The organism is Actinoplanes sp. CA-015351 (genome assembly GCF_050955685.1).
Lineage (GTDB): Bacteria > Actinomycetota > Actinomycetes > Mycobacteriales > Micromonosporaceae > Actinoplanes.
In genome coordinates, this window is record NZ_CP192102.1 from 7346878 (window position 1) to 7462220 (window position 115343).

General features: G+C 69.5%; 104 protein-coding genes and 3 tRNA genes (1 of these 107 running past the window's edge). 37 read left to right on the top strand and 70 right to left on the bottom strand.

Translation table 11 applies throughout. The features are described from left to right. The 5 genes from ACQP2E_RS33295 to ftsY form a co-directional block, all read right to left on the bottom strand. Positions 1–478: the 5' portion of a [protein-PII] uridylyltransferase gene (locus ACQP2E_RS33295; protein ID WP_433826952.1), read on the bottom strand. It extends 1793 nt beyond the left edge of the window; the window shows 478 of its 2271 coding nt (coding positions 1–478); its start codon is at positions 476–478; its stop codon lies beyond the left edge, outside the window. Positions 479–482: 4 nt separating this feature from the next. Further along, positions 483–821 carry a P-II family nitrogen regulator gene (locus ACQP2E_RS33300; protein ID WP_433826953.1) on the bottom strand — a complete coding sequence of 113 codons (339 nt, stop codon included), beginning with the start codon at positions 819–821 and terminating at the stop codon, positions 483–485. A gap of 35 nt (positions 822–856) precedes the next feature. Further along, on the bottom strand, positions 857–2182 hold the full coding sequence (locus ACQP2E_RS33305) for an ammonium transporter (RefSeq protein ID WP_433826954.1): 1326 nt from the start codon (positions 2180–2182) through the stop codon (positions 857–859). Between the two features lie 304 nt (positions 2183–2486). After that, a complete protein-coding gene (locus ACQP2E_RS33310; protein ID WP_111654236.1) occupies positions 2487–3284 on the bottom strand; it encodes an aminoglycoside phosphotransferase family protein in 798 nt (265 codons plus the stop codon). 39 nt (positions 3285–3323) lie between these two features. Continuing rightward, on the bottom strand, positions 3324–4538 hold the full coding sequence (ftsY, locus tag ACQP2E_RS33315; protein ID WP_433826955.1) for a signal recognition particle-docking protein FtsY: 1215 nt from the start codon (positions 4536–4538) through the stop codon (positions 3324–3326). A gap of 141 nt (positions 4539–4679) precedes the next feature. Between ftsY and ACQP2E_RS33320 the strand changes: the two genes are divergently transcribed. Further along, the gene (locus tag ACQP2E_RS33320) at positions 4680–6353 is read left to right on the top strand and encodes an alkaline phosphatase D family protein (protein ID WP_433826956.1); all 1674 of its coding nucleotides are present in this window, start codon (positions 4680–4682) and stop codon (positions 6351–6353) included. 4 nt (positions 6354–6357) lie between these two features. Here ACQP2E_RS33320 and ACQP2E_RS33325 read toward each other — a convergent pair whose 3' ends face one another. The 4 genes from ACQP2E_RS33325 to ACQP2E_RS33340 form a co-directional block, all read right to left on the bottom strand. Beyond that, a complete protein-coding gene (locus tag ACQP2E_RS33325) occupies positions 6358–7032 on the bottom strand; it encodes a hypothetical protein (RefSeq protein ID WP_433826957.1) in 675 nt (224 codons plus the stop codon). 53 nt (positions 7033–7085) lie between these two features. Then, on the bottom strand, positions 7086–7700 hold the full coding sequence (locus ACQP2E_RS33330) for an HAD family hydrolase (RefSeq protein ID WP_433826958.1): 615 nt from the start codon (positions 7698–7700) through the stop codon (positions 7086–7088). A gap of 6 nt (positions 7701–7706) precedes the next feature. Further along, entirely contained in the window at positions 7707–11288 is a 3582-nt protein-coding gene (gene smc / locus ACQP2E_RS33335) for a chromosome segregation protein SMC (protein ID WP_433826959.1), read from the bottom strand. 271 nt (positions 11289–11559) lie between these two features. After that, the gene (locus tag ACQP2E_RS33340; RefSeq protein WP_014447165.1) at positions 11560–11754 is read right to left on the bottom strand and encodes a hypothetical protein; all 195 of its coding nucleotides are present in this window, start codon (positions 11752–11754) and stop codon (positions 11560–11562) included. Positions 11755–12321: 567 nt separating this feature from the next. Between ACQP2E_RS33340 and ACQP2E_RS33345 the strand changes: the two genes are divergently transcribed. The 3 genes from ACQP2E_RS33345 (at position 12322) to ACQP2E_RS33355 (ending at position 15979) form a co-directional block, all read left to right on the top strand. Further along, positions 12322–13869: a glycosyltransferase gene (locus ACQP2E_RS33345; RefSeq protein WP_433826960.1), complete on the top strand. Its 1548-nt coding sequence runs from the start codon at positions 12322–12324 to the stop codon at positions 13867–13869. Next, positions 13869–15416, top strand: coding sequence for a hypothetical protein (locus ACQP2E_RS33350; RefSeq protein ID WP_433826961.1), 1548 nt, complete (start codon positions 13869–13871; stop codon positions 15414–15416). Before ACQP2E_RS33345 ends, ACQP2E_RS33350 begins: the two co-directional genes overlap by 1 nt. A gap of 152 nt (positions 15417–15568) precedes the next feature. Continuing rightward, positions 15569–15979, top strand: a complete 411-nt coding sequence (locus ACQP2E_RS33355) for a spherulation-specific family 4 protein (protein WP_433834151.1) — start codon at positions 15569–15571, stop codon at positions 15977–15979. Positions 15980–17121: 1142 nt separating this feature from the next. Here ACQP2E_RS33355 and mutM read toward each other — a convergent pair. From mutM to rsmD, 9 genes are all read right to left on the bottom strand, one after another. Then, positions 17122–17973 carry a bifunctional DNA-formamidopyrimidine glycosylase/DNA-(apurinic or apyrimidinic site) lyase gene (gene mutM / locus ACQP2E_RS33360; protein WP_433834153.1) on the bottom strand — a complete coding sequence of 284 codons (852 nt, stop codon included), beginning with the start codon at positions 17971–17973 and terminating at the stop codon, positions 17122–17124. A 119-nt stretch (positions 17974–18092) separates the two neighbouring features. Next, on the bottom strand, positions 18093–19265 hold the full coding sequence (locus ACQP2E_RS33365) for a mannosyltransferase family protein (protein WP_433826962.1): 1173 nt from the start codon (positions 19263–19265) through the stop codon (positions 18093–18095). A gap of 8 nt (positions 19266–19273) precedes the next feature. Continuing rightward, positions 19274–20014 (bottom strand): ribonuclease III, encoded by a 741-nt coding sequence (rnc, locus tag ACQP2E_RS33370; RefSeq protein WP_433826963.1) that lies wholly within the window; start codon positions 20012–20014, stop codon positions 19274–19276. Next, positions 20007–20897, bottom strand: a complete 891-nt coding sequence (locus ACQP2E_RS33375) for a phosphate acyltransferase PlsX (RefSeq protein ID WP_433834155.1) — start codon at positions 20895–20897, stop codon at positions 20007–20009. The genes rnc and ACQP2E_RS33375 overlap by 8 nt, the downstream gene beginning before the upstream one ends. 111 nt (positions 20898–21008) lie before the next feature. Further along, entirely contained in the window at positions 21009–21182 is a 174-nt protein-coding gene (gene rpmF / locus ACQP2E_RS33380) for a 50S ribosomal protein L32 (RefSeq protein WP_433826964.1), read from the bottom strand. Between the two features lie 4 nt (positions 21183–21186). Then, positions 21187–21750: a YceD family protein gene (locus ACQP2E_RS33385; RefSeq protein ID WP_433826965.1), complete on the bottom strand. Its 564-nt coding sequence runs from the start codon at positions 21748–21750 to the stop codon at positions 21187–21189. A 76-nt stretch (positions 21751–21826) separates the two neighbouring features. Further along, the gene (locus ACQP2E_RS33390) at positions 21827–22324 is read right to left on the bottom strand and encodes a hypothetical protein (RefSeq protein WP_433826966.1); all 498 of its coding nucleotides are present in this window, start codon (positions 22322–22324) and stop codon (positions 21827–21829) included. A gap of 81 nt (positions 22325–22405) precedes the next feature. Further along, positions 22406–22885 carry a pantetheine-phosphate adenylyltransferase gene (gene coaD, locus ACQP2E_RS33395; protein WP_433826967.1) on the bottom strand — a complete coding sequence of 160 codons (480 nt, stop codon included), beginning with the start codon at positions 22883–22885 and terminating at the stop codon, positions 22406–22408. Beyond that, the gene (rsmD, locus tag ACQP2E_RS33400; RefSeq protein WP_433826968.1) at positions 22882–23442 is read right to left on the bottom strand and encodes a 16S rRNA (guanine(966)-N(2))-methyltransferase RsmD; all 561 of its coding nucleotides are present in this window, start codon (positions 23440–23442) and stop codon (positions 22882–22884) included. Before rsmD ends, coaD begins: the two co-directional genes overlap by 4 nt. A gap of 313 nt (positions 23443–23755) precedes the next feature. On the opposite strand from rsmD, the gene ACQP2E_RS33405 reads away from it, so the two are divergent. Beyond that, positions 23756–24835, top strand: coding sequence for a hypothetical protein (locus tag ACQP2E_RS33405; RefSeq protein WP_433826969.1), 1080 nt, complete (start codon positions 23756–23758; stop codon positions 24833–24835). A gap of 108 nt (positions 24836–24943) precedes the next feature. Next, the gene (locus ACQP2E_RS33410; RefSeq protein WP_433826970.1) at positions 24944–26275 is read left to right on the top strand and encodes a hypothetical protein; all 1332 of its coding nucleotides are present in this window, start codon (positions 24944–24946) and stop codon (positions 26273–26275) included. Between the two features lie 46 nt (positions 26276–26321). On the opposite strand, the gene ACQP2E_RS33415 is transcribed toward ACQP2E_RS33410, so the two are convergent. The 3 genes from ACQP2E_RS33415 to ACQP2E_RS33425 are packed head-to-tail and all read right to left on the bottom strand — an operon-like array spanning position 26322 to position 30654. Further along, a complete protein-coding gene (locus ACQP2E_RS33415) occupies positions 26322–26654 on the bottom strand; it encodes a DUF952 domain-containing protein (RefSeq protein ID WP_433826971.1) in 333 nt (110 codons plus the stop codon). Beyond that, positions 26651–28834: an ATP-dependent DNA helicase RecG gene (gene recG / locus ACQP2E_RS33420; RefSeq protein ID WP_433826972.1), complete on the bottom strand. Its 2184-nt coding sequence runs from the start codon at positions 28832–28834 to the stop codon at positions 26651–26653. The genes ACQP2E_RS33415 and recG overlap by 4 nt, the downstream gene beginning before the upstream one ends. After that, positions 28831–30654, bottom strand: a complete 1824-nt coding sequence (locus ACQP2E_RS33425; RefSeq protein WP_433826973.1) for a DAK2 domain-containing protein — start codon at positions 30652–30654, stop codon at positions 28831–28833. Before ACQP2E_RS33425 ends, recG begins: the two co-directional genes overlap by 4 nt. Positions 30655–30812: 158 nt before the next feature. Here ACQP2E_RS33425 and rpmB point away from each other — a divergent pair, with 158 nt between their 5' ends. Beyond that, entirely contained in the window at positions 30813–31004 is a 192-nt protein-coding gene (gene rpmB, locus ACQP2E_RS33430) for a 50S ribosomal protein L28 (RefSeq protein ID WP_111654257.1), read from the top strand. A 182-nt stretch (positions 31005–31186) separates the two neighbouring features. Beyond that, positions 31187–32092, top strand: coding sequence for a DUF559 domain-containing protein (locus ACQP2E_RS33435; protein WP_433826974.1), 906 nt, complete (start codon positions 31187–31189; stop codon positions 32090–32092). Between the two features lie 1027 nt (positions 32093–33119). Here the strand turns inward: ACQP2E_RS33435 and ACQP2E_RS33440 are convergent. Further along, positions 33120–33581, bottom strand: coding sequence for a GNAT family N-acetyltransferase (locus ACQP2E_RS33440; RefSeq protein WP_433826975.1), 462 nt, complete (start codon positions 33579–33581; stop codon positions 33120–33122). Between the two features lie 62 nt (positions 33582–33643). Beyond that, positions 33644–34582: a thiamine-phosphate kinase gene (locus tag ACQP2E_RS33445; protein ID WP_433826976.1), complete on the bottom strand. Its 939-nt coding sequence runs from the start codon at positions 34580–34582 to the stop codon at positions 33644–33646. 97 nt (positions 34583–34679) lie between these two features. On the opposite strand from ACQP2E_RS33445, the gene ACQP2E_RS33450 reads away from it, so the two are divergent. Both ACQP2E_RS33450 and ACQP2E_RS33455 read left to right on the top strand, forming a co-directional pair. Next, positions 34680–34913, top strand: coding sequence for an Lrp/AsnC ligand binding domain-containing protein (locus ACQP2E_RS33450; RefSeq protein ID WP_014447186.1), 234 nt, complete (start codon positions 34680–34682; stop codon positions 34911–34913). Between the two features lie 2 nt (positions 34914–34915). Continuing rightward, entirely contained in the window at positions 34916–35554 is a 639-nt protein-coding gene (locus tag ACQP2E_RS33455; RefSeq protein ID WP_433826977.1) for a DUF3515 domain-containing protein, read from the top strand. 2 nt (positions 35555–35556) lie between these two features. Here the strand turns inward: ACQP2E_RS33455 and ACQP2E_RS33460 are convergent, their stop codons facing one another. Further along, on the bottom strand, positions 35557–36651 hold the full coding sequence (locus tag ACQP2E_RS33460) for a D-alanine--D-alanine ligase family protein (RefSeq protein WP_433826978.1): 1095 nt from the start codon (positions 36649–36651) through the stop codon (positions 35557–35559). Positions 36652–36747: 96 nt separating this feature from the next. Here ACQP2E_RS33460 and ACQP2E_RS33465 point away from each other — a divergent pair, with 96 nt between their 5' ends. Continuing rightward, the gene (locus ACQP2E_RS33465; RefSeq protein WP_433826979.1) at positions 36748–37194 is read left to right on the top strand and encodes a hypothetical protein; all 447 of its coding nucleotides are present in this window, start codon (positions 36748–36750) and stop codon (positions 37192–37194) included. A gap of 651 nt (positions 37195–37845) precedes the next feature. On the opposite strand, the gene ACQP2E_RS33470 is transcribed toward ACQP2E_RS33465, so the two are convergent. The 4 genes from ACQP2E_RS33470 to ACQP2E_RS33485 are packed head-to-tail and all read right to left on the bottom strand — an operon-like array spanning position 37846 to position 41013. Beyond that, on the bottom strand, positions 37846–38199 hold the full coding sequence (locus tag ACQP2E_RS33470) for a hypothetical protein (protein ID WP_433826980.1): 354 nt from the start codon (positions 38197–38199) through the stop codon (positions 37846–37848). Further along, positions 38196–39302 (bottom strand): cystathionine gamma-lyase, encoded by a 1107-nt coding sequence (locus tag ACQP2E_RS33475; protein WP_433826981.1) that lies wholly within the window; start codon positions 39300–39302, stop codon positions 38196–38198. The genes ACQP2E_RS33470 and ACQP2E_RS33475 overlap by 4 nt, the downstream gene beginning before the upstream one ends. Further along, a complete protein-coding gene (locus ACQP2E_RS33480; RefSeq protein WP_433826982.1) occupies positions 39299–40291 on the bottom strand; it encodes an NAD(P)H-dependent glycerol-3-phosphate dehydrogenase in 993 nt (330 codons plus the stop codon). The genes ACQP2E_RS33475 and ACQP2E_RS33480 overlap by 4 nt, the downstream gene beginning before the upstream one ends. After that, a complete protein-coding gene (locus tag ACQP2E_RS33485) occupies positions 40288–41013 on the bottom strand; it encodes a lysophospholipid acyltransferase family protein (protein WP_433826983.1) in 726 nt (241 codons plus the stop codon). The genes ACQP2E_RS33480 and ACQP2E_RS33485 overlap by 4 nt, the downstream gene beginning before the upstream one ends. A gap of 153 nt (positions 41014–41166) precedes the next feature. On the opposite strand from ACQP2E_RS33485, the gene cofC reads away from it, so the two are divergent. From cofC to ACQP2E_RS33505, 4 genes are read left to right on the top strand one after another with little or no spacing between them, the layout of a single operon-like run. Then, complete coding sequence (gene cofC / locus ACQP2E_RS33490) at positions 41167–41808, top strand: 2-phospho-L-lactate guanylyltransferase (protein WP_433834157.1); 642 nt, start codon at positions 41167–41169, stop codon at positions 41806–41808. A 31-nt stretch (positions 41809–41839) separates the two neighbouring features. Then, complete coding sequence (locus ACQP2E_RS33495) at positions 41840–42037, top strand: cold-shock protein (protein ID WP_433826984.1); 198 nt, start codon at positions 41840–41842, stop codon at positions 42035–42037. Between the two features lie 55 nt (positions 42038–42092). Beyond that, entirely contained in the window at positions 42093–44384 is a 2292-nt protein-coding gene (locus ACQP2E_RS33500; protein WP_433826985.1) for an RNA degradosome polyphosphate kinase, read from the top strand. Next, positions 44384–45268, top strand: a complete 885-nt coding sequence (locus ACQP2E_RS33505) for an NUDIX hydrolase (protein WP_433826986.1) — start codon at positions 44384–44386, stop codon at positions 45266–45268. The genes ACQP2E_RS33500 and ACQP2E_RS33505 overlap by 1 nt, the downstream gene beginning before the upstream one ends. Here the strand turns inward: ACQP2E_RS33505 and ACQP2E_RS33510 are convergent. The 4 genes from ACQP2E_RS33510 to leuC all read right to left on the bottom strand — a co-directional run bounded on the left by ACQP2E_RS33510 (position 45225) and on the right by leuC (position 48800). Beyond that, positions 45225–45665 carry a hypothetical protein gene (locus ACQP2E_RS33510; RefSeq protein ID WP_433826987.1) on the bottom strand — a complete coding sequence of 147 codons (441 nt, stop codon included), beginning with the start codon at positions 45663–45665 and terminating at the stop codon, positions 45225–45227. The genes ACQP2E_RS33505 and ACQP2E_RS33510 overlap by 44 nt on opposite strands. Before the next feature lie 89 nt (positions 45666–45754). Then, a complete protein-coding gene (locus ACQP2E_RS33515; RefSeq protein WP_433826988.1) occupies positions 45755–46564 on the bottom strand; it encodes an HU family DNA-binding protein in 810 nt (269 codons plus the stop codon). A gap of 173 nt (positions 46565–46737) precedes the next feature. Continuing rightward, the gene (gene leuD / locus ACQP2E_RS33520; protein ID WP_433826989.1) at positions 46738–47328 is read right to left on the bottom strand and encodes a 3-isopropylmalate dehydratase small subunit; all 591 of its coding nucleotides are present in this window, start codon (positions 47326–47328) and stop codon (positions 46738–46740) included. Positions 47329–47345: 17 nt separating this feature from the next. Further along, positions 47346–48800 carry a 3-isopropylmalate dehydratase large subunit gene (gene leuC, locus ACQP2E_RS33525; RefSeq protein WP_433826990.1) on the bottom strand — a complete coding sequence of 485 codons (1455 nt, stop codon included), beginning with the start codon at positions 48798–48800 and terminating at the stop codon, positions 47346–47348. A 49-nt stretch (positions 48801–48849) separates the two neighbouring features. Between leuC and ACQP2E_RS33530 the strand changes: the two genes are divergently transcribed. The 5 genes from ACQP2E_RS33530 (at position 48850) to ACQP2E_RS33550 (ending at position 54795) form a co-directional block, all read left to right on the top strand. Then, positions 48850–49536: an IclR family transcriptional regulator gene (locus ACQP2E_RS33530; protein ID WP_014447202.1), complete on the top strand. Its 687-nt coding sequence runs from the start codon at positions 48850–48852 to the stop codon at positions 49534–49536. Positions 49537–49634: 98 nt separating this feature from the next. After that, a complete protein-coding gene (locus ACQP2E_RS33535; RefSeq protein WP_433826991.1) occupies positions 49635–52394 on the top strand; it encodes an AAA family ATPase in 2760 nt (919 codons plus the stop codon). Positions 52395–52490: 96 nt separating this feature from the next. Continuing rightward, on the top strand, positions 52491–53246 hold the full coding sequence (locus tag ACQP2E_RS33540; protein WP_433826992.1) for an alpha/beta fold hydrolase: 756 nt from the start codon (positions 52491–52493) through the stop codon (positions 53244–53246). A gap of 17 nt (positions 53247–53263) precedes the next feature. Beyond that, positions 53264–54052: an alpha/beta hydrolase gene (locus ACQP2E_RS33545; protein WP_433826993.1), complete on the top strand. Its 789-nt coding sequence runs from the start codon at positions 53264–53266 to the stop codon at positions 54050–54052. Beyond that, positions 54049–54795, top strand: coding sequence for an MBL fold metallo-hydrolase (locus ACQP2E_RS33550; protein WP_433826994.1), 747 nt, complete (start codon positions 54049–54051; stop codon positions 54793–54795). Before ACQP2E_RS33545 ends, ACQP2E_RS33550 begins: the two co-directional genes overlap by 4 nt. 40 nt (positions 54796–54835) lie before the next feature. Here the strand turns inward: ACQP2E_RS33550 and ACQP2E_RS33555 are convergent. The 6 genes from ACQP2E_RS33555 to ACQP2E_RS33580 all read right to left on the bottom strand — a co-directional run bounded on the left by ACQP2E_RS33555 (position 54836) and on the right by ACQP2E_RS33580 (position 58319). Beyond that, positions 54836–54911: transfer RNA gene (locus ACQP2E_RS33555), tRNA-Glu, on the bottom strand. A gap of 1166 nt (positions 54912–56077) precedes the next feature. Then, positions 56078–56150, bottom strand: a tRNA-Glu gene (locus tag ACQP2E_RS33560). Between the two features lie 68 nt (positions 56151–56218). Continuing rightward, positions 56219–56290 (bottom strand) — tRNA-Gln (locus tag ACQP2E_RS33565). A gap of 63 nt (positions 56291–56353) precedes the next feature. Continuing rightward, positions 56354–57157, bottom strand: coding sequence for an NAD(P)H-binding protein (locus ACQP2E_RS33570; RefSeq protein ID WP_433826995.1), 804 nt, complete (start codon positions 57155–57157; stop codon positions 56354–56356). 49 nt (positions 57158–57206) lie between these two features. Beyond that, positions 57207–58001, bottom strand: coding sequence for a fumarylacetoacetate hydrolase family protein (locus tag ACQP2E_RS33575; protein ID WP_433826996.1), 795 nt, complete (start codon positions 57999–58001; stop codon positions 57207–57209). Positions 58002–58040: 39 nt separating this feature from the next. Then, positions 58041–58319: a helix-turn-helix transcriptional regulator gene (locus tag ACQP2E_RS33580; protein ID WP_433826997.1), complete on the bottom strand. Its 279-nt coding sequence runs from the start codon at positions 58317–58319 to the stop codon at positions 58041–58043. A 194-nt stretch (positions 58320–58513) separates the two neighbouring features. Here ACQP2E_RS33580 and ACQP2E_RS33585 point away from each other — a divergent pair, with 194 nt between their 5' ends. Further along, positions 58514–59455 carry a 3-methyladenine DNA glycosylase gene (locus ACQP2E_RS33585; protein ID WP_111654279.1) on the top strand — a complete coding sequence of 314 codons (942 nt, stop codon included), beginning with the start codon at positions 58514–58516 and terminating at the stop codon, positions 59453–59455. 17 nt (positions 59456–59472) lie between these two features. Here the strand turns inward: ACQP2E_RS33585 and arfB are convergent, their stop codons facing one another. After that, the gene (gene arfB / locus ACQP2E_RS33590) at positions 59473–59898 is read right to left on the bottom strand and encodes an alternative ribosome rescue aminoacyl-tRNA hydrolase ArfB (protein WP_433826998.1); all 426 of its coding nucleotides are present in this window, start codon (positions 59896–59898) and stop codon (positions 59473–59475) included. An 83-nt stretch (positions 59899–59981) separates the two neighbouring features. On the opposite strand from arfB, the gene ACQP2E_RS33595 reads away from it, so the two are divergent. Genes ACQP2E_RS33595 through ACQP2E_RS33610 form a run of 4 tightly spaced genes read left to right on the top strand, consistent with a single transcriptional unit; the run spans position 59982 to position 64216 of the window. Next, positions 59982–61307 (top strand): M16 family metallopeptidase, encoded by a 1326-nt coding sequence (locus ACQP2E_RS33595; protein ID WP_433826999.1) that lies wholly within the window; start codon positions 59982–59984, stop codon positions 61305–61307. Beyond that, positions 61304–62644, top strand: a complete 1341-nt coding sequence (locus tag ACQP2E_RS33600; RefSeq protein ID WP_433827000.1) for a M16 family metallopeptidase — start codon at positions 61304–61306, stop codon at positions 62642–62644. The genes ACQP2E_RS33595 and ACQP2E_RS33600 overlap by 4 nt, the downstream gene beginning before the upstream one ends. Before the next feature lie 58 nt (positions 62645–62702). Beyond that, a complete protein-coding gene (locus ACQP2E_RS33605; protein WP_433827001.1) occupies positions 62703–63710 on the top strand; it encodes an endonuclease/exonuclease/phosphatase family protein in 1008 nt (335 codons plus the stop codon). Continuing rightward, positions 63707–64216, top strand: coding sequence for a GNAT family N-acetyltransferase (locus ACQP2E_RS33610; RefSeq protein ID WP_433827002.1), 510 nt, complete (start codon positions 63707–63709; stop codon positions 64214–64216). The genes ACQP2E_RS33605 and ACQP2E_RS33610 overlap by 4 nt, the downstream gene beginning before the upstream one ends. Here the strand turns inward: ACQP2E_RS33610 and cimA are convergent. Further along, the gene (cimA, locus tag ACQP2E_RS33615; protein ID WP_433827003.1) at positions 64194–65765 is read right to left on the bottom strand and encodes a citramalate synthase; all 1572 of its coding nucleotides are present in this window, start codon (positions 65763–65765) and stop codon (positions 64194–64196) included. The genes ACQP2E_RS33610 and cimA overlap by 23 nt on opposite strands. Before the next feature lie 206 nt (positions 65766–65971). On the opposite strand from cimA, the gene ACQP2E_RS33620 reads away from it, so the two are divergent. Next, complete coding sequence (locus tag ACQP2E_RS33620; RefSeq protein WP_433827004.1) at positions 65972–66715, top strand: tyrosine-protein phosphatase; 744 nt, start codon at positions 65972–65974, stop codon at positions 66713–66715. Positions 66716–66765: 50 nt separating this feature from the next. Here the strand turns inward: ACQP2E_RS33620 and ACQP2E_RS33625 are convergent, their stop codons facing one another. Beyond that, positions 66766–67863: a branched-chain amino acid aminotransferase gene (locus ACQP2E_RS33625; RefSeq protein WP_433827005.1), complete on the bottom strand. Its 1098-nt coding sequence runs from the start codon at positions 67861–67863 to the stop codon at positions 66766–66768. Positions 67864–68013: 150 nt separating this feature from the next. After that, on the bottom strand, positions 68014–69039 hold the full coding sequence (locus tag ACQP2E_RS33630; protein ID WP_433834159.1) for a 3-isopropylmalate dehydrogenase: 1026 nt from the start codon (positions 69037–69039) through the stop codon (positions 68014–68016). Between the two features lie 368 nt (positions 69040–69407). Here ACQP2E_RS33630 and ACQP2E_RS33635 point away from each other — a divergent pair, with 368 nt between their 5' ends. Beyond that, complete coding sequence (locus ACQP2E_RS33635) at positions 69408–69746, top strand: hypothetical protein (protein WP_433834161.1); 339 nt, start codon at positions 69408–69410, stop codon at positions 69744–69746. Here ACQP2E_RS33635 and serA read toward each other — a convergent pair. From serA to ACQP2E_RS33660, 5 genes are all read right to left on the bottom strand, one after another. Further along, complete coding sequence (gene serA / locus ACQP2E_RS33640; RefSeq protein ID WP_433827006.1) at positions 69743–71317, bottom strand: phosphoglycerate dehydrogenase; 1575 nt, start codon at positions 71315–71317, stop codon at positions 69743–69745. The genes ACQP2E_RS33635 and serA overlap by 4 nt on opposite strands. Positions 71318–71451: 134 nt before the next feature. Beyond that, entirely contained in the window at positions 71452–72465 is a 1014-nt protein-coding gene (gene ilvC, locus ACQP2E_RS33645) for a ketol-acid reductoisomerase (protein WP_433827007.1), read from the bottom strand. Between the two features lie 19 nt (positions 72466–72484). Next, a complete protein-coding gene (ilvN, locus tag ACQP2E_RS33650) occupies positions 72485–73003 on the bottom strand; it encodes an acetolactate synthase small subunit (protein WP_014447226.1) in 519 nt (172 codons plus the stop codon). After that, positions 73003–74832 (bottom strand): acetolactate synthase large subunit, encoded by a 1830-nt coding sequence (locus ACQP2E_RS33655; RefSeq protein WP_433827008.1) that lies wholly within the window; start codon positions 74830–74832, stop codon positions 73003–73005. Before ACQP2E_RS33655 ends, ilvN begins: the two co-directional genes overlap by 1 nt. Before the next feature lie 140 nt (positions 74833–74972). Continuing rightward, positions 74973–77321 carry a putative bifunctional diguanylate cyclase/phosphodiesterase gene (locus tag ACQP2E_RS33660; protein WP_433827009.1) on the bottom strand — a complete coding sequence of 783 codons (2349 nt, stop codon included), beginning with the start codon at positions 77319–77321 and terminating at the stop codon, positions 74973–74975. Positions 77322–77422: 101 nt separating this feature from the next. On the opposite strand from ACQP2E_RS33660, the gene ilvD reads away from it, so the two are divergent. Continuing rightward, entirely contained in the window at positions 77423–79270 is a 1848-nt protein-coding gene (gene ilvD, locus ACQP2E_RS33665; RefSeq protein WP_433827010.1) for a dihydroxy-acid dehydratase, read from the top strand. 141 nt (positions 79271–79411) lie between these two features. Here ilvD and ACQP2E_RS33670 read toward each other — a convergent pair whose 3' ends face one another. The 4 genes from ACQP2E_RS33670 to ACQP2E_RS33685 form a co-directional block, all read right to left on the bottom strand. Next, a complete protein-coding gene (locus tag ACQP2E_RS33670) occupies positions 79412–79882 on the bottom strand; it encodes an NUDIX hydrolase (protein WP_433827011.1) in 471 nt (156 codons plus the stop codon). 528 nt (positions 79883–80410) lie between these two features. Further along, the gene (locus tag ACQP2E_RS33675; protein WP_433827012.1) at positions 80411–81262 is read right to left on the bottom strand and encodes a carbohydrate ABC transporter permease; all 852 of its coding nucleotides are present in this window, start codon (positions 81260–81262) and stop codon (positions 80411–80413) included. Continuing rightward, complete coding sequence (locus tag ACQP2E_RS33680; protein ID WP_433827013.1) at positions 81259–82239, bottom strand: carbohydrate ABC transporter permease; 981 nt, start codon at positions 82237–82239, stop codon at positions 81259–81261. The genes ACQP2E_RS33675 and ACQP2E_RS33680 overlap by 4 nt, the downstream gene beginning before the upstream one ends. A 59-nt stretch (positions 82240–82298) precedes the next feature. Continuing rightward, entirely contained in the window at positions 82299–83573 is a 1275-nt protein-coding gene (locus ACQP2E_RS33685; protein WP_433827014.1) for an ABC transporter substrate-binding protein, read from the bottom strand. A 261-nt stretch (positions 83574–83834) separates the two neighbouring features. Here ACQP2E_RS33685 and ACQP2E_RS33690 point away from each other — a divergent pair, with 261 nt between their 5' ends. Next, positions 83835–84848: a LacI family DNA-binding transcriptional regulator gene (locus ACQP2E_RS33690; protein ID WP_433827015.1), complete on the top strand. Its 1014-nt coding sequence runs from the start codon at positions 83835–83837 to the stop codon at positions 84846–84848. A 67-nt stretch (positions 84849–84915) separates the two neighbouring features. On the opposite strand, the gene ACQP2E_RS33695 is transcribed toward ACQP2E_RS33690, so the two are convergent. After that, positions 84916–87522 (bottom strand): putative bifunctional diguanylate cyclase/phosphodiesterase, encoded by a 2607-nt coding sequence (locus tag ACQP2E_RS33695; RefSeq protein WP_433827016.1) that lies wholly within the window; start codon positions 87520–87522, stop codon positions 84916–84918. Positions 87523–87734: 212 nt separating this feature from the next. Here ACQP2E_RS33695 and ACQP2E_RS33700 point away from each other — a divergent pair, with 212 nt between their 5' ends. From ACQP2E_RS33700 to ACQP2E_RS33710, 3 genes are all read left to right on the top strand, one after another. After that, positions 87735–88133 carry a PH domain-containing protein gene (locus ACQP2E_RS33700; RefSeq protein WP_433827017.1) on the top strand — a complete coding sequence of 133 codons (399 nt, stop codon included), beginning with the start codon at positions 87735–87737 and terminating at the stop codon, positions 88131–88133. 65 nt (positions 88134–88198) lie between these two features. Continuing rightward, positions 88199–89356: a PQQ-dependent sugar dehydrogenase gene (locus ACQP2E_RS33705; protein WP_433827018.1), complete on the top strand. Its 1158-nt coding sequence runs from the start codon at positions 88199–88201 to the stop codon at positions 89354–89356. Between the two features lie 48 nt (positions 89357–89404). Beyond that, positions 89405–91018 carry a metallophosphoesterase family protein gene (locus ACQP2E_RS33710; RefSeq protein ID WP_433827019.1) on the top strand — a complete coding sequence of 538 codons (1614 nt, stop codon included), beginning with the start codon at positions 89405–89407 and terminating at the stop codon, positions 91016–91018. On the opposite strand, the gene ACQP2E_RS33715 is transcribed toward ACQP2E_RS33710, so the two are convergent. The 13 genes from ACQP2E_RS33715 to ACQP2E_RS33775 all read right to left on the bottom strand — a co-directional run bounded on the left by ACQP2E_RS33715 (position 91005) and on the right by ACQP2E_RS33775 (position 106829). Further along, positions 91005–92231: a pectate lyase gene (locus tag ACQP2E_RS33715; RefSeq protein WP_433827020.1), complete on the bottom strand. Its 1227-nt coding sequence runs from the start codon at positions 92229–92231 to the stop codon at positions 91005–91007. The two genes, ACQP2E_RS33710 and ACQP2E_RS33715, sit on opposite strands and share 14 nt — an antisense overlap. Positions 92232–92451: 220 nt before the next feature. After that, positions 92452–92580: a hypothetical protein gene (locus tag ACQP2E_RS33720; protein WP_433827021.1), complete on the bottom strand. Its 129-nt coding sequence runs from the start codon at positions 92578–92580 to the stop codon at positions 92452–92454. A gap of 40 nt (positions 92581–92620) precedes the next feature. Beyond that, entirely contained in the window at positions 92621–93649 is a 1029-nt protein-coding gene (locus tag ACQP2E_RS33725) for a hypothetical protein (RefSeq protein WP_433827022.1), read from the bottom strand. 87 nt (positions 93650–93736) lie between these two features. Beyond that, a complete protein-coding gene (gatB, locus tag ACQP2E_RS33730) occupies positions 93737–95218 on the bottom strand; it encodes an Asp-tRNA(Asn)/Glu-tRNA(Gln) amidotransferase subunit GatB (protein ID WP_433827023.1) in 1482 nt (493 codons plus the stop codon). Between the two features lies 1 nt (position 95219). After that, complete coding sequence (gene gatA, locus ACQP2E_RS33735) at positions 95220–96683, bottom strand: Asp-tRNA(Asn)/Glu-tRNA(Gln) amidotransferase subunit GatA (RefSeq protein ID WP_433827024.1); 1464 nt, start codon at positions 96681–96683, stop codon at positions 95220–95222. A gap of 2 nt (positions 96684–96685) precedes the next feature. Beyond that, on the bottom strand, positions 96686–96985 hold the full coding sequence (gatC, locus tag ACQP2E_RS33740) for an Asp-tRNA(Asn)/Glu-tRNA(Gln) amidotransferase subunit GatC (RefSeq protein ID WP_433827025.1): 300 nt from the start codon (positions 96983–96985) through the stop codon (positions 96686–96688). Positions 96986–96994: 9 nt separating this feature from the next. Next, positions 96995–99211 carry a putative bifunctional diguanylate cyclase/phosphodiesterase gene (locus tag ACQP2E_RS33745; protein WP_433827026.1) on the bottom strand — a complete coding sequence of 739 codons (2217 nt, stop codon included), beginning with the start codon at positions 99209–99211 and terminating at the stop codon, positions 96995–96997. Between the two features lie 148 nt (positions 99212–99359). Next, positions 99360–101645, bottom strand: coding sequence for an NAD-dependent DNA ligase LigA (ligA, locus tag ACQP2E_RS33750; RefSeq protein WP_433827027.1), 2286 nt, complete (start codon positions 101643–101645; stop codon positions 99360–99362). 63 nt (positions 101646–101708) lie between these two features. Further along, on the bottom strand, positions 101709–102698 hold the full coding sequence (locus ACQP2E_RS33755; protein ID WP_433827028.1) for a methionine synthase: 990 nt from the start codon (positions 102696–102698) through the stop codon (positions 101709–101711). Next, positions 102691–103779 carry a tRNA 2-thiouridine(34) synthase MnmA gene (mnmA, locus tag ACQP2E_RS33760; RefSeq protein ID WP_433827029.1) on the bottom strand — a complete coding sequence of 363 codons (1089 nt, stop codon included), beginning with the start codon at positions 103777–103779 and terminating at the stop codon, positions 102691–102693. The genes ACQP2E_RS33755 and mnmA overlap by 8 nt, the downstream gene beginning before the upstream one ends. 9 nt (positions 103780–103788) lie before the next feature. Then, positions 103789–104964: a cysteine desulfurase family protein gene (locus tag ACQP2E_RS33765; protein WP_433827030.1), complete on the bottom strand. Its 1176-nt coding sequence runs from the start codon at positions 104962–104964 to the stop codon at positions 103789–103791. Positions 104965–105100: 136 nt separating this feature from the next. Then, entirely contained in the window at positions 105101–106033 is a 933-nt protein-coding gene (locus ACQP2E_RS33770; RefSeq protein WP_433827031.1) for an electron transfer flavoprotein subunit alpha/FixB family protein, read from the bottom strand. Positions 106034–106052: 19 nt separating this feature from the next. Continuing rightward, entirely contained in the window at positions 106053–106829 is a 777-nt protein-coding gene (locus tag ACQP2E_RS33775; protein ID WP_433827032.1) for an electron transfer flavoprotein subunit beta/FixA family protein, read from the bottom strand. A 405-nt stretch (positions 106830–107234) separates the two neighbouring features. Between ACQP2E_RS33775 and ACQP2E_RS33780 the strand changes: the two genes are divergently transcribed. Genes ACQP2E_RS33780 through ACQP2E_RS33790 form a run of 3 tightly spaced genes read left to right on the top strand, consistent with a single transcriptional unit; the run spans position 107235 to position 108345 of the window. Continuing rightward, a complete protein-coding gene (locus ACQP2E_RS33780) occupies positions 107235–107618 on the top strand; it encodes a YidH family protein (protein WP_433827033.1) in 384 nt (127 codons plus the stop codon). Beyond that, complete coding sequence (locus ACQP2E_RS33785; protein ID WP_433827034.1) at positions 107618–107926, top strand: DUF202 domain-containing protein; 309 nt, start codon at positions 107618–107620, stop codon at positions 107924–107926. Before ACQP2E_RS33780 ends, ACQP2E_RS33785 begins: the two co-directional genes overlap by 1 nt. Positions 107927–107964: 38 nt before the next feature. Further along, positions 107965–108345: a PLD nuclease N-terminal domain-containing protein gene (locus ACQP2E_RS33790; protein ID WP_433827035.1), complete on the top strand. Its 381-nt coding sequence runs from the start codon at positions 107965–107967 to the stop codon at positions 108343–108345. Positions 108346–108348: 3 nt separating this feature from the next. Here the strand turns inward: ACQP2E_RS33790 and ACQP2E_RS33795 are convergent, their stop codons facing one another. Then, on the bottom strand, positions 108349–110502 hold the full coding sequence (locus ACQP2E_RS33795) for an Hsp70 family protein (RefSeq protein WP_433827036.1): 2154 nt from the start codon (positions 110500–110502) through the stop codon (positions 108349–108351). A gap of 42 nt (positions 110503–110544) precedes the next feature. Next, on the bottom strand, positions 110545–111318 hold the full coding sequence (locus ACQP2E_RS33800; RefSeq protein ID WP_433827037.1) for an enoyl-CoA hydratase/isomerase family protein: 774 nt from the start codon (positions 111316–111318) through the stop codon (positions 110545–110547). Positions 111319–111397: 79 nt separating this feature from the next. Between ACQP2E_RS33800 and ACQP2E_RS33805 the strand changes: the two genes are divergently transcribed. After that, a complete protein-coding gene (locus ACQP2E_RS33805; protein WP_433827038.1) occupies positions 111398–111859 on the top strand; it encodes a DUF6232 family protein in 462 nt (153 codons plus the stop codon). Then, a complete protein-coding gene (locus tag ACQP2E_RS33810) occupies positions 111856–112209 on the top strand; it encodes a DoxX family protein (RefSeq protein ID WP_433827039.1) in 354 nt (117 codons plus the stop codon). The genes ACQP2E_RS33805 and ACQP2E_RS33810 overlap by 4 nt, the downstream gene beginning before the upstream one ends. A 72-nt stretch (positions 112210–112281) precedes the next feature. On the opposite strand, the gene ACQP2E_RS33815 is transcribed toward ACQP2E_RS33810, so the two are convergent. From ACQP2E_RS33815 to ACQP2E_RS33825, 3 genes are read right to left on the bottom strand one after another with little or no spacing between them, the layout of a single operon-like run. Then, the gene (locus tag ACQP2E_RS33815) at positions 112282–113172 is read right to left on the bottom strand and encodes a ribokinase (RefSeq protein WP_433827040.1); all 891 of its coding nucleotides are present in this window, start codon (positions 113170–113172) and stop codon (positions 112282–112284) included. A gap of 1 nt (position 113173) precedes the next feature. After that, on the bottom strand, positions 113174–113989 hold the full coding sequence (locus ACQP2E_RS33820; RefSeq protein WP_433827041.1) for an ABC transporter ATP-binding protein: 816 nt from the start codon (positions 113987–113989) through the stop codon (positions 113174–113176). A 46-nt stretch (positions 113990–114035) separates the two neighbouring features. Beyond that, positions 114036–115214 carry an ROK family transcriptional regulator gene (locus tag ACQP2E_RS33825; RefSeq protein ID WP_433827042.1) on the bottom strand — a complete coding sequence of 393 codons (1179 nt, stop codon included), beginning with the start codon at positions 115212–115214 and terminating at the stop codon, positions 114036–114038. Positions 115215–115343 lie beyond the last annotated feature (129 nt).

Here is a 115343-nt window from a genome sequence, read left to right on the forward strand (position 1 = left end):
GGAGCCGCACGGCGGTACGCCGCCACTGGTCACCGGTGGCGGCGATCAGCTCGGCGGAGAGTGCGGCATCCCCGGCCACGTGCCGGGCGTCCAGCAGGCCGAGCGACACCTTCACGTCGTCATGCGCCACGGAAAGGGCTTCAGGCAGGGTACGCACCGAGTGGTCCAGCCCGAGGCGGGCGTCCCAGATCGGGTACCAGAGCGAGGAGGCGATCCGGTCGATCCCGGCGGTGCCGTTGTGCACCAGCACGAGATCGAGGTCGCTGTAGGGCGCGCAGTCGCGGCGTCCCAGGCCGCCCACCGCGACCAGGCTGACACCGGGCAGGTGGGACGGGAAGAGTTCGGTCAGCCACACGTCGAGCGCCGCCGCCCGCTCATCGCGGGCGGCGGCGCCGATGTGGTCACGCAATTTGTCGAGTGAGCCGCCCGCAGCCGGACGTGCGGGGGGTGCCGGCGGCTCACTCAACGGGTTCGTCATGTAATTACAGGGCGTCGAGGCCGCGCTCGCCGGTGCGAACCCGGACCACGTCGTCGACCGACGTGACCCAGACCTTGCCGTCACCGATCTTGCCGGTCCGCGAAGCGCTGATCACGGCGTCGACGATCTTCTCGACGTCGATCTCGTCGGTCAGCACCTCGACCTTGATCTTGGGCAGGAACTCGACGGTGTACTCGGCACCCCGGTACACCTCGGTGTGGCCCTTCTGCCGGCCGTAACCCTGTACCTCGCTCACGGTGAGCCCGGCGACGCCCAGGGCGTGCAGAGCCTCCTTCACCGCGTCGAGCTGGTACGGCTTGATGACCGCGGTCACCAGCTTCATGCTCAGTCCTTCCATTGGAGCAGCCATCGGGGAGGTTAGCCGGAGACCTTCTGGCTGGCGGAGGCTTTCCCGTCAGCGTCCGTGGAGGCAGCGTTGCTACCCAGCCCGGCGAGGGCGAAGGCGCCACCGTTCGAGCCGGCGGCCGGGGTGAAGTCGTAGCCCGACTCACCGTGCGAGGTGACGTCGATGCCACCGACCTCGGTGTCCTCGCTGACCCGCGCGGCCTTGATGGCCTTGAGGATGAGCGCGAGCACCGCGGCGATCACGAACGAGTACACCGTGACCGAGAGGCTACCCAGGAACTGACGGCCCAGCTGGCTGAAACCGCCACCGTAGAAGAGGCCGTTGCTGGCGTTGAGGATCTTCTCGTCGGTGATGCCGGAGTTGACGGCGTCGGTGGCGAAGAAGCCGATCGCCAGCGAGCCGATCCAGCCACCGACGAAGTGCACGCCGACCACGTCGAGCGAGTCGTCGTAGCCCAGCTTGTACTTCAGGCCGACGGCCAGGGCGCAGACCACACCGGCGACGAGGCCGAGGATCGTGGCCGGGATCGGGGCGATGAAGCCACAGGCCGGAGTGATGGCGACCAGACCGGCAACCGCACCGGAGGAGGCACCGACCAGGGTCGGCTTCTTGTCCCGGATCCACTCCACCGCGACCCAGCCGACGAGCGCGGCGGCCGTGGCGACCTGGGTGTTGATGAAGGCGATGACGGTGGTGCCGTCGACGGTCAGCTCGGAGCCGGCGTTGAAGCCGAACCAGCCGAACCAGAGCAGACCGGCGCCCAGGGCGACGAACGGCACGTTGTGCGGCCGCATGTTCTCCCGCGGCCAGCCGATCCGCTTACCGAGGATCAGAGCCAGCGCGAGCGCGGCGGCACCCGCGTTGATGTGGACCGCGGTACCACCCGCGAAGTCCAGAGCGCGAATCTTCGAGCCGATGAAGCCGCCGCCCCAGACCCAGTGCGCGACCGGGACGTAGACGAGAGTGAACCAGCCGAGCGCGAAGAGCACCCAGCCGCCGAACTTCATCCGGTCCGAGACAGCGCCGCTGATCAGGGCGACCGTGATGACAGCGAACATCATCTGGAAGACCAGGAAGGCGTACGTCGGGATGCCGGTGTTGGCCCCGAAGAACAGCCACTCCTCGGAGATCGTCCCCACCGGGGTACCGAGGTAGCTGAAGTTGCCGATGAAGTTGTTGAGACCGGCGTTCTCGTTGACGCCGAATGCCAGGGTGAAGCCGTAGATGATCCACAGGACGCTGATGAGCCCGATTGAGGCGAAGCTCATCATCATCATGTTCAGAACGCCCTTGGACCGGTTGAGGCCACCGTAGAACAGCGCCAGACCGGGTGTCATGAGCAAAACGAGCGCAGACGACAGGAGCAACCAAGCGGTATTGCCGGTGTTGATCTCCACGCTGCCTCCTCTCGGAATAAGGTGTCCTCACACACGACCCACTCGGCTCCGTCGCCTGTCGGCCGGTTCGGCGGAAGCCTTCCGGTCCGCTGTTTCGAGCACGGTCCATGCGCGATTTCCGGCGCGTGACGGGTTGTTTCCGACGTGTGAAGAAACTCTCACAGTCCGCAGGGCAGTACTCCGCGAAGTGCCAAGATATCGGGATCAAAACCCCCATCGCAGCGCTTCGGGTAGAAGATCACCGTCAGCGGAGTGCGTACTCCAGCGTGTGGCGCTCGTAATCGAGCAGCCGGAGGTCACGCATCGGACGGCGAAGGTGACCTTTGTGAACGATCCGGACGAACGCCGGGTCGCCGGCGGCCGCCATCCGCCGAATCCCCTCGACGTGGTCGACGATCCGTTTCCTTATGGTCCGGACCAGCCGATGCCGGTCGCGGGGAATCAGTCCGTACGCGTCCGCGAACAGCCGCAGCCGGCGCGGACGGTTGGGCCGCTTCCAGCCGAGCGTGTACGAATCCCGGTCGCTGAAGAGCGGCACCCAGGTCCAGGCCGCGTACGCCACGTCGTACAGACGTGAGCCCGGCGAAGCGAGGTCGAAATCGATCAGGGCAAGGGTGCCGTCCGGACGCCAGACCACGTTGTGCGGGGCGGCGTCGTGGTGACAGATCACCTCGGTGTCCGGCGGGGGCGGCCCGAACGAGCGCCAGACCGACCCCGGCGGGGGCACAAAACCGTACTGGGCGTCGTGGAACATCCGCAGCATCGTGCCGACGGTGACCAGGGCTTCCTCGGTGACCCAGTGCGGGGCCAGTGGATATTCTCCGCACTCGCCGTCCAGGTAGGAGAGGACCTCGCGGCCTTTCTCGTCCATGCCGAGGGCGGACGGCGAGCCGGTGAAACCGACCCGCTCCAGATGGTTCAGCAGGGCGTGCACGGCCGGGGTCCAGGGACCCGCGTTACGCCGGACCGTGTCACCGATCCGGGACACCGTGCTGACGTTGCCACCGTGCAGCGGAATCTCGCGCACCGGCTCCTGCGTCACCAACGTCCTCCCCGGATCTCCTTCGTACACTTTGTGAGCCTACGCGTCCCCGCCAAGCAAGGCCTCCACGAAAGCCGCGGGCTCGAACGGCGCGAGGTCGTCCGGACCCTCGCCGAGTCCCACGAGCTTCACCGGGATGCCCAGCTTGCGCTGCACCGCGATGACGATGCCGCCCTTGGCGGTGCCGTCCAGCTTGGTCAGAACGACACCCGTGACATCCACCACCTCAGTGAACACGCGGGCCTGCTCCAGACCGTTCTGGCCGGTCGTGGCGTCGAGAACCAGCAGCGTCTCGTCGACCGGGCCGTGCTTCTCCACGACCCGCTTGACCTTGCCGAGCTCGTCCATCAGGCCGACCTTGTTCTGCAGGCGGCCCGCGGTGTCGATCAGCACGGTGTCCACGCCGACCTCGATACCCCGTTTCACCGCGTCGAACGCCACACTCGCCGGATCGCCGCCCTCCGGGCCACGCACGGTCTCGGCGCCGACCCGCTCGCCCCAGGTCGCCAGTTGCTCGGCGGCGGCCGCCCGGAAGGTGTCGGCCGCGCCGAAGAGCACGGTGCGGCCGTCCGCGATCAGCACCCGGCCGATTTTGCCGCAGGTGGTGGTCTTCCCGGCGCCGTTCACGCCGACGACCATCACGACGGCCGGGCGGCCATCGTGCGGAGCGGTCTTCAGGCTGCGGTCGAGGTCGGGCTCCAGCGCGCCGACGAGCTCCTCGGCGAGCTGCTCACGGACCTCGGAGACGGAACGCGTACCGAGGATCCGGACCCGCTCCCGGAGCCGCTCGACGAGCACCTGTGTGGCCTCCACGCCGACGTCGGCGCTGATCAGGCTCTCCTCGATCTCCTCCCAGTCCTCCTCTTCCAGGTGATCCCGGGAGAGAACGGTGAGCAGGCCCCGGCCGAGGGCGTTCTGCGAGCGGGCCAGCCGGGCACGCAGCCGGACCAGCCGGCCGGCGGTCGGCGCCGGCTTCTCGATCTCGGGAGTCTCGTCCTCGACGACCGGAGGAGCCACGACGGCCGGAGGGGCCTCGTCGACGGCCGGAGCAGGCGAGACGGGCCGCTCGATGAGCGGCGGCAACTCGTCCTCGGCCGGCACCGTCGGCGCCGTCGGCGGGCGCTCCAGGGTGGTCGTCGAGCCCGGGGCGGGCGGCGGCGGGAGCTCCTTGCGGCGCATCTTCGGCACCACCAGCCCGATCGCGCCCGCGACCAGGACGACGAGCAGGATCACTGCGGCGACCACGTATTCCATGCCCGAATCCTTACAGATGAGCCGTACCCACGTGGCTCGGGTCGTGCACTGGCGATTCCGGGCCTCCCGGCGGAGGATGGGGAACCCCCTTGGTACCAGCACGGAAGGCATTCGCATGCGGCAATTCCCCGGCGTCATCCGGTGACCGCTCAGTTACTCATCGGCCCGATGCTGCGGCGAGTCACCGGCGACCGCGCCACCATCTGGCTGGAGACCAGCGAGCCCGCCGAGGTGTTCATCGAGACCGAGAGCGGCGCCACCGGCTCCGCGCCGACCTTCTCGGCGTACGGGCACCACTACGCCGTGATCGTCGTGACCGGCCTGGTTCCGGACTCGGCACAGGCCTACACGGTCACGCTCGACGGGCGTTCGGTGTGGCCGGCGGCCGGTTCCGCGTACCCTCCCTCGGTGATCCGGACCCGGGCCACCGACGACCGTGACCAACCGGTGAGCCTGACCTTCGGGTCCTGCCGTGAGGGGACGCCGCAGTCGAGTGGGCGGCGGCTGCCGCCGGACGCACTCGACGCGCTCGCGCGGCGGCTGATGGCTGGCACCCAGGACCGGCCCGACCTGCTGGTGCTGCTCGGCGACCAGGTGTACGCGGACGAGACCTCGGCGAAGGTCAAGCGGTACCTGAGAAAGCGCCGCCGCAACGGCCACGACGGTCCGGACGACCAGGTCGTCGCCTTCGAGGAGTACACGAAGCTCTACCTGGAGTCATGGCGCGACCCGGAGGTGCGGTGGCTGTTCTCCACCGTGCCCAGCGTGATGATCTTCGACGACCACGAGCTGATCGACGACTGGAACACCTCGGCCTCCTGGCGTGCCGACATCGCGCAGAACTCCTGGTGGCGCAAGCGGATCGCGGACGGCCTCGCGTCGTACTGGATCTACCAGCACGTGGGCAACCTGAGCCCGGACGAGCTCGCCGCCGACCCGCTGTTCCAGAAGGTGTCCTCGGCCGGCGACGCCACCGAGCTCCTGCACGAGTTCGGGCTGCGGGTCGACGAGCCGGGTTCGGCGGAGAACACCGACCAGCCGTACCAGTGGAGCTTCGCGCTCGACGTCGGCCGGACCCGCCTGGTCGTGCTGGACAACCGCTGCAACCGGGTGCTCACCCCGGGTGCGCGGGCCATGCTCCCGGCGAGCGAGTGGGACTGGTTCCTGGACCGTGCGCACGGCGATTACGACCACCTGGTGGTCGGCTCGTCGCTGCCGTGGCTGATGCCGCCCGCCATCCACCACCTCGAGGCGTGGAACGAGCGGATCTCCGAGTCGCGGCACGCCCGCACGGCCGCGTTCGGCGAGCAGATCCGGCGCGCGTTCGACCTGGAGCACTGGGCGGCGTTCGGCAAGTCGTTCGCGGCGCTCGGCGAGCTGTTCCGGCGGCTCGGCGAGGGCAATCCGGACGCGCCGGGCCGCCGCGTCGGGGCGGGCGGGGCGTACGCCGCACCCGCCTCGATCAGCGTGCTCTCCGGTGACGTGCATCACTCGTACGTGGCGAAGGCCGACTTCGGGCAGGCCCTCGCCACCCCGGTGATGCAGCTGACCTGCTCGCCCATCCACAACCAGGTTCCGGCGCCGATGCGGCCGCTGATGCGTTTCAGCTGGTCGCGGGCGGTGGCCAGGGTGGCCCGGGGCCTGTCCAAGTCGGCCGGGGTGGCGAAACCGGCGCTGCGCTGGAAACGGGTGGCCGGGCCGTACTTCGGCAACGCGGTCGGCACCCTCCGGCTGGAGGGCCGGTCCGCCACCGCCCGGATCGAGGGCACCTCCAAGGACGGCGACCTCTTCGACGTGGCCGAGGTCAAGTACTGATCGCTCAGTCGAGGGCCGGGATGTTCGCCTTGCCCCGGTCCTCGACGGCGTAATTCGTGAGGAACCCGTTGTCGCCGCTCTCCTCGGCGATCACTTCCCCTTCCTTGGTGGTCTGCACGAAGAGACCGGCCACCTCGATCAGGCGGCCCGGGCTGTCGGCGGCCGCCTCGGGGAACGTGAATATCTGATCCTTCTCGGACGCGTCGCACGCCTCGATCTTGATCTGCAGCGACCGGGAGCCGCCCGGCGAGTGGACCTGTAGGCAGTACGCCTCACCGCCGGCCCTCAACTTGCCGGTCTTGAGCAGGAACTTCTCGGCGCCGGAGCTGACCGGGACGGCCACGAACAGTGAACGGTCGCCGGGCTTCGCCAGTTCGAGGATGCCGTCCGAGCCGACGGTGAGAGCGTCCCCGCCAGCGGACGCGACAGTCGTGAAGACGACCTGCCGGTTGAGACCGGGAAGGCTGCCCGGCCCGGCCGGAGCCTCGGTCGCCGGAGCCTCGGTCACCGGGGCGCTTTCTTCAGCCGGCGTCGACTCCACCGGCGGTGCCGCGGAGGACGCGGCCGGGGCAGGCGACGTGGGAGAAGCTGACGGGGTGGAGGCGGAGGAACAGGCCTGGACGGCCAGAACCAGGGCACACCCACCGACTGACGCGACGATCCTGCCGAGACGAGACATGCCCTCATCCTTCCGGGAGCCGGGCCGGAGCCGACATCCCGGAAAGATGCCGATCACTCCGGAAGATCAAGAACCTTGCGAAGGTACGGAAGATGCTCCGGTCCGGCCCAGCGGTAACCGGTGAGTCCCGCAGTCCGGGCGCCCTGCACCGCGCGGTCGTCGTCGTCCACCATGAGCACGTGTTTCGGCAGCTTGCCGACCTTGAGGCAGGCCTGCGTGAAGAACTCCTTCGCCGGCTTGTGCACCTTCAGCTCCCAGGAGCTGATCACCTCGTCCACCTCGTCGGTGAGACCGAGCGCGTCCAGGTCGCCGCGGAGCCGGTCGGTCGCGTTCGTGGCGATCGCGACCGGACGGCCGGCGGCGCGCACCTCACGGACGAACGCCAGCACCTCCGGGTCGACCTCACCCCGGTACGCCTGCCAGGCCGCGACCGCGGCGGCCGACTCCGCCTCGTCGAGCGGGAGCCGGCTCGCGACCAGGCTCATCCACTCCTCGTCGGTGATCTCGCCGGCCATCGCGGGCCGGTAGATGTCCCAGGACATCGACGTCTCGAGCAACGAGGCCGGCTTCAGCCCGTACTGCACCTCGACGGCGATCATCGGAGCCGGGTCCCAGCGGCGCAGCACGCCGTCCAGGTCGATGAGCATGGCCCTGGCGCGATCGCGCATGTCTGTCTAGTCCTCTTCCTCGCGAACCAGCCGCTGGCTGATCACCTGGGTGACACCCGCGCGCATCGTGACGCCGTAGAGGGCGTCCGCGACCTCCATCGTGCGCTTCTGGTGCGTGATGATGAGCAGCTGGCTCTTCTCCCGGAGCTGCCGGAAGAGCGTAATCAACCGGCCCAGGTTGACGTCGTCCAGGGCCGCCTCGACCTCGTCCATGATGTAGAAGGGCGAGGGGCGGGCGCGGAAGATCGCGCAGAGCATCGCGACCGCGGTCAGCGAGCGCTCGCCACCGGAGAGCAGCGACAGCCGCTTGATCTTTTTGCCCGGCGGGCGGGCCTCGACCTCGACGCCGGTGGTGAGCATGTCCTCCGGGTCGGTCAGCACGAGCCGGCCCTCACCGCCGGGGAACAGCACCTGGAAGACGGCCTGGAACTCCCGGGCGGTGTCCTCGAACGCCGAGGCGAAGACCTCGAGGATCCGGTCGTCGACGTCCTTCACGACGGTGAGCAGGTCCCTGCGGGTGGCCTTGAGGTCCTCCAGCTGGTCGGAGAGGAACTTGTACCGCTCCTCCAGGGCGGCGAACTCCTCCAGGGCCAGCGGGTTCACCTTGCCGAGCAGGGTGAGGTCGCGCTCCGCCTTGTTCGCCCGTTTCTCCTGGGTCGGCCGGTGGAACGGGACCGGCTCGGGCGCCGGCTTGCCGTCCTTCTCGGCCAGTGCCACGTCGGCCTGGGTCGGCGGCACCAGCTGCTCCGGGCCGTACTCCAGGATCAGCGTCTCGACATCGAGCGAGAAGTCCTCGGCGGCTTTCGCCTCCAGCTGGTCGATCCGCATCCGCTGCTCGGCGCGGGCCATCTCGTCGCGGTGCACCTCGCCGGTGAGCCGCTCCAGCTCGGTGACGAGGCGTTTCGCGGTGGCGCGTACCTCCTGCAGCTCCGCTTCCCGGCTGGTGCGCGCCTGGGCCAGTTCGTCGCGGTGATCGGCCGCGCCGGCCAGCGAGACGGCGACGTGCTCCAGCGCCCCGGCCGCGCCGAGCGCGACCGACTGAGCGATCTTCGCGCCTCGGGCGCGTGCCTCCCGGCGGGCCGCGGCCCTCTCCCGGGCCTGCCGTTCCGCGTTGGCCTGACGCATCAGCGAGTCGGCGCGGCCGGCGATCGAGGAGACCCGCTCCTCCGCGGTACGCACCGCGAGCCGGACCTCCATCTCGTTCTGCCGGGCCTGCGGCACCATCGCGGCGAGCTGGTCACGCTCCTCGGTGGAGGGTTCCTCGTCGATCGGGGTGTCCTCGGCCAGCCGGAGACGCTCCTCCAGCTCGGCCAGGCGCATCACGTCGGTCTCCCGGGCCGCCTCGGCTTTCTGCCGGGACGCGCCGAGGCGCTCGCTCTCCGCCTTGGCCGACCGGGCCGCCGCGCCCAGCTCGGCGAGCCGGCGGGCGGACGCGTTGCGCTCACCCTCGGCGGCGCGCTTCGCCTGCGCTGCCACGTTCACCGCTTGCTTGAGCTCGGCCACCTCGGCCCGGGCCGCGCCGAGCTGGTCCTTGAGCTCGGCGATTGCCTCCTCCGCGGTGGCGCGCTTGGCCTTGGCCTCGTCGACCGCGGCCTGCACCTCGATGTAACTCGTCGCTTTCGCCGAACCGCCGGCCGACGCGTAGGCGCCGACCACGTCACCGTCCGGCGTCACCGCGCGCAGCTCGGCGTTGTCCGCCACGAGCGCGGCCGCGGCGGCCAGGTCGGGAACGAGCACCATGTCGCGCAGCACCCGGTTGAGCGCCGGGCGGATCTGCTCCGGGCAGTCGACGATCTCGGGCGCCCAGACGGCGCCTTCCGGCAACTGCGGGCGCAAGCTCTCCAGAGAGCCACGCATTCCGGGTCCTGCGGACCCGGCGACCACGAGATCCGCGCGGCCCGCGTCAGCGATCTTGAGGGTACGCATGGCTTCGATCGCCTCGTCGACACCGGACAGGGCGACGGAGTCGGCGAGCCCGCCCAGTGCCGCGGCGAGCGCGACCTCGTGTCCCGGGCGGACGGTCAGCAGCGAGGCGAGGCTGCCCAGCAGGCCCGGCACCTGACCGGCCCGGGCGAGCAGAGCGCCGGCGCCGTCCTTGCGCTTGAGGCCGAGGGCGAGCGCCTCCTCGCGGGCCTTCCAGCTGGCGGCGTCCTTCTCCGCGGCGCGTTCGGCGTCGGAGAGCTCGCGAACCACGGCGGCGGCCCGGTCGTGGGCGGCGACCGCCTCGTCGTGCTGCGCGTCGAGGTCGGCGTTGTCCCGGTCGGCCTCCGAGGTCTCGTCGGCGACCAGGTCGACCTCGGCCTGTGCGGCTTCGGCACGCATCAGCGCGTCGCTGTGCGCCGTCGCGAGACGCTCGATCTCCTCGGCGACGCCTTCGGTACGCGCGCGGGCGGCGTTCACGTTGCCGGTCAGCTTCGCCAGGCCCTCACGCCGGTCGGCGATCGCCTTGGCTGCCGCACGCAGCGCGCCCTCGGCCGCGGCCAGCTGCCGTTCCAGGTCCTGCCGCTGCTCGACCGCCTCGGCCAGGCGCATCTGGTCCTCGGTCAGCGCCTCGCGCAGCTCCTCTTCCTGCTCGCGAACACTCTCCGCCTCGGCTTCGAGCATCTCCGGGTCGCGGCCCGGGCGTTCCTCGTCCGGAGTCGCGGCGAGGTGACGCAGCCGTTCGGTGGCCAGCTGCTCGGTGGAACGGAAGCGTTCCTGCAGGGTGGACAGTTTGTACCAGGCGTCCTGTGCGGCCGCCAGCAGCGGCGCGTCCTCGGCGTGCTGTGTCTCCAGGTCGGCGAGCCAGCGCTGGATCTCGCGGTTCTCCGCCTCCACCTGTCCACGGCGGTCACGCATCGCCGACTCGTCGGCGATCTCCTTGTCCAGAGTGGTACGCAGGGTGTGCAGGTCGTCGGCGAGCAACCGGAGCCGGGCGTCGCGCAGGTCGGCCTGGATGCCGGCCGCCCGCCGGGCCACCTCGGCCTGCTTGCCGAGCGGCTTGAGCTGGCGGCGCAGCTCGGTGGTCAGGTCGCCGAGCCGGTTGAGGTTCACCTGCATCGCGTCGAGCTTGCGGATCGCCTTCTCTTTGCGCTTGCGGTGCTTGAGGACGCCGGCCGCCTCCTCGATGAAGGAGCGGCGGTCCTCGGGCTTGGCGTGCAGCATCGCGTCGAGCCGGCCCTGGCCGACGATGATGTGCATCTCCCGGCCGATGCCGGAGTCGCTGAGCAGCTCCTGGATGTCGAGCAGCCGGCAGGCGTTGCCGTTGATCTCGTACTCGCTGGCGCCGTCCCGGAACATCCGGCGGGTGATCGAGACCTCGGTGTACTCGATCGGCAGGGCACCGTCGTTGTTGTCGATCGTGAGCGTCACCTCGGCGCGGCCCAGCGGCGCCCGGCCGGAGGTGCCGGCGAAGATGACGTCCTCCATCTTGCCGCCGCGCAGCGCTTTCGCGCCCTGCTCGCCCAGCACCCAGGCGATGGCGTCGACGACGTTGGACTTGCCGGATCCGTTCGGGCCCACGACACAGGTGATGCCCGGCTCCAGCCGCAACGTGGTGGCGGAGGCGAAGGACTTGAAGCCCTTGACCGTCAGGCTCTTGAGGTGCACGGATCTCCGAGGGTCGGCGGATGGACGCTGCTGGTGGCAGGCTACCCGCAGGGGGTCGGATGAGCAGTGACACGCCGCGCCAGAGGCGAGCACCGGGAGCGAAAAAACGGACAAAAAACTGCGCGCCGCCACAGATGTGGAGGCGCGCTTTTTCTTTCCTGCTCTTCTTCGGTGCCTTCTTCAGTGCCCTGCTGTTCGCTTGGGTGCGAATGGTGCGAGGGGATGAACGCCGGGTGTCACCCCGCGGACTTCACCGGCGCTCGGGTGGGGCTCAGGTCAGGGCGGGCTCGGTCAGCCGCGCGAAATCGTCTGCCTCCGCGGCAGCGGCCGCGAGACGATCGTTTTCCGCCCGGAGGCGGGTGACCTCGAACTCCAGGGACTGCACCCGGGAACGCAGTCGGGTGACCTCGTCGAGGAGGCGCCGGTCGGGCGCCGCACCTACGTGGCCGTAGAGGGCCTTAGCCATCGTGACTCCTTGTGACGCGCTGCGTCTCGTTGTGTTCTTTGCCGGATAGGCCGGCCAACGTCCGCCCAGGAATTTGCACAGCCCCAGGACTCACGGGCACGCGTGAGCGCAGAACCCTGCTAAGCGATCAACAAGATTCTCTGGTGCGAAAGCTCAAGCCACGAACGGACCGGGGCATGAGTGGGCGCGACTGGCGACACCTCCATAGTCCGCCGATACCCACCCTCCGTCAAGCCGAGGCATTCGTGGTTCGGCGCTTCTTCTCAGTGAATCACGCCACCAACACGGTTTAGCTGCTGTTATGCGCCTTCTGCCAGTTTGCGAGAGAGCGTGCGGGCCGGTGCGGCGTCACACACTGCCCATTCTGGCGGTCAGCGTCGATCCACCTCATCGGCGAGCGCACCGGCCTCCTGAGGGGCCCGCGCACCGAAATTCGCCGTCGCATCAATGCCCCTTCCGGGCAAAAACGGGCAAAGGCGACGGACATAGCGGTTCAAAAGGGGCGTAATTGTGTCGCCTAGCTGACAGGATCCGGCAACTTCGGCCGGTTGTGTCGTTGCCCCCACCGTGAATCCGACCCCGTCGCGCGAGCGCATCTGTCTGCTGACCGGCGGCGGGTACCCGTACCGGCGGGACGCCCTCGGGGGTTGGTGCCGGACCCTCGTCGAGGGTCTGCACCGATTCCGCTTCGAGTTGCTGACCGTCACGGACCGTGAATTGCCGTCCGCGCCGGCGTACCCGCTCCCGTTCAATGTCGGCTCGGCGCGCACTGTCGCGCTGGGCAGCGACGTCGTCCGTCCTGGGCGTCGCCGTACCAGCCCTCCGGGCCGCGCCAGCACCCCGGACGAGGACGAGGCCGCCGCCCTGCTCTGCCGTGGTCTGCTCGACGATGACGGGCTGCTCGACTCCGAGGGGCCGGCTGGTTCGCAATTCGCTGACGGGCTGCGGAGTCTTGTCGAGTTCGCCGGAGGACCTGATCCGTTCGGCGGCGTGCCGCTCACCGAGGCGCTGATCGAGGCCTGGCGGCTGCGACAGGCCTCGCGTGGCCCGGACACCCCGCCGCTGCCCCGGCTCAGCGTGCGCGATGCGCGTACCGCGGCGATGCTGCTGCGGCACGCCATGCGCGCGCTCGCCGTCGAACTGCCCGAAGTGGAGCTGGTGCACTGCGTCGGCGGGACCACGCCGTTACTTGCCGCTCTCGCCGGGCGGTGGCGCAGCGGGGTGCCGCTGCTGCTGACCGAGGCGCGTACGCCGGTGCCGCGGCAACGGCCCGCCGAGGACCGGCTCTCCGCCGCGGTCCGAACCGTGCTGCGGCGTTTCCGCAGTTCGGTCGCGCGGGCCGGGTACGCCGAGGCCGAGCTGATCGCGCCCCTGAGCACGTACCACCACGGGTGGGCGCTGGAGCACGGCGCACGGCCGGCCCGGCTGGTGCAGGTGCCCGCCGGGGTGGACCCGCGCGACTACCCCGGAGCGGTCGAACTCAGCGCGGCGCCCACCGTGGTCTGGGCCGGCAGCGGCGGGCCGGACAGCGGGCTCGCCGTTGTGCTGGAGGCGTTCTCGGACGTCGCCGGCGCCATCCCGGGGACCGTGCTGCACCTGGTCGGCGTCACCGCGGCGCACGAGGAACACTGCGCCGAGCAGATCGAGCGCACCGGGCTGGGCCGGGCCGTACGCCTGCACCCGCTGCCCGCCGACCCCCGCGATCGATACGCCGCCGGGCAGGTCGTCGCGCACGTTCCAGGGCCGGCCGACCCGCCGTATCGCCTGGTCGAGGCCATGATGTCGGGCCGGGCCGTGGTCGGCGTGGACATCGGGCCGGCCGCCGAGACCCTCGGTGACACCGGGATCCTGGTACCGCCGAACGACCCGGCCGAACTCGCCATCGCCATCGTCGACCTGCTCCGCGACCCGGCCCGGCGCCGCCTGCTCGGCGACGCGGCACGGCAGCGGGCGCTCAGCCACTTCACCGTCGACCGGGTGGTTCGCGTCTACGGCGCTCTCTACACCGACCTCGCCGCGCCGCCGCCCGCGCCCGCTTTCGAGCTGGCGCTCGCCGTCGCGGCTCCACGGACCACGACGCCGGCCACCGTGCGCTGGCTGACCCGGGAGGACTGATGACGATCACTGGAGAACGTGGCGCGAGCGGCACCGGCAGGCCCGGGGCTGCGCAGGCGCCGGTTCAACAGACGCTGTCGGCGCGGAACCGTGCCCGGCGGCGGGCGAACGCCGGGGAGCCACGGCACGACTTCGAAGAACTTTCGCCTCCTCGCCGGCGTAGTGCGGGGCCGGGACGGCATGCGGTCGAGCCGCGGATTCTCTTCGGTGGCTCGGCGGTGGCCGACGACTCCGATGTTGAGGGGTTCTGGGACCAGCCGATCACCGGGGAGGTCGCCGAGGAGGTGGCCGGGCCGGTGGTGGCCGACGAGGCAGCCGGTGCAATGCCTTTGCATGCGGGGGGCGAGTCGGCGTTCTTCGATGATGTGAGCGCCGATTACGCGTACCGGATCAAGAGAAAGAGACGCGCAAAGCGCGGGTTTCTCGCCGGGGCGGTGGTGCGGTGTTGTCTTTATGTGGGGCCGCTGAGCGTGGCGGTGGCCGCGGCGCCGTCGCTGAGGCTGGTCGCGTGGCCGGTCACCGCCGTGATGCTGCTGCTCGGATGGGGTGCGGCGCAGGGGCTGGCCAGCGTGGGAGTGGTTGCCTTCCAGCGGGCCGGAGAGGCGGCCGCGGCACGTCTCGTGGTGACCGGGTTCGCCGCGGCGAGCGGGATCTGGTGCGCGTTCGTGTGGGTCGCGCCGGCCTCGCTGCTCGGACCGGATCGGGCGCTCGCCGCCACCGTCGGCGTCTGCGGGCTGCTCGCCATGGGCAGCGTGACCGCCGCGCTCGTCACCCGGGCTGAAGGGGCGATCGCTGCGTGGTACCTGCCCTGCTGGCTTCTCGCCGCACTCGCCTGCGCGGGCAGTCTGGGCGTGACCTGGGCAGCGGCCGTTCCGGTGGAGACCATGGTGCCCGGCGCGATCGTCGCGGTGACGGTGCGGGCATTCCGTCCGGCGGTGCTGCCGGGACGCATCGGCCGGAGCCGGCTGACCGTTGCTGATCGTCGCCGGGGCTTGTCCTACATGGTCATCGGCGCGGCGCAGGCCGCCTGTGTGACCCTGCTCTGGCACGGCGGACCGGCGAACACGCCACTGCCCGTGGTGCTGCCGGTGCTGCTCGCCGTTCCGATGCTGGAAGCGCTGATCGGCTGGCACATCGAACGTCTCGACGCCGGCCTGGACTCCGCCGAGGACGCCGTCGAACTCGGCCGGCACGTCCGCAACGTCACCGCGATCACGCTCGCCGGGTTCCTGCCGCCGCTCGCCGCCGGCATCGGGCTCGCGGTCGCCGCCTTCGGGCTGCCCGGCATGCGCGACGGGGTGCTCGCCCTCGCCGCCGGAACCCTGCTCGGCGGAGTGTTCGCCGTGACGTCGCTGCTCGCGGCCCGGTTCCGGCACGGCATCGCCGCGTCGCTCGCCGTCGCTCCGCCGCTCGCCGCTGTTGTCATCGCCCTTTTTCCCTCATCCAACGGACCGCTGCCGGCCGCTGTCGTCGTGCTCGCCACGGCACACCTGGCCGGACTGCTCATCGTCGCCCTGACCGCTGCCGATTTACGGAGGACGCCGTGAAGACACTGTTCCCGTCGTACGCCCACCCGTCTCCTGCTCTTGAGCTGGACGCTGAAACGTGGATTGTTCGTGAAGAGCCTGGTGACCGGCGGACGCTGCATCAGTCGCTGGGCCGGATCGACCTGGACTGGGGTAGCCGGTCGCTTGCTGATGTGCTGACTGATGTCGATGCTTGGCGGGCTGACGGGGTGGAGGGGTTGTTCCTGGATCGGGCTCCTGCCGGGTCGGGTGGGGTGGGGCCGGTGGCGCTGACGATTCGGCTGGCTGCTCGGCGGGGGTTGCATCGGGTGGTGCTCAATCCTGGGGTGCCTACGCATCCGCTCTATCGGGATTTAGGGGTGCGGATTTGTTCGTTCGAGGGGCCTTGGGAGGCCTATCAGAACTGGGATGGGGACGGGGTCCGGGCTGGTGACGGGCACATCGTGCACGGGGTGCCGCCGGAGATGCTGACTGCTGCCCGGAGGTTGATGGGGCGGCGGGGTGCTGGGTTCGGGTTGGCTACGGATCTGGGGCCGAGGGTTAGCGTGACGGCGTCCGGGCGAGGGGCGCACGCGGCCGATTGACGGCGGTTCCGGGGCGGGCCGGGGCGGGGGCCGGGGCCGGGGCCGGGGCGGGCCGGGGCGGGCCGGGGCCGGGGCCGGGGCGGGCCGGGGCGGGCCGGGGCGGGCCGGGGTGGCTTGGCCCGGCCCGGCCCGGCTGGCCCAACTTGGGTCGGCCCGGCTTGGCCTGCCTGATTCAACCGGGTTCGGACTGTTTCGGCTTGGTGCGGCTTGCTTGGTGCGGCTTGCTTGGTGCGGCTTGCTTGGTGCGGCTTGCTTGGTGCGGCTTGGCCAGCGCTGAGAGCCAGCCGGGCCAGCGTGGGACCGGCCGGCCCCTGTCGCAGGGTTGCAGGGTGGGTCAGGTCGCACACAACGCCACCGTGTGCCCTGGTCCACGCCCTGGTCGTGTTGAAGTCACACAGACCGCTACTGTGCGACCCCGCCTACGCCACACCGAGCATCTGTGGGACCCCGTCCACGCCACACCGAGCGTCCGTGGGACCCCGTCCACGCCACACCGAGCGTCCGTGCGACCCGTCCACGAGCCACGTAGTTCCGAGCACACGGTGGGCTCTCGTCCCGCTTCGCTGGAGCCCACGTCGATCAGCCGGCACCCCACGCCGCATCGGCATGCTGAAGGAAAGCTCGGATGGTCTGCATTCGGGCACTGCTCGCCAAGATCCGCAGAGGCGGGGGCGGGGGCGGCAGGGGCTGCGCCGCCATTCTGTGGGCCCGTGGTGGGCCGGTAGCGGCTCAGGCCGCGCAGTAATTCTCGCTGCGACGCGCTGGCGCAGATCTTGTGCGGTTCGGCCGTCCGAGTGACCGCAAACTCACGAGTTCGGGAGGCCGCCGCCGCCCTGGCGTGTCGACTTCGGTTAGCCCCCGGGACTGGCACTCGCCGACGCCACAAACGACTCGGTGCTGCCACAAATGTGGAGAGTGCCGGCTTTGTGAAGTCCTGTGGTGGTCAGAGCAACCACAGCGTTCCACGAATGAGCCGCAGAACCCCCCGCCGGGCGCTCACCCTTCGTGACATCGGGAGTACCCCGCCGGGCGCTCACCCTTCGTGACATCGGGAGTGCCCCGACCGGCGCCCGCGAGATGCGCCGGGCCAGACTCGCCGAGACCGGCCTGCGGGCGCGCCGAGTCGAGCTTGCTGGGTCGGTTCAGAGGGCTGCGCGCGGCCGTGGCTGGCAACGCGGACAGCTGAACGACGACCGGTTCATGAACTGCTCGCGCCGGATCAACGTCCCGCATCGCGAGCAGGGCTCCCCCTCCCGCCCATAAGCATTCAGCGCCCGATCGAAATAACCGCTCTCCCCGTTCACATTCACATAGAGCTCGTCAAAACTCGTCCCCCCGGCCACGATCGCCTCGGACAGCACCTCGCGCACATGCCCGAGCAGCCGCTTCACCCCGGGCCGGCTCAGCTGATCAGTAGCGCGAGCCCCATGCAGTTTCGCCCGCCACAAAGCCTCGTCGGCGTAGATGTTCCCCACCCCGGAGATCAAACTCTGGTCGAGCAGAGCCCGCTTGATCTCGGTGTGCCGCCCACGCAGGCGAGCCGAAAACGCCTCGTCGTCAAACAGTGGATCCATCGGATCACGGGCGATGTGCGAGATCTCGCCAGGCAGCTCCGCGCCACCTTCGGAAACGGACAACCCGCCGAAGGTCCGCTGATCGACGAACCGCAGCTGCGGACCGCCATCAGTGAACGTGAACCGAACCCGCAGATGCTTCTCGTCCGGCACCGCCGCGGGCTGCATCAGCAGCTGCCCGCTCATACCCAGATGCGCGATGATCGCGTCGCCGGAGTCGAGCGGCAGCCACAGATATTTGCCACGCCGAGAGATGTCCAGGACGGTCCGGCCGGCCAAAAGAGCTGCAAAATGGACGTCGCCCGGCAAATGCCTGCGGATCGCACGGGGGTGGTGCACCTCGACGGTCGCGATCGTGCGGCCGGCCACCCATTTGGCCAGCCCCTGGCGAACGGTCTCGACCTCGGGAAGCTCGGGCACGGCAACGATCCTTCCGAAACGAACGAAACCAAACGAAACGAAACGGGAAACCCCAACTGCAACAAAACGAAACAAACAAAACAAAACGAAACAAACGAAACGAAACGAAACGGACCAAACTAGAGCGTGTAAGGCCAGACGGTAACCAGGTACGCCCCGTACCAAAGACCGAACGCGGCCCACGCCGTGATCGCCAGGATCGCGACCCGGGGGCGGGCACGGGAAGCTGCCACGACGGCCGGCAGCAGCGTCAAGAGCACGGGCAGCAGCAGACGTGGCTTGGAGTGGTAGAAACCGGCCTGCCCATAGACCAGGATCATCGCCACCACCCCGTAGACGGCGAGCGGCAGCCAGGGTTTCCCGGCCAGCGCGACCCCGGCCGCGGCGAGCGCCACGAGCAGGATCAGGGCCACGCTCATCGCGATCCAGCCGTCACCCGTACGCAAGGTGGTCTTCAAGAATTCGAATGTGCTCTTGCCGTAGTCGAACGAGGTGCCCCAGCCGGCCGTCTGGATCTTGAACCAGGCGTCGGGCTCGCCGACCCGCCAGGCCACCCATCCGAGGAACAGCGGCACTCCGGAGAGGGCCGCACCCGCCGCGATCAGCGGTTCCCAGGCGATCCGGCCCTCCGCGGCACGGATCTCGCGCACCGCGAGGACCGCCGCCACCGCGAGCGCCAGTGCGGCCGCCGCTCCGGTCGGCCGGCTCAGCGCGGTGAGCAGGCCGAGCAGGCCGGCTGCCCACCAGACGCTGCGGTGCGCGGCCACGAACATCCCCGCCACCAGGGCGAGGAAGATGCTTTCCGAGTACGCCATCGAGAGCACCACGGAAGCCGGAGCAGAGCAGCAGATCGCCACCAGCGCCCAGCCGGCCCGCTTCGAATAAAGGCTGGTGCCGAGCAGGTGGAGCGCGATCGCCGCGCCGATCGAGGCGATCCAGGCGATCAGGACCGCCGCGGTCGACGCGGGCAGCCCGATCGCCGCACCGAACCGGATCAGGATCGGGTAGACCGGGAAGAACGCCAGCTCGTTGCCCTGAAGCACGCCGTTCGCGTCGTACGTGTACCCGTGCGGGTAACCGTCCATCGCGACCCGGAGGAACCAGCCGGCGTCCCAGACGAGCAGCCGGTCCCAGACGCTGCGGGGCTCAGCGGTCGCGCCGCCGAGCCACCAGATCATCAGCAGCTGGCCTGCTCGGGTGAGCGCCAGGATGCCGACCGCGGTGCCGACGCCCCTGGCGGCGCCCGCTTTGTCCCACAGCCGCTCTTTCTGCTCCACGAGAGTCACCGTCACGCCCGGGATCATGGCATGTCCGGGACGGATTCCTCAGCCTCGGCACGGTCGGTCAGCGTGCGCCACGCCGCCGCGGCGGCCCGCTGCTCGGCCTGCTTCTTGCTGCGGCCCTCGGAACCGCCGTACCGCTCGCCGGCGACGACCACCCAGGCGGTGAACGTCTTGGCGTGGTCCGGGCCGGAGTCCTCGATCTCGTAATCCGGCACGCCCAGGCCGAGCGCCGCGGTCAGCTCCTGGAGGCTGGTTTTCCAGTCCAGGGCCGCGCCACGGCTCGCCGACTCGAGCATCAGCGGGTCGAAGAGCCGGTGGATCACCTCGCCGGCCACTTCCAGCCCGTGCTCCAGGTAGATCGCACCGAGCAGGGCCTCCAGGGTGTCGGCGAGGATGCTCGCCTTGTCCCGGCCGCCGGTGGTCTCCTCGCCCTTGCCGAGCAGCAGGTGCGGGCCGAGACCCAGCGGGCCCAGGCCGCGCGCCACTTCGGCGAGTGCGTGCATGTTGACCACGCTGGCTCGCAGCTTGGCGAGCTGACCCTCGGGAAGGTCCGGGTGGTTGTGGAAGAGGGCCGACGTGATCACGACGCCCAGCACCGAGTCGCCGAGGAACTCCAGCCGCTCGTTGGTGGGCAGGCCGCCGTTCTCGTAGGCGTACGAACGGTGGGTCAGCGCACGCTCCAGGAGCTCTGGCTTGAAGGGGATGCCGAAGGCCTCCTCCAGCGGCTCGGTGGACGGGCGTCGACGCTTGTCAATCATGCGATACCTCGCTGTATCTGAGCAGATCGGCGATGGCCGCGACCGAGGCGCGGCGATGCAGGTCCGCCGCGTAGGCGATGCCCGCGGCGAGATCGGAACCGGTGGCCGCGCCGTGGCAGACCACGACGGTGCCGCCCACGCCGAGCAGGACGGCGGCACGTGGGGGAAGGGCGGTGCCGGGCTTCGGAGGGCCGGTGAGTGCGTACCCGGTCTCCAAGCCCTTGAGAAGGACATTTCCGGTGAAACCATCGGTCACCACCACATCAGCAGCGGAACCGAGGACAACGTCGCCGCCTTCGACCAGGCCGACGTAGCGCGCACCCGCGGGCAGCGGCCGCGACGCGAACAGCGACGGCGCCGAGCGGCGCAGACGATCACCCTTGCCGGTCTCACTGCCGATGGTCAGCAGACCGACGCGGGGACTTTTAAGATCAAAGACAATTGATGCGTACGCGGAACCGAGCCGAGCGTGCGCCAACAGGGCTGCCTCGTCCGGATCCACGCTCGAACCGACGTCGAGCAGGACAAGCCGGCCGGCGGCGGTGGGCAGCACCGCGGCGAGGGCCGGGCGGCGTACGCCGGGCCAGCGGCCCAGTTCCCGGGCCGCGGAAAGGACCGTGGCGCCGGTGTCCCCGGCCGAGACGAGCGCGTCAGCACGCCCCTCGGCGACGGCGTTGGCCGCGCCACGGACTGTTTCGGCGGTGGTGACCACCGTCGTGATGCGCTGCCGGTCCGGCGGATCGAGGGCAGCGAGAACCGCGTCGGCGGCTTCGGCCGGGCCGACGAGAGTCAGGTGCAGGGACGGATCGGCCTGAGCGGCACGCAGAGCGCCGTCAACCACGACGGCGGGAGCCTGGTCCCCGCCGAGGAGGTCGACGGCGATCCGCGCGGTGCCCGGCTCCCCGACAGTCCTCTGTCCGGGAGCCGTTGCACCGTTCGTTCGCCACCGCTCTGGTGCGACCCGCCCGATGATCGGGCGTGTCACGCGGCGACGTCAGACCTCGAGGACCTGACGACCGTTGTAGGTACCGCAGACCGAGCAGGCGGTGTGCGGCAGCTTCGGCGACTTGCACTGGGGGCACGCCGTGGTAACCACGGCGGTCGCCTTCCAGTTCGCCCGACGCGAGCGGGTGTTGCTGCGCGACATCTTGCGCTTGGGGACGGCCACGGTACTACTCCTCAGAATTCGTCAGGTTGCGCAATGCAGCCCAGCGGGGATCGACGTCTTCGTGGTTGTGATCCACCGGAAGGTCGTCGAGATGTACCCCACACTCGGGGCACAGCCCTGGGCAATCCGGCCGGCACAGCGGGGTGACCGGCAGGGTCAGCACGATTGCGTCCCGAACCGCCGGTTCCAGGTCGAGCAGGTCGCCCGACATCCGCCCCACCTCGTCATCATCCGTGGTCTCCTCGGTGGTGCTGTCCGCGTACGCGAACATCGCCGCCAGGGGAACCTCGAACGACTCGCCGATCTCGTTGAGGCATCGGCCGCACTCACCCGAGAGTGAGCCACGAACGGTGCCGCTGATGTAGACCCCTTCGGAGACCGACGTCATGCTCAGATCGAGCTCGAGGTCGGACCCTTCGAGAACCGAGATCAGCTCCAGACCGAGGTCCGCCGGCGCCGGTACCACCCGACTCAGGGCACGCGTCGCACCAGGCTGCCGTGGAAGCTTGATCGTGTCTACGACAAGCGGCTGCCTGGGGTCCAGGTGACTCTGCGGTGACTTGGGCATCGTGATTCCTCAGCCATAGGTAGGCCGACCGAAAACATTACCTGAGCTTGTCGTGAACCGTCGAATCGGCCCCAGCTCAGAACGGCAGCGGGCGCTCCGCGTCCTCACCCTGGAAGGTGCCGATCTCGCGGAGCGCATGCATCTTGTCACGGCCACGCTCTATCGATGCCAGCGCCCTGGTCAGGAACTGCTCGAAGTTGGCAAGAGCGGTGTCGACGTAGTCGTCGACCTCCTCACGGAGCCGCTGAGCCTCGGTACGCGCCTCGGCGATGATCCGGGCGCCCTCGTGCTCGGCGGAGACCGTGATCTCGTTGACCGAGACGAGCCGGGCGTGTTCAGCCTCACCCTCGCCGACGATCCGATCGGCCTCACGGCGGCCGGCATCGATGATCCGGTCGCGCTCCTCGAGCACCGCCGCGGCCTTTCGCAGCTCCGACGGGAGCTCGGCCCTCAAGACCTCGAGCCGGTCGATCATCTCGGCCCGGTCGAACATGAAATTCGTACGGGACATCGGAACGGAGCGCGCGTCCTGCACGAAATCGATGATCTCGTCGATCCGGTCGAGCGGGTCCACCGCTTCACTCCTCAAGTTCGCAGCGTGGGCCGATCACGTTACTGCCTCTTGCCCGAACCGGTCCCCGGCGCGCCGGGGATCTCAGTTCTGCTTGAGGCGGCTGATCAGGCGTTCCAGGACCGGGTCCGGAAGGTACGCCGATGCGTCGCCACCCCATTTGACCACGTCTTTGACCAAGCTCGACGAAAGGAACGAGTAAAGCGGATTCGTCGGCATGAACAGCGTCTCCACACCCGACAGGCCGATGTTCATCTGCGCCATCTGCAACTCGTAGTCGAAGTCGCTCACCGCGCGTAGTCCTTTGACCACGACGGCGGCACCCTGGTCACGGCAGAAATCCACCAGAAGACCGTGGAACGCGGCGACCCGGACGTTGCCGTACTGCGCCGTCGACTCGCGGAGCATCTCGAGTCGTTCGTCGATGGTGAAGAGTCCCACCTTCGACTGGTTGATGAGCACACCGATGATGACCTCGTCGAAGAGCCGGCTGGCCCGTCCGATGATGTCGAGATGCCCGTTCGTGACCGGATCGAAGGAGCCGGGACACACCGCTCGTCTCATGATCGGCGACCGTACCAAAGAGTGGTCTCCCCGTAACGCCGGGTGCGTTCTTCGACCAGACCGTCCAACCAGCTCATCCTGCTGCGCTTGGACCGCTCGAAGACCACGACGGCGTCCGGCGCGAGCCAGCCCTGCGACACCAGGAGCTCCTGAACGGTGTCCATCTCGGTGGACTCCACGGCGTACGGCGGATCGGCGAAGACCACGTCGTACGGTCCGCCCTCCGGTGGGCTCGCGAGGACCTGGAGCACCCGTCCGGTGACGACCCTGGCCGCCTGGCCGACACGGAGCGCGACGATGTTGTCACGGATGACCCGTGCCGCCTTCGCGTCCGATTCGACCAGAAGAGCGTGCGAGGCTCCACGGGACAACGCCTCCAGGCCCACTGCTCCAGATCCGGCATAAAGGTCAGCGAACCGCGCATCGGGAATGTCGGTCATCGTCGCCAATGAACTGAAGAACGCCTCGCGTACGCGGTCCGAAGTGGGCCTTGTCTGTGCGCCGGCGGGAGCAGTCAGCCGACGACCACCAAGAGTGCCCGCGATAATCCTCGTCATCGACGCTGACGCTACTTCACCAGCCAAGTCAATCCACTGAGCAGGAGAGATTTCCCTCGTGGCGGGCACGCCGCGCGACGGGACCGTTCCGTTCGGTACATGGAAGATCTCGGATTGATATCAAGACCCTTAGCGGGCGCTGGGCGGTTTCTTTGATCTCCTGAAGTGACTATGGTCGGGCGACGTTGCGGGTCCGTTCTATCGTTCCCGCTTGATGACGCGGGGAGGCGTCGTCGCAGGTCACTCCGTCCACATGTGGCCAGAGCCGGCTTTCCTCGCGCACTCCTTCCTGACCCCTTACACAGGAGATGGCGTGAACCTGTTCAGCCCCTCACTCCGCCGGACCGGAACGGTTGTCGCTGGCGCGACCCTCGGTCTGCTCGGCGTGATTTCCACCGCGATGCCCGCCCTGGCATGCCACCCCGAAATCTCGGGTACGTCCGCGTGTGTCAGCGAAGACGGCACCTGGGTCATCAACTGGGACGTGAAGAGCAGCGAGCCCTTCGACGGCGTAGTCAAGGCCGTGACCGCCACGACCGATCCCTCCGACAAGACGGTCAGCCTGACCGGCATCACCGTCGGTGGAGTTCTCCCGGCGGGTGGCCTCACCGCTGTCCAGACCGTGAAGGACGCCGAGTCCGCAACCCTGTCGGTCCAGGGCGAGTGGACGCTCAAGAGCCGTCGCGGTGAAGATCGCAAGCAGGGCGGCACCCGCACCGGCACCGTCACGAAGCCCACCGAGAAGTGCGCCACGACGCCTCCGGTCGACGAGTCGCCGTCCCCGAGCGCGTCGGTGAGCGAGTCCGCGAGCGCTTCCCCGAGCGCGTCGGTCAGCGAGTCGGTCAGCGCTTCCCCGAGCGCGTCCGTCAGCGAGTCGGCCAGCGCCAGTGCCTCCCCGAGCGTGTCGGTCAGCGCGTCGCCGAGCACCAGCCCGACGCCGTCCTCGACCACGAGCACGCCGCCGGCCGAGGAGATCCCGGTCACCGAGCCGATCTTCATCTACGACACCACGTGCGACACCCTGACCGTCGGCATCGAGGTCCCCTCTGACTGGCCCGAGGCCATCACGGTCACCTTCAACCCGACCACGGGCGAGACCGAGACCGTCACGGCCAAGCCGGGCGAGACCAAGACCGTCGACTTCCCCGCTTCCGAGGGCCTCGAGGTCACCGCGACCCCGCAGGGCTACGAGGACGAGGCCGCGACCATCGCGTACGAGGCTCCGGCCGACTGTGACGAGGGTGGCGCCGCGGGTGGCGAAGGCGACGAGGGCGGCCTGCCCGTCACCGGTGCCGCCGCTGGTGGCGTCGCCGCCGGCGCCGTGGCCCTGCTGGCCATCGGTGGCTTCCTCTTCTTCGCGGCTCGCCGCCGGAAGCTGAAGTTCACCGCCTGATAGGCACTCGCACCACGTAGTTCGATCACAGCAACAACCGGGGGGCGCGTCGACGGAATTCGTCGGCGCGCCCTTCGTACGCCCCTCCCGTTTCCCCTGGAGAAGATCTTGCGACACACCCCCCTCCGCCGCGTCGCTCTCGTCGCGGCCGGCGCTCTGCTGGGCCTGACCGGCCTGGCGAGCGTCGCCTCCCCCGCGATGGCGACCGGTTCCTCCTGTACGACGGCCGCCAACGCCGAGTACAAGCACGAGTTCAACGGCCCGGCCGGCACCGCGAGCATCGAGCTCACCAACGGCCCGCTCTGCGAGGGCGAATCCCAGTCGTTCGCCCTGGTCTCCTACACCGCGCCGTCGGCGCAGTTCGAGACGCCGCAGTTCGTCCTGGACACGTCGAAGCAGGCGTTCACCGCCCCTGGCGACAAGCGCGAGCTCACCACCAACAAGCTCGACTTCAAGGTCGCGGTGCCGGAGTGCTACACCCAGGTCGACTTCGTCTTCGGCGACGAGATCATCGACGAGCTGGTCAACGGTGGCGCGCGCTACAACGACCGCAAGGTCGGCAGCCCCGGCGCCCCGGGCTACAAGTCCAAGCCGGCCGCGGGCCAGCCGCAGAACGCCTGGTACAACGGCGGATCGGGTACCTGCAAGGCCGAGCCCGAGGTCAAGGCGCTGCCCGACTGCCAGGGCAACGTCACCCTCAAGCTGATCAACCGCAGCAACTTCAGCACCCCGTTCCGCATCACCGCTGACGGCAACTTCAGCGAGACGAAAACCGTCGGCGTCAACGCGGAGCCGGTCGACGTGAAGGTTCCGGCCGCCAACGCGAAGAACATCGTCGTGAAGGCGCAGAACAAGGTGCTCTACGAGGGCAGCTGGACCAAGCCGGAGGACTGCCAGGTCCCCGAGGTCGGTACCCCCGACGCGAAGTACACCAGCTCCTGCGAGGGCCTCACCTTCGAGGTGAAGAACCCGGAGAACGGTAAGGACCTGACCGCCACCTTCACGCCGACCACCGGCGAGGCGCAGACCCTCACGGTGAAGGCGAACGAGACCAAGACGGCGTTCTTCCCGGGCACCGAGGGTCTCAAGGTCACGGTCTCCGGTGACCTGGACGTGCTGAACGGCGAGGTCGTCTGGACCAAGCCGGCCGACTGCGGCACGGACACCCCGCCGGCCGAGGGCACCCCGAGTGCCTCTCCCTCGGTGAGCACCCCGGCCGAGACGCCGTCGGCCACGCCGTCGGAGAGCACCGCCACCCCGACCGAGAGCACCAGCACCTCCCCGGTCGCCACCACCCCGGTCAGCGACGACGAGGACACCTCGCTGCCGGTAACCGGTGCGGCCGCCGGTGGCATCGCGGGCGGCGCAGCGCTGCTCGTCGCCGTGGGTGCGGGTCTCTTCTTCATGGCCCGTCGGCGCAAGCTGAACTTCAAGGCCTGATAGAGAACCACTAGAAAGGGGCGCGCCGGTCGGCGCGCCCCTTTCGTCATGTCAGCGGCGGGAAGGACCCGTCGTCGAGCGGCAGATAGGGCTTCACCGAGGTCACCGCCGCGACCGGGAGACGCCCGTAGATGTGCGGGAATTGCCGGCCGTCCGGCGACGGCGGAACCCCGTCCTCCCACACCACCGGAACGTCCACCAGCGACTCGTCGATCTCCAGGAGCAGCAGGTCCGTGCGCCCTCGGAAGAACGACGTCGCCGGCACGTGCACCCAGTCCACCGGTGAGCAGTGGATGAAGCCCTCAGTGGCGAGCGTGTCGCCCTCGTAGAAGTCGTCCACCGACGCCCACGCGTCACGCGGGCAGATGTGCAGGATCAACCCTTCTCCAAATATTCGGCGCGTTCCTCGTCGACCAGCGCGGACACCGAAGCGGCCAGCGCCGGGTAACGGGTCAGGTCCGGGTCGTCGCCGATCAACTCCGACGCCTCCGCCCGGGCCTCCTTGATCAGTTTCTCGTCCCGGAGCAACGAGAGCAGCCGCAGGTGCGAGTTCTTCCCGGACTGGGACGCGCCCAGCACGTCGCCCTCACGGCGCTGCTCCAGGTCGATCTCGGACAGTTTGAAGCCGTCCGTGGTGGACGCCACCGCGTCCAGCCGTTCCCGGGCCGCCGAGCCCTCGGCCGCCTCGGTGTGCAGCAGGCAGATGCCGGGCGCCGAGCCACGGCCCACCCGGCCGCGCAGCTGATGCAGCTGGGACACGCCGAACCGGTCGGCGTCCAGGATCAGCATCACCGTCGAGTTCGGAACGTCGACGCCCACCTCGATGACAGTGGTCGCCACCAGCACGTCCAGGTCACCGGCGGCGAACGTACGCATGACCTTGTCTTTTTCGTCGGCCGGCATCTTGCCGTGCAGCATGCCGATCCGCAGCCCTGACAAGTAGTCGTCCTGAAGCAACGGCAGGACATCGGTGACAGCGAGCGGCGGCCGGCGGGCGGATTCCGCGTCCGGCGGCGGAGCCTCCTCGTCCTCCGGCCCGTCGCCGATCCGCGGGCACACCACGTACGCCTGATGCCCGGCTTTCACCTCCTCCTTGATCCGCACCCAGGCGCGATCCAGAAAGGCCGGCTTGTCCAGGGCAGGAACCACGTGCGAGGCGATCGGCGAACGGCCACGCGGCAGCTGCGACAGGATCGACGTCTCCAGGTCGCCGTAGACGGTCATCGCCACGGTGCGCGGGATCGGCGTCGCCGTCATCACCAGCACGTGCGGGGGCCGGGCTGCTTTCGCCCGCAACGCGTCGCGCTGCTCCACCCCGAACCGGTGCTGTTCGTCGACGACCACCAGTCCCAGGTCCTTGAACTCGACTCCCTCGTACAGAAGGGCGTGTGTGCCCACGACGATGCCGGCGCTCCCGTCCGCGAGCTTGGCCAGCGCCGCACGCCGGGCCGCCGCACCCAGCGAGCCGGTGACCAGCGTCAACTGGGTGCCTTCCGGATCGCCGTCCAGCTCACCGGCCCTGGCGAGCGCCCCGAGCTGGGCGCTGATCCCGCGGGCGTGCTGGGTGGCGAGCACCTCGGTCGGCGCCAGCAGGGCGGCCTGTCCACCGGCGTCGACGACCTGCAGCATCGCGCGTACCGAAACGAGGGTCTTGCCGGAACCGACCTCGCCCTGAAGGAGCCGGTGCATGGGGTGCGGCCGGGAGAGATCGGCAGCGATCTCCTCACCCACCTCGCGCTGACCTTCGGTCAGCTCGTAGGGAAGCGAAGCGTCGAATTTGGCCAGCAGCCCGGCCTCGGCGCGCGGCCGGGCGGTGCCGGGCGCCGCGGCCGCACGTGCCCGGCGTTGCACAAGCGTCAGCTGTACGGCGAACGCCTCGTCCCACTTGAGCCGATGCTTGGCGCGGTACAGCGCCTCCTCGGAGCTGGGCCGGTGGATTTCCTGCAGCGCCGTCCCGATGCCGACCAGGCCCCGTTTGCCCCGCACGTCGCCGGGCAGCGGATCGGCCGGTGGCTCGAACGTGTCCAGCAGCGTCCGCACACATTTCGCGATCGTCCAGGTCGGCACGGCCTGCGCCGCCGGGTAGACCGGGATCAGGGCGCCGGCGAACTCCTCGATCTCGGCGGCCGCGTCGTCCTGCGTCGCGTCGGCTTTGAGCAGCTGATAGGCCGGGCCGTTCAGCTGGCGCTTGCCCCGGAACTCGGTGACCTTGCCGGCGAACAGGCCCCACACCCCCTTGCGCAGCTCCCGCTCGCGCCACGCCTGGTTGAAGAACGTGCAGCTCAGCGTCGCGCCCGTGCCGTCACCGATGGTGACCTCAAGCATGTTGCCCTTACGCGCCCGGAACGGCTTGAGGCTGATCCCCTGCACCTGCGCCAGCACAGTGACCTGCTCGTCCACCTCCAGACGGCGCAGGTCGGTGTGCTCGCCACGTTCGTCGTACCGTCGTGGGAAGTGGTAAATCAGGTCACCCGCCGTGTGCAGGTCCAGGTGGTCGGCGAGAGCTTTCGCGGTCTTGGCGCCGAGCACCTTGGTCAGCGGGGTCTCGGTCGTGTTCATTCGACTCCTGCCAGAAGGTGGTACCGGGGCTGTCCGCCCGTGTAGCACTGCATCTCGATGAACGGCCAGGTCCGGTGCACGTGCGCTCGCAGTTTCGCTTCGAGGCCGGGCGGTGCGTCCGCGCCGAGCACGCAGGTGACCAGCTCGCCGCCGCCGCCGAGCATCCGGTCCAACAGCCGGCGGCTCACCTCGGTCACGTCCTCACCGATCACGTGCACCTCGCCGTCGACCAGCCCGAGCAGGTCGCCCGAGCGGCACGGACCGGCCACCGTGAGCGCTTCCCGCTGCGCCGTGCAAACTTCGCCGGATCGGCACGCACCGGCCGCCTCAGCCATCGCGATCACGTCGTCAGCGAACGGCCGCTGCTGGTCACGCACCGCGAGAGCGGCCAGGGCCTGCACCGGCGAACGGGTCGGCACCATACTGACCTGCACACCCCCGACGGAGGCCTCGCGCGCCGCCGAACTGGCCACGGCGTGCGTGTTCGCGTCGTTCGGCAGCAGCACCACCGAACCCGCCCCGGTCGCGGCGATCGCAGCGAGCAGCTCGGCCGTCGACGGATTTCGATCGACAACCGTGGCGCCCTCCCCCTCGAAGAGCGCGGTGAGCCCGTCGCCGTCGGCGACGACCACCGCAGCCCGGAGATCACGTCCAGGCCGTTTCTCCTCCAGCTGGGTCACACTGATTTTGTACGGTCGACCCACCGCGATTCCTGCCTCGATCGCCGGGCCGATGTCGGTGACGTGCACGTGAACGTTCCACGTGGGTGGCGTCCCGTCGCCGGTCCCGACGATGACAAGCGAGTCACCGAGGGTCTCCAGAGCCGCCCTGAGCCCGGCGACGGCCTCGGGGGTGGCGTCGATCAGGAACTGAACCTCGAAGCCGTAACCAGCGCAGTCCGCAGGCTGCTCGTGGGTGACCGGCGTTGCTGGCGTTCCCTGCGTTGCTGGCGTTCCCGGCGCTCCCGGCGCTCCCGGCGTTCCCGGCGTTCCCGGCGCTCCCGGCGCTCCCGGCGCTCCCGGCGCTCCCGGCGCTCCCGGCGCTCCTGGCGCTCCTGGCGTGACGTCTAAGGGTGCTGGCTGATCTCGATCCGGCTGGTCTTGGTCCGGCTCGGAGTGCTCGTCCGTATTGCTGGATTCGACTCCTCGGACATTCCCGACTTGTTCCGCATGTCCGTCATCGGCCAACGCCTCGACCAGCGCGTCCAGCAGCAGGCAGAGGCCTCGGCCGCCCGCGTCGACCACACCCGCCCGGGCGAGGACCGGCAACTGCTGCGGCGTGCGGGCCAGCGCCTCGGTGGCCGACCGGGCCGCCGCCCTCGCCACGGCCACCAGGTTGTCCGACTTGATCCGGCCGGCCCCCTCGGCCGCTGCGGCCACGACCGACAGCACTGTACCCTCGACCGGGCGGGCCACCGCCGCGTACGCCGCATCGCTCGCCATGCGCAACGCGCGTGCCAGCTCCTTGCCCCGCACCGAGACCGCGTCGGCGAACGTGTCGGCCATCCCCCGCAGAATCTGCGAGACGATCACCCCCGAGTTGCCCCGGGCGCCGAGCAGAGCGCCCCGAGCCATCCGGCGCATCAGCCGATCGAGCGGCCGGCTCTGATCCGAGCCCTCCCGGGGTTCCCTGATTTCCTGGGTTTCCTCGTCCAGCGCCTCATAGGCCGCCGTCAGCGTCAGAACCAGGTTGGTGCCGGTGTCGCCGTCGGGCACCGGGTAGACGTTCAGCTCGTCGATCTCGCGCTGGTGCGCCCGCAACGCCTCGAGCCCACCACCGCACCAGCGGCGTACGGCAGCGGCATCGAGGGTCTCCAGCACGCGAAAATCGTACTAACCACCCCTGACAATCGCCCGGCACGCACCCTGAGCGGGGGCGATTGGTTCTTACCCCCATGGGTCGGGTAAGCTCGCCGGGTTGCCTGGCCATGCTTGTTAGTCGGGCCCCTTCAGTTTCGTATCAAACCCAGGAGTATCCCGTGGCTAGCGTGTGCGACGTCTGTGGCAAGGGACCGGGCTTCGGCCACAACGTGTCCCACTCGCACCGGCGGACCAACCGCCGCTGGAACCCGAACATCCAGTCGGTGCGCACCCCGGCCGGTGGCGGGACCACCAAGAAGGTCAAGGCCTGCACCTCGTGCATCAAGGCCGGCAAGGTTGTCCGCGCCTGACCTGACCCAACCGTTCCAAACGATGTAGCCGCTGGCCCCTCGGGCTCAGCGGCTACATCGCGTTATGCACAGTTCTGGGTTATGCACAGCTCTGGGTTTTCATAGCTCTGGGTTTTCCACAGCTCTGGGTTTTCCACAGGGCTTCCGGCGGCGATCAGGCCGATCGGCCAGAATCCGTCGCCATGCAGTTGCTCGAACGGCAGTGCCGGGTGCTCACCCGCGCTCAGGCACTCCACCATCTGACCGAACGGGCACTTCGCCATCGGCTCACTTCCGGCCGCTGGCAGACCGCCCATCCCGGTGTGTACGTGGCCCATTCCGGCCCGATCGGACCCGCCGAACGCCGGTGGATCGCCGTCCTGGGCGCCGTCAACGGCCATCTGGCATGCCTGGGCGGCCTCTCCGCCCTGGAGATCCTCGGGTTTCGCGGCTTCCCGGATCAGACGATCCACGTCATCGTGCCGGCTCGCCTGGTCCCGAAACGGCCGCCGCCCGGCGTAACCGTGCACCGCACCACCAGAATGCGCCGCTCCGAACTCCACCTGACGAGCTCCCCACCGAGCACGATGCCGGCCCGTTCCCTGCTCGACGCCGCACAGTGGCAGCCTTCAGAGCGCCGCGCCGCCACGATCATCCTGGCCGGGTTCCAGCAGCGCATGGTGCGCGCCGAAGAGATGTCCACCGCCGTGGCCGCCATGCCCCGCCTACGCCACCGCGCAGTGATCCGAGAAACAATCAGCGACGCCACAAACGGCGTGCGTTCATTGCCGGAGGCCGACTTCGTACGCCTGTGCCGAACCGCCGGCCTGCCCGAACCCGAGTTACAAAGGCCACGCCGCGACCAGGCCGGCCGCCGGAACTACTTGGACGCCTATTTCCCCGACCACGGCGTACACGTGGAGATCGACGGCAGCCACCACATGGACATCCAGCAGTGGTGGATCGACATGCGCCGCCAGAACGAGCTGTGGCTCCCGGGCGAGCGGGTACTCCGCTTTTCCGCCTGGGCCATCCGCCACGCGCCGGACGAGGTGGTGACCCAGCTACGCCAAGCATTGCTGGAGAGCCCACCCCGAAGTCTCCGGTAGCCGCCCGCGCGTCAGCCGGCCCAACAGCCGCTTTTCAACGTCGCAGGCACCCATCCGACGCCGCGCAAGCACCACCACAACGCCGTGCAGCACCCCTCACGCCGCTCCAGCCCTCACGCCGTCACTACGCCGCTCGGCCTCGACGATCTTGAGCGATCTTCAACACCCGCGTGTAGAAAATCGCTCAAGATCCGCAGAAGAGGCGCCAATGCCCCCACACGCGGCGACCTGTCCAGCGATCCTGCGGAGCACCCCCAGCCGATCTTGAGCGACTTTGCACCCTTGGCAGTCGAAAGTCGCTCAAGATCGCCAGAGACCTGCGGCTCACTGGCGCGACGGAGTGGCCGCACGGGCAACGGGCGGCGACTATCAGACGCCAAGCGACGGCATCAGCAACAAGCGGCGAAGCAGCGTCAGGCGGACACGCAATCAGCAGCATCAGGCAACCGCCCGCACGAGGTCGCGTTCTCACGATCGTGCGCGACCCGCCGATCCGACGGACCACCTGACCGACGGACCACCGGGCGGACGGACCACCGGGCGGACGGACGGACGATCAGCTCAGCCAGCACGCAGCCGTTGGCCGGAGATCTTGAGCGATTCCCTACATCCGGGGGTCGAGGATCGCTCAAGATCGCCGGGGGGCAGGCCTGACGGGCGGCGGGCGGGGGCGGGGGCGGCACGCGGCGGGCGGGGGCGGGGGCGGCACGCGGCGGGCGAGGCGGGGGCGGGAGCGGCACGCGGCGGGCGAGGCGGGGGCGGGGGCGGCACGCGGCGGGCGAGGCGGGGGCGGGGGCGGCACGCGGCGGGTGCTGGCGGGTGCTGGCGGGTAGCAGTGGACGCCGGGACGCCCGACCGCGATGCCAGCGGAGACCGCGCCGCCGGCGCCCCGCCGGCGCCCCGCCGGCGCCCCGCCAGCGCCCCGCCAGCGCCCCGCCAGCGCCCGGGCCGAACAGGCGCCGGCTGCCCCCGGCGCCTGTTCGGCCCTGAGTGACAACCTGAGTGACAAGCGGGCAGCTGGCGGCTCCTACAGCACCTTCGCGTACGACAGAACGCCCTCGTGCCCCCGATAAAACCCGAAGTCCGGGATCCTCACGTAACCCGCCGACTCGTACAGGGCTATCGCCTCCGGTTGCTTGTCCCCGGTCTCCAGTACCACCCGACGGCACCCCGCATCCCGAGCTGACTCCTCAATGGTCGCCAGCATTCGCCGGGCCACCCCGCGTCCGCGCGCCGCAGACAGGGTGAACATCCGCTTCAGCTCGGCGTCCGACGAGCCGTGCCGGCGCCAGCCCGCGCTTCCGATCAGCTTGCCGTCCAGCGAAGCGACGAAGAACGCCCCGTTCGGTGGGGTGAAGTCCTTGCCGGAGATCGGGGTGTCGTCCCCGGTGCCGCCGTACCTCTCCGACAAATCACGCAGATTCGCCGTTACCAGTACCTGCACGTCCGGGTCGTCGAAGTCCGCCGACTTGATCTTGATTTCTGACACGATCCAAAGATAAGCACGATCCGAAGACTGCACGATCCGAAGACAAGCACGATCCGAAGTTGTCAGCGGAAATGGTCCCAGCCCAGGCCCCCGCTCCACGGCTTGCGGTCGACGGTCACGCCGGAGCCATCGTGCACCGTGCCGACCACCTGCCACTCCGGCGGCAACGAGACCTCGGGCGGGAACGTCGCCGCGAGCGGGTGGTCGTCGCCTCCGGCGAGGACCCATTGGTACGGGTCGACGCCGAGCGCCTTGGCCGCGTCCCGCATCTGATCCGGCACGTCGAAGGCTTCCGGGTCGATGTCGATCGCCACGAGGCTGGACGACGCGATGTGACCAAGGTCCTGCAGCAGCCCGTCGGAGATGTCGATCATCGAGGTCGCGCCCAGGGCCGCCGCCTCCGGACCGGCCGCGTACCTGATGTCCGGGCGGCGGTACGCCTCGACGAGCTTCTTCGGCGTACGGAATCCTCGCGAAAGAACCGTGAGGCCCGCGGCCGCGTACCCGATCCGGCCGGAAAGGGCGAGAATGTCGCCTGGCTGGGCCCCGTCCCGGCGGACCGGTGCCGCGCCGCCCAGGTCTCCCAGTGCGGTGACCGCGATCGTCAGGGTCGGGCTGGAGGAGGTGTCGCCGCCCACCACGCTCGCGCCGACGACGGCGGCTTCGGCGCTGAGGCCGTCGGCGAGGCTTTCGATCCATTCGGTGTCGACGCCGGGCGGTACGCAGAGCGCCACCAGCAACGCCGTCGGCACCGCGCCCATAGCGGCGATGTCGGCGAGGTTGGCGGCCGCGGCCCGGTGCCCGATGTCTTCGGGGCCGCACCAGTCGCGGCGGAAGTGGCGGCCGTCGACGAGCACGTCGGTGGAGGCGACCACCCGCCCGTCGGGAGCGCGCACGATGGCAGCGTCGTCCCCCGGGCCGAGGATGGTGGCCGGGCCGGAGCCGAGCCGTGAGACGATTCGGCCAATAAGACCGAATTCGCCGCCTTCTGGGATGCTCACGTCAAAGTCCTTCGATGGTGGCGTCCCGCTCCCGGGTCGCTTCGTACGGTAGTTTCACGACCGAGGGATCACCGACGGTGGCGGATTGGAGTCGATCGTGGTCCAGGCATACATCCTCATCCAAACCGAGGTCGGTAAGGCCCGTGACGTGGCCGCCGCGATCGAGAAGATACCGGGGGTAGTCCGGGTGGACGCCGTGACCGGGCCGTACGACGTTGTCGTCCTGACCGAGGCGCACACCGTGGACGAGCTCGGCGGGCTGATTGTGAGCAAGGTCCAGTACGTACCGGGTATCACGCGGACGCTCACATGCTCCGTGGTAAACCTCTGACCATGGTGAATCTGGACACGCCGCAGCAAACCCCGGAGAAGAAGGACCCGGTGAAGCGGGCGGCCGCCATCTGGGCGACCGCTATCGCGGTACCGGTGACCCTACTGGTCGGTGTGCTGGCTTTCATCACGATTCAACCCGATAATCCCGAAAAGTCGGAAAAATCGGAAGCGCTACCCATCCCCAGCACCGCCGTCAGCATCGACGCCCCGAAACTGGACGAGCGCACCGCCACCGTCTGTCTGGCGGTCACATCCCAGCTCCCGGCGAAGATCCGCGACCTCCCGGCCCGCACCGTGACGGCCGGGCACGAGCAGAACGCCGCTTACGGCGAGCCGCCGATCACGGTGTCCTGTGGCGTACCCGCGCCCGTCATGTGCGAGTCGCTGCAGGACGAGACCCCGGGCTGCGTCCCGATGGACACCGAGCTACTGATCATGAACAGGGTCTGCTGGTACGCCAAGTCAGGCGGCAACGCGGCCACGATCACCACGATGGACCGCGAGGTCCCGGTCCAGGTGACCGTTCCTGATCACTACGACAACCCGGCACAGTGGGCGAACGAGTTCTCCGACACGGTCGTGAAGACGGTGAAGTCGAAGCCGCTCGACCAGATGCCGAGCGGCTGCCAGATCAGCTGAGGTCAGTGCAGGCCGGTTCCGCGCCGCAGCGCGGTGCGGATCAACCGGTCGACAACCTTCGGGTACTCCAGCCCGGTCGCCGCCCACATCATCGGGAACATCGACGTGGGCGTCATCCCCGGCATCGTGTTGATCTCGTTCAGGAAGACCTCGCCGGACTCCGTCACGAAGAAGTCGACCCGGGCGAGACCGGCACAGTCCAGCGCGGTGAAGGTCCGCAGCGCGTATTCCTGAACCTGGCGCTTCACCTCTGAAGGAAGATCCGCCGGGATCGTGAACCGGCTGCCCACCAGGTACTTCGTCTCGAAGTCGTACCACTCGGCGTCGTCCACGTGTATTTCGGCGAGCAGCGACGCCTCGGGCGAGCCACCGGCCTCACCCTCGAGAACCCCGCACTCGATCTCACGACCGACGATCGCGGCCTCGACAAGCACCTTCGGGTCGATCTGCCGGGCGGTGGCGACCGCCGCGTCCAGATCGGCCCAGTCGGAGATCTTGGTGATGCCGGTGGACGAGCCGGCCCGGGACGGCTTCACGAAGACCGGAAGGCCGAGCCGTTCCTTGTCCGCCTCGGACAGTGAGGCGCCGGCGCGCAGAACCGCGTACGGCCCGACCGGGATGCCCTCGACCGCCGCGAGCTTCTTGGTGAACTCCTTGTCCATGGCCGCCGCCGAGGCGAAGACGTTGGCGCCGACGTACGGGATCCCGGCCATCTCCAGCATTCCCTGGATCGTGCCGTCCTCGCCGTACGCGCCGTGCAGCACCGGGAACACCACGTCGACGCCGTCGAGCGAGGAGACGCCGTCCGCCGGGGAGCGCACGATCAGCTCGGTCGCCGTCGGGTCGGCCGCGAGCACCACGCCGTCACCGGACTCCGCGGTGATCTCCGGCAGGGTCTGCCCCTGGATCGAGAGCTGCGACGGGTCGCCGGCGGAGAGAACCCAGCGCCCCTCCCGGGTGATTCCGACCGGGACCGCTTCGTACTGATCCGGGTCCAGCGCGCCGAGGATGGCGCCCGCGCTCACGCAGGAAATGGCGTGCTCAGTACTGCGACCGCCGAACACGATCGCGACGCGGGTCTTCCGGGGGGTCGTCACTGAACTCGGTGCCTTTCGCTAGCGGTCATGCCGGGGGTGACCCTACTCTGCGTAAGCCGAATATGGGATCTGGCGAGGCAGGGGAACGAACAGGTCATGGCTCCAGCACTCCACGTGATCGCCGGCCCCGGTCCGGGCCAGCTGGCGACGATCGCGCACTCACCACAGGAGCCGTGGTCGGCTCCGGAACTGGGCGCTCTGGCCCGGTCAGGCGTACAAACTCTGGTCTTCACCGGCATGGGCGCCGAAGGCGACACCGCCGGCATCGAGCTGGTCTCCTTCCCGGACGCCGCCGATCCGGTGAAGCGCGAGGAGGCCACCGAGGTGGTCGCGCTCGCCGCCCGGCTCGCCCAGGACGTCCGCGCCGGCCGCTTCGTAGTCACCCAGTCAACGGGAGGCGTAGGCCGCTCCACCCTCCTGGCGACCATGACCCTCACCCTGCTGGGCATCCGCCCCGCCGAAGCGCTCCGCCGCATCGGCGGCCGCGCCACCCCGGAAGTCCCCCGCAACTGGCTCCACGACTTCGTCTCCACCCACGGCTGACCCCTTTTTGGATACGCCCACCGATTTTTGATACGCCCACCGATTTTTGTTACGCCCACCGATTTTTGTTACGCCCACCGATTTTTGTTACGCCCACCGATGCCCGACAACCGCATCATCGTGCCCCCGTCAACCCGAGGCGACTGACGCCCCTCCCGCCGGCGCACCCCGCCGCCGGCCCCGGACTCCCCCAAGCTCCCCCGTCGCGTGTTGAATTCGGGTTCAATCCGCACCCAATCCAGACACGCACACCGCGAACCGGGCCGCCCGTGTCGACTTCAGGTTCGAATCGCACCCCCATCAACGCGCACCGGAGGGCTGCCGCCACGCGTGCCGCTCTGCGGAGCGCTGGGCAAGTTGCCCGGCCAGTGAACCGCGCTTCGCCGCACCCCTCCGCCGCAGGCCCCCGACGCGTGTTGACTTGAGGTGCGATTCGAACCTCAAGTCAACACAAGCAGCCGGACCACGGCCCCCGTGTCGACTGGGTGCGAATTACACCCCAAATCAACACGCATCGGAGACGACGGGGCAGGGCGCGCGAAACGGCAGGGCAGGGCGCGCGAAACGGCAGGGCAGGGCGCGCGAAACGACAGGGCAGGGCGCGCGAAACGACAGGACAGGGCGCGCGAGACGGCGGGGCGGGTGGTGGGGTCAGGCGGCGAAGGTTTGGGGTAGGACCCCGGTGTCCCAGAGGGTGTCCAGGTGGGACAGGAAGCCTGTCAGGGTGCGTTCCAGCTCGCGGCGTTCGGACTGCGGGAGGGCGGCGAGCGGGTCGGAGAAGATCAGGCCGTCGGGGTGTTTGGCGCGGGTGCCGACGAACTTGGCGCAGCCGGCGCACCAGACGTAGCTCACCAGCGTGGGGCGGCGCGCGTTCTCCGGTGCCGTGAAATATGCCCGCAGCCGCCGCTCGCCGCAGCCGGGGCAGTTTCGCTCCCCCGGTGACAGGAAGAAGCTCTCGCCCTGAGTGAGCGCCGCCACCTCGTCGGCGCTGAAGGTGCCGGTCACCGGGAGGAGTCCAGCGCCGCCGTGATGTCCGCGATCAGGTCGGTGGTGTCCTCGATGCCGCAGGAGAACCGGACGAATCCCGGAGCGGTGTCGTCACCCCACTGTGCCCGGCGGTCGGCTGTGGTGTGTACCCCGCCGAAGCTTGTCGCGGCGAAGACCAGGTCGGCCGCCTCCAGGAAGCGGGCCACACGCTCGGCCGAGCCCAGGTCGAACGAGACCACACCGGGGATGCGGCGCATCTGCGTCGAGGCGATCGGGTACGACGGGTCGGACGGCAGGCCCGGCCACCGTACGCCGGTCACGTCGTCGCGGGTGAGCAGCAGTTCCGCGACGGCGGCGGCGTTCTGGCTCTGCCGGGCGAGCCGCAGGTCCAGGGTGGCGATCGAGCGGTGTGCCAGCCAGCAGTCGAAGGCGCCCGGTACCGCGCCGGTCTGCTTGCGCCACGTCTCCACCTTGCCGAGCAGCTCCGGGTCGGTGCCCGCGACGTAACCGAGCAGCACGTCGGAGTGCCCGGTCAGCGCCTTGGTGCCGGACGCGACGACCAGGTCGGCGCCGAGGGCGAGCGGGTTCTGCCCGAGCGGCGTCGCGGTGGTGTTGTCGACGGCCACGAGCGCGCCCGCGGCGTGGGCGGCCTCGGAGATCGCGCGCACGTCGCAGACGTCGAGTCCCGGGTTCGCCGGCGTTTCCAGCAGCACCAGCCGCACACCCGTCAGATCAGGGTATGGGTGCGATGCCGTTGGAATCAGTACGAGTTTGACGCCCAAGTCACGAAGCGTGGTTTCGGCGAATGCGCGTACCGTGAAATATCCGTCCGCGGGGAGCGCGACCGTGTCGCCGGTGCGAAGCACCGCGAGGAGCAGGGCGGTGATCGCCGCCTGGCCGCTGGCGAAAACCAGAGCAGGCGCTCCTTCGAGCGCGCCGATCGCTGATTCCAGAAGCTCGCGGGTGGGGTGCTCGGTGCGGGCATAACCGTGATCGCCGGGCCCGGTCGACGGGTCGAGGTGGTACGGCGCGGCGAAGACCGGACCGGGCAGGAAAGGCTCACCCACCACGGGCGCGGGCAGACCGGCGTGGACCGAACGGGTGCCGTCGGAGTAAGTCACTCGGGTTTCATCTCTCGTGTCATCAGCAGTTTCACCGCGACCCGCGGGTCGGCGCCCTCATGGCAGACCCGTTCGACCTGCTCGACGATCGGCATCTCGACGCCGTTCGCCCGGGCCAGGTCGCGGAGGGAAAGGCAGCTCTTCACACCTTCGGCGGTCTGCCGGGTGGCGACCTGTGCCTGCTCCAGCGACTCGCCGCGGCCGAGGTGCTCGCCGAACGTGCGATTGCGGGCCAGCGGCGACGAGCAGGAGGCGACCAGGTCACCGAGCCCGGCCAGGCCGGCGAAGGTCAGCGGGTCGGCGCCGAGGGCGACACCGAGCCGGGCCGTCTCGGCGAGTCCGCGAGTGATCAGCGAGGCACGGGTGTTGTCACCGAGGCCAATGGCAACGGCCATCCCGTACGCCAGCGCGATCACGTTCTTGGTGGCGCCGCCGAGTTCGCAGCCGATCACGTCGTCGCTGGTGTACGGCCGGAAGTACGGCGTCGCCAGCGCGTGCTGCACCTGCTTGGCGCGGCCCTCGTCGGAGCAGGCCACCACGGTCGCGGTGGGCTGGTTCGCGGCGATCTCGGGCGCCAGGTTGGGTCCGGATACCACGACCACCCGGTCCGCGGCCACGCCGGCCGTGTCGACGATCACCTCGCTCATCCGCTTGAGGGTGCCGAGTTCGATGCCCTTCATGAGCGAGACAACGGTGGCGTCCCGGGGGAAGGCCGATGCCCAGTCAGCGAGGTTGGCGCGCAGGGTCTGCGACGGCACCGCGATGGCGATCAGCTCGGCGCCGGACACCGCCTCGGCCAGGTCGGTGGTGCCTGTCACGTTCTGCGCCAGGCGTACGCCCGGAAGCGACCCCTCGTTGCTCCGCTGCTCCCGGATCTCGGTGGCGACCGCTTCCCGCCGTGCCCACATGGTCACGTCCGAGCCGGCGTCGGCGAGCACCTTCGCGAACGCCGTACCCCACGATCCGGATCCGATGACGGCGGCCTTCATGGTGCGTCCTCCGAGGTCGAGGCCCGGCGGGCGGGCCGTTCATAGAGCGCCGGCGGTTCGCCGTCGCGGATCTCACCGAGCAGATCCCGGACACCCAGCATGATCGCCTCGGTCATCTCGTCCAGCACCGCCCGGCTCGGTGAGGCGCCGGACCAGCGCGCCAGATCGATCGGCTTGCCGGTGGTGACCGTGACGTGCGTACGCCGCAGCTTCAGCCTGTTGGTACGCGGATCGAAGATCACCTGTGGTCCCCAGGTGGCCATCGGCACCACCGGAGCGCCGGTGAGCAGGGCAAGCCGGGCAGCGCCGGTCTTGCCGCGCATCGGCCAGAGGTCGGGGTGCCGGGTGGTCGTGCCCTCCGGGTAGATCACCACGGCGTCACCCTCGTTCAGGGCCGTGACCAGAGTCTCCAGCGACTTCACCGCCTCGATGCTGCCCCGTTCGACCGGGATCTGCCGGGTCTTGCGGAGTAGGTACCCGATGACCGGCACCCGCCACACACTGGCCTTGCCGAGGAACCGGGGCCAGCGGCCGGCCCGGTAGATGTAGTGGGCGACCACGAGCGGATCGAAGTGCGAGACGTGGTTCGGCACCAGGATGACCGGGCCGGACCTGGGCACGTTCTCCCGGCCGATCCAGGTCTTCGTGGTCAGCGCGGTCATCACGGGCACCACCAGCATCACCGCGAAACGCTGCCAGAATCCGAGCCTGAGCTGCGCCACGGCATCCCCCGTCCCTCGATCGGCGACGGATCCGCGCCGGACCACGTTCACCTGCGACGAAATCATGCCCGCTGGGGACGGGCCGTACCAGGGAGGGGTCTGACGAAGTGCGCAAAACCGCAGCTGAGCTTCGTGGGGCAGACTGATCACGTGGTGGTGCGGAAGTGGACCGTGGTGATCCCGGTCAAGCGGCTGGGGTCGGCCAAGACGCGGTTGCGGGGCGCCGTGCCCGCCGACCGGCATCCGGAGCTGGCGCTCGCCATGGTGCGCGACACCGTGGCCGCGGTCCTCGCGACCCCGTCGGTGGCCGGGCTCGTGGTGGTCACCGACGATCCGGCGGTCGCCGTGGCGGTCCGCCGGCTGGGCGCCCGGGTGGCGCCGGACCCGGGCGACGGGCTGAACGGCGCCCTGCGGCACGGCGCCGACGAGGTGGCCGGGCTCGCGACGCACCGGGCCGTGCTCACCGGCGACCTGCCGGCCCTGCGTCCGGAGCAGCTCGACGAGGCGCTGGGCCGGGTGGCCGGGCGGGCGTTCGTACCGGACGCGGCCGGCACCGGCACGGTCCTGCTCGCGGTGCCGCCGGGTGAGCCCCTGCGGCCGCTGTTCGGCCCGCACTCGGCGCGAGCCCACGCCGGTTCCGGTGCCACCGAGCTCACCGGCGACTGGCCCGGCCTGCGGCAGGACGTGGACACCGCCGCTGATCTCGGCACCGTGCTCGGTCTCGGCGCCGGGAGGCGGACCTGTGAGCTCCTGCGTGATCTCGGACTCACGGCAGCGTGCACGTCGGCCGCATGAGAGCCGCCGGAAACAGGTAGCGTTCTGCGTTATGCAGGGGACGATCGCGACCTTCGACCCGGACACCCGCAGCGGCACGCTGCTGCTCGACGACGGCTCTGAACTGGGGTTCGCAGAGGAGGCCTTCGCACGGTCCGGCCTGCGCCTGCTACGTCTGGGGCAGCGGGTCACCGTGGAGGCCGGCGCTGACGGCACGATCGCGAGGGTGACGATTCCTGGAGTTGTCTGAATTGATCATCCGGTAGTTCGTTTCACGTTTCGTCCGCAGCGGCAAGAATGGGGGCATGCAGACCCCGCCCCGGACCCCCGAGCCCCGCAGGCGTGGCCCGAACGGCCGCTTTCTCCCCCCTGACACCGCCGAGACGAAACCTGTCGAGGTGATCGAGCCCGCAGCCGCTGCCGAGACGACTGTGGAGGCTGCGGCAAAACCGGAGGAAAAGGTCGTGGAGATAGTGACGGACGTGACCGACCTGGCGGACGAGGACATCGAGCCCGTTGTCGACGAGCGCTATTACCTGCCGTCCGACCGCTTCCTGAACCGGGAACTCTCCTGGCTCGACTTCAACGCCCGGGTGCTGGCTCTCGCCGAGGACCCCGGCACGCCGCTGCTGGAGCGCGCGAAATTCCTGGCGATCTTCGCGAGCAACCTGGACGAGTTCTTCATGGTCCGGGTCGCCGGCCTGAAGCGGCGGCTCAGCGCCGGTCTGCCGGTCCGCGGTGGTGACCGTTCCCCACTGCGCCACCAGATCGAGATGATCACCGAGCGGGTCGCGGACCTGGTGACCCGGCACGCCGCCTGCTTCGCCGACGAGGTCCGGCCGAAACTCGCTGCTGAGAGCATCGAGGTGGTCAGCTGGCGAGAGCTGGACGCTCCCGAGCAGGGGCGGCTGCGGACGTTCTTCCGTGAGCAGGTCTTCCCGGTGCTGACGCCGCTCGCTGTCGACCCGGCGCACCCGTTCCCGTACATCTCGAGCCGCTCGCTGAACCTCGCGGTGGCCCTGCGTTACCCGGACGGGGACACCCCCGAGCTGTTCGCCCGGATCAAGGTGCCGAACAACGTTCCCCGCTTCGTGACCGTGCAGAACGACAGCCGAGGCGTGCGTTTCCTGCCGATCGAGGAGCTCATCGCCAACCACCTCGACCAGCTCTTCCCGGGCATGCAGATCCTGGAGGTGCACGCGTTCCGGGTGACCCGCAACGCCGAGCTGGAGGTGGACGAGGACCGCGACGAGGACCTGCTGCAGGCCCTGGAGCGGGAGATCGCGCAGCGCCGGTTCGGCCCGCCGGTCCGGCTCGAAGTGGCCGCCTCGATCAGCGACCACGTGCTCGACCTGCTGGTCCGTGAGCTCGACATGGACGACCACGACGTGCTGCGGGTGCCCGGCCTGCTCGACCTGTCGGCCCTCTGGCAGGTGTTCGGCGACTGCGACCGGGACGATCTGAAGGACCGCCCTTTTGTACCGGCGACCCATCCGCAGCTGGCCGACGGCGAGGTGCCACGCAGCGTTTTCAACCGGCTACGTGAGTCCGACATCCTGGTGCACCACCCGTACCACTCGTTCTCGACGAGCGTGCAGCGCTTCATCGAGCAGGCCGCGGCCGACCCGAACGTGCTGGCCATCAAGCAGACGCTGTACCGGACCTCGGGTGACTCGCCGATCGTGGACGCCCTGGTGGACGCGGCGGCGGCCGGCAAGCAGGTGGTGGTCCTGGTCGAGGTGAAGGCCCGCTTCGACGAGGTGGCGAACATCGCCTGGGCGCGCACTCTGGAGCGCGCCGGCTGCCACGTCGTCTACGGCCTGGTCGGTCTCAAGACGCACTGCAAGACCGCGCTGGTGGTGCGTCAGGAGGGCAACCAGATCCGCCGGTACTGCCACATCGGCACCGGCAACTACCACCCGAAGACCGCCCGGCTCTACGAGGACTTCGGCATGCTGACCGCCGACCCCGAGGTGGGCGCGGACGTCACCGACCTGTTCAACGTGCTCACCGGGTACAGCCGGCAGACCACGTTCCGGCGTCTGCTGGTGGCGCCGCACGGCGTACGCCGTGGTCTGGTCGAACGGATCGAGGAGCAGGCCCGGATCGCCCGGTCCGGCGGTGAGGCCCTGGTGCAGATCAAGGTGAACTCGCTGGTGGACGAGGAGACCATCGACGCCCTCTACCGAGCCTCTCAGGACGGCGTGAAGGTCGACCTGGTCATCCGCGGGATGTGCGCGCTGCGACCGGGTGTGGCGGGCATGTCGGAGAACATCCGGGTCCGCTCGATCGTGGGCCGGTTCCTGGAGCACTCCCGGATCTTCCGGTTCGGCCCGGGCCCCGACTCGGAGTACTGGATGGGGTCCGCCGACCTGATGCACCGCAACCTGGACCGCCGGGTGGAAGCCCTGGTCCGGGTCACGCTCACGTCGGCCCGCGAGGAGATGCGCAACGTCCTCGAGCTGTCGATGCGGGACCAGACCGAGGGCTGGGACCTGGACGGCGACGGCATCTGGCAGCGCAACCTCGGTACGCCCGGCCGCCCGCAGGTCCACCTCCAGGACGCCCTGCTCCGACGCGTCGTCAAGAAGAGCTGATGCCGGACACCGAGTTCGCCGCGGGCGGGGTGCTCCACCGCCCGCGCCCGGACGGTGCCGAGGTCTGCCTCGTGCACCGACCACGATACGACGACTGGAGCCTGCCGAAAGGCAAGCTGACCGCCGGTGAGCCGGCGCTGCTCGGCGCTCTGCGCGAGGTGCAGGAGGAGACCGGCACGGCCGGGATCCCGCTGCTACGGCTGCCCTCGGTGGACTACACCCTGCCGGACGGCCGGCCCAAGAACGTGGCGTACTGGCTGCTGCAGGCGCCCGCCGGGAGTGACGGTCCGGTGCAGGACGTCGACGAGGTCGACGAGCGCGTCTGGCTGCCGCTGGACGTGGCCCGGGAACGGCTCACCTATCCGGCGGAGCAGCAGCTGCTGGACCACGTGGCCGGCCTGCCACCGGTGACCTCGGTGATCGCGCTGGTCCGGCACGCACACGCGGGCGAGCGGAAGAAGTGGAACGGGCGCGACGCGCTGCGCCCGATCGATCCGGAAGGCGCCAAGCAGGCCGACCTGATCGCGGCGACGCTCACGTCGTTCCGGCCGCGCCGGCTGGTGGCCGCTCCCCCACTGCGCTGCTCGCAGACCCTGGAACCGCTGGCCGCCGCGCTCGGCGCCGCACCGATCATCCTGGACGGCGCGTTCGCCGAGCCGTCCGAGACGACGGATCTGGCGACCCGGCTGTCGATGGCAAGAACCCGGCTCGCCGAGCTGCGCAAGGCCGGCCGGGTCGTGGTGTGCAGCCAAGGCAAGGTGATGCCGCAGCTGCTGGCGCTGCTGCACGGCGTCGAGGACCACGAGGAGTTCAAGACCCGCAAGGGCGACGGCTGGCTCCTCACCTGGTCCGGCGAGCGGCTGCTGGGCGCCTCACGCCTGTGACCGCGCGGGCCGCCGGCGGGTCCGACCGCCAGTAACCGAGCAGGTCACCGGTGAGCCAGCGGGCCCGCCACAGCTCGTCGCGCCGCGGCTCCCAGTCCCGGTACGGCAACAGCGCGAGCCGCCAGGTGAGCACACCGAGCAGGTACCAGCCGTACAGCGGGACCGCGCCGAGCCAGCCGTCCCGCCGCCGGTACGAGCACCACGGCGCGCACACGGCCACCGCGAGCCCGGACCATCCGCAGGTGATCAGCCAGTCCAGCACCGGCTGCCCGGTGCGGTGCTCGGCCAGGTCGCCGAGTGTCCATCCGGGCAGGACGGCGACGGTGAACAGCACCGCGGCGATGGACGAGCGGGCGACCAGACCACGCGGCGCCGACAGGCGTTCCCAGCGTTCCATGCCCGGACCGTAGGACGGGCTGGGCCGCGGTGTGCGGGAACGCGGAAGGCGCCCACCCAACGGGTGGACGCCCTCGTATATCTACGGGCTCAGCGAGCCTTTCGCGACGACGCCGTGCGTGCCGTGGCGGTGGTGCGGGCCCGAGCCGGCGCGGCCGCCGGACTGGCCGTCTTGCGGGACGTCGTCTTCTTGGCGGCGGCGGCCGTGGTCTTGACCGCGGCCGACTTGGCCGGAGCGGCGGCCTTGGCGGCAGTCGACTTGGTAGCCGTCTTCTTGGCGGCGGCCGGCGCAGCCTTGGTAACCGCCTTGGTGGCGGTCGCCTTGGAAGCGGTCGCCTTGGTCGCGGTCGCCTTGGTGGCTGTCGCCTTGGTGGCTGTCGCCTTGGTGGCTGTCGTCTTCTTGGCAGCCGGCGCGGTCTTGGTAACAGCCTTGGCAGCAGTCGCCTTGGAAGCCGTCGCCTTGGAAGCGGTCGTCTTCTTGGCAGCGGCCGGCGCGGCCTTGGTAACCGCCTTGGCCGCAGTCGCCTTGGAAGCCGCCGTCTTCTTGGCAGCGGCCGGAGCAGCCTTGGAAACCGCGGTCTTCTTGGCCGCGGTGGACTTCGTAGCGGTGGCGGCCTTTGCCGGTTTGCCGCTCGCAACGAGATCCCGGAACGTGCTTCCCGGTTTGAATGCTGCGACCGACGTCTTCTTGACCTTTACCGCCTCACCGGTTCGCGGATTCCGTGCGGTACGCGCATTGCGCACTCGCTTCTCGAAAGAGCCGAAGCCGGTGAGGGCCACCTTGTCGCCCTTGGCGACGGCGTTCTGCACCTCGCTGATGAACGCGTCCAGTGCCTGGGTCGCGATCTTTTTGTCACCCAGTCGGACAGCGAGCGCCTCGATGAGCTCGGCCTTGTTCACGGTTTTCCTCCCGGACGTGAGAACTGGCCCGTCACGGGCCATTCTGCGCGCACGGTATGCCCTGTGACCTGGAGACACAAACATTCGCGCAAAAAAACCGTTGTGTCCCAACGAATTCGCCCCTGCCGGTGACCCGGCAGGGGCGAATTGCAGAGTTCGACTACTCAGATCGACTAAAGGACGACGACCGGCTTGAAAGCCGGACGGCCCTTCTCGTACGCGGTAATCGTCTCTTCGTGGCGCAACGTCAGTCCGATGTCGTCGAGGCCTTCCATGAGGCGCCAGCGACTGAAATCGTCGATCGGGAACCCGTATGCGGCGTCGTCGACTCGTACCGCGCGGGCTTCCAGGTCGACCGTGATCTGCTTCTGCGGCTCGCTCTCGGCGAGATCCCAGAGGCTTTCAATGATCTTTTGGTCGAGCTGGATCGGGAGCAGGCCCTCCTTGAGGGAGTTGCCCCGGAAGATGTCGCCGAACCGGGAGGCGATGACGGCCTTGAAGCCCCAGTCACGCAGCGCCCAGACGGCGTGCTGCCGGGACGAGCCGGTGCCGAAGTTCGGGCCGGCCACCAGGATCGTGGCGCCGGCGTGGGCCGGCTTGTTCAGCACGAAGTCCGGGTCCTCACGCCAGGCGTTGAAGAGGCCGTCCTCGAAACCGGTCCGGGTGACCCGCTTCAGATAGACCGCCGGGATGATCTGGTCGGTGTCCACATCAGAGCGGCGCAGGGGCATGACCGTGCCGCTGTGGGTGACGAACTTGTCCATGGTTCTGGTCCCCTTCTCTACAGGTCCGCAGGAGCGGCCAGCTTGCCGACCACGGCGGTGGCGGCGGCGACCTGCGGCGAGACCAGGTGGGTACGCCCGCCCTTGCCCTGCCGGCCCTCGAAGTTGCGGTTGGAGGTGGAGGCGGCGCGCTGGCCGGGGCTGAGCGTGTCCGGGTTCATGCCCAGGCACATCGAGCAGCCGGCGAAACGCCACTCGGCGCCGGCCTCCTTGAAGACCTGGTCAAGACCCTCGGCCTCGGCCTGCTCCCGCACCAGGTACGAGCCCGGCACGATCATCATGCGGACGCCGTCGGCCACCTTGTGACCACGGATCACGTCGGCGGCGGCGCGCAGGTCCTCGAGCCGGCCGTTGGTGCACGAGCCGACGAAGACCACGTCGACCGGCACGTCCCGGAACGGGGTGCCCGGCGTGAGGTCCATGTACGCCAGAGCGCGCTCGGCGGCGCCACGCTCGACCTCGTCCAGGAAGTCCTCGGGGGCCGGCACGACACTGTTGAGCGCGGCGCCCTGACCCGGGTTGGTGCCCCAGGTGATGAACGGGCTGATCGTCGAGGCGTCCAGGATGATCTCGGTGTCGTACTCGGCGTCCTCGTCGGTGGCGAGGGTGTTCCAGTACGCGACGGCGGCGTCCCAGTCGGCACCCTGCGGCGCGTGCTCACGGCCCTTCAGGTACGCGTACGTGGTCTCGTCCGGCGCGATCATGCCGGCCTTGGCGCCCCACTCGATCGACATGTTGCAGATGGTCATCCGGCCCTCCATGGAGAGCTTGCGGATGGCCTCGCCGCGGTACTCCACGATGTGGCCGTTGCCGCCGCCGGTGCCGGTCTGCGTGATCAGGGCGAGGATCAGGTCCTTCGCACTCGTTCCCGGTGCCAGGTCGCCGACCACCGTCACGGCCATCGTCTTCGGCTTGGCCTGTGGCAGCGTCTGGGTGGCGAGCACGTGCTCGACCTCGCTGGTGCCGATGCCGAAGGCGAGCGCGCCGAACGCGCCGTGCGTCGCGGTGTGCGAGTCACCACAGACGATCGTCATGCCGGGCTGGGTGAGACCGAGCTGCGGGCCGATCACGTGCACGATGCCCTGGTTCACGTCGCCCAGCGGGCGGATCTGCACGCCGAACTCGGCGCAGTTCTTCCGGAGCGTCTCGATCTGCGTCCGGGAGACGGTGTCGGTGATCGTCAGAAGATCGCCGCGGCGGGTGTTGAACGACGGATCCGCGTACCCGGTCGGGGTGTTGTGGTCCTCCGTCGCGAGCGTGAGGTCGGTCCGGCGGACCGGGCGACCGGCCATCCGGAGACCGTCGAACGCCTGCGGGCTGGTGACCTCGTGCAGCAGGTGCAGGTCGATGAAGAGCAGGTCCGGCTCGCCCTCGGCCGTGCGCACCACGTGGTCATCCCAGACCTTCTCGGCCAGGGTCCTGGGTTTCCCGCTCTGGGGAGTGACTCCCACCATCTGGACATCCTAAATTCTGGAATGTATGTTTCGGCTTGTGGGACACAGTATGAGCGGTGTCGGCGTTCTCGACAAGGCGGTCGTCATTCTTGCGGCCTGTGTCGACGGCGCCAGCCTGGCCGAGTTAGTCGAGCGTACGAAGCTGCCGCGGGCAACCGCACATCGCCTGGCACAGGCCTTGGAGATCCATCGGATGCTGGTCCGGGACACCCAGGGAAGATGGCGTCCAGGCCCCCGCCTGGGCGAGCTGGCGAACGCCGCTCCGGACGTGTTGCTGACCGCGGCGGAACCGCTGTTGTCCGCATTGCGGGACGCCACCGGGGAAAGCGCGCAGCTCTACTTGCGCCGTGCCGACGAACGCATCTGCGTCGCCGCGGCCGAGCGCGCGAGTGGTCTTCGTGACACCGTTCCGGTCGGTTCGGTGCTGCCGATGGTCGCCGGTTCGGCCGCGCAGATCCTGCTCGCCTGGGAGCCGCCGGAGGCGGTCATGCCGCTGCTGCCGCGATGCAAGTTCACCGGACGCACCCTCGCCGAGGTCCGCCGCCGCGGCTGGGCACAGAGCGTCGCCGAGCGTGAGCCGGGTGTGGCAAGCGTCTCCGCGCCGATCCGTGACCGCACCGGGCGGGTGATCGCGTCAATTTCAATAAGCGGTCCGATCGAACGCCTCGGCCGCCGCCCCGGCGAGCGCCACGCGATGGCCGTGGTCCGCGCCGGCCAGCGCCTCTCCGGTCTGTAACCCCCGCCCTCCTACCGATCTTGTGGACTTCCGCAGCACCGCTCCCGCGCAAGTCCGCAAGATCGACGGTAGTCGAGAGGTGACGCTAAGCTGCCGCCGTGCTGCTCTTCGGACTCGATGATCGGCTCTTCGGACGCGAATCCGAGTGCGCCACCCTCGACGCCCTGATCGCGGGGGCGCGATCAGGGCGCAGCGCGGCCTTGGTGCTGCGCGGCGAGGCCGGCGTCGGCAAGACCGCCCTCCTTCGGTACGCCCGAAGCCAGGTCCCGGACGCCCTCACCATCCGAGGAGTCGAGTCCGAGTCCGGTTTCCCCTACGCCGGCCTGCACCGGCTGCTGATCCCGCTGCTCCCGGGCCGGGACCGGCTCCCGCCCTCGCAGCGCGCCGCCCTGGAGGTGGCCTGCGGCCTCGCCGAGGGCCCGCCCGCCGATCTGTTCCTGGTCAGCCTCGCGGCGCTGACCCTGCTCGCCGCCTCACCCCGGCTCTGCATCGTCGACGACGTGCAGTGGCTCGACAACGAGTCGGCGCGCGCGCTCGCCTTCGTCGCCCGCCGCCTGCACGCCGAGGGTGTGGTGCTCCTCTTCGGTCTGCGCACGGCCGTGGACGACCCCGGGCTGTTCGCCGGGGTGCCGGTGCTGGAGGTCGCCGGGCTGACCCGGGAGGCAGCGATGGCGCTGCTCTCCGACGTCGTCGCCACCGATCTCGACCTGGTCCTGGCCGAGCAGATCGCCGAGTCCACCGGCGGCAATCCGCTGGCGCTCACCGATCTGGGCCACGAGCTCTCCGCCGACCAGTTGCGCGGCGCCTCGTCACTGCCCGAGCCGATCCCGATCGGCAGCCGCCTGGAGGCGCACTACTCGGCGCTGGTAGGCACCTATCCCGAGCCCACCCGCACCTGGCTGGTGCTGATCGCGGCCGGTGCGGGCAACCGCGCCGAGCAGATCCTGGAGGCGGCCCGGCTGCTGGGCACCACTCCCGAGGACGCCGCACCGGCCGAGGCGGACCGGCTGGTCACCGGCTTCCCACCGGTCGGGTTCCGGCATCCGCTGGTGCGTTCCGCGGTCTACGGCGACGCGCTGCCCGCACAGCGCCGGGCCGTGCACGACGCCCTGGCCTCGGCGACCACCGATCCGGCCGAGGCCGACCGCCGGGCCTGGCACCTGGCCGCCGCAGCGGCCGCGCCGGACGAGGCGGTCGCCGCCGAGCTGGAGCGCAGCGCCGACCGGGCCGCCGCCCGGGGCGGGCACACCGCGCGGGCCGGCTTCCTCACCCGCGCCGCCGAGCTGACCCCGGACCCGGCGGCCCGCGCCGGCCGCCAGGTCGGTGCGGCCGGTGCGGCGATGACGGCCGGGGCGCCGGGCCGGGCATTGCTGCTGCTGGACTCGGTGGATCAGCAGCACCTCACCGGGGCGGCGCTCGGCTCGGCGCTGATGACACGCGCCTACGCCAACATCAACACCGGTGTACCGACCGGCGTCCGGGACGCCTCGGCGATGTGCCTGGCAGCAGCGGAGGCGTTCGGCGACGACCGGGACCAAGCCCGGCTCGCCGGGGTGCAGGCCATCGAGCACGCGCTCACGGCCGAGCACCGCGGCGCGGTGACCGAGGACGAGGTCGCCGCCGCGGCCGCCTCGCTGACCGCATCCGATCCGCCGGCCAGCGCCGGCTCGGCCGATCTGGACGGGCTCATCCTGGCCGGATACGCGGCCTTCATCGCCGGCGGATACCGGAGCGGTGTGCCGGCCGTGCACCGGGCGGCCACCGCGATCGCCGACCCGGCGGTTCCCGACGAGAAGCTGCTCGCCCGGTTCGTGATCGGCGTCAACTTCTGCAACCTCACCTGGGACCAGGAGGCCAAGCTGACGATCCTGGCCCGGGCCGAGGCGGCGGCGCATCGCACCGGGGCGCTGCACGCTCTCGACCTCGTCCACTTCATCGGGGCCATGACGGAGACTGTGCTCGGCCGGCTGAACCACGCCGACCGGCACGACACCGCGGGTCAGCGGGTCCGGCGGGCGATCGGCGCCACCACCGAGCAGGAACTGGTGTGGCGTCATCCGGAGCTGGTGGCCTGGCGCGCGCCGGCCGGCGTACGGGAGACCGTGCCGCACGCCTTGCAGGTCTTCGAGATGCTGAACCTCGGCGGGATGCACGCGGTCACCCGGCTGGAGATGGCCATCCTCGACATCGCCGAGAGCGACTGGGTTTCCGCCCGCGACAGCCTGCTGACCATCGTCAGCCTGGGCCGGCCGCATCGGTACGCGTGGGCGCTGCCGGAACTCGTCGAGGCCGCGCTGCGCGCCGGTGACCGGCCTACCGCGAAGCTGGCGTACACGGACCTGGCCCTCGCGGCCGGCGCCTCCGGCACGGTCCACGCGCTCGGCGTGCTGGACCGGTCGCGGGCCCTGCTCGCCGGCCACGACCGGGCCGAGATCCATTACCGGGCCGCGATCGAGCGCCTGGACGGCACGCCGATGCACGGCGACCTGGCGCGCTCCCGGTTGCTCTACGGCGAATGGCTGCGCCGCCGACGACGACGTCGGGACGCTCGCGACCAGCTCGCCGTCGCCCTGGAGATGTTCGAGGCGGTCCGCGCCAACGCGTTCGCCCGTCGTGCCGGACAGGAGTTGACCGCACTCGGCGAGAGTGTGCTGTCACCCGTACCCGAGAAGGAAGAAACGGCCTTGACCCCGCAGGAGGCCGCTGTCGCGCGCCTCGCGCGCGACGGGGCGACCAACGGGGAGATCGCGGCGCATCTGTTCCTCAGCGCGAGCACCGTCGACTATCACCTGCGCAAGATCTTCCGGAAGCTCGGCGTCGCATCACGGCGGCAGCTGCGCGAGGTCTTGCAGGACTGAACACGCAGTTTTGCGTGCCGCACCGCGTGGTCTTGCAACCAGGACTACGTATCGCACGGGATTCGGGACTGGGCGCGTTCCCACGAGGATCTGGTCATGGGATACGTCACGGCTGCGGACGGGGCCCGGATCTTCTACAAGGACTGGGGATCCGGCCGTCCCGTCGTGCTCAGCCACGGCTGGCCGCTCACCGCCGACAGCTGGGAATCGCAGCAGTTCTTCCTGGCGTCCCACGGCTACCGCGTGATCGCGCACGACCGGCGCGGGCACGGCCGTTCCACACCGGCGTGGCACGGCAACGACATGGACACCTACGCCGACGACCTCTCCCGCCTCATCGAGACCCTGGACCTGCGTACGGTCACCCTGGTCGGTTTCTCCCTCGGCGGCGGCGAGATAGCCCGGTACGCCGGGCGGCACGGCACCTCGCGGATCGCTCAGGTGGTGCTCGTCGCGGCGGCGTCACCGTCGATTCCCGGTGAGATCGCCGGCATGCTGCGCGCCGGTTCACTCGCCAACCGGTCCCAGCTCTACCAGGACCTCGCCGATGGGCCGTTCTTCGGCAACAACCGGCCCGGCGCCGACGTCTCGCCCGGCGTGCGCGACGCCTTCTGGCTGCGGGCCATGACGGCGTACGCCCTGCCCGACTGGGGTGCCGTCTCCGACTGGGCCGTGCTGGACGTGCCGGTGCTCGTCATCCACGGCGGTGACGACCAGATCGTGCCGTCCGCCGCCCGCGTCTCCGGCGCCGAACTGCTGGTCTATCCCGGCGCGCCGCACGGCATCACCGAGACACACCACGAGCAGCTCTCCCGGGACCTGCTCACTTTCCTGAACTCGTTTTCCACCTGAGAAGGAGCACGACACACATGAAACCGATCGTTCTTGTCCACGGGTTCTGGGTGACACCGCGCAGCTGGGAGAACTGGATCGCGCACTACGAGGCCAAGGGCCACCAGGTCATCGCACCGGCGTACCCCGGCTTCGAGGTCGAGGTGGAGTCGCTCAACGCCGACCCGGCGCCGATCCTGGCGGTCACCGTGCCGCAGATCATCGCCCACCTGGAAGAGGCCATCAAGGCCCTGCCCGAGCCGCCGATCATCATGGGTCACTCGGCCGGCGGCGCGTTCACCCAGATCCTGCTCGACCACGGGTTCGGCGCGGCCGGCGTCGCGATGAACTCGGCGCCGACCGAGGGCGTCCGGGTGGTGCCGCTCTCCCAGGTGAAGTCCACGTTCCCGGTGCTGAAGAGCCCGGCGAACCGGCACAAGACGGTGCCGCTCTCGTTTGAGGAGTGGACGTACGCGTTCACCAACACCTTCACCGAGGAGGAGTCCCGGTACCTGTACGAGCGGTACGCCATCCCGGCCAACGGCGGCATCCTCTGGGGCAGCGTGCTGGCCAACTTCCAGCCCGGCCACCAGGACACCTGGGTCGATTACCACAACGACAACCGGGCGCCGCTGCTGTTCGTCTCCGGCTCCGAGGACCACATCATGCCGCCGGCGATCCAGGAGTCGAACGCCAAGCACTACAAGTCGAACACCATCACCGAGCGCAAACAGTACGAGGGTTACGCGCACCTGCTGCCCGCGCAGAAGGGCTGGGAGCAGATCGCCGACGAGGTGCTGGACTGGGCTCTGCGGCACGCCCTATGAATCTTCAGATAACCCACATCGGTGGCCCGACCACACTGATCGAAATCGACGGTGTGCGCCTGCTCACCGACCCGACCTTCGACGACCCGGGCCGCCGGTACGCCTTCGGCCTCGGCACGTCCTCGGTCAAGGTGGCCGGACCGGCGCTGCGACCCGACGAGCTGGGCCGGATCGACGGAGTGCTGCTCTCCCACGACCACCACGCCGACAACCTGGACGACGCCGGCCGCGCGCTGCTGCCGTCCGTACCGGTGGTGGTCACCACGGTGAGCGGGGCTGGTCGCCTGCTTGGCAATTCCCGCGGGCTCGCCCCCTGGGAAAGCCTTCTTGTCGCCGGCTTGGAGATCACCGCCACACCGGCCCGGCACGGCCCGCCCCTGAGCCGGCCCATCGTCGGCGACGCCATCGGGTTCGCGATCCGCCCGCCCGGCTCGTCGTCGGTGATCTGGATGACCGGCGACACCGTGCTCTTCAGCGGCGCCCGCGAGGTGGCCTCCCGCTTCACCGTCGACACGGTGCTGCTCCACCTGGGCAAGGTGCAGTTCGGGTTGACCGGCCCGATCAAGTACACGATGAACGGCCGGGACGCCGCCCAGCTGATCGCCGAGGTGAAGCCCCGCAAGGTGGTGCCGGTGCACTACGAGGGGTGGTCACACTTCCACGAGGGCCGCAAGGAGGCGGAGGCGGCGTTCCCGCCCTCCACCCTGACCTGGCTCACCCCCGGCATCGCCGAGCCCGTGTGAACGAAACGGCCCGCATCAACTGATGCGGGCCGTTCTCATTTGGTAGTCCCGAAGGGATTCGAACCCTCGCTACCGCCTTGAGAGGGCGGCGTCCTAGGCCGCTAGACGACGGGACCCCTGCCGCGCGATGCTTTCACCCCGTGCGGCGGGCTGAACTCTATCAGGACCAGCGCCGACCCCGAAATCAGCCTCAACGCGCGCCGAGAGGCAAGCACGGGCCCCGTGCACGGCTGGCCGCCCCTCACCGTTGTTCGTGTGGCGGGCGCGGGGTCAGTCGTCGGTCGAGCACGGGTTCCGAAATTCGTGCGGTACGGCCGGCCCCTCAACCAGAAACTCACAAGGTCTGGACGAAGCCTGCGCGGCATCAGTCGGTTTGGCGGGGTTCGCCCGAAGTTTTCGAGGGCCGGGGACCTAGCGTGTCGACTTGGGGCGCGGTGTGTTGACTTAGGGTCCGGTGTGTTGACTTGGGGTCCAGCGTGTTGACTTGGGGTCCAGCGTGTTGACTTGGGGTTCAGTCCGCACCCAATGTCCACACGCGCCCCGCACGACGGCTGCTCGTGTTGACTTCGGGTTCGAATCGCACCCTAAATCAACACGCATTGAGGCGGCGGAGGCGGCGGCGGGCGAGCGCGGCGGTTTGCGGTTCATCGGCGACCTGTTCGTCGCGCTGAGTGTCGTGCCCGCAGGTATCACAGGCAGATTGGTAACTGGCAGAGCCTGGAGGCCCCACCATGCTCCACACATGCGCGACCGTCCCGACTCGCCGTGACAGCGCGTAACGCTCCGCGGCCAGAAGTATCCAAGATCACGGAGTGGCCGGCTCGGGCCTCTCGGCGGAACGCTGGGCAACTGCTTGCGGGGACACCAGCCTATTTAGCCAGGGTCAACACAGTCACGCCGCCCGCGAGATAGCGCTGGCAACCAGCGGGACCAGCCGCCGGGGTGGTGAGCCGAGTCGCGCGGAAACGGCGAGGCTCGAGTGGGCAGAAGTTGCCAAATCTGTACCGCGGCCGCTGAATGCCACGAGACCACGGCGCGCCGCTGAGTGCCGCAGCGCGGCCGCCGAGTGCCACGACCCGGCCGCGGTGCCGGGCGCCACCAATCACGGCGTGTTCGCTGGCTTCAACGAGACGGCCGCGCGCCGGAAGCCCCGGATCGACAACGGCGGCGCGCCGGAAGCCCGGGATCGACAACGGCCGCGCGCCGGAAGCCCGGGATCGACAGCGGCGGCGGGGTGGGAAAGGGAACGGCCCGCATCAGATGATGCGGGCCGTTTTTCCTGTAGTCCCGAAGGGATTCGAACCCTCGCTACCGCCTTGAGAGGGCGGCGTCCTAGGCCGCTAGACGACGGGACCAGGTACTGCCTTTGTAACCAACCGCGCTGTGAAACATCCAGCGCCCACTCCCTCGCGGGAATGATGCGCTGGGGTACCAGGACTCGAACCTAGACTGGCTGAACCAGAATCAGCTGGGCTGCCAATTACCCCATACCCCATTTGGCCCTGCTTGCTGAGCCGTTGAGAACTTTACCTGAACCCTCCCGGCCCACCAAATCGGGTTACCGAAATAGATCCGCGTGACTTCGCGCCCACTCTTCGTAGGTGGTCGCCGGGCGGCCCAGAAGATCAGCAACGGTGGATACCGCAGGTTGCGGGTACTCCAGCAGCTGGGCGAGCCCGTCGAGGTACCACTCCCCGTACTCACCCATCGTGGCCGTGAACTGTGCCCGGGCCTCGTCGCCGGTCAGCTCGACGTACGTCAACTCCCGGCCGAGCGCGCGGCCGATCGCCGCGACCTTCTGCCGGCGGCTCAGCGCTTCCGGACCGGTCAGTTCGTACGCCTTACCGAGGTGCCCGTCCGACAGCAGCACCCGAGCGGCCACCGCGGCGATGTCCTCCTGTGCCACCGGCGCGTTGACGACGTCACCGAAGGCGTCCCGCACCACGTCGCCGGCACGGATCTGCGGCGCCCATAGGTCGGCGTTGGCCATGAATTCGCCGGGCTCCAGGTGGGTCCACGGCACGCCGGACGCTTCGACCCCGTCCTCGACTGCCTGCCAGTGGTCGCCTTTCGCGCCGGCCATGTCGACAATCACGCGTACCCCTGCCTGGGCAGCGAGCCGGCACACCTCCGGAGCGGAAGCGGGGTGCGGAGCGAGGTACATCCGGTCGACGCCCGCAAGGGCGTCGACCAGGGTTTCCGGCCGTCCGACGAAACCGCGCGCCACCTCGACCCCGGCGGGCAGCTTCGCCTTGGCGGGATCGACGGTGAGCGCGCGGACATCAGTGGCGCCGAGGGCGAGCAGCTCGTCGACGACCATCCGGCCCACGTTCGCGGTGGCACCAGTGACCAGGATTCTCATTCTCCGTACGCTATACGGAGAATGAGATCCACAGTGACCCTCACCAAGGTCAGTCGAGGGAGACGACCGGGTTCCGCAGTTCGCCGATGCCCTGGATGCTCACCGACACGGTGTCGCCCGCGACGATCTGGCTGACCCCGGCCGGCGTCCCGGTGAGGATGATGTCGCCGGGCAGCAACGTCATGACGTGCGACACGTAAGAGATCAGGGCCGGGATGTCGAAGACCATGTCCTTGGTACGCCCGATCTGGCGCACCTCCATGTTCTGCGGATCACGGCCGACCTCGCAACGCACCTCGATGTCGCTCACGTCGAGGCCGGTGACGATCCACGGACCGATCGGGCAGAACGAGTCGAAACCCTTGGCCCGGGTCCACTGCGGGTCCTTGCGCTGCAGGTCCCGGGCGGTGACATCGTTGCCGCAGGTGTACCCGAAGATCGCTTTCTCGGCGCCGGCCCGGTCGACCCGGCGGGCGCCGGTCGCGCCGATCACGACGGCGAGTTCAGCCTCCTCCTCGACCCGCTCGGTGACGCTGGGGATGCGGATCGCGTCGTTCGGCCCGATCACCGAGGTCGACGGCTTGATGAAGATGAGCGGCTCCTTGGGCACCTCGTTGCCCATCTCGGCCGCGTGGTCGGCATAGTTGCGACCGATTCCGATCACCTTGCTGGAGAAGATCGGCGCGAGCAGCCGGACGTCGGCGAGCGCCCAGCGCTGCCCGGTGAGGCGAACCTCCTCGAACGGCAGGCTGTTGATCTCGGCCACCGTAAGGCCCGAGGAGCCGTCGCCCTCGACGACGCCGAAAGAAACTCCACCGGCATGAACAAAGCGGGCGAAACGCACGGTAACCCCATCTCTAGGAACGCTGATTCGCCTCGAAATCTACGCCGGGTGTGACACCTCGCCCGACCCCGCGCCCAAGCCCGTTTCCAAGCCCGTTCCCAATCGCGGGAACGGGTTCAGTGAGAAGACCACCTCGATCGGCACCCCGAAGTGCTCGGAGATGCGCAGCGCCAGGTGCAGGCTGGGGCTGAACTCGCCCCGCTCCAGGTAACCGACCGTCTGGTAGTGCACCCCGAGCGCGTCCGCGAGCTGCCGCCGGCTGATCCCCCGCTCGGCGCGCAGCATCGCGATCCGGTTGAACGTGACCTCGCTGCCCATCGCTCCCCCAAAGCATCCGGAGGTCCTGAACCTTGGTCATGTCCAGCACACTATAAATCCTGTAGTAGATATACTACATAAACGAGCAGCCATACTTCATGACGGTGTGAGTCGATCGGCGTACCTAGGGTGGCGGAACTCATTCGCGCCAAACGGTGATCGTGTTGATCGCCTTGGCTATATACATTGGTGCGATGGGGATCAAGCAGGTGAGGGCTCTCACCACCACGCTGCCCTCGGTCGCCTGGATACCCCTAGCCCGAGCGCACGCTGAGCGCGCCGACGACATGACCGCGGGCCACCGTGCCCGCCGTTCGGCGAACGAGAAGCACGCCATAGAGGATTTCCTCTACGACTACTACGGCACACGCCCCAACCAGCTGCGCCGCTGGCACCCCGGAGTCGGCACCGGCCTCGCCCCGGCGCCGGCCGGCCTGCCCGAGCACGCCGGGTGGAAGTTCTACGTGAGCCACCCGGACGGCGTGGTCACTCTCAACCAGGACGCCTTCCTGGCCGCGCGCGGCGAGAGCGTGCGGTACATCCACGGCCTGCTCACCGCGACCGCGTCCCGCCCGGTCTTCTCCGGCTGCTTCGGCCTGCACGAGTGGGCGATGGTCTACCGCGATCCGGAGCACCGCCACGAGCTGCCGCTGCGCCTGGGCCAGGCCGAGACCGACAAGGTGGTGGAGCAGCACACCATCCGCTGCACCCACTTCGACGCGTTCCGGTTCTTCACCCCCGAGGCGGTCGGCCTCAACCGGCTCCAGCCCACCCGGGCCACCCAGGTCGACCTGGACCAGCCCGGTTGCCTGCACGCCGCGATGGACGTGCACAAGTGGGCGCAGAAACTGGGTCCCGCCGTGCCGGGCGCGCTGGCTCTGGACTGCTTCGCCCTGGCCGGCGAGATCCGCCTGCTCGACATGCAGGCCAGCCCGTACGACCTGGCCTCGTACGGCCACCCGCCGGTGAAGATCGAGACCCCGGAGGGCAAGGCGGAGTACGTCGCACGCCAGCGCGAGTTCGCCCGCCGCGCGGCCGGGCTGCGCAGCCGGCTCATCCGGGTCTGCGAGGAACTGCTGGGCCCGGAGAACGCCGCCCAGAACCGCGAGGCGGTCGCACCCTTCAACCAGCGCTGACGAGCCAGCCGGGTTCGTCAGTCGTCGGCGCCGGGGCGGCGGTTGCGTTTGATCTGGCCGCGGCGTTTCTTCTCGCCGATGCGGCGTTCGACAGCGCCTCGGGACGGCTTGGTGGCGCGGCGCTGCCGGGGCGGTGCCGCGATGGCGCCGGCGATCTGGGCGCCCAGGCGGGCCGCGGCCGCCTCACGGTTGCGGAGCTGGGAGCGGTGCTCGGACGCGGTGATCGTGAGCACACCATTAACGAGGCGAGCGCCGAGGCGTTCGACGGCTCGCTCCTTCAGGGAATTGGGCAGCAGGTCCGAGCCGAGCACGTCCCACGACAGCTCGACCCGCGAATCGGTGGTGTTGACGCCTTGACCACCCGGTCCGCTCGCTCGGGAGAAACGCCACGAGAGTTCGGCCGCCGGGATGGTCAGGCGGTCGTTCACACGTACGTCCTCCATCACGCCCCCAGCATCGCACCGACTCGCGATCATGCGCTATTCGGTTATCGATGGGCTGGCAGCAACGAAACAGGCGGCAGTGCATGATTGGTGGGGTGACGTCACCAACCGCACCGGTCGCCACGACCGGGTATCCGTGGCCCATCGAAACAACGCGGCTCGCGAACGGCCTGCGGGTCGTCGTCAGCGAGGACCGGACCGCCCCGGTCGTCTGCGTCAACCTCTGGTACGACGTCGGCTCCCGGCACGAGCCCCCAGGTCAGACCGGGTTCGCGCACCTTTTCGAGCATCTGATGTTCGAGGGTTCGCAGCACGTGAAGAAGACCGAGCACATGAAGCTCGTGCAGGGTAACGGCGGCTCACTGAACGCCACCACCAACCCGGACCGGACGAACTACTTCGAGACGATGCCGTCCGAGCACCTCGAGCTGGCCCTCTGGCTGGAAGCGGACCGGATGGGCGGGCTGGTGCCCGCGCTCACCCAGGAAACCTTGGACAACCAGCGCGAGGTGGTGAAAAACGAGCGCCGCCAGCGGTACGAGAACGTGCCGTACGGCGACGCGTGGCTGCGCCTGCTGCCATTGCTGTACCCGCAGGGCCACCCCTATCACCACGCCACGATCGGGTCGATGGAAGACCTGAACGCGGCCGCGCTGGAGACGTTCCAGGCGTTCCACCAGCAGTACTACGCGCCGAACAACTGCGTGCTCACGGTCGTCGGCGACACCACGCCGGCCGAAGTGTTCGCGCTGGCGGAGAAGTACTTCGGCGGCATCGCCACGGTGGACGGCATCCCGCCGGCGCCGGACGGCAGCCTGCCCAAGCCGGCCACCGAGCCGGCCGTGGAGACCGTGACCGCCGACGTCCCGGCGCCGCGGATCTACCTGTCGTACCGGACCTACCCGTTCGGCACACCCGGATACGACGCGGTCACCGTGCTGGCGACCATCCTGGGCAGCGGCCGCGGCAGCCGGCTCTACCAGCGGCTCGCCGACGGCTCCCGGATCGCCCAGCCCGACTACATCGGTTCGTACGGTGTCGACCTCGCGCACGCGCCCGCCCCGCTGATCATCACGGCGACCGCGAAGGACGGTGTGTCGCTGGAGACGCTGGAGGCCGGCCTGGCCGAGGTGGTACAGAGCCTGATCGACGAGCCGGTCACCGACGAGGAGCTGAACCGGGCGAAGGCGCTGCTCACCACCGCCTGGTGGCGGCAGGTCTCCACGGTCGGCGGCCGGGCCGACACCCTGGGCCGGTACACGACGCAGTTCGGCGACCCGTCCGCCGCGGCGGACCGGCTGGCCCGCTGGCTCGCCGTCACCGCGGAGGACGTCACGAACGCCGCCGCGGAGACGCTCCGGCCGGAGTCCCGCGTCACCCTCACCTACGTTCCCGGGGAGCCCGCATGACCCTCATCACCGAACGGCCGAACCCAGGAGCGGCCCGTCCGTACGCCTTCCCCGCCGTCCGCCGGCTGGAGAAGCACGGCGGCATCGTGATCGCCGCTCACCTGCCCGGGCAGATCCTCGCGAGTTCGGTCCTGCTGCTCGACGCGAGCGCCGCCAGGGAGTCCGAGGGCCGCGAGGGCACCGCAACGGTGCTCGCCAAGTCGCTGGAGGAGGGCACGAAGACCCGCGATTCGGCGGCGTACGCGCTCGCCCTCGAAGGACTGGGCGCCGAACTCTCGCCGTCGGTCGACTGGGACACGTTCCGGGTGGGTGTGTCGGCTCCCGTACCCATGCTGACCGATGCCGTGCGCCTGGCCGCCGAGGCCGCGCGGACGCCCAGGCTGGATCCGTCGGATGTCGCACGCGTGCGCGACGACGAGGTGACCGCGCTGCGGATGGATTGGGCGCAGCCCGGTCCGCGTGCCGACGCGTCGCTGCGCAAGGACCTGTTCGGGCCGGACGGGCGTTACTCCCGGCCGCTGCACGGCGATCCGGCGAGTGTGGCCGCCGTTACCGTGGAGGACGTGCTCGCCTTCCACGAGGCGTGGATGCTGCGGCCGGGTGTGCTGCTGGTCGCCGGCGATCTGGACGCGCTGGACCTGGACGCGCTGGCCGAGGCGGCGTTCGCGGGCACCTCGGGTGACCCGCTGCCGCTGGAGGGTCCGCTGGGTGTCCCGGTGCCGGACCGCCGCCGCACGATCCTGGTGGACCGGCCCGGCTCGGTGCAGTCGACGCTGCGGATCGGGCACCGCTCCCCGGAGCGGGCAACGCCTGACTACGTGGCGATGACGCTCGCCGCGACGGTGCTGGGCGGCGCTTTCACCTCCCGGTTGAACCACCTGATCCGCGAGGTGAAGGGGTACACCTACGGCATCCGGGGCTCGTACGGGATGACCCGCCGGGCCGGCCGTTTCGAGGTGGCCGCCGGGGTGCAGACCGCGGTGACCGGGCCGGCTGTCGCGGACACGCTCGGCGAGATCAGGCGTACCCAGGAAGAGGGTGTCACCGAGGCGGAGCTGGAGGTGGCCCGTTCCTGGCGGGCCGGTCAGCTCTCGGTCGAGATGCAGACGCCTGGTGCGATCGCCGGCGCGCTGGCCTCGCTCGTGGTGCACGGCCTGCCGGACGACTACTACGTGACGCTGCGCCGCGAGTACCTGGAGGCGAGCGTCGAGCAGGTGTCCGAGGCCGCCGCCCGGCACCTGTCGGTGGACGGCCTGACCCTGGTGGTCGAGGGTGACGCCGCGACGATCCGGGATGACCTGGCCGAGTTCGGCGACCTGGTCGACAGCGAGATCTGACGATGACGGCCGCCAGGGGAAACCGAGCCCCTGGCGGCCGCCAGCTAACGTCTCGCCCATGACGATCACCGACGCGCCTGCCGAGACGCGCCCGGCCCATCGCCGTGCTGTCACCCGGACCCTGCTGGTCTGGCTCCTCGTGACGCCGGCCGCGGCCTGGTTCGTCGTCCGGGGCTTCGGGCTCGAACGCGGCCGGTTGATCCAGTTGATCGCGTTCACTCCGTACGTCGCTCTCTGGTCCTTGATTCCCGCCCTGCTCGCGCTGATCGCGCGGCGCTGGGCCGCCGCGGCAGTGGCGGTCCTGACCGCGTTCGGTCTCGCCATGGGTGTCCTGCCGCGGACCATCCCCGACCTGGACACCGGGCCCGGCACCGGTGTCGCGCTGCGCGTGATGACGTCGAACATGCTGTTCGGCGGCGCCGACCCGGCCTCGATCGTGCGCCTCGTCAGGGAGAACGACGTGGCGGTCCTGGCGCTGCAGGAGTTTACCGAAGAGGGCCGGGACGGTCTGCGGGCGGCCGGCCTCGACGAGCTGCTGCCGTACCACTCGTTCGCGGCGGAGGCGGGCGCGAGCGGATCGGGCCTCTACTCCCGGTACCCGGTCAGCGACCCGGGCTCACGCCGCAACAACGGCGGCTGGCGATTCCTGCAGGCGTACGCGACGGTCCAGGCCCCCGGCGCCGACCCGGTGCTCGTCGAGTCGGTGCACCCGCTCGCGCCGGCACTGCCGGACACGTTCGCCGGCTGGCGTTCCGACCTGGAGGAGGAGCCGCGCGCCGACCCCGGCGGCGTGGCCCGGATCCTGATCGGTGACTTCAACGCGACGCTTGACCACGGACCGCTGCGCGATCTGATCAAATCCGGTTACCGGGATGCCGCCGCCGCGGTCGGCAAGGGCCTGATCGGCACCTGGGGACCGTACGACGGCGATCTCATCCCGCCTGTCACCATCGACCACGTACTGGCCGACGAGCGAATCGGGGTAAGCGATGTCGAGGTACACGACGTGACCGGATCCGACCACCGCGCGCTGATCGCGGCTCTGACGATTCCGGCGGCGAAATGATCCGGCCGGTCACCATCGAGGACGCCGGCGCGCTGGCCGGGCTGCTGACCGAGAATCGCGCGTACCTGGCACCGTGGGACCCGATCCGTGACGAGAGCTACTACACCGAGGCCGGCCAGCTGAAGATCATCTCGGACACGTTGCGGGCCGGGAACACGTACCCATATGTGATCGTGGAAGACGGGAAGATCGTCGGCCGGGTGAACCTCAACAACGTGGTGCGCGGACCGTTCCTGTCCGCGAGCCTCGGTTACTGGGTCGGCGAGAGCACCGCCGGGCGCGGTGTCGCGACCGCGGCGGTCACCGCGGCCGTGAAGAAGGCCTTCACCGAGCACGGCCTGCACCGGGTGGAAGCCGGCACGCTCACCCACAACGTACGGTCGCAGCGGGTTCTCGAACGCAACGGCTTCACCCGGTTCGGCGTGGCCCCTCGCTATCTGAAGATCGCCGGCGAGTGGCAGGACCACGTGCTTTTCCAGCGACTCAACGAGCCAGACCGTACGTGAGCGCGTCCACCAGCGCGGTCCAGCTGGCGTCCACGATGTTCTCGTGCACCCCGACCGTGGTCCACTCGCCCCGGTTGTCGCTTGTCTCCAGCAGCACCCGGGTGATCGCGTTGGTGCCGTGGCTGCCCTCCAGGATGCGCACCTTGAAGTCGGTCAGCTCGAACGTCTTCAGCTGCGGGTAGTGGTTGGACAGCGCCACCCGCAGCGCCTCGTCGAGCGCGTTGACCGGGCCGTTGCCCTCGGCCGTCGCGATGATCCGCTCGCCGTCGACGCGTACCTTCACGGTCGCCTCGGAGATCACCTTGCCGTCCTCCCGGTGCTCGACCAGGACTCGGTAACTCTCCAGCGTGAACGGGCGCGGGATGCCGGCGCCCGGCAGCTCGCTGCGTACCAGCAGCTCGAACGAGGCGTCCGCGGCCTCGAACGACCAGCCGCCGGCCTCCAGTTCCTTGACCTTGTTGGTGACGGCGGTGGTCGTCTCCGGGTGGCCGGCCAGGTCCAGTCCGAGCTCGGCACTCTTGAGCTCGATGCTGGCCCGGCCGGCCATCTCCGTCACCAGGATCCGCATGTCGTTGCCGACAACCGACGGGTCGACGTGGTTGTACAACAGCGGATCCACCTTGATCGCGCTCGCGTGCAGCCCCGCCTTGTGAGCGAATGCGGCAGCCCCGACGTAGGCCTGGTGGGTGTCGGGGGCGATGTTGGCGATCTCGGCGAGCGCGGTGGAGACCCGCGTCGCCTTCTCGAGGCATCCGTCCGGTAGGACCTTCAGCCCGAGCTTGAGTTGCAGGTTGCTGACCACGGCGAAGAGGTCGGCGTTGCCGGGCCTCTCGCCGTAGCCGTTTGCCGTGCACTGGAAGTGCTTCACGCCGGCCTCGACGGCGGCGACGGTGTTGGCGACCGCGCAGGCGGTGTCGTTCTGGCAGTGGATCCCGAGTTGGTCAGCACCGACACCGGCGCGTTCGACGACGTCGTTCACCGCGGCAGTGATCATCGACGGGAGCATGCCCCCGTTGGTGTCGCACATGATCACGCGCTCAGCTCCGGCCTCGAAGGCCGCCTTGACCACACTGGCGGTGTACGCCGGGTCGTGCCGGAACCCGTCGAAGAAGTGCTCACAGTCCACGAACGCCCGGCGGCCGTTCGCGACCAGGTGCCGCACGGTGTCCCGGACCATGTTCAGGTTCTCCTCCCCGGTGGTGCGCAGGGCCCGCTCGACGTGCCGGATGTCGGACTTGGCGACCACGCAGACGACTGGCGTCTCGGCGTCCAGCAGCGCCTTGACCTGCTTGTCCTCGGTCACGTCGACACCCGCCTTGCGGGTCGCGCCGAACGCGACCAGCACCGCGTGCCGCAGCTCCAGCTCGGTCTTGGCACGCTCGAAGAACTCGGTGTCCTTCGGCATCGCACCCGGCCAGCCACCCTCGATGAAACCCACACCGAATTCGTCCAGCAGGCGCGCCACGGCGAGCTTGTCGGCGACCGTGTAGCTGATTCCCTCGCGCTGCCCGCCGTCGCGCAACGTCGTGTCGAACACCTGGTAGTCCATCGGGGAAGTCCTCTCGGGTAGTCACCCACCACAACAAAAAGACCCCCCGCGGATGCGGGAGGTCTGCGCGTCGGCTCTGAACGTTGTCAGCAGCAGCCGGCGCGCTGGGTGCGAATAATCAGCACGGAGTGGGTCACGAGATGAAGCATGCCACTAACCGGGATCGTGGGAAGCGCCGTTCCACTTTTCGGGACTAAGTTAAATCCGTGGTCGCTGAATCGTTCTCACGAAACCTGCCCTTCGCCAAGGCGTACAACTTCCGCGACGTCGGCGGCTACACCGGCCTTGATGGACGGACCGTGCGCTGGCGGCGGCTGTTCCGCGCCGACTCCCTGCACCGGCTCAGCGAGCAGGACACCGAGGCATTCGCCCAGCTCGGCATCAAGACGGTGATCGACCTGCGCCGGCCGTTCGAGATCGAGAAGTTCGGCCGGGTCGCCGAGGAGCACGGCGCCGATTACCGCAACGTGGTCCTGCGTCACGTGGACTGGGAGGACGTCGAGCACCCCGAGGACGTCCTGCACGAACGCTGGCTGGCCGATCGGTACCTCAACTTCGCCGAGGACGGCCACGAGGGCATCGCGGAGGCGCTGCGGGTGATCGCCAGCGCTGACGCGGCCCCCGTCGTGGTGCACTGCATGGCCGGAAAGGATCGGACCGGCACGGTCTGTGCGCTGGCCCTGTCGCTTGTCGGCGTCGGCGACGAGGAGATTGCCGCGGATTACGCCCTGACCACCGAGGCGATGCGCCCGCTCACCGAGTATCTGCTGCGCAGCAATCCTGAGTCGGTGCTCGGCAACGAGCACATGTTCGACTCACCGCCCGAGGCCATGCTGATGTTCCTGAACGACCTGCGCACCCTGCACGGCTCCGTCGAAGCCTTCGCCAAACAGATAGGCCTGACCGACAACGACCTCACCGCCCTGCGGTCAAACCTCTTAGAGCCCTAAGACCCTTCTTGGGTACGCGTCAAGGCGCTGACGCGTACCCAAGTGGGTCTTTAAAGAACTCTATGCACCCAGCCGAAGGGGTCTTCGGCGCGGCCGCGCTGGATGTCGACGAGCTGCTTGCGGATGCCCATCGTCACCTCGCCGGAACCGCCGTCGGCGACAGCGAACTCACCGTCCTCGCTCTTGATCACGCCGATCGGGGTGATCACCGCGGCGGTGCCGCAGGCGAACGCCTCGCGGACCCGGCCCGAGGCAGCGCCCTCGCGCCACTCGTCCAGGCTGATCGGACGCTCCTCGACCCGGCGGCCGGCGCGTTCCGCCAGCTTGATCACCGAGTCGCGGGTGATGCCCGGCAGGATCGTCCCGGTCAGCGGCGGCGTCACCAGGGTGCCGTCGTCGAGGACCAGGAAGACGTTCATGCCGCCGAGCTCATCGATGTACTTACGCTCCACCGCGTCCAGGTAGACCACCTGGTCGCAGCCGTGCTCGGCAGCCTCGGCCTGCGCGGAGAGGCCCGCGGCGTAGTTGCCGCCGCACTTCGCCGCGCCGGTGCCGCCCGGAGCCGCCCGGGTGAAGTCCGGCGAGACCCAGATCGTCACCGGCTTGACGCCACCGGAGAAGTACGGGCCGACCGGCGACGCGATGACCAGGTACAGGTATTCGGTCGCGGGACGCACGCCGAGGAAGACCTCGCTCGCGTACGCGAAGGGGCGCAGGTAGAGGCTGCCCTCTTCGCCCTGCGGAATCCAGTCCCGATCGATCGAGATGATCTCGTGCAGCGACTGCAGGAACGTCTCCACCGGCAACTGCGGCATCGCCATCCGCTGGGCGGACTGGTTGAACCGGTTCGCGTTCGCATCCGGGCGGAACATCGCGACGCCACCGTCCGGAAGCGTGTACGCCTTCAGCCCCTCGAAGATCTCCTGGGCGTAGTGCAGAACGGCGCTCGCGGGGTCCATCGGAATCGGGGCGCGGGCCTCGATCCGGGGTTCGTACCAACCTTTGCCATCGGCGTACCGGATGGTCGCCATGTGGTCGGTGAAGATGCGGCCGAAACCGGGGTTGGCCAGCAGGGCGGCGCGGTCGGCGTCGCTTACGGGTGCCGGGTTCGGACGGATCTCGAATTCGAGGTTGTCACCACCGCTCATGACAAGGAGACCTGCTTTCTGCAGAAAAGATTCAGGGCATGCGAGGGCACCCGTAGTGCCGCGCATGAAATCTACCCCGAACGGTCGTTAGTTCAATGACCGCACGGTGAGGAAGCCCTTGCGGGCTGTGGGAGTCGAACCGGGGCCGAATCAGACGGCCGCGGCCACCAGGTCGCCGACTTCGGCGGTACGCAGCGACGCGCCCGGGGTCCGGGACGCGACATGTGCCGCGACCGCCTCGGTTACTCGGCGGGCCTCGTCGTGGCGGCCGAGGTGCTCCAGCAGCAGGGCCGCGGAGAGGATGGCGGCGGCCGGGTCGGCGATGCCCTTGCCGGCGATGTCCGGCGCGGAGCCGTGCACCGGCTCGAAGGTCGACGGGTACTTGCGCTCCGGGTTGACGGAGCCGCTGGCCGCCATGCCGATGCCACCGGTGACGGCAGCGGCGATGTCGGTGAGGATGTCACCGAAGAGGTTGTCGGTCACCACGACGTCGAAGCGCTGCGGGTTGCTCACCATGAACATGCTGGCGGCGTCGATGTGCTGGTACTCCGTGGTGACCTCGGGGAACTCCGCCGCGACGGCGGCGAACGCGCGCGACCACAGGTTGCCGGCGTGGGTCAGCACGTTGGTCTTGTGCACGAGCGTGACGTGGCGGCGGTCCCGGCGCTGGGCGCGGTCGAAGGCGTCACGGATGACCCGCTCGACGCCGAACCGCGTGTTCAGGCTTTCCTCGGTGGCGATCTCGGCGGGGGTGTCCTTGTGCAGGACGCCGCCGGCGCCGACGTAGAGACCCTCGGTGCCCTCGCGGACCACGACCATGTCGATCTCGCCGGGCTTGACGCCGGCCAGCGGGCTGGTGGTGCCCGGCCACAGCTTGGAGGGGCGCAGGTTCACATACTGATCGAAGTCGAAGCGAAGCTTCAGCAGCAGGCCGCGCTCGAGGATGCCCGGCGGGACGCTCGGGTCGCCGATGGCACCCAGCAGGACGGCGTCGTGGCCGGCCAGCTCGTCCTGGATCGCGCCCGGCAGAACCTCGCCGGTGCGGTTGTAGAGGCGGGCGCCGAGGTCGTACTCGTTGTATTCAACGCCGGGGAGGACCGCGTCGATGACCTTGCGAGCCTGCGCGGTGACCTCGGTCCCGATGCCGTCACCGGCGACCACTGCGATCCGCGACACGCTCACGTCAAACTCCCCAACTGTCGACCTACCAGGGACACCGTAGCCCGGCTTCCCGAAGAACGGAACGACAGTCCCAGGAAGTGAGCTTTCATAAAAAGCGAACAACCCCTGGCCGCGGCAAACGGCACAGGGGTTGTTGCGACGAGTACACGTGGTTCGGTCCCGCCAGATTCACACACACGACCCTGCGACAGATCACATCACCCGAAGACGGATCCACCCGAGTCGTGCGGCAAGGACAACGCTAGCGATGCGGACCAAAGACATGCAAGACGCGCCCCCGCGTGTCGGCCCACGGTTTCCGCGTACCAGCCCTTCGGTGGTGGCACCATGCGCCGGTGAGTTTCGACCTAGTGGTGTGGGCCATGGCCCCGTCGGCGGCGCCGGAAGCCGTACGCGACGCGAATGCCCGATGCGCCCGCGGCGACCACCCGCAGCGACCCGCCGATCCCCGTGTCGTCGCCTTCTACGACGCGCTGACCAGCACCTATCCGGACAGGGGGCCACGGGCGACGGCGCCCGGATCACCCTGGGCCAGTGCTCCGCTGCACGCCGCCGCGGACCACATCCAGATGCGGCTCGACGAGGGCTGCCCGGATGTGGTCCTGGAGACGATCGAGCGGCTGGCCGCCGAGCTCAACCTGGATCTGCTGGATCTACAGGACGGCACGGTGTACCCACCGCCGCTGCGAGCGGCGAGCTAGAGGTCCGCCAAGGCGGTCCGCGACGAGCCGATCTCGGCGGCCACCGCGGCCACCACGTCCGGCTCCACGAGCGAGTCCAGTCGCAGGGCCATCAGCGCCTCGCCGCCGGCCGCCCGGCGGGCCACCTGCATCGACGCGATGTTCACACCAGCCCGGCCCAGCGTGGTCCCGATCCTGCCGACCACGCCGGGCCGGTCCTGGTACCGGAAGAACAGCAGCGCGCCTTCCGGCGCCAGGTCCAGCTCGAACCCGTCCACCTCGACCAGCTTCGCCGTCTCGGCGTAGGTCCCGGCCACCGAAACGACGCCGCCGTCCGGCATCGCGCCCCGGACCGTGATCAGCGTGGTGTCGGCGCCCTCCGAGCCCTCCTCGGCTGACAGCTCCAGCTCGACGCCACGGTCCGCGGCGACGTGCGGCGCGTTCACGTACGTCACCGGTTCGGCGGTCACCGGCGCGAACAGGCCCTTCATGGTGGCCAGTTCGAGGACCGAGACGTCGTGGGCGACCACGGCGCCGCGTACCTCGACGGTCATCCGGGAGGCCACCCCACCGGCCACCGCGGTGAAGACCCGGCCGAGGCGCTCGGCGAGCGGCAGCAGCGGGCGGACGTCCTCGTCGACCGCACCGCCGGCCCGGACGTTCACCGCGTCCGGGACGAACTCGCCGTGCAGGGCCAGCCGCACGCTCTGCGCCACCGCGAGGCCGGCTTTGTCTTGCGCCTCCACGGTCGAGGCGCCCAGGTGCGGCGTGACCACCACGTTGTCGAAGGCGAACAGCGGCGACGAGGTGAGCGGCTCGTTCTCGAAGACGTCCAGCCCGGCGCCGGCCACCCGCCCGTCCGCGAGCGCCTCGGCCAGAGCATGCTCGTCGACCAGGCCGCCCCGGGCCGCGTTGACGATGCGTACACCTGGTTTGACCACCGCGAGTTCCTTCTCGCCGATCAAACCCAAGGTCTCCGGGGTACGCGGAAGGTGCACCGAGATGAAGTCACTTTCCCGGATCAACTCGTCGAGGCTGGTGAGGTGCACCCCGAGCTGCGCCGCACGAGCAGGCTGGACGTATGGGTCGTACGCGATGAGGCGTACCCCGAAAGCGGCCATGCGCTGCGCGAAGAGGACGCCGATGCGCCCAAGACCGACCACTCCCACGGTCTTGCCATGAATTTCGACGCCGGTGAAGGCGGAGCGCCGCCAGGCGCCTGCCTTGAGGGTGGCGCTCGCCGTCGCGGTGTGCCGCGCGACCGACAGCAGCAGCGCCACCGCCTGCTCGGCAGCCGAGACGATGTTGCTGGTCGGCGCGTTGACGACAAGCACTCCGCGAGCCGTGGCGGCCGGGACGTCGACGTTGTCGAGGCCGACCCCGGCGCGGGCCACGACGCGCAGCCGGGTCGCGGCGGCGAGCGCCTCCGCGTCGATCCGGGTCGCACTGCGAACGATCACCGCGTCGGCATCGGCCAGCGCTCTCAATAGCGCCGGCCGGTCCGTTCCCTCCGCTCGGCGGACCTCGAAGTCCTCGCTGAGCAGGTCAAATGCGGCTGGTGCCAGTTCCTCGGTTACCAGGACGACAGACATGGTCCCCACCCGGTTCTCGTCGGCATTGACGGACACGAATGGTACGCAAGCGTGCGGCGCGAAGTTCAGTTCACTCAACAGAAATGCCCGACCGGGGGCGAACCCGGCCGGGCATTTCCGATAAAAGCTGAAAATCAGGCGGTCTCGGTGATCGGGCGGTCCACCCAGCTCATCATCCCGCGCAGCTTCGCACCGGTGATCTCGATCGGGTGCTTGGCGGCCTCCTCGCGGAACTTCTTGAGCTCCGGCGCGCCGGCATCGTCGTCCGCGATCAGGCGGCGGGTGAACTCGCCGGACTGGATGTCGGCGAGGATCTTCTTCATCTCCTCCTTGACCGACGCGTTGATCACGCGCGGGCCGGAGACGTAGTCACCGAACTCGGCGGTGTCCGAGACGCTGTAGCGCTGGCGGGCGATGCCACCCTCGTACATCAGGTCGACGATCAGCTTGAGCTCGTGCAGGCACTCGAAGTAGGCGATCTCCGGGGCGTAACCCGCCTCGGTCAGCACCTCGAAACCGGTCTGCACGAGCGCGGACGCGCCACCGCAGAGGACGGCCTGCTCACCGAAGAGGTCGGTCTCGGTCTCCTCGGTGAAGGTTGTCTTGATGACACCGGCGCGGGTGCCACCGATCGCCTTCGCGTAGGAGAGCGCCAGCGCCTGGCCCTCGCCGGTCGGGTCCTGCTCGACGGCGATCAGCGCGGGGACGCCCTTGCCGTCGACGTACTGACGGCGGACCAGGTGGCCCGGGCCTTTCGGGGCGACCATGGCGATGGTCACGTTGGCCGGCGGCTTGATCAGCTCGAAGCGGATGTTCAGGCCGTGGCCGAAGAAGAGCGCCTTGCCCGCGGTCAGGTTCGGCTCGATCGACTCGGTGTAGATCTTGCGCTGCGCGGTGTCCGGCGCCAGCACCATGATCACGTCAGCCCAGGCGGAGGCCTCGGCCGGGGTCTTCACGGTGAGGCCCTGCTCCTCGGCCTTCGGGCGGCTCTTCGAGCCCTCCTTCAGACCGACCACCACGTCGACGCCCGAGTCACGCAGCGACAGCGAGTGCGCGTGACCCTGGCTGCCGTAACCGATCACGGCGACCTTCTTGCCCTGAATGATCGACAGGTCGGCGTCGGCGTCGTAGAAAACTTCCGCGGTCATGTTCCTTCTCTTTCTGAATTTAGGCGGCGCGCAGAGCGGGGCCGGTGGTGATGGAGCGGGATCCGCGGCCGATGGCCACGAGGCCCGACTGGACCATCTCCTTGATGCCGTACGGCTCGAGGTCGCGCAGTAACGCATCCAGTTTGTCGGGATTACCGGTGGCCTCGATCGTCAGGGTGTCCGGAGCGACGTCGATCACTCGCGCCCGGAACAGCTCGACGGTCTCGAGCACCTGGCTGCGCTGCGCCCGATCGGCACGCACCTTGACCAGCAGGAGCTCACGCTGGACCGACTGGGAGGGGTCCAGCTCCACGATCTTCAGGACGTTCACCAGCTTGTTGAGCTGCTTCGTGACCTGTTCCAGCGGAGAGGAGTCCGCGTTGACGACGATCGTGATGCGGCTGACGTCCGGGTTCTCCGTCTCGCCGACCGCAAGGGAGTCGATGTTGAAGCTGCGGCGGGAGAACAGGCCACTGACGCGTGCGAGCACACCGGGTTTGTTCTCGACCAGCACGCTCAGCGTGTGCTTGTTCGTCATTACAGGTCGTCCTCTTCGAACGTCGGGCGCACGTCCCGGGCGAACATGATCTCGTCATTGCTCGTGCCGGCCGCGACCATCGGCCACACCATGGCGTCCTCGCCGACCGTGAAGTCGATGACCACCGGCGCGTCGTTGATCTCCATGGCCTGCTTGATGACCTTGTCGACGTCGTCTTTCGACTCACACCGCAGGCCGACACAGCCGAGCGCCTCGGCCAGCTTCACGAAGTCCGGGATCCGGTGCTTGTGCGTGCCCAGCACGGTGTTCGAGTAACGGCCCTCGTAGAACAGGGTCTGCCACTGCCGGACCATGCCCAGGTTGCCGTTGTTGATCACGGCGACCTTGATCGGGATGCCTTCCAGAGCGCAGGTCGCCAGCTCCTGGTTGGTCATCTGGAAGCAGCCGTCGCCGTCGATGGCCCACACCGCGGTGCCGGGCTGGGCCACCTTCGCGCCCATCGCGGCCGGGACGGCGTAACCCATCGTGCCGGCGCCGCCCGAGTTGAGCCAGGTGCCCGGCTTCTCGTACTTGATGAACTGGGAGGCCCACATCTGGTGCTGGCCGACGCCCGCCACGTAGATCGCGTCCGGGCCGACAAGCTCACCGATCCGCTCGATCACGTACTGCGGCGCGAGGCTGCCGTCGGTCGGCTCGTCGTACCCGAGCGGGTAGCGCTCACGGATCTCGTTGAGCGTCTTCCACCAGGCCGCGTACTGCTCGGTGCCGCCCGCGTTGGCCGAGACCGCCGCGATCAGCTCGTCGATGACGTGCCGGGCGTCGCCGACGATCGGGACATCCGCGTGCCGGTTCTTGCCGATCTCCGCCGGGTCGATGTCGGCGTGGACCACCTTGGCGTCCGGCGCGAACGAGTCCAGCTGACCGGTGACCCGGTCGTCGAACCGGGCGCCGAGGGTGACCAGCAGGTCGGAGCGCTGCAGCGCGTAGACCGCCGGAACCGTGCCGTGCATGCCGGGCATGCCCAGGTGCTGCGGGTGCGAGTCGGGGAACGCGCCGAGACCCATCAGCGTGGTGACCACCGGGATGCCGGTCAGCTCCGCGAGCTTGCGCAGCCCGTCGGTGGCGCCGGCCTTGTGCACGCCGCCGCCGACGTACAGAACCGGGCGCTTCGCCGCGGCGATCAGCCGGGCCGCCTCACGGATCTGCTTGCCGTGCGGGTGCAGCGTCGGGCGGTAACCCGGCAGGTCCAGCGTCGGCGGCCAGCTGAACGTGGTCTGCGCCTGCTGCACGTCTTTCGGGATGTCGACCAGGACCGGGCCGGGCCGGCCGGTGGACGCCAGGTGGAAGGCCTCGGCCAGGATCCGGGGCAGCTCCTCCGGGGTCTGGACCAGGAAGTTGTGCTTGGTGATCGGCAGCGTGATGCCCTGGATGTCCGCCTCCTGGAAGGCGTCCGTGCCGATGTACGGCCGGCTCACCTGCCCGGTGATCGCGACGATCGGCACCGAGTCCATGTACGCGTCAGCGATCGCCGTGACCAGGTTCGTCGCACCGGGACCACTTGTCGCGATGCAGACGCCGACCTTGCCGGTGGCCTGGGCGTAACCGGTGGCCGCGTGACCCGCGCCCTGCTCGTGCCGGACCAGGATGTGCCGGACCTTCGAGTCGAACAGCGGGTCGTACGCCGGAAGGATGGTCCCGCCCGGAATGCCGAACACGACCTCGACCCCGAGCGCCTCGAGCGACCGGACGAGCGCGCCTGCGCCGGTGGTGGATACCGGGGCGATGGTGGCGGGAGCGGTGTTCGCGGCCGCTGCCACAGTGGCCGGAGTGGCTCGATGGGCCAGTGATTCGGGAGTGGGTCTCGTCATGGCAATTCAGGCCTTTACAAGTCGGCGTCCGGAAACTCGAGCAACAAAAAAGGCCCTCGTGCCAATGCACGGGACCTAGCGCACCCTCCTGTTGCGGAGAGTGCGCTCAGATAAGTACTCGGGACGCGAAGCACATGCGGCTAACCTTGCCCGATCTCACGGCCTGAGTCAACAGATCCCACATTTTGATCAGTCCGGAATGCCGGGTCACTCGGCAACAGCGCTCTGACCTGCCGCATCCCTGGTCCGAGGCGTACCACCTGACTGCGTGCCGGTGCATCACTCGGCGGAGTGGAACGTGGCGCCGGGAGCGGCCGTCGGCCCACCGGAACGAGGGTTCGCAGCCGGGATTCGAAGTGCTCGGCCGGCACTCCCCAGCCGAACAGCGAGCCCTGACCGAGCCGGCAGCCGGCTTCCTCGACCACCTCGCGCTGCGCCGTGGTGCCGATCCCCTCGGCCAGCACCTCCAGGCCGAGCCGGTGCCCGAGCCGGACCACCACGTCGACCAGGGGCGCCGCCGTCCCGGTACGCGACTCCGGCTCCGCCACCAGCGCATGGTCGATCTTGAGAATGTCCACCGGAAGGGTCCGCAGCTGGGTCAGCGACGAATAACCGGCGCCGAAGTCGTCGAGCGCGATCCGCACCCCGGTCTCGCGCAGCTCGGCGAGCCGGCGGACCAGCTCCTCCATGTCGGTGGCGACCGCGTGCTCGGTCACCTCGAGGACCAGCCGCTGCGGTGGCACGCTGTGCTCGGCCAGCACGTCGGCGACCTGCGCCGCGTAATCGGCGTTGTGCAGTTCCTTCGGTGACAGGTTCACCGAGACCCAGACGTCGTGCCCTTTCGCCAGCCACTCGGCGAGCTGCACGACGGCCTGCTCCAGGACCCAGGCGCCGATCCGGTTGATCAGCCCGGACTCCTCGGCGACCGGGATGAACTCGTCCGGGCGTACCGCCCCGAGTTCCGGGTGGGTCCAGCGGAGCAGCGCCTCGGCGCCGACCGGCCGCATCGACGGCAGGGCCACCACCGGCTGGAAGACCAGGCGCAGCTGGTCACGGTCGATGGCGTGCCGCAGCTCACCCTGCAGCGTGCCGCGCCGGCGCAGCAGCTCGTCGTACCCGGCCTGGTAGCGCTCCACCCGGTTCTTGCCGCGCTGTTTCGCGTACCGCAGGGCCAGGTCGGCGTCGCGCAGCAGCTCGCCGGTGTCGGCCACACCGAGGCTGGCGGAGAGGAAGATCGAGCCGCCGTCCACCTCGTACGGCTCGCCGAGCACCGCGAGCAGCCGATGTGCCGCGAGCATCGCCTCGTCGGCGTCGCCGTGCATCAGCACCGCGAACTCGTCGCCGCCGAGCCGGGCCGCCACGTCACCGCCGAGCAGGTTGCGCCGCAGCCGGGCGGCCACCTCGGTGAGCACGCTGTCGCCGACGTCGTGGCCGCGCATGTCGTTGACCGTCTTGAAGCCGTCCATGTCGATGCCGATCAGGACGGCGTCGTTCTGATCGGTGCCCAGGAGCGCTTCCTGCAGACCCCGCCGATTCGCCAGCCCGGTGAGTGGATCGGTGTGCGCCAGCTCCCGGAAGTGCGCTTCCCGCTGCCGTAGCTGGGTGGTGTACCGCCGCACGTCGTCGAGCGCCAGGTACTGCCGGGCGACCAGGGCGAGGCCCTCGATGCTCAGGCCGAAGTATCCGTACGCGTCGAGCGTCCCGCCGCTGACCAGGTGGTATCCGAGCGAGCCGATCACCACGACCATCGGGACCACGACGTATCCGCCGCCGCGTTCCAGTACGTCACCGGTGACCTCGACGGGGCGGTCGGCGGCGCGTACCGCGTACGCCACCATGATCAGGCCGGCCGCCAGCAGCAGCACGCTGGCCAGGGCGAACTCGTTGTCCTGCCGGCAGATGCCGGTGGAGAGCAGGGCGGCCGCGACCGCGACGACACTCACCCCGGCGGAGACCCGGACGGTGTTGCGCCGCGGCCGGTGCGCGTGCAGGCCGAGGACCGAGGTGAGGCCGAGCGCCAGCACCACGAGCACGGCCGGAAGCATGATGGCGGCACATTCGTACGGTGTGGCCTCGCCGAGGATCCGGGTCGGCTCGGCGAGCAGCACCCAGCCGGCCACCCAGATGGCCGCCGCGATGACCAGGCCGTCGAGCACGTGACGCAGCGCCGCGGCCGGACCGCGGGTCGCACCGGGCAGTGCGACGGTCCCGGCCAGCAGCGTGAGCGTGCCGATGCCCATCGCGATGGCGACCATGGTGGCGAGCGTGCGGGTGTGAGCGGACTGGTGATGGTGGCCACTCAGCGCCGCGCTGGCGAGACCGGCAAGGGCGGCGGCCGCCGAGACGGCGCCACCGGCGGCGAGCAGAAGGTGCGCACGCCGCGCCGCGCCCGTGTGCCGGCGTCCGGACTGCCCGAGATAGGCGACCGCCGGCACCGCGGCGAGCAAGCCGGCCAGACCCGCCAGCTCCATACCGGACGGTGAGTGCACGCACACACTCTGCCCGATCTTCGTCGATCCGACCAGTCCTGGCGTCCCGCGCTGTGGACGTCCTTGGCGATTTCCTGAGAAGCCGGTGGCAGTATGGACTCATGCCTGAGCTGCGCTCCCGGACTTCGACCCATGGTCGCACCATGGCCGGCGCGCGCGCCCTGTGGCGCGCCACCGGCATGACAGACGACGATTTCGGCAAGCCGATCGTCGCGATCGCCAACAGTTTCACCCAGTTCGTACCCGGGCACGTGCACCTGAAGGACATGGGCGGCCTCGTCGCCGACTCGATTGCCGCGGCCGGCGGTGTCGGCCGTGAGTTCAACACGATCGCGGTCGACGACGGCATCGCGATGGGCCACGGCGGCATGCTCTACTCGCTGCCCAGCCGCGAGCTGATCGCCGACGCCGTGGAGTACATGGTGAACGCGCACTGCGCCGACGCCCTGGTCTGCATCTCGAACTGCGACAAGATCACCCCCGGCATGCTGATCGCCGCGCTGCGGCTCAACATCCCGACGGTCTTCGTCTCCGGCGGCCCGATGGAAGCCGGCAAGACAGTCGCCATCAAGGGCATCGTGCACGAGAAACTCGACCTGGTCGACGCCATGAGCGCCGCCGCGAACGACAACGTCACCGACGCCCAGCTGGACACCATCGAGCGGTCGGCCTGCCCGACCTGCGGTTCCTGCTCCGGCATGTTCACGGCGAACTCGATGAACTGCCTCACCGAGGCGATCGGCCTGTCGCTGCCCGGCAACGGCTCGACGCTGGCGACGCACGCGTCCCGCAAGGCCCTCTTCGAAGAGGCCGGCCGGCTGATCGTCGAGATCGCCAAGGAGTACTACGAGAAGGACGACGAGTCGGTCCTGCCGCGCTCGATCGCCAACCGCGACGCCTTCGAGAACGCGGTGGCCCTCGACGTGGCGATGGGCGGCTCGACAAACACGATCCTGCACCTGCTGGCCGCGGCCCGCGAGGCCGAGCTCGACTTCAGCGTCTCCGACATCGACGCCGTCTCCCGCCGGGTGCCCTGCCTGTCGAAAGTGGCGCCGAACAGCCCGAAATACCACATGGAAGACGTTCACCGGGCCGGCGGCATCCCCGCTCTGCTGGGTGAGCTCAACCGTGGCGGCCTGCTTCGCGAGCAGGTCCGCGCGGTCCACTCGCCCGACCTCACCTCGTGGCTAAACAAGTGGGACATCCGTGGCGAATCGCCCTCCGAGGAGGCGCTGGAGCTCTTCCACGCCGCACCGGGTGGAGTCCGCACCGTCGAGCCGTTCAGCACGACGAACCGCTGGGCGAAACTGGACACCGACCCGGTGGAGGGGTGCATCAGGTCGGCCGAGCACGCGTACACCGTCGATGGCGGCCTCGCGATCCTCTTCGGCAACCTCGCCCCCGACGGCTGCGTCGTCAAAACCGCGGGTGTCGACGAGTCGATCTGGAAATTCACTGGCCCGGCCCGGGTTTACGAGTCCCAGGACGACGCGGTCACCGGCATCCTCGGCAAAGAGGTCGTCGAGGGCGACATCGTGATCATCCGATACGAAGGCCCCCGCGGCGGCCCCGGCATGCAGGAAATGCTCTACCCCACGAGCTTCCTCAAGGGCCGCGGCCTCGGCAAAGCCTGCGCACTGATCACCGACGGCCGCTTCTCCGGCGGCACGTCCGGCCTCTCCATCGGCCACGTCTCCCCCGAGGCAGCGGCCGGCGGCCTGATCGCCCTGGTCCAGACCGGCGACGAGATCATCATCGACATCCCCGGCCGCAGCATCACCCTCAACGTCGACGACGACGTCCTCGCCCAGCGCCGCCACGAGGAAGAACGCCGCGCCAAGCCGTACTCCCCGGTCGCCCGCGTGCGCCCGGTCTCGGCCGCGCTGCGCGCTTACGCCTCGATGGCCACCAGCGCCAGCGACGGCGCCTACCGCCGCGTCCCCGAATAGCTCCTTCTGAGTGCCCCGGTCATTTTGATACGCGTGACCGGGGCACCACACAAGCAACAATCGCGCTCTCGTGAGTCCACCGCGACGAACTGCCCGCTCACGGCCGCTGCGCGCCCATCGCTACCGGTGCATGGCTGAGCTTCACCCCACAAAAAACGGCGGCGCGGCCACGTCCCGAGCCATCGCGAGATAACGCGTCTGCCGCTCGTCGAGCGCAGGCATCACCGCAGGCTCGAACCACGCCACCTCAAGCGACTCGTCATCGTTCACCCGAGCGTCCCCACCAACCGCTCGACAGGCAAAAACGGTCTCGAACCAGTAAACCTGGTCCCCGTTCTGAAGCGTCCGCAACGGCAACGCTTCAACGGCGACGATCCGCTCCACGACGATGTCGACAGCCGTCTCCTCAAAAACCTCCCGGACAGCGCCGGCCGCCGGCTGCTCCCCAGGCTCCAGCACCCCGGCGAGCAACGACCACCGCCCGTCATCGCTGCGCCGGTTGAGAAGCACCCGGCCGCCCTCCCCGAAGACCACAGCGGTAACGCTGGGCAGAGACAGCGCCGCATGCCCGATGTTTTTGCGCAACTCCAAAATAAACTCCGGCGTAGCCACAAACCCACCCTAGGCCACCCAAACCCCACCGCCCACGGCCAACACCACGGCGCGCCCCCAGATCCCACCCCCGTCGAGATCCGGTGGCTTACCGATCGGCATGCTGGCTGAACAGGCCGGCGTCCCCGCAAGCCGTCGCCAGCGGTCCCGCCCAGAGGCACGAGCCGGCCGTTCCGCGAACTGCCGCTCGGCGGGGAGGTCTGCCGCTCGGCTCCGCCGCAGCCTTCCCGATGCGTGTTGATTTAGGGTGCGATCCGAACCCGAAGTCCACACGGACACCTGTTTCGTGGGGTGCGTGTTGGTAATGGGTGCGCATTGCACCCCAAATCAACACACTGAGCCCTAAGTCGACACGTTGAGCTCTGGCCGAGCGGCCGTGGACCGTTGAGCCCGCCCTGGCAGGCGGCGGGAGCGGCGGGACCGGGATTCGACCCCCGACCCACGAGGCCCGGCCCACGAGGCCCGAACCCCGGCGCCCGACGCACGAGGGTCGACGCGGCCGGGGGTCGGGGCGGGGTCTGGCGGGTGTTACTTCAGGGCGCCTTCCATGATTCCGCGGACGATCTGGCGGCCGCCGATCAGCAGCAGGATCACCAGGGGGACCGTTGCCGCGAACGCGCCTGCCAGCACCCGCCGGTAAATCACGTAGTTTCCGCTGGCCAGGTCGGACAGGGCGACCATCGAGGTCGGGAAATCGGTGCCGTTCAGGGTGATCAGCGGCCACTGGAAGTCGTTCCACGTCGCCACGAACGTCAGCAGCCCGAGCACCGCCAGCGCCGGCCGGATCGCCGGCAGCACCACGGTCCAGTAAATCCGCAGCGTCAACGCGCCGTCGATCCGGGCTGCCTCGATCAGCTCGTCCGGGATGGCGTGCGCGATGAACTGTCGCATGTAGAACACACCGAAGGCGCTGACCAGACCCGGGGCGATGACCGCGAGCAGTGTGCCGTTCCACTCCAGCCTGCTCATCAGGATGTAGAGCGCCACCACACCCAGCTGGTTCGGCACGGTCAGCGTCAGGATGACGACGACCATCAGCGCGTTGCGATAACGGAAGCGGAGTTTCGCGAACGCGAACCCGGCCAGTGAACAGAAGAACAGTGTCGTCGCGGTGACCACACCCGCGACGATGACGCTGTTGATCAGGGACGCGGTGAAGAACACGTCCTGCATCCCGAAAACCTCGCTGAGGTTCACCAGCAGCTGGTCGCCCGGGATCACCGTGGGCGGGAAGCCCATCACCTTCTCGTCGGTGCTCGTCGCGATGACGAACATCCAGTACACCGGGAAGGCCGAGAGGATCATGAAGGCGGCGAGGACCGCATAGGTCTTCCAGCTGCCGCGCGTCTCCTGCGGTGCACGGTTCACCAGGGTGGTCACTTGTCGCCTCCGAGACGACGGGTCGCGAGCGCGTTGACCGCGGCCACGATCAGGATGATCAAAAAGAGCGCCCAGGACATCGCGGCCGCGTACCCAAGGTTGAGGTCTTTCCAGCCGACCTTGTAGATGAGCTGGGCGATGGTCTGGAACTGGCCGTCGGAGCCACCGCTGGCGGAGGCCGGGTTCTCGTCGAAGAGCATCGGCTCGTTGAAGAGCTGCAGCCCGCCGATGGTGGAGAGCACCACGGTGAAGAGGATGACCGGCTGGATCATCGGCACGGTGATCTGCCACAGCTGACGCCACGGACCGGCGCCGTCGACCGCGGACGCCTCGTAGACGTCCTTCGGGATCGACTGCATGGCGGAGAGGTAGAGCAGCGCGTTGTAGCCGATCCACTTCCAGTTGACCATCGTGGCGATGGCGATCCAGCTGCTCCACTTCGCGGCACGCCAGTCGATCGGGTTCTCGTTGCCGAAGCCGACGAGCGACAGGAACCAGTTCGCCAGGCCGTAGTCGCGGGCGAAGAACATCGCGAAGACCAGGGTCGAGGCGGCGACCGGTGTGACGTACGGAAGAAGAATCCCGACCCGCCACCACGTGGTGCCGCGCAGCTTGCGGTTCAGCAGGTTCGCGATGATCAACGCGATGAGCAGCTGCGGAACCGTGGAGAGCACGAAGATCCCGAAGGTGTTGCCGAGCGCGTTCCAGAAGTCGCCGTCGGTCAGCAGCCGGGAGAAGTTCTCGAAGCCGGCCCAGCCTCGCTCGTCCGGCTCGTCGAGCCGCCAGTTACGCAGCGCCACGATGGCGTTGAAGATGATCGGGAAGAGCCCGAAGATCGCGAAGAGCAGGAAGAACGGCGCGATCAAAAGGTACGGGACGGTCTTGGTGTCGAAGCGGTAGAGCCAGAACTTCGCGCGCGGCGGCGGCGCGTGTTTCGGCTGACCCGGCGGGGCGGGGCGGGTTTCGGTGAGCGACACGGCGTACTCCTCAGCAAGCGGAGGCGAGACGGCCTGAGGCCGTCTCGCCTACCGGGATGTCAGGCCTTGGACGCCTTGTCGGCTTCCTTGACTGCTTCCGCCCAGGCCGCGTCCGGCTTGAGGCCGCCCTGCTGCACTCGGGTGATCACGTTCTCCACCGCGACCCGCGTCGGGCCGTTCTTCTTGCCCAGGTACTGCGGCTGCAGGTTCTCCGCGGTCGCCGCGAAGATCTGGCCGGTGGGGGCATTGGTGAAGAACTCCTTCTTGTAGTCGAGGACGGCCGGGTCCTTGTAGAGCGCCGGCTGCGACGGCAGGTTGCCGACCGTCTTGAAGACCTCGATCTGCTGCTCGGGCTGGATCAGCCACTCGACGAACTTGTACGCCTCGTCGACGTTCTTGCCCTGCTTCGGGATGGTCCACCAGGAACCGCCCCAGTTGCCGCCGCCACCGGGGATCGACGCGATGTCCCACTTGCCCTTCTGGTCGGGCGCGGTGTCCTGGATGTGGCCGAGCATCCACGCCGGGCAGGCCAGGGCCGCGAACTGGTCCTTCTTGAAACCCTGGTCCCAGTTCGGCTGGAAGCTGGCGAGGTTCGCCGAGATGCCGGCCTCGATCGCCTTCATGCTGGTGTCGAACGCGACCTTGGGCCCACCCTCCATCTGGAGGGCTTCCTGCTCGTCGTAGAAGCCGACCGGCTGCTGGGCGAGGACCGGGTTGAACAGGTTCGTACCGGAGTCGACGAACTTCTTGCCCGTTGCCTTCGTGTACTTCTGGCCGGTGGCGATGAACTCGTCCCAGGTGGGCCAGAGCTTGGAGACCGACTCACGGTCGGTGGGCAGGCCGGCCGCCTTGAACAGGTCGGTGCGGTAACACATGGCGAGGCCGCCGACGTCGGTGCCGAGACCGATCTGCTTGCCGTCGGCGGACTGCGAGGCCTTCCACTTCCAGCCCAGGTACTTCGACTCGTAGCTCGACGCGCCCTTGTCGATCAGGTTGACGAACTGATCGGCCTGGCTGCGGAACTGAACGATGAAGCCCTCGTCGACCGCGGAGATGTCCGGCGCGCCGGAGCCGGCGACCAGCTTCTTCTGGAGGTCCTCGTGCTGGGCGTTGTACTCGCCCGAGTTCAGCACGATCTTGACGTTCGTGTGCTCGGCCTCGTACTTGGCCTTGAGCTTGTCGAGGCCCATGTCGCCCCAGAAGTTGATCTTCAAGGAGACCTGGCCGGCGGCCGCGTCGTCGTTGCCACCCTCCAGGCTCTGGCCGCTACAGCCCGAGATGGCCAGGGCGGCCACCAGTCCCACGGCCGCCACGCGGCGTACCGAACGTCCCATCGAAACCTCCAACAAGGAGAGCTACATCACTGAACCGGGTAAGTGGATGGAACGGTAAGCCTCGATTCGAGGAGTGTCAATAGCGTGTTACAACGGTGATTCCTAGGGTCGAAAACCCGTAAAAAACGGACAACCCGTTTACATGACCCATCGAGTGCCGTAACACTGAACCGATCAAGCTTCTGCTACGAGTCGAGGGACTCCGTTAGATGCTGTTCAGCGGCCGATAAGCTCGGCAGCAGTGGGGACAGAGGAGATCGAGTGAAGCGGCCCACGATCGCCGACATAGCGCGGCGGGCGGGCGTGTCGAAAGGCGCTGTCTCGTACGCGCTGAACGGCCAGCCCGGCGTCTCCGAAGCGACCCGGAAACGGATCATCGCGATCGCCCAGGAGATCGGTTTCAACGCGAACAGCGCGGCCCGTGCACTCTCCGGCGCCCGCGCCCGTGCCGTCGGCCTGACGCTGTGCCGCCCGGCCCGGATTCTCGGGATCGAACCGTGGTTCATGGGCCTGATCAGTGGTTTCGAGGCCGAGCTCGGCGCGCAGTCGTACGCACTGACCCTCCAGGTGGTCGCCACCCCGGAGCAGGAGGTCGAGGTCTATCGCCGCTGGTGGGGCGAGCGCCGGATCGACGGGGTGATCGTCACCGACATCCGGGAGAACGACGTGCGCATCCCGGTGCTCCAGGAGCTGCAGTTACCGGCCGTGGTGATCGGCGGTCCCGGCGACACGGGCAGCATCGCCCAGATCTGGTCCGACGACGCCGGCGCGATCACCGAAGCGGTCCGTTACCTGGTCGCTCTCGGACACGACCGGATCGCCCGGGTCAGCGGTGTGCCCGATCTGCTGCACACCCAGGTCCGCACCACGGCGTTCGACGACATCTGCGCCTCGCTCGGATTGCACAACACGATCACCGTGCCCGCCGATTACACCGGCGAGGAGGGCAGCCGCGCCACCCGCCGGCTGCTGATCGGCGGCGACCGGCCCAGCGCGATCATCTACGACAACGACGTGATGGCGGTCGCCGGCCTGGCCGTCGCGCAGGAGATGGGCCTCTCCGTTCCCGGCGATCTGTCCATTGTGGCCTGGGACGACTCACCGCTGTGCAGCCTGGTCCACCCACCGCTGACCGCGCTGAGCCGCGACATCTCCGCCTACGGCGCACAGGCCGCGCGCGAGCTACTCAACGCCATCGACGGCAAACGCGTCGGCAACGTCGAAGCCGGCCGCGTCCACCTCACCCCCCGAGGAAGCACCGCTCCCCCTCGTTAGACAGGTTCAGCCGTTGTGCCTGCGATTGCCGGTTACAAGGCAATCGCCGCGGAGCGCAGCGGAGCAATCAGGCTCGGTGGCTGTCCAAATAGGCCTCTATACGTTCGGCCGGTGCTGGATGGGCCAGTGCGAAGCCCTGGCCGTAACGGCAACCGGCCGCAGCCGCGCGGTCGACACGCTCCTGGGTCTCCAGACCCTTCGCGACGATCTCCAGGCCGAGCCGGCGTCCGAGACTGACCACCACGTCCAGCACCGAGCCGGGGCCGCCGGTCATCAGGGACTGGCTGAGCTTGAGCATGTCGACGGGCAGCCGGCGCAAGTGGGACAGCGACGTCTGCCCGGCACCGAAGTCGTCGAGCGCCGCGCGTACCCCGAGTTTGCGCAGGCCCGACAGGGCCGCGACGATGGCCGGCACGTCCTCGGCGATCCACGTCTCGGCGACCTCGACGACCAGGCGTTCCGGGTTGAGGCCGTGCCGTTTCAGGGTGGTCGCCACTCGTTCCGGGAAGCGGGCGGTGAGCAGCTCGCGCGGCCCGACGTTGACCGAGAGCCAGAAGTCCTCGTCGCCGCCGGCCCAGGCGGTAAGGCTGCGGCAGGCCTCGTCGAGCACCCATTCGTCCAGCTCGGCGGTGATGCCGAGGGCCCGGGCGATCGGCAGGATCTCCTCCGGCAGGATCGTGCCGAGGTCCGGGTGCCGCCAGCGCAGCAGCGCCTCGACGCCGACCGGCCGGCCGTCGCGCAGCCCGGTGACCGGCTGGAAGGCCAGGTCAAGCTCACCCCGGCCGGCCGCGCCGAGCAGCTGCTGTTCCAGCTCCATCCGGCGGTGCAGCTGGATCTCCACGTCCGTGTCGTACCACTCGACCCGGTTCAGGCCGAGCTGGCGGGCGCGCTGCCGGGCCAGGTCGGCGTGCCGGAGCACCTCGTCGGAGTCGGCGCCGCCGGCCAGCTCGGCCAGTCCGACACTGCTCTGCAACTCCACCGACCCACCGGGCAGCTGGTACGCCTCACCGAGCGCCGTCACGACCCGGGTGGCAAGCGCGTACGCCGGGACGGCCGACTCCGTGGTCAGCACCGCGAACTCGTCGCCGCCGAGCCGGGCCGGCACGTCCTCCTCGCCGATCAACTGCTTGATCCGGCGGCTCACCTCGACCAGCACGGCGTCGCCGACCTCGCGCCCCCGGTCGTCGTTGATCTCGGCAAGCCCGTGCAGGTCGATCACGATGAGGTTGCCCCGCATGCCCGGGCGGCGGCGGTGCGTCAGCAGGTCGCGCATCAGCGCCCGCCGGTTCGCCAGGCCGGTCAGCTGGTCCAGATAGGAGAGCCGGTGCAGGGTCCGTTCCAGGTGGACCCGTTCGCCGACGTCGCGTACGTGCACGACCAGGGCGGCCACCTCGGGGACGGCACGCTGGTCGGAGATCGTGGACTCGGTGTCGCGCCAGAGCTTGGCGCCGTCCCGCATCCGGGCGCTGACCAGCACCGGCGGTCCGCCCTCGTGCTCGCCGGCCTGGACCGAGGCGATCACCGCCTGGGCGTCCGCGACGTCCTCCGGGTGGATCAGTTCGCTGAACTCGCGGCCGATCACCTCGTCGTCGCGCAGGCCGAAGAGCCGGGCCGCGGCCGGTGACTGCCAGCGGACCGTGAGCCGCTCGTCGAGGACCAGGGTCAGGTCGGTCGCGCCGGCCACGAGCGAGCGGAAGTGCGCTTCGGCGATCCGCAGCCGGCCGGCGTACCGGCGGATGTCGCGGACCACCAGCAGCTCGCGGACCACGAGGACGCTGACCATGACGAGACCGAAAATGATCGCCTGGTTGTCGAACCGGCGGACGGTCACCAGATGCCAGACCGCCGCGACCACGCCGACTGCCGCCGGGATCGCCAGCAGCGGGTAGCTCGCCAGGTATTGATCCGGGTTGCGAGGCTCCAGCGGCGGCAGCGGGATGTCGCGCCGGGAACCGCCGAGCGCCGAGGCGGTCATCCCGGCGATGATCGGCAGTCCGGCGATCGCCAGAAGTGCACCTTCCTGACCCGCGTCGACAAGCGCGGTCACCCCGCCGAGCGCGAGCAGCACCAGGGCCGCCCCGCCGCCGCACCAGAGCGCCGGGCGCGGCCGGGGACGCGCCCGCAGCACGATCACCGTGACGACCGCGATGCCGCCGGTCGCGATCAGCATGGCCGGCACCGCAGCGGGCCGGGTCGCCACGCCCGGCACCAGGTAGGCCGCGAAGCTCAGGCTGACACCGAGTCCGGCACCGTCGAAGGCCCGCCGCAGCCGGACCGGCCAGCTGCGCGCGGCACCCGGCAGCAGCGAGACGCCTGCCACGTAACAGCAGGCGGCCACGGCCACGCCGGCGGTGAGCCAGCCGGTCGCGTCGGGCGGGTTCCACCACGGCACCAGGGCGGTGGCGATCCCGACGAGGGTGCCCATGCCGACCAGACCGGCGCCACGGCAGGACGCGAAGGCTTGTTCGGCACGGTGCAGTGCTAATGCCGTACCCAAGAGGGAAGCCGCAGCGAAGAGACCAGCGCAACCCACCGCGCAGGCGAGCGCGAGCGATGCCGGCAGAAGGCCGGCGGCGCCGGCCGCGAGCAGCACGGCAGCGGCGCTCGGCACAGTGACCAGTACCGCCCGGGCGTGGAACCAGGGCGGGGCCGGCGCGGGGTGCGACACAGCCACGGAGTGTCCTCTGCGGTGTTCCCCCGCTGGGTCGGTGAGCCCCGGCGAGGTGGGGGTCATGGAAGCGAGGAACTGCACCGGAGTCAACGACTGTCCCCGGATCGGGTTACGGGGCGGTGTGACGCCGTCCCATGAACGAAATCGTCTGCCATCCAGCGACAGCGGTCAAATCGAGCGATGCTGCCGGTCCGGCCCCGGGTCATGGTGGGAAGATGGGATACGTGTCCAGTCGTCCCGCCCTCCGTGTCCGTAAATCCGGCGCCGTCCTCGTCGCAGCCGGGATCGCCCTCGTCGGCGCGCTCCCGGTGGCCGGCCAGTCGTGGGCTCTCGCCCCGATTCTGCTGATCCCACTCGCTGTGCTGATCTGGACCTATCGGGCCGGCACCGACGTCTACCCGGACGAGCTGCGGGTGCGCGCCTTGTTCGGCGGCAGCCGGGTGCCGTGGAGCCGGATCTCCGAGCTCGCTCCGGACACCCGGGGCCGGGTCTCCGCGCTGCTCGACAACGGCAACGTCATCCGGCTGACCGGTGTCACCCAGGGCAACCTTCCGCTCGTGCTGGCTGCCGGCGGCCAGCGGGTCGGCAGCGACACCGCCGCGACGGATCAATGATCTCCGGGATCTCTCAGCCCGCACGGCTACCCTGGTCGGCAAGAGCCTGAGGGGGTGGTCTGGTCGTGCGTTCCCGCTCGCGCCGTGCCGCGGTCGCGACGGTCGGTGCCGTTCTGGTGCTGACCACCGGTTGCAGCTTCGGACCGCCAGGACCGGACCAGGCCGGCGAACCACCCAACCTCTCCCGGCCCTCGGCCGCGCCCACCTCCGGCGAGGACTCCGGTGACCAGGAAGCCGCACTCACCGTCCTGGCGAAAAACCTCGAGGTGCCGTGGGGCATCGCGTTCCTGCCCGACGGCTCAGCAGTGGTCACCGAGCGCGACACCGCCCGCATCCTGAAAGTCGGTCCGGAGTCCGACGCTGACGGCCTCAAGGTCAGCGAGCTGGACCGGCTCGACGAGGTGCGCGCGTCCGGCGACGGCGGCCTGCTCGGCATCGCGGTCTCCCCCGACTACGACACCGACAAGACGCTGTACGTCTACTACTCCACCGAGCGCGACAACCGGGTCGGCAAGCTGGCCGGCGGCAAACTTCAGCCGATTCTCACCGGCATCCCGCGCTCACCCGATCAGAACGGCGGCGCCCTCGCCTTCGGCCCCGACGGTTTCCTCTACGTCGGCACCGGCGACGGCACACCCACCGGTACCCTCGCTCAGAACCCGAAAAGCCTCGGCGGCAAGATCCTGCGGATCACCACGGCAGGCAAGCCCGCCACCGGCAACCCGGTGAAGAACTCCGCGGTCTGGTCCTCCGGCCACCGCAACGTGCAGGGCCTCGCCTGGGACGGCGACGGCCGGCTGTTCGCCACGGACACCACCCAGCCGCTGACCAGCGAGCTGAACGTGGTGGCCAAGGGCGGCAATTACGGCTGGCCGAAAGCCGACGGCGACAGCACCGACACGAAACTGCGAAACCCGATGGTCTCCTGGCCGTCCACCGAGTCGGCCTGCGGCGGCGTCGCCGCCGTCGACAGCCTCGTCGCCACCACCTGCCTGGTCGGCGAGCGGCTCTACCTGCTCTCGGTGACCGCCAACGGTACGGTTCTCGGCACCCCGCAGGAGCTGCTCAGCGAGGAGTACGGCCGGCTGCGCGCCCTGGTCGCCGCGCCGGACGGTTCGCTCTGGCTCAGCACGTCGAACCAGGAGGACGGCGGCGAGCCGGGCCCCGAGGACGACCGGCTGATCAGGCTGGTCTTCTCAGACGGCGGCGCCGGCCGGAGTTGACGCCCATGGCTGTTTCAGCGAGCCGGGATTCGGGCAGGTGAGCGCTCGATGACACCGGAAAACGCTACGCCGGCGCCCGGGTGGCGCCGGCGCCTGGGCACTGCTGCCCGTTTCGCCGGCAGAGCCCTGCGCGGTACCTGGAGCCGGCGTATCCGGATCGGCGCCGCGGTCGGCCTGGTCAGCGTGATCGGCGCGATGATCGGCGTGATGCTCTTCGCGCAGACCAGCATCAACGTCGGCCCGTTCAGCGCCGAAATGTCGATCACCCCGTCGGTGCACGGCGGCACCGAGGTCGACATCCCGCCGCTGGGCTCTCTGCATCTGGACAGCCACCGCGGCCCGCTGCACCTCAAGGTCGCCCTCGGATCGCTCGACCAGAGCCGGACCGAAGCGCTCATCGACAACCCGTCGGCGATCACCACGGCCGGCGACCGGGCGGTCGACGAGGTCACCGCCGGAGTGTCCCGCCTCGGTCTGCGTACCCTCGGGCTTGCCGTTCTGAGCGCGCTGCTCTGCGCCGCGCTGATCTTCCGCGACGTCCGCCGCACCGCGGCGGCCGGCATCACCGCCCTGGTGGTCTCGGTCGGCAGCCTGGGCCTGGCGGCGGGCACCCTGCGACCGGACGCGATCAGCGAGCCACGGTATGAAGGACTGCTTGTCAACGCGCCCGCCGTGGTCGGCGACGCCCGCCGCATCGCGGACAACTACGGCCGGTACGCCGAGCAGCTCCAGGCGATCGTCGGCAACGTGAGCCGGGTCTACGCGACGATCTCGACGCTGCCCGTCTACGAGCCGGCCGGCAACACCACGCGCCTGCTGCACGTCTCCGACCTGCACCTGAACCCGGCGTCCTGGGGTCTGATCCGCACGGTCGTGGAGACCTTCGAGATCGACGCCGTGATCGACACCGGCGACATCGTCGACTGGGGCAGCGATGCCGAGACCGGTTACGTCTCGTCGATCCCGTCGGTCCAGGTGCCGTACATCTACGTGCGCGGCAACCACGACTCGGCCGCGATCCAGGCCGCCGTGGACCGGCAGAGCAACGCTGTGGTCCTCGACAACGCGGTGACCACTGTCGGCGGGCTGACCATCGCCGGCATCGGCGATCCGCAGTTCACCCCGGACAAGAGCGAGACGAACGAGGCAGGCGACGAGGCCGGGCCGGAGCTTCTCACCGTCGCCGGCGAGGCCCTGGCGACCACGGTCCGCGGCTCCACGAACAAGGTCGACATCGCGCTGGTCCACGACCCGGGGATGGCGCAGCCGCTGTCCGGCCTGGTCCCCCTGGTGCTGGCTGGTCACAAGCACCAGCGGTCGGTCTCGATCCTGCCGGCGCCGGTCGCACCCGAGCCGGACCCGTCGGCGTCGGCCACGGCCGCTCCGGCTCCGTCGGCAGCGGTCGCCGAACCGCTGATGACCACCCGCCTGATGATCGAGGGCTCGACCGGCGGCGCCGGCCTGCGCGGCCTGGAGAACGAGGAGCCGACTCCGCTGACGCTGTCGGTGCTCTACTTCGACGAGAACAAAGAGCTGAAGGCGTACGACGACATCCAGCTGGGCGGCACCGGCCAGTCGAACGTGGAGATGCAGCGCAACGTGGTCGGGCTCGCCCAGGAGGAGAGCCCGACTCCGTCGCCGTCAGTGATTACGAGTAGGTGATGTCCGAGGACGAGTACCGGCAGTACGTGCCGTCCGCGCCCGATCCGGTCTTGGTGGGTTCGCTGCCGCTGCTGTTGCCGGTGTACCGGTCGCAGATCGAAATCTTCTTGGAGCTGTCGCCCACGATGGTGATCCCGCTGAACGTCGCGGTGTCGCCGTAATTCGTGTTGATCCCGGCGATCGACGTGCCCGGTGCGGTGGCCCGGATGTTCTGGATGACCACGGTCCGCTTGTACTGGGTCGAGCAGTTGCCACACGACCGGTACAGCTTGCCGAAGTTCGTCACCTGGAAGTTCTTGATGGTCAGCGTGCCTCCGCCGTTGTGCTGGAACACTTTGTCCGAGGCGGACTTCGCACCGCCGCCGTCGACGGTGGCCACGGTCGAGCTGCCGCCGCGGAACGTCGCCGCGTCCTCGCCCACGTCCAGCCACCACACGTTGCGCAGGGTGCAGTTGCCGTCGCAGTGCACGCCGTCACCGGCCGGAGCACCGATGATCACGTTCGCCAGGGTGGCGCCGTTGGCCAGCTTGAACATCGGATCCTGGCTCTCGCTCTGCCCGCCGTCGCCGATGCCGTAGTAGCGCTTGTTGCCACCGTCGAGGCCGCTCGACGACACCGCGATGGTGGCGTCCACCTTCACGCTGCCGGTCTCGGCCGGCCAGGGAGTGGTCGGCCCGGAGCCGCCACCGCTGCTGCTGCCCACCTTGATCAGCTGCCACTGCTGGTTGGCGAAGTTCTGGTCGTCGTACTGCACCACGTTGCCGCCGTCGGCGGTGGACCATTCGAAGACTTCGAGGGCCCTGCCGCTGTTCCGGTTGATCAGCTGGATGTTGCTGCCGATGTCCTGGATCGACCACTGCTGGCTTGTCGCGTTCCGGTCACCGTTGGACTGGATGACCTGCGCGCCGTTGGCGGTCGAGGAGCCCTGCACGTTGAGGACCTTGCCGCTGTGCTTGGCCTGCAGGCGGTAGAAGCCGCTGCCCATGTCGAGAAACTTGAACTGCTGCCAGTCGCCGTTGTTCTGCGTCCACTGGTTGATGACGGCGCCGTCGGCGGTGGAGTAATTCCAGACATCCAGCACCTTGCCGCTGTTCTGGTTCTTCAGCACGTAGTAGGCGCTGAGGTCGATGCTTGCCGCGCTCGCCTGCTGAGCCGTGACGAGACCGGCGGCACCGAGCGCCGCGGTGGTGAGCGCCGTGACAGCCACAGCCATCCAGCGCCGTCGTCTTCCTGGCGTACTCATGGGGTCGTTCCTCTCTGCCCGCCGGGGAAGCAGGCACATTTCCAGGGGATTTCGGGGGACCGACGTTCATCGATGTTGTCGCTCACAAATACCCTGGTCAAGAGAGGACGCAGTTGCATTTTGTTGCAGGTTTCAACCGATCAAGCAGCTGTTAACGTGAACATTGGGAACGCTCCCACAAAGTCCCAGCTCACTGCGGAGCCGGAGCGGCCTCCCGCACCGCGGCAACAACGGCCTTCATCCGGCCGGCTGCGGAGGTCCGCGTGTACGTCACACACCAGAACTCGTGATCGGCGCACGCCTGCGTGTCGTCGGACACCCGCTCGACCCACATGGCTTATCGGGCTTTAGGACGGGTCCTACTCGTTCGAGCGCGGTGGCCAGCGGCGTTCGATCGGAGCCATGTACCGGTCGAGCAGCGGTTCTCGTTCGAGGGCACGGAGCAGGAAATCCATGTGCCCGCCGAGCTCCCGGGCACGCCGGCGTGAGGTACAGATCTCAGCCAGGATCCGCGCGTGGTTGTCGGCTTCGTCGTAATCAGCCGACAGCACGCAGTCGGCCCACCGGATGATCTCGGCCCAGAGCGACTTCACCGGGCTGAGCTGCTGCTGATCCACCCGGTAAACAGCGGTACGGCTCTCGGCGACCGCCCTCTCAGTAGCGCGCTGGTGTGCCCGCAGCAGCGCGAGAAAGAATGGCGTGACGGCCGATTCGCTGTTCAAGCGCGCGGCGTTCTCGTGGGCCGCCGAGGAGCCGCCGATGTCACCGCCGTCGCGAAGGATCAGACCCAGACAATTGTGGTTGTTGTGATTCTTCGGCGCCATGTCAACCGCCAATTGGGCATAGCGCAGTGCACCGCCCGGGTCGCTGTAACGGTAGACAAAGGCCAGCCCTCGCTCCGCGTCGCCGGTCACGGTGTCTAGCTCTTGCATCTCCTTGAAACGCCGTGCCGCCGCGGTCTCGTCGCCGAGGTTGGTGAACGAGCGACCCAAGCGATAAAGGATGCGGGAGTTGGGGGGGCCAAGCGAGTCGGCTCGGCTTAGGAAGCCGACCGCCTTTGCGTATTCACCATCGAGATAGGCGAGTTCGGCCTGATTGAACAGATAGGAGACTTCAAGAGAGCTGACGCGGTCATCAATACCCGCGGTCTTGGCTCGCAGCTGGTCGAGGAGCTCGTTCGCCTCCTTCAGCGCGGCCTCGACCCGGTCGCTGATCTCCTCGCGCGCCTTGCGAATGCCCCGGAGTTCGCGGAACCCGAAAACGCCGGCGAGGACGAGGAGGGTGGTGATCACGGCGATCAGGAAACTGAACCCGGCGAGGACGAAACCCGACCACGTGACGACCGTATTGGCGACCTGCGCGGGATCCGTGGTGGGGGTCGGCGACACAACGCTGAGTATGCGCGTCTATCACTACACGTGCCACCGCCCGGTCTCGTGAAATACGGGACCGGGCGGTGGGGCGTACCGAAAGGGTCAGGAGACGCCGAGGCGCTCCAGGAGCAGGTCGCGGACGGCCTTGGCGTCGGCCTGGCCGCGCGTGGTTTTCATGACGGCGCCGACCAGGGCGCCGGCTGCTGCCACCTTGCCGTCGCGGATCTTCGCGGCGATCTCCGGGTTGGCGGCGATGGCCTCGTCGACGGCCTTCGTCAGCGCGCCGGTGTCGTTGACGACCTCGAGGCCCCGGGACGCCATGACCTCGGCCGGGTCGCCCTCGCCCGCGACGACGCCTTCCAGAACCTGGCGGGCCAGCTTGTCGTTCAGCTTGCCGGCGTCGACGAGCTTCTGCAGCGCCGCCACCTGGGCCGGGGTCGCGCCGACCGCGGCCAGGTCGACGTCGAGTTCGTTGGCGCGGCGGGCCAGCTCGCCCATCCACCACTTGCGTGCGCCGGCCGCGGAGGAACCCGCGGCGATGGTCTCCTCGATGAGCTCGACCGCGCCGGCGTTCGCCACCGACTGCATGTCGACCTCGGAGATGCCCCACTGGTCGCGGAGACGGGCGCGCTTGATGCTGGGCTTCTCCGGGAGCGCGGCTTTCAGCTCCGATACCCACTCCGGCGCCGGCGCGATCGGCACCAGGTCGGGCTCGGGGAAGTAGCGGTAGTCGGTCGCGGTCTCCTTGGAGCGGCCCGAGCGGGTGTCGCCGGTGGTCTCCTGGAAGTGCCGCGTCTCCTGGAAGATCTTGCCGCCCTCGTCCAGGATCCCGGCCTGCCGGATGATCTCGGAACGGACGGCACGCTCGACCGAGCGGAGCGAGTTGACGTTCTTCGTCTCGGTACGCGTACCCCACTCGTCACCCGGCAGGTTCAGCGAGGTGTTCACGTCGCAGCGCATCGAGCCCTGCTCCATGCGCACGTCCGAGACGCCGAGCGAGCGGACGATGTCGCGGAGCTCGGCCACGTACGCCTTGGCGATCTCCGGGGCGAGCGCGCCGAGGCCGGGAACCGGCTTCGTGACGATCTCCACGAGCGGGATGCCGGCACGGTTGTAGTCGACGAGCGACTCGGTGGCACCGTGGATGCGACCGGTGGCGCCGCCGACGTGCAGCGTCTTGCCGGTGTCCTCCTCGATGTGCACCCGCTCGATGCCGATCCGGTACTCCTTGCCGTCCACAGTCACGTCGACGTACCCGTCGACGCAGAGCGGCTCGTCGTACTGCGAGGTCTGGAAGTTCTTCGGCATGTCCGGGTAGAAGTAGTTCTTCCGGGCCATCCGGCACCACTCGGCGATGTCACAGTTCAGCGCGAGGCCGATCTGGATCGTTGCGGCGATGGCGGCCCGGTTCATCACCGGCAGCGCGCCCGGGAGAGCCAGGCAGACCGGGCAGGTCTGGGTGTTCGGCTCGGCGCCGAAGTCGGTCTTGCACCCGCAGAACATTTTTGTCTTGGTGCCCAGCTCGACGTGCGTCTCCAGGCCGACGACGGGCTCGTACTTGGTGAGGATCTCTTCGTATGTCATCTCACAGCTCCGGAGGAGTGAAAGAGCCGACGGCGGACTCCAGCGCTGCCGCGACCCGGTACATCCGGTCGTCGGCCATCGTCGGGGCCATGATCTGGAAGCCGACCGGCAGGCCCTCGGAGAGACCGCACGGCACCGAGATGGCCGGTCCGCCGTACAGGTTCGTCGGGATGGTGAAGAGGTCGGCGAGGTACATCTGGTAGGGATCGCTGGTCCGGGATCCGAACGGGAACGCCACGAACGGGGTGGTCGGCGAGACCAGCACGTCGACCTGCTCGAACGCGGACTGGAAGTCCCGGGTGATCAGCGTGCGGACCTTCTGCGCCTGGCCGTAGTACGCGTCGTAGTAACCGCTGGAGAGCGCGTACGTGCCGATGATGATGCGGCGCTTCACCTCGGGGCCGAAGCCGCCCTCTCGGGTCAGCGACATGACCTCTTCAAGGGAGTGGCTGCCGTTGTCGCCTTCACGCAGGCCGTACCGCACGCCGTCGAAGCGGGCCAGGTTGCTGGAGGCCTCGCTGGGGGCGATCAGGTAGTACGCCGGGAGGGCGTACTGGAAGTTCGGGCAGGAGACCTCGACGATCTCGGCGCCGAGCTTGACCAGTTTTTCCAGGGACTCCTTGAACGCCGCGACAACACCTGGCTCGGAGCCGTCACCGGCAAACTCCTTGACGACACCGAGCTTGACGCCGGACAAATCCCCATTTTTGCCGATTCGTGCGGCGGCCACCACGTCCGGCACCGGCTGGTTGATCGAGGTCGAATCGCGCGGGTCGTAACCGGCCATCACCGCATGCAGCAGAGCAGTGTCCTCAACGGTCCGGCCACACGGGCCGGGCGTGTCCAAGGACGACGAGAAGGCGATCAATCCGTATCGCGATGTTCCACCGTACGTCGGCTTTGCCCCCACCGTCCCGGTGACCGCACCCGGCTGCCGGATCGAGCCACCGGTGTCGGTGCCGATCGCGAGCGGCGCCTCATAGGCGGCAAGCGCGGCGGCCGAGCCACCACCCGAGCCACCCGGGATGCGACCCAGGTCCCACGGGTTGTTCGTGGCGCCGTACGCGCTGTACTCCGTGGAGGAGCCCATCGCGAACTCGTCCATGTTGGTCTTGCCGATGATCGGCATGCCGGCCTGCTTGAGACGCTCCACGATCGTCGCGTCGTACGGCGGCTTCCAGCCCTCAAGGATCTTGGAGGCGGCGGTGGTGGGCACGCCCTTTGTCGTCACCACGTCCTTGACCGCGATCGGAACGCCGGCCAGCGGGCCGGTGATCTCCCCGGCGTCCACCTTGCGGGCGGCGTCGAGAGCGCCCTCCCGGTCGACGTGCAGGAACGCGTGGACGCGAGGATCGACGGCCGCGATCCGGTCGAGATGAGCGGTGGTCACCTCGACCGCCGACACCTCCTTGCTGGCGATCTTGGCGGCGAGAGACGCCGCGCTCAGCCTGGTCAGGTCGGTCACGATCAGTCCTCCTCGTCCAGGATGCGCGGAACCCGGAAGCGGCCCTCGTAGGCGTCGGGCGCGCCGGAGAGCGCCTCCTCCTGCGTGAGGCTCGGTGTGGGGACGTCCTCGCGGTACACGTTGGTCAGCGGGACCGAGTGCGACGTCGGCGGAATGTCATCCGCCGCCACCTCACCGACCCGGGCGACCGACTGCAGGATCACATCGAGCTGACCCGCGAATCGATCAAGCTCCTCTTCGGTCACGGCGAGCCGCGACAGGCGCGCCAGGTGCGCTACCTCTTCGCGGGAGATGGCGGCCATCCTGCCCCCTCATAGTTTCGACGGTTTGCCTGAGTCTATTTTCCGGGGCTGGACCGGCCGGTACCGGGCCAGCCACTCGGCCAGATCGGCCGCCGGCATCGGGCGCGCGTGGAACCAGCCCTGCGCGGTGTGACAGCCCGCCGCGGCCAGAAGCCGCCAGGTCGCCTCGTCCTCCACACCCTCGGCGACCGCGCGCAGGCCGAGTGCCTCGGCCAGACCCACCACCGAGCGTACGATCGCCGCGTCGCCCTTATCCGTCGCCATGCCCAGCACGAACGACCGGTCGATCTTGACCTCGGCCAGCGGAAGCCGCCGCAGGTGCTGCAACGACGAGTACCCGGTGCCGAAATCGTCGAGTGAGATCGCCACGCCCATCCGGCTGAGCCGGGTCGTCGTCTCCAGCACCCGGTGCGGGTCGGCCATCAGCGCGCTCTCGGTTATCTCCAGCTGGAGGAGTTCGGCGGGGACCGCGTACCGCTCCAGCAGCGCGCCGACCCGGTCGGCGATGTCGCCGGCGTGCAGGTCCCGGGCGCTCACGTTGACCGCGGCCCGCAACGGCCGCCCCTGCGAGCACCACTGCGCCAGCTGGATGATCACTTCTTCCAGTACGCGTGCCGTGAGCATCCGCATCACCGGGGTCGGCTCGGCTGCCCGCAGCAGTTCCTCGGGGCCGACCGTGCCGCGTCGCGGGTGACACCAGCGCAGCAGCGCCTCCACCCCGGTCACCTCGCCGGTCGCGATCGCGATCTGCGGCTGGTAGTAGAGCACTATCCCGTCGTCGGCCGGGTCCTTGCGCAGGGCCGTACGCAGCTCGGCGAGCAGCGCCAGCCGGTCCGGCGAGTGGTGGGCGGCGTCCGGGCCGTGCACGGCGAGCTGGTCGCCGCGCTGCTTCGCCTCGTACATCGCGGCCTCGGCCTCGCGCAGCAGCGTGCCGGCGTCGCGGCGGCCGGACTGGAGCGCTATCCCGATCGAGGCGCTCAGCTCCACCGGCGTGCCGTCCAGCGGGAACGGCCGGCTCAGCGCCTCGGACAGGTGCTGCGCGATCCGCCGGGCCGCCGCCGGCCCTTCCACCCGGGTGGCGAGGACCGCGAACTCGTCGCCGCCCAGCCGGACGACCAGGTCGTGTGCCGGGACCACGGCGGCGAGACGGTCGCCCACTCTTGCCAGCAGGCGGTCACCGGCGCCGTGGCCGAGAGCGTCGTTGACCGTACGGAAACGGTCCAGGTCCAGCAGGAGCAGCGCGCGGCGTCGATCCGGGGAGCGCTCGGCGATCGCGGCCTGCAGCGCCCGCCGGTTCGGCAGCCCGGTGAGCGAATCGAACCGGGCGGCCCGCTCCGACTCACCGGCCCAGCGGACCATCCGGTGCACGGCGTGCAGCGCGAGCAGGGCCAGCGGCAGCAGGGCCGGGCTCACCACCGCGGCGACCAGCAGAATCGGCCCGAGCAGCAGCAGCGACGCGGTGGCCAGCAGGTCGGCGTGCCCGCGCCGGCGGTGGATACGCGGCCGGCTGTCGGCGGTCCAGCGGCGTACGCACGCCGCCGCCGCGTACCGTGCCGCGATCCAGGCAGCCGCGGTGGCACAGGTGAGGGCGGCATCGTGCCAGCTCGGACCGATCGCCAGCTCTTCCGGACCGATCCCCAGCTCTTCCGGGCCGATCCGCAGTGAGGTGAGAGCGGCCACCGCCGAAGCGGCGCCGAGCGCGACCGCGTGCTGCAGAGCCAGGTGCAGGGTACGCCGGACGGAGTGCCGCAACCGGACACCAGCAACGGTGACCGCCGCGAACTGAACCGCCAGAGCCGGCGGACCGCCCCACGCCAGCAGGATCGCGAACGTGAAGCAGATCGACGGCAGGATGATCGCGCTGGCCCGGCGGCCGGGGACCAGATAGGGCCGGGCGTCCGCGATGAGCGCGAGGACCGCCATCACCCAGAAGGCGGCCGGGAGCCCGGCAAACGCACCGGGGTCGGCGGCCCAGAGCACGAGCCCCCCGGCGACCGACCCGATCGCGGTGATGACGATCGTGCGGCGGCGCCGGGTCCCGGTCAGCGGGCGTGCGCTGTCCGGACGCTCCGGTTCCGGCTTTCCCGGGTCGAAGCAGTGGATGTCCAGACGTGTGGCGTCCGGCCCCGGTGCGAACGGGGCCGGTTGTTGTTGCTCGGGGCCTGTGTCGGCGCACGGACCAACGGCAGCCTCATAGCCGGCGATATGCAGGCGAGCGGCATCCATGCGACCTCCATGATGGCCTCGATCACCGATCGACTACACCATAGATCCACATGGCGCTTTCTAGGTTAAACTACGTATGCGTAACTAAACCGGCATAAGGCTCCAGACGCCAGAATGGTTCTAAATCCCCCGTTTGGGTTACGGCCGGTCAGCCGTGCTCGGCAACCTCCCGGGCCGCGTCCGGTCCGTCGCTCAGCAGAACAGCGAAGCCCGCCTCGTCGAGAACCGGCACCTTCAGCGAGAGCGCCTTGTCGTATTTGCTGCCGGGGTTGTCGCCGACCACCACGAAGCCGGTCTTTTTCGACACCGAGCCGCTCACCTTGCCACCGCGCGAGGTCACCGCCTCGGCGGCCTGATCACGGGTGAACCCGGCCAGTGTGCCGGTGACGACGACGGTCAAGCCCTCCAGGGGGCGGGGACCGGTGTCGACGCGCTCGTCGGCCATCCGCACCCCGGCGTCGCGCCACTTGCGGACGATCTCCCGGTGCCACGGAACGGTGAACCACTCGCGCAGGCTGTCCGCGATGATCGGGCCGACGCCCTCGACGGCAGCGAGCGGGTCGACGGCCTTCGCTTTCCGCTTGGCGGACTCGGCGGCCGCAGCCACCTCGGCCGCCCCAGGCCCGGCCGGCTCCGCCGCCTCGGCCACCTCAGGCCCGGCCGACTCCGCCGCTTCAAGACCAGCCGACTCTGCTGCCTCAAGATCAGCCGACGCTGCCTCCATGGCCTCGGCTGCCTCGGCGGTGGCCGCCACCACGGCAGGTTCGGCGGCGGTCCTGGCGAGCAGCTCCTCCAGCGCCGACATCGAGCCGAACTCGACGGCCAGTGCCTGGGCGGCGGTCGGGCCGACGTGCCGGATCGAGAGGGCGACCAGGATCCGCGCCAGCGGGCGGGTTTTCGCATCGTCGAGGCTCTGCAGCATCTTGCCGGCGTTGGCGCTGAGGTCGCCGTTCTGTTTCACGAAGAACGGGACCCGGCGCAGATGATCCTCGGTGAGGCCGAAGAGGTCGCCCTCGTCGTGCAGCACCCCCGAATCAAGCATCGCCCGGGCCGCCTTGGCACCGAGCACCTCGATGTCGAGCACGTCGCGACTGCCGACGTAACCGAGCCGCTCCCGGCGCTGACCGGGGCAGAACTCCGAGTTGGGGCAGCGGATGTCGATGTCGCTCTCCTTGGCGGGAGCGAGCGGGGTGCCACAGTCGGGGCACTCGGCCGGCATCACGAACGGCCGGGCGTCGGCCGGGCGCAGCTCCAGGATCGGGCCGAGAATCTCCGGGATCACGTCGCCGGCCTTGCGCAGCACCACGGTGTCGCCGATCAGCACGCCTTTGCGGGCGACCTCCTGCTCGTTGTGCAACGTGGCTTGGGCGACCACCGAACCAGCCACCTTCACTGGCTCAAGCACCGCATAGGGCGTCACACGGCCGGTGCGCCCCACGTTGACCGCGATGTCGAGCAGCTTGGTGGTGACCTCCTCCGGCGGGTATTTGAACGCGATGGCCCAGCGCGGCGCCCGGCTGGTCGAGCCGAGCCGGCCCTGGATCGCCACGTCGTCGACCTTGACCACGACGCCGTCGATGTCGTGCTCGACGTCGTGGCGGTGCTTGCCGTAGTAATCGATGAACTCACGAACCCCGGCCATGTCGTCGCAGAGCCGCCACCGCTCGCTGGTCGGCAGGCCCCACGCTTTCATCACCTCGTAGGCGTGGGACTGCGACGCCGGCTGGAAACCCTCGCGGGCGCCGATGCCGTGCACCACCATGCGCAGGCCACGGGAGGCGGTGATCCGTGGATCTTTCTGCCTCAGGCTGCCGGCGGCGGCGTTGCGCGGGTTCATGTAAGGGTCCTTGCCGCGCTCGACCAGGCTCGCGTTGAGGTCGGCGAAGGCCTCGGCCGGGAAGTAGATCTCGCCGCGCACCTCGAGCAGGTCGGGCACGTCGTCACCGGTGAGCCGCTCCGGGATGCCGCCGACCGCCCGCACGTTGGGCGTGACATCGTCGCCGGTGCGCCCGTCGCCGCGGGTGGCGCCGCGGACCAGGCGGCCTTTCTCGTAAGTCAGGTTGATCGCCAGGCCGTCGATCTTGAGCTCGCAGAGGAACCGCACCGGACCGCCGGAGTCACGCACCGTCCGCTCGGCCCAGGTGGTCAGCTCGTCGGTGTTGAAGACGTTGTCCAGCGACATCATCCGCTCGATGTGGTCGACCGAGGCGAAGTCGCTGGAGAAGGTGCCACCCACATTTTGCGTCGGGGAATCGGGCGTGCGCAGGACCGGGAACTCGGTCTCCAGCGCCTCGAGCTCGCGCAGCAGCACGTCGAAGTCGCCGTCGGTGATCGTCGGCGCGTCGAGCACGTAGTAGCGGTATTGGTGGCCGCGGATCTCGTCGGCCAGCTCGGCATGACGCGCACTCGCCTGCGGCGTAGGCGAACCGTCCACCACGAACCCCCTGTCAGTGAGACCTATGGAGCACGGTAGCCCCACCCACTGACAAAACTGGGGTCACACCTCGGAGATGCGCCGACCGGCTTCGGTGACGGCTTTGAGGACCTCTCGCGCGTACCCAGGGGTGGCTCCCGCCAGGCCGCAGGCCGGCGTGATCACCACCTGCTGGGGCAGCAGCGCCGCCGGGAAGCCGAGCCGCTGCCAGAGCGTGGTCACCCGCCCGGCGATCTGCTTGGCGTCCGGCCGACCCGGGCCGGTCGAGAGGACCGCGCCCACGAAGACGCCCAGTCCGGCCTCGATCGCCTCACCGAGCGGGTCCAGGTCCTTGACCAGAGAGAGGTCGAGCGACACGGCGGCGGCACGGGCGTCCCGCACCACCTGCAACGGCAGGTCCGGCGCGCAGCAGTGGATCACGACGGGGGCGTCGACGGCCTCGGAGATCGTGCGCAGCCGGGTCGCTGCGGCCGGCGCGGACACCACGCGATAGGCCGACAGACCGCTCTCGGTCGGCACGTGCCCGGCCAGCACGGCCGGCAGCGACGGCTCGTCGATCTGCAGCAGCACGGTCGCGCCGGGAAGCCGTTTGCGCACGTCGGCGACGTGCCGGCGGAGGCCCTCGGCGAGCGAGTCGGTCAGGTCGCGCACCGCGCCCAGGTCACGCAGCATCCGCCCGCCGATCGGCAGGTCCAGGCCGGCCGCCAGGGTCCACGGGCCGGCCGCCTGGATCTTCACCGTGCCGGTGAAGCCATCACCCTGCTCGGTGAGCTGGTCCAGGTCGCGTTCCAAAAGATCATCGGTACGCCGGAGGTCCTTCCCTGGTCGCGACGAGATCTGCCAGCGCCCGGCGTAGACCTGCACCGGCATCTCCACCAGGAGACCGGCGGTCCGCCCGATCATGTCGGAGCCGGGGCCACGTCCCGGCAGCTCGGCCAGGTGCGGCAGGCTCGGCAGCTCGCCGAAGACGATCCGTTGTGCCTCGGCGACATCGGCGCCGGGCATCGAGCCGATGCCGGTGGCGGACCCGGACGGCCAGGGGAAATCAGGCATTGGCGGCGGCCCGGCTTCCCGCGGTGATGGTCGCGGAGCCGAGCACGATGTCACCGTCGGCGTCCGGCCGGTAGGCGACGATGGCCTGACCGGCGGCGACGCCGCGAGCCGGCGACTTCAACCGGGCAGTCAGCACACCGTCAGCCAGCGAGACAGCAGCGGGGACCACCTCGCCGTGCGCCCGAAGCTGGACCTCGCAGTCGGAGATATCCGCTGACGAGTGCCAGATCGGGCGATTCGCGGTCACCACGTCGACCTCGAGATCCTCACGAGGACCAACCGTCACCGTGTTCGACACCGGAGTGATCGAAAGCACATAGCGAGGGCGGCCGTCCGCGGCCGGGACCCGCAGGTCCAGCCCCTTGCGCTGGCCGATGGTGAAGCCGTAGGCGCCGTTGTGGCCGCCGAGCCTCTCCCCCGTGCGGCCGTCGACGATGTCGCCGGGCGCGCTGCCGAGCCGGCTCTCCAGGAAGCCCCGGGTGTCGCCGTCCGAGATGAAGCAGATGTCGTGCGAGTCGGGCTTGTCGGCGACCGCGAGGTCACGGGCCGCGGCCTCGGCGCGCACCTGCTCCTTCGTCGAGTCGCCGAGCGGGAAGACCGCCCGGTCCAGCTGCTCGCGGGTGAGAACGGCCAGGACGTACGACTGGTCCTTGGCGATGTCGACGCTGCGCCGCAGCAGCCCGTCGGCGCCGAGGCGGGCGTGGTGACCGGTCACCACGGCGTCGAACCCGAGGGCCACCGCGCGGTCCAGCACCGCCTCGAACTTGATCTTCTCGTTGCAGCGCAGGCAGGGGTTCGGCGTCCGGCCGGCCGCGTACTCGTTGACGAAGTCGTCGACCACGTTGTCGTGGAACTCCTCCGCCATGTCCCACACGTAGAACGGGATGCCGATCACATCGGCGGCGCGGCGCGCGTCCCGGGAGTCCTCCAGGGTGCAGCAGCCGCGCGCCCCGGTCCGGAACGTCTGAGGATTACGTGCCAGCGCCAGGTGGACGCCGGTGACGTCGTGGCCGGCGTCCTTTGCTCGCGCGGCCGCGACCGCGGAATCGACACCGCCCGACATGGCCGCTAGAACTCGCATGACCCCAGCCTATCTGGGTGTCTTCCACGCTCCGGCCCGGCGGGCCCGCTCCACCGCGCCGGGCAGCGCGGCGAGCAGCGCGTCGACGTCGGCGACCGTGCTGTCGTGACCGAGGGTGAAGCGCAGCGAGGAGCGCGCGCGGGCGTCGTCGGCACCCATCGCGAGCAGTACGTGGCTGGGCTGGGCCACCCCGGCCGAACAGGCCGAGCCGGTCGAGCAGTAGACACCCTGCGCGTCCAGGAGCAGCAGCAGCGCGTCACCCTCGCAACCGGGGAAGGAGAAGTGCGCGTTGCCGGGGAGCCGATCAGCTGCTGAACCGTTGTAGATGGCGTCCGGCACCAGCGCGCGGACCCGGGCGGCCAGATCGTCGCGGAGGGCGGCGACGCGCTGGGCGTACTCATCCCTGGTTTTGATCGCGGCCTCGACGGCCGCGGCGAAAGCGGCAACGCCGGGGGTGTCCAGGGTCCCGGAGCGCACGTCACGCTCCTGGCCGCCGCCGTGCAGCAGCGGCGTGCAGGCGACGTCCCGGCCGAGCAGGAGCGCGCCGGCGCCGACCGGGCCGCCAAGCTTGTGCGCGGTGATGGTGAGTGCCGCCGCGCCGCTCGCCGCGAAGTCGACCGGGATCTGGCCGGCCGCCTGCACCGCGTCGGTGTGGAACGGGATGCCGGCAGCGGCCGCGAGCCGCGCCAGTTCGGCGACCGGCTGGATCGTGCCGACCTCGTTGTTCGCCCACTGGACGCTGATCACCGCGATCTGGTCGCCGCGCTCGGCGATCAGCTCGGCCACGATCGCCGGGTCGACCCACCCGTCGCCGTCGACCGGCAGTGTCACCACCTCGGCGCCTTCCTGAGCGCCGAGCCAGTCGACCGCGTCCAGCACGGCGTGGTGCTCGACCGCGGAGGCGACCACCAGGGTCCGGGCCGGGTCGGCGGCACGCCGCGCCCAGAAGATCCCCTTGACCGCCAGGTTGTCACTCTCGGTGCCGCCACCTGTGAAAATCACCTCGGAGGGGCGGGCGCCGAGCACCGCGGCGATCCGCTCGCGGGACTCCTCGACCAGTCGCCGGGCGCCGCGACCGGCCGCATGCAGGGACGACGGATTGCCGACCTCCCGCGCCGCGGCGACGTAAGCGTCCAGCGCGACGGGCAGCATCGGCGTGGTCGCCGCGTGATCCAAGTAGGCCATCGCCTCCAAGCTTAGGCCGTCTTCAGGCGGACGCCCGCAGTCGTCCTAGTGGTAAAGATCAAGCGCGCTTCTCCCGTACCCAGGGAAGAAGAAACGGCCCGGCGGAAAACCGCCGGGCCGTTTCCAGAAGCGGGGTTTACTTGCGCTTGCGCACCTCGTCGGCCGCCTGCGGGACGACCTTGAAGAGGTCACCCACGACGCCGAAGTCGGCGAGCTCGAAGATCGGCGCCTCGGCGTCCTTGTTCACCGCAACGATGGTCTTCGAGGTCTGCATGCCGGCCCGGTGCTGGATCGCACCGGAGATGCCGAGCGCCACGTACAGCTGCGGCGACACGGTCTTGCCGGTCTGGCCGACCTGGAACTGGTGCGGGTAGTAACCCGAGTCGACCGCCGCGCGGGACGCGCCGACCGCGCCACCGAGCAGGTCGGCGAGCTCCTCGACCAGCTTGAAGTTGTCCGCGTTGCCGACACCGCGACCGCCGGAGACGACGATCGAGGCCTCGGTGAGCTCGGGGCGCGAGCCCTTCTGCTCGGCGACCCGCTCGACGACCTTGGTCAGCTTGTCCGCGTCGGAGGCCGACACGGTCAGCGCCTCGGTCGACGGCGAGGCCGGAGCAGCCTCCGGGGTGACCGAGTTCGGGCGGATGGTGACGATCGGCAGGCCCTTGGTGACCTTGGACTTGACGATCGTGGAACCGGCGAAGACCACCTGCGTGGCGGTGCCGTCGGCCTCGACCGAAACCGCGTCGGTGAGCAGGCCGTTGTCCAGCTTGATCGCCAGCCGGGCGGCGATCTCCTTGCCCTCCTGGGTCGAGCCGAGCAGCACGGCGGCCGGCTGCACCTGCTTGACCAGCTCGGCGACCACGGTGGCCTTCGGTGCCACCAGGTAGCCCTGCACGTCCTCACCGGACGCGGTGTAGATCTTCTCGGCGCCGTACTCGGCGAGTTTCGCGGTGTCGGCCTCGCCGAACACCACCGCGGAGACCGAACCGAGGCCACGAGCGATCGTCAGCATCTCGAGGGTGACCTTCTTGACGCCCGCCTCGACAACTACCAGTACTTCAGCCATCTCTCTTACCCGTCCCCGCTCAGACAAACTTCTCGGTGGCGAGGTACGCGACCAGCTGCGTGCCGCCGTCACCCTCGTCAAGGACCTTCGCGCCACCGGTACGCGCCGGGCGCTTCGAGAACTCCAGCACCTGGCTGGTCGCGCCGGCGAAGCCGACCTGGTCCGCGGAGACGCCGAGGTCGCCCAGGGACAGGCTCTGCACCGGCTTCTTCTTCGCGGCCATGATGCCCTTGAAGGACGGGTACCGCGGCTCGTTGATGGTGTCCCAGACGCTCACGATCGCCGGGGTGGCGGCCGTGACGACCTCGTAACCCTCGTCGGTCTGCCGCTCGACGGTCAGCTGCGAACCGTCCACGGTGAGCTTGCGAGCGCCGGTGAGCGCGGCCACGCCGAGGAGTTCGGCGAGCATGTGCGGGACGACCTGGACGCGGCCGTCGGTGGACTCGGCGCCGCTGATGATCAGGTCAGCGTTCAGCGTGCGCAGCGCGGCGGCGAGAACCTTGGAGGTGGCGACGGCGCACGAACCGTGCAGCGCATCGTCCTGAACGTGAACCGCTTTATCGGGACCCATCGAGAGCGCCTTGCGGATCGACTCGGTGGCGCCGGACGGACCGACCGTCAGAACGGTCACCTCGCCGCCGTGCGCCTCCTTGATCTTCAGCGCTTCCTCGATGGCGTATTCGTCCATCTCGTTGATGACATTGCTCGAGGACGCGCGGTCCACCGAGTAGTCAGCGCTCAGGCTGCGCTCGGCACCGGAGTCGGGTACCTGCTTGACCAGTACGACGATATTCATCGCGCTACTACGACCCTCCTGTTTTGAACGCACCGTTGCGGTCGGCCCACCGCCGGTTGCTCGCGCCTCGCGGCGGACATGTCGGCAAGGTTACCCGCCAGTAGCTTTTCTGTTGCCGGACACCCAGAGTGACTCACCTCACCCACGGCGCGATCACGATCGCTACAGTGACGACGAGGAGGTGTCTGACATGTCCGGCCAAAACGTCTCACTAGTGGACGGCACCAGTCCGCCCACGACCCATACTCTCCCACCGGGAAAGATCACGGAGCCGCAGTCCCATGGTCGCGCCGGCCCAGACTCTCCGTGGTGCCGGTGCGGCCGCCCGCGTGAGGCCTGCGTCAGTGACGAAGTCCGCACCCTCTGGCACCACCTTCTTGACCCAACAGGTCAATAATCGGCCACGTGCTCGGTGACCTGACTCTTTGGTTCGACCCGGAACGATCGTCGAAGGTGGGCGCCACACCGGACTACCGGTTCTCGCTCGCCAACGAACGGACGTTCCTCGCCTGGATCCGCACCGGCCTCGCCCTGATCGCCGGTGGTCTGGCGTGCGCCCAGTTCCTGCCACCGCTGCCGATCGAGCACCTCCGCGAGATCATCTCGATCGTCCTGCTGCTGCTCGGCGGGCTGGTCGCGCTCCGGGCCGTCGACCACTGGGCGCGTACCGAACGCGCCATGCGGCTCGGCACCGCCCTGCCCCGCTCCCGCTTCCCCGCGATCCTCGCCCTGGTGGTCGCCCTCGGGTCGGTCGCGCTGGTGGTCGCGGTGCTGGTCCAGATCTTCTGATGGTTCCGGAACGAGATCCCGGAGCTTCTCCGGAGCGGACCCGCCTCGCCTGGCGCCGCACCGGGCTCTCCGCCGCCGTGGTCGCGCTGCTCGCCGTGCGGCCCGCCTTCGCACCCGTCGCCGGACCGGACGAGTGGCTGGTCGCGGCCGGTTCGATGATCAGCTGGGCGGCCCTGACCGGCATCGCCCTGCACCGCGCCCAGGATCTCCGCGCCCGGATTCCGGCCTCTGTTCCGCGCCTGATCCGGGCTTACGCGCTGATCACGGTGGCCCTCGCCGCCCTCGCCGGATGGGTTGTCATGCTCTGATCGTCGCCGTCCTGGCTCGGGCGGGGCATCATTGCGGCATGGTCCGGTTGTTCATCCTCTTGGCCGCGGTGGCGCTCGTCCTGCTCATATTGGCGCTCATCAGCGGTCTGTCGGCGGAGCGTGTCCGCAATCTGCCGCGTGCGGCCTGGGTGCTGGTGATTATTTTCATCCCGATCGCAGGCCCGGCCGCCTATTTCGCCTGGGGCCGTCCGGTCTCCGGGCCTCGCCGCTCGCCGTCCCGCCCGTCCTCACCCGACGACGACCCGGACTTCTTGCGCTCGATGAACGTGGAGAAGTCCCGTCGCGAGCGCGAGATGCTCGCGGCCTGGGAGGCGGAGCTGAACCAGGAGCGCGAGCGCGAAGTGCCTCAGGAGAACGAACAGCCGGATGGCGAACAAAAAGACGAAAAGAAGCCCTAGGCCCTAGGCGAGGCCGATCAGCTTCGCGATGTCCTCGAAGACGTTGACGGCGTCCTCCGGCAGCGGTTCGCCGTTCGCGTACCCATAAGCGAGCACCAGCGCGGCCAGCGGCACGATCACCATGGCGATCAGGCTGAGCAGGATCTGGACGCTGCGCACGAACCGCCCGCGCCGTTTCTTGCCCGGCCGCTTCGCCGGTTTCTGCTGCTTCTGGCGTTTCTGCTGCTCCGGCTTGTTCTGCTGCCGGATCGGGAGGTCGGGACCGGGCGGCTGCGGTCGCTGCGGCGCGGACACGACCGCACGCGCCGACGGCACCGGACGCGCCGAACCCATCACCGGCGACACCGGTCGCGCTTGCGCGCTCATCGGAGAGATCGGCCGAGCATGTGCCACCACCGGCGGCGTCTGCCGCGTCACGCGCGGCGGTGGTCCAGCCTGTCTCTGGGTTACGGGTGAAGGCCATCCGTCGTTACGCGGCGGAGGTGTGGCAGCCGTGGCGTCCGGGTCGGGCCGCCAGCTCGACGGGTCGGCGTCCGGCCACGGATCGACCGGAGGCCGCAGATGCGGCGGGGTGTCCGGGTCGAACTCAGGCTCTCGCCGCTCCTCGGCCGGCACCGCGGCGGGTGCGCTTTCCACGCGCTGCGGCAGCGGCGTGCTCGCGGGCCGTCGCCGCGGGAGGGCGTCGGCCGGTGGCGCGGCCATCTCTCCCAGACGCTCGGTCTGGAGCGGCCCGGGATGCTGGAGAGAACCGGCACTCTGTACTTCGGTAGGCCCGTTGTCCCCCGGCTGATCCTGCGGTGCCTCCGCCGGCGGATTCGGGCGGGGTGCGAGGACCGTGGCCTGTTCCGCCTCGGCGGCGAGCTCGGCCGACGGCCGCACGGTGACGGGCGTGGTGACCGCGGGCCGTTCCTCGGTCGGCCCGGCCACCGTCCCGGCGATCGCGGCCACCTTCGAGCCGGACAGCACGGTCACGCCGTTGGCCTCGGACTCCCGGACGAAGTCGGACTCCGACTCTCGGACCGCCAGGTATTTCGACGGGAGCCGCATCTCCTCGGTCGGTCCCGGCGCGGCCGGCTCGCTGGTCAGCAGCGCCGCCCCGGCCAGGATGCTGCCCTCGGCCACCACCAGCTCGGGCTGCTCGATCACCACCGGCGGGTCGCCCAGTTCGCGGTGCAGCAGCGTGCCGACCAGCGGGATCCGGCTCGCGCCACCGACCAGGAAGACGCCGGCCAGCTTGCCGTCCGGCAGGTCGGCCCAGCGCAGCAGGTTCTTGGTGATCTGGACGGTCTGCTCCAGCACCGGCCGGGCCACCGTCTCCAGTTCCTCGCGGGTGAGGTGCGCCTCGACGTCGAGCAGCGGCACCACAAAATCGGCGGCCTGTGCCCGGGAGAGCCGTTCCTTGGCGATCCGCACGTCGTCCCAGAGCTGCCGCCGGGCACGCCGCTCCTCGACCGTGGAGGGCGCCATCAGCGGCTCCCAGTCGTCGGTGCGCAGATGCTCGACCACCGCGGCGTCCACGTCCAGCCCGCCGAGATCGTCCCGGCCGTCCACGGCCAGCACTTCAAAACCCGACGAGGTACGCGCCACCACGCTCGCGTCGAACGTGCCGGCGCCGAAGTCGTGCACCACCACGACCGACCCGATCGGCACGTCGCGCCCGAGCACCTCGGCGAAGTACGTCGCCGCGGCCACCGGCTCGGCGACCAGCCGGACGCTTTCCAGACCGGCCTGTGCGGCGGCCTCGGCGAGCAGGGTCCGGCGTGCCGATCCCCAGCTGGCCGGGCAGGTGAGCGTGGTCTCCGGCCGGTACGGCCCGACGGCCCGGTGCCACTCCTCGACCACCCGGGCCAGCACCGCCGCGATCAGCTCGACGATCTCGAACTCACGCTCGCCGAGCAGCACCAGGCCGTCGTCGACGCGTCGTTTCGGGTTCGGCTCGAAGCGGGCCGGGTCGAGCCGGGCGCTGTGCACCGCGTCCCGGCCGACGAGCAGGTTACCCGCGGCGTCGGCGTAGACGGCGGACGGCAGCAGCGGTGAACCGTCGACCAGGATCGGCCGGGCACGGCCGTCCGGCCATCGCGCCACGGCGACGGTGTTCGAGGTGCCGAAGTCGATGCCGAGGGCGTACCGCTTCGGACCACCCTGGTCGATGGACATGACCGCAGTCTAGGCAATGACGCACCCGTATCGGTCCCTCCACTACCTCCCGGTGAACTTCGGCTTGCGCTTCTCGACGAAAGCGGTGGTCCCCTCCACCCGGTCGTCGGTGGCGAAGAGCCCCGCGAACAGGTGTGACTCCAGCGCGAGGCCGGAAGCCAGGTCGACACTCAGACCGCCGTCAATCGCCTCTTTGGCGGCGCGCAGCGCGAGCGCCGGGCCGGTCGTGTACGGCCGGAGCAGCGCCAGCGCTGTCGAATACACGTCAGTGGCCGGCACGACCCGGTCGGCCAGCCCGATCCGCAGCGCTTCCTCGGCGTCCACCATCCGGCCGGAGAAGATCAGATCCTTGGCCTTGGCCGGGCCGACCAGCCGGGCGAGCCGCTGGGTGCCGCCGGCGCCCGGGATGATGCCCAGCCTGATCTCCGGCTGGCCGAGCTTGGCGTCGTCGGCCACCACCCGCCAGTCGCAGGCGAGAGCCAGCTCACACCCGCCGCCCAGTGCGTACCCGGTGATGGCTGCGGCGACCGGCTTGGGGATCCGGGCGACGGCGTCGAACGCGCTGGAGAGCGCGCCCGCCCGGGCCACCATCTCCTGGTAGGTCACCGTGGTGAACTCGGTGATGTCGGCGCCCGCGGCGAAGACCTTCTCCCCGCCGAACACGACCACGGCGCGAACCTGGTCGTCGGTGGAGGCAGCGTGCGCCGCAGCGCGCAGCTCTTCCTGCACCTGGGTGTTGAGCGCGTTCATCGGGGGTCTTTCGAGCCGGATCGTGCCGATGCCGTCCGTGATCTCGAGCCGTACGAACTCGCCCACCCGGTGCCTCCTCGCGCTGGGTCGTTTGGCCGACAGCCTACGACGGGTACGGGATACATTGGGTTCTCTGGGAGGGGAAATGACGACGTACTACCGAGACCCGGAAGTGCTCATCACATCGTCCGCGGTCCACATGAACAACCAGGATTTCCGGCTGCCCGAGCTGATCCGGGTCTGGTACACCCGAGGCGCTCGTGACTGGAGTGTCATCGCCTGGCGCGGCGCGCTCGGCCTGACGATTCTGCTGCCCCTGGTCGCCGGCCTGTTCGCGATCGGCATCGCCCTGGTCATCGAGGCGACCCTCGCCACCACCCTCGCCCTCGTCGTCGGCGGCATCCTGCTCGGCCTCGCCGCCGTCCCGGTCGCCGACCTGATGCTGGAGCGGGTCGACAGGTCGTACGACAGGGGAAGCCGGAGCCTGGAGATCTGGGGCCGGGTGCCCGGCGGCGACGTGCTGCTGCTGCGCACCGACAACGCCCAGCGTTTCGGCCGCGTCTACCGGGCACTGCAGCGCGCCCTGGAGCCGGCGGTCCGCCGGTGAGGCGTGACGCCGCCGGTCTGTCCACCCTGCTGGCCACGACGGGTGTGCTGCACTTCGCCGCGCCCCGGCCGTTCGACAGGATCGTGCCCCGGTCGCTTCCCGGCTCGCCGCGCACCTGGACATACCTGAGCGGCGTGGCCGAGCTGGCCGTCGCCGCCGCCGTGGCGCATCCCCGGACCCGCCGGGCCGGTGGCCTGGCCGCCGCGGCGCTCTTCGCCGCCGTCTTCCCGGCCAACGTCAAGATGGCGGTGGACTGGCGGCACGCGCCACCGGCGCAGCGGGCCGTCGCGTTCGGCCGGCTGCCGCTGCAGGCCCCGCTGATCGCCTGGGCCTGGCGCGTGTCCCGCTGATCGGGAGCCGCCGGTGAACGGCCTGCATCACCACCCGCGGGAGCCGGCTCTGAAGATCTAGGAGTTGTAGATCTAGGAGTTGTAGAGCGCCTCGATCTCGGCGCGCTCCGGCAGGGCGCCGCTCGCGCCGACCCGCTGGACGCAGGCCGCGCCGGCTGCGTTGGCCCAGCGGACCGCGTCGAGCAGGTCGCGGCCCTCACCCCAGGCGACCGCGAGCGCGCCGGTGAACGCGTCACCGGCAGCGGTGGTGTCGGCCACCTCCACCGGGAACGCCGGGATGTGCACGTCCTGGCCGTCGCGGTCGGCGTACCGGGCGCCGGAGCCGCTGAGCGTCAGCACCACCCGGGGGACCAGGGCCAGCAGCGCGCCCATGTCGGGTTCCTCGGTGCCGGCCACGGCCCGCGCCTCGATCTCGTTGACCAGCAGCAGGTCCACTTCGTCGAGCAGGCCGGGCGGCAGGTCACGGGCGGGCGCGGCGTTCAGGATGGTCCGGGTGCCGCCCGCGCGGCCGGCACGCAGCGCGGCGTGCACCGTCTCCATCGGAATCTCCTGCTGGCAGAGCAGCACGTCGGCCTCGCCGATCACCGCCTGCTCGTCGGCGGTGAGGCCGGTGAAGGTCCGGTTCGCCCCGGGACTGACCAGGATGGAGTTCTCCCCGGCACGGTCCACCATGATCACTGCGACCCCGGATGTGCCGTAGCTCGTGCGTACCCTCGTGGTGTTGACGCCCGCGGCCGCGAGCCGCGCGCCCAGGGTGACCCCGAACGCGTCCGAACCGATCGCACCGAGAAACGTGGTCTCACCGCCGGCCCGAGCCGCCGCGATCGCCTGGTTCGAGCCCTTGCCGCCGGGTGCCATCACGAAGTCGTCGCCGAGCACCGTTTCACCCGGTCGGGGCAGCGTGGGAGCCAGGCCGACCAGGTCCATGTTCGCGCTGCCCACGACGACCACCCTCGGCGCCATCTCAGGCGGCCCGTGCCGTGTATCGGTCGCCGAACCGGTCCACCACCAGCGGAAGCCCGAACGTCTTGGTCAGGTTTTCCGCGGTGAGCACCTCGCCGAGCAGGCCGGATGCGACAGTGCCGCCCTCGCGCAGCAGCAGGCCGTGGGTGAATCCCGGCGGAATCTCCTCGACGTGGTGGGTGACCAGGACCATGGCCGGGGCGTCCGGATCGAGCGCCAGCTCGCTCAGGTGCCCGATCAGGGTTTCCCGGCCGCCCAGGTCGAGCCCGGCGGTCGGCTCGTCGAGCAGCATCAGCTCGGGGTCGGTCATCAGCGCCCGGGCGATCTGGGTGCGCTTGCGCTCACCCTCGGACAGGGTGCCGAACGAGCGATCGGCGAAAGCGGCGATGCCGAGCTGATCGAGCAGTTCCCGGGCGCGGGCCTCGTCCAGCGGGTCGTAATCCTCCCGCCAGCGGCCGACCACCGACCACGCGGCGGTCATCACCACGTCCAGCACCTTTTCGTCCGGCGGCACCTGGTCGGCGAACCGTCCGGTGGTTATACCCACCCGGGTACGCAGCTCGTTCACGTCCGTGCGCCCCAGCTTCTCGGCCAGCACGTACGCCTGACCGCTGGTCGGGTGCATCCGGGCGGAAGCGAGGTTGAGCAGGGTGGTCTTGCCGGCGCCGTTCGGGCCCAGCACCACCCATCGCTCGTCGAGCTCGACCTGCCAGGACAGGTCACGAATCAGGAAATTCCCCGCGCGGACCACGCTGACGCGGTCGAAGGCGATGACGGTGTCCTCGTCGGGCGGAATGGATACGGCAGCCTCCAGCACGCGTCCATCCAACCATGTGGGCGTGTTGTTTCCCGGCACCACCTACTCAGTCGGTGGTCGAGCCGAACACCTCGTCGCGGACCGCGTCCAGAGCCGTCCGCAGGGCGCCGTGCAGCACCGGCTCGGACGCCACGGCGGTCACCACGACCTTCGGCGACACCAGAGTTATGGCCGCGACCTCGCGTTCCACCCGGTCGGCCAGGGCAGCGCCGCCGGCGCGGCTCACCTCACCGGCGAGCACCACGAGCGGCGGGTCGAGCACCACGCAGGTGGCGGCGACACCGAGCGCCAGCCGCCGGGCCAGCTCGTCGAGGACCGGTTCGCCGGCCGGACCGGCCGCCACCGCTGCCCGCACCACGTCGGACGCCTCGGCGCCCCGGAAGCCGAACTGCTTGCCGATCGCCTTGACCGCGTCGGCGCCGGCGATCGCCTGGAACGCGCCCTTCACCCCGCGCCGGGACGCGTTGTGCGGCACCTCGGCGCCGGCCACCGGCAGGTATCCGATCTCACCGGCCGCACCGGTGGCGCCCTGGTGCAGGCGGCCCGCGATGACCGTGGCGAGACCAACGCCGCGGCCGATCCAGACCAGCGCGAAGTCGCTGACCCCGGTGGCCGCGCCGCCGGTCCCGGACTCGGCGACGGCGGCCAGGTTCACGTCGTTGCCGAACAGGACCGGGGTGCTCAGATCCTTGCGCAGCTCGGCCAGCAGGCCGCGGTGCCAGCGGGGCAGGTCGTGGGCGAAGGAGATCTCGCCGGACTCGGGGTCGACCAGGCCGGGGGTGCCGAGCACGACGCGGCGGACCGAGGACATGTCGGTCCCGGCCTCGCCGGCGGCCTGGATCACCGCGTTGTGCACCACGCCGACCGGGTCGTCGGTGTCCTTGGTGCTCTGCTCGACCCGGCTGATGATGGTGCCGGTGATGTCGGCGCAGGCGGCAACGACGCAGTCCGGGCCGACGTCGACGCCGATGACGTGGGCGCTGCCGGGAGTGACGGCGTACAGCTGAGCGTTCGGCCCGCGGCCGCCGGCCTGCTCGCCGACCCTGCGGACCAGGCCGCGTTCTTCCAAGCGTTCCACCAGCTGGGACGCGGTGACTTTGCTGAGGCCGGTCATCTCGCCGAGCTGCGCCCGTGTCAGAGGTCCACGGGTGAGCAGAAGGTCCAGCGCCGCACGGTCGTTGAGTGCGCGCAGCAGCCGGGGCGTGCCCGGGAGACGGGTGGCCATAGCGTTGTCCTTAATACTAAAGGTTCTTTCCTGTTACAGTGTCGACGCTCAAACCGCAGCCGCAGCGTAACGGTAGGCGACGTTGCCTAGCCGGAGGGTGGCTCATCGACTCCGAGCGATCATGGCAGG

Excerpts from the sequence above, each read along its gene's own strand:
- ACQP2E_RS33545 (WP_433826993.1), top strand. The coding sequence starts at position 53,264 with ATGAAACCGATCGTTCTTGTCCACGGGTTCTGGGTGACACCGCGCAGC.
- ACQP2E_RS33495 (WP_433826984.1), top strand. The coding sequence starts at position 41,840 with ATGCAGGGGACGATCGCGACCTTCGACCCGGACACCCGCAGCGGCACG.
- ACQP2E_RS33435 (WP_433826974.1), top strand. The coding sequence starts at position 31,187 with ATGCAGTTGCTCGAACGGCAGTGCCGGGTGCTCACCCGCGCTCAGGCA.
- ACQP2E_RS33815 (WP_433827040.1), bottom strand. The coding sequence starts at position 113,172 with ATGGCGCCGAGGGTGGTCGTCGTGGGCAGCGCGAACATGGACCTGGTC.
- recG (WP_433826972.1), bottom strand. The coding sequence starts at position 28,834 with ATGAACACGACCGAGACCCCGCTGACCAAGGTGCTCGGCGCCAAGACC.
- ftsY (WP_433826955.1), bottom strand. The coding sequence starts at position 4,538 with ATGGAATACGTGGTCGCCGCAGTGATCCTGCTCGTCGTCCTGGTCGCG.
- ACQP2E_RS33385 (WP_433826965.1), bottom strand. The coding sequence starts at position 21,750 with ATGCCCAAGTCACCGCAGAGTCACCTGGACCCCAGGCAGCCGCTTGTC.
- ACQP2E_RS33570 (WP_433826995.1), bottom strand. The coding sequence starts at position 57,157 with ATGAGAATCCTGGTCACTGGTGCCACCGCGAACGTGGGCCGGATGGTC.
- ACQP2E_RS33540 (WP_433826992.1), top strand. The coding sequence starts at position 52,491 with ATGGGATACGTCACGGCTGCGGACGGGGCCCGGATCTTCTACAAGGAC.
- leuC (WP_433826990.1), bottom strand. The coding sequence starts at position 48,800 with ATGGTGGGAGTCACTCCCCAGAGCGGGAAACCCAGGACCCTGGCCGAG.
- ACQP2E_RS33585 (WP_111654279.1), top strand. The coding sequence starts at position 58,514 with ATGGGGATCAAGCAGGTGAGGGCTCTCACCACCACGCTGCCCTCGGTC.
- coaD (WP_433826967.1), bottom strand. The coding sequence starts at position 22,885 with ATGAGACGAGCGGTGTGTCCCGGCTCCTTCGATCCGGTCACGAACGGG.
- serA (WP_433827006.1), bottom strand. The coding sequence starts at position 71,317 with ATGTCTGTCGTCCTGGTAACCGAGGAACTGGCACCAGCCGCATTTGAC.
- ACQP2E_RS33790 (WP_433827035.1), top strand. The coding sequence starts at position 107,965 with ATGGTCCGGTTGTTCATCCTCTTGGCCGCGGTGGCGCTCGTCCTGCTC.
- ACQP2E_RS33765 (WP_433827030.1), bottom strand. The coding sequence starts at position 104,964 with ATGGCCTACTTGGATCACGCGGCGACCACGCCGATGCTGCCCGTCGCG.
- ACQP2E_RS33505 (WP_433826986.1), top strand. The coding sequence starts at position 44,384 with ATGCCGGACACCGAGTTCGCCGCGGGCGGGGTGCTCCACCGCCCGCGC.
- ACQP2E_RS33635 (WP_433834161.1), top strand. The coding sequence starts at position 69,408 with ATGGCCCCGTCGGCGGCGCCGGAAGCCGTACGCGACGCGAATGCCCGA.
- gatB (WP_433827023.1), bottom strand. The coding sequence starts at position 95,218 with ATGACATACGAAGAGATCCTCACCAAGTACGAGCCCGTCGTCGGCCTG.
- gatC (WP_433827025.1), bottom strand. The coding sequence starts at position 96,985 with ATGGCCGCCATCTCCCGCGAAGAGGTAGCGCACCTGGCGCGCCTGTCG.
- ACQP2E_RS33330 (WP_433826958.1), bottom strand. The coding sequence starts at position 7,700 with ATGCGCGATCGCGCCAGGGCCATGCTCATCGACCTGGACGGCGTGCTG.
- ACQP2E_RS33605 (WP_433827001.1), top strand. The coding sequence starts at position 62,703 with ATGACGATCACCGACGCGCCTGCCGAGACGCGCCCGGCCCATCGCCGT.
- rsmD (WP_433826968.1), bottom strand. The coding sequence starts at position 23,442 with ATGACGAGGATTATCGCGGGCACTCTTGGTGGTCGTCGGCTGACTGCT.
- ACQP2E_RS33480 (WP_433826982.1), bottom strand. The coding sequence starts at position 40,291 with ATGAAGGCCGCCGTCATCGGATCCGGATCGTGGGGTACGGCGTTCGCG.
- ACQP2E_RS33745 (WP_433827026.1), bottom strand. The coding sequence starts at position 99,211 with ATGGATGCCGCTCGCCTGCATATCGCCGGCTATGAGGCTGCCGTTGGT.
- ACQP2E_RS33350 (WP_433826961.1), top strand. The coding sequence starts at position 13,869 with ATGACGATCACTGGAGAACGTGGCGCGAGCGGCACCGGCAGGCCCGGG.
- ACQP2E_RS33455 (WP_433826977.1), top strand. The coding sequence starts at position 34,916 with ATGGTGAATCTGGACACGCCGCAGCAAACCCCGGAGAAGAAGGACCCG.
- ACQP2E_RS33610 (WP_433827002.1), top strand. The coding sequence starts at position 63,707 with ATGATCCGGCCGGTCACCATCGAGGACGCCGGCGCGCTGGCCGGGCTG.
- arfB (WP_433826998.1), bottom strand. The coding sequence starts at position 59,898 with ATGGAGGACGTACGTGTGAACGACCGCCTGACCATCCCGGCGGCCGAA.
- ACQP2E_RS33715 (WP_433827020.1), bottom strand. The coding sequence starts at position 92,231 with ATGGCTGTGGCTGTCACGGCGCTCACCACCGCGGCGCTCGGTGCCGCC.
- ACQP2E_RS33775 (WP_433827032.1), bottom strand. The coding sequence starts at position 106,829 with ATGAATATCGTCGTACTGGTCAAGCAGGTACCCGACTCCGGTGCCGAG.
- ACQP2E_RS33795 (WP_433827036.1), bottom strand. The coding sequence starts at position 110,502 with ATGTCCATCGACCAGGGTGGTCCGAAGCGGTACGCCCTCGGCATCGAC.
- ACQP2E_RS33625 (WP_433827005.1), bottom strand. The coding sequence starts at position 67,863 with ATGAGCGGTGGTGACAACCTCGAATTCGAGATCCGTCCGAACCCGGCA.
- ilvC (WP_433827007.1), bottom strand. The coding sequence starts at position 72,465 with ATGACCGCGGAAGTTTTCTACGACGCCGACGCCGACCTGTCGATCATT.
- cimA (WP_433827003.1), bottom strand. The coding sequence starts at position 65,765 with ATGGACTACCAGGTGTTCGACACGACGTTGCGCGACGGCGGGCAGCGC.
- ACQP2E_RS33580 (WP_433826997.1), bottom strand. The coding sequence starts at position 58,319 with ATGGGCAGCGAGGTCACGTTCAACCGGATCGCGATGCTGCGCGCCGAG.
- ACQP2E_RS33685 (WP_433827014.1), bottom strand. The coding sequence starts at position 83,573 with ATGGGACGTTCGGTACGCCGCGTGGCGGCCGTGGGACTGGTGGCCGCC.
- mnmA (WP_433827029.1), bottom strand. The coding sequence starts at position 103,779 with ATGCGAGTTCTAGCGGCCATGTCGGGCGGTGTCGATTCCGCGGTCGCG.
- ACQP2E_RS33465 (WP_433826979.1), top strand. The coding sequence starts at position 36,748 with ATGGCTCCAGCACTCCACGTGATCGCCGGCCCCGGTCCGGGCCAGCTG.
- ACQP2E_RS33600 (WP_433827000.1), top strand. The coding sequence starts at position 61,304 with ATGACCCTCATCACCGAACGGCCGAACCCAGGAGCGGCCCGTCCGTAC.
- ACQP2E_RS33510 (WP_433826987.1), bottom strand. The coding sequence starts at position 45,665 with ATGGAACGCTGGGAACGCCTGTCGGCGCCGCGTGGTCTGGTCGCCCGC.
- ACQP2E_RS33500 (WP_433826985.1), top strand. The coding sequence starts at position 42,093 with ATGCAGACCCCGCCCCGGACCCCCGAGCCCCGCAGGCGTGGCCCGAAC.
- ACQP2E_RS33805 (WP_433827038.1), top strand. The coding sequence starts at position 111,398 with ATGACGACGTACTACCGAGACCCGGAAGTGCTCATCACATCGTCCGCG.
- ACQP2E_RS33305 (WP_433826954.1), bottom strand. The coding sequence starts at position 2,182 with ATGACACCCGGTCTGGCGCTGTTCTACGGTGGCCTCAACCGGTCCAAG.
- ilvD (WP_433827010.1), top strand. The coding sequence starts at position 77,423 with ATGCCTGAGCTGCGCTCCCGGACTTCGACCCATGGTCGCACCATGGCC.
- ACQP2E_RS33300 (WP_433826953.1), bottom strand. The coding sequence starts at position 821 with ATGAAGCTGGTGACCGCGGTCATCAAGCCGTACCAGCTCGACGCGGTG.
- rnc (WP_433826963.1), bottom strand. The coding sequence starts at position 20,014 with ATGATTGACAAGCGTCGACGCCCGTCCACCGAGCCGCTGGAGGAGGCC.
- ACQP2E_RS33770 (WP_433827031.1), bottom strand. The coding sequence starts at position 106,033 with ATGGCTGAAGTACTGGTAGTTGTCGAGGCGGGCGTCAAGAAGGTCACC.
- ACQP2E_RS33340 (WP_014447165.1), bottom strand. The coding sequence starts at position 11,754 with ATGGCTAAGGCCCTCTACGGCCACGTAGGTGCGGCGCCCGACCGGCGC.
- ACQP2E_RS33530 (WP_014447202.1), top strand. The coding sequence starts at position 48,850 with ATGAGCGGTGTCGGCGTTCTCGACAAGGCGGTCGTCATTCTTGCGGCC.
- ACQP2E_RS33825 (WP_433827042.1), bottom strand. The coding sequence starts at position 115,214 with ATGGCCACCCGTCTCCCGGGCACGCCCCGGCTGCTGCGCGCACTCAAC.
- ACQP2E_RS33700 (WP_433827017.1), top strand. The coding sequence starts at position 87,735 with ATGGGATACGTGTCCAGTCGTCCCGCCCTCCGTGTCCGTAAATCCGGC.
- ACQP2E_RS33710 (WP_433827019.1), top strand. The coding sequence starts at position 89,405 with ATGACACCGGAAAACGCTACGCCGGCGCCCGGGTGGCGCCGGCGCCTG.
- ACQP2E_RS33655 (WP_433827008.1), bottom strand. The coding sequence starts at position 74,832 with ATGACGAGACCCACTCCCGAATCACTGGCCCATCGAGCCACTCCGGCC.
- ACQP2E_RS33755 (WP_433827028.1), bottom strand. The coding sequence starts at position 102,698 with ATGCCTGATTTCCCCTGGCCGTCCGGGTCCGCCACCGGCATCGGCTCG.
- ACQP2E_RS33785 (WP_433827034.1), top strand. The coding sequence starts at position 107,618 with ATGGTTCCGGAACGAGATCCCGGAGCTTCTCCGGAGCGGACCCGCCTC.
- ilvN (WP_014447226.1), bottom strand. The coding sequence starts at position 73,003 with ATGACGAACAAGCACACGCTGAGCGTGCTGGTCGAGAACAAACCCGGT.
- ACQP2E_RS33325 (WP_433826957.1), bottom strand. The coding sequence starts at position 7,032 with ATGTCTCGTCTCGGCAGGATCGTCGCGTCAGTCGGTGGGTGTGCCCTG.
- leuD (WP_433826989.1), bottom strand. The coding sequence starts at position 47,328 with ATGGACAAGTTCGTCACCCACAGCGGCACGGTCATGCCCCTGCGCCGC.
- ACQP2E_RS33595 (WP_433826999.1), top strand. The coding sequence starts at position 59,982 with ATGATTGGTGGGGTGACGTCACCAACCGCACCGGTCGCCACGACCGGG.
- ACQP2E_RS33550 (WP_433826994.1), top strand. The coding sequence starts at position 54,049 with ATGAATCTTCAGATAACCCACATCGGTGGCCCGACCACACTGATCGAA.